This window comes from Clostridium sp. C8-1-8, assembly GCF_009928445.1.
Lineage (GTDB): Bacteria > Bacillota > Clostridia > Clostridiales > Clostridiaceae > Clostridium_AR.
This window is the reverse complement of the sequence record NZ_JAABNO010000013.1, coordinates 57672-164615: the sequence shown is the minus strand read 5'-3', so window position 1 is coordinate 164615 and position 106944 is coordinate 57672. Positions and strand designations below refer to the sequence as shown.

The window sequence follows — 106944 nt, the reverse complement described above, 5'->3', positions numbered from 1 at the left end:
GAGCAGAGGACTGAAAATCCTCGTGTCCCTGGTTCGATTCCTGGTCTGGCCACCAAAAGCATAGTACATATGTACTATGCTTTTTTATTTTCTAAGAAAGTATACAGTCTTTTTATTAGTAAACCTGGTAACTTCAATAGACAAAAAAATCACTGAAAAAGTGTTTCAGTGATCTTTTTTATTTATTGAAATTTAATTGAGACTTTAACATCAGTTTTATTTCAATATGATGATTTAATATCATCCTAAATAATGTACAGGCAAAGAGTAATAAAGTTATATACTTTTTAATACTTCTAAAACTTCTGATATATGTTCTTTGACTTTAACTTTTCTAAATTCTTTAACCAGAACACCATTTTCATCTATTATGAAAGTACTTCTTTCTATGCCCAGTACCTTTTTTCCATACATATTCTTTTCTTTTATTACATCATAGATTTTACATACTTCTTCACTTGAATCGCTTAACAGTATAAATGGTAATCCTAGTTTATTTATAAACTTTTCATGTGAAGATAAAGAATCTCTAGAAACTCCTAATACTATTGCATTATAATCACCAATTTCATTATAGTGATCTCTAAAATCACAGGCTTCATTGCTACAACCAGGAGTATTATCCTTAGGATAGAAATAAAGTACTATCTTCTTACCTTTGTAATCACTTAATTTATGTATATTACCATCAGAGCCTGAAAGAGAAAAATCTGGCGCTAAACTATTTATTTTCATATATAGTATTACCTCCTACTATTATTTGGTTATTATTATATAATAGTTATTATTAGATATCAATAATATTTTTTGTTAAATTTATATTTATTGTTTTAGTAGGTCGTAAAATTAATATGGTAATAGATTACTAGTGTTTATAATTATATTGAAATAAAGCTGTTTATCTACAAAATATAAGTTTATGAAGAGTAAAAATATGAATATTATGCTATTTGTGATATGATAAATAAGATTAAAACTTTTATATAAAAAGGAGACTATTTATGGACAATAAAGTGTTAGCCGTAGTTGGTGGAAACGAAATAACTGAAAGAGATTTGATGGAGGTTATAGAAAGATATCCTGAAGATAGAAGAGGCGTTTTTGCTAGTGAAATGGGCAGAAAGCAATTACTTGAGCAAGTTATAAGCTTTGAATTATTATATAAGTTCGGTAAGGATAATGGATTTGATCAATCTCAAGAATTTTTAGCTCAGATTGAGAAAGCAAAAAAGGATATATTAACTCAAACAATTATAAATAAGATACTTTCAGAAGTTACAATAACTGATGAAGAAGCTATTAAATACTATGAAGCTAATAAAGAAGCATTTATGGAACCAGAGACTATTTCAGCTAAACATATACTTTTAGACTCAGAAGAAAAACTTAATGAAATAAGAGCAGAAATAGTATCAGGTAAAAAATCATTTGAGGAATCAGCTGCTGAATACTCAACTTGTCCTTCAAGCGAACAAGGTGGAAATTTAGGATCATTCTCAAAAGGAATGATGGTACCAGAATTTGAAGAAGCAGCATTTGTTTTGCCAGTAGGTGAAGTAAGTGAACCTGTTAAGACTCAATTTGGATATCATTTAATAAAAGTAGATGCTAAGAATCCTTCAAATGTTAAGTCTTTTGATGAAGTTAAAAGTCAAGTCGTACAACAATTAATTCAAGAAAGACAAGAAAGAAAGTATCTTGATTTTGTGCAAGAATTAACTGCAAAGTACGGTGTTGAAAGAAAGTAGATAGCTTATATTAATGATAGCAATTAAAAGGTGGATAAAATGATATTTTAAATCATTTTATCCACCTTTTATTTTTTTGATATTAAAATATATCTATGTTTTATGAAGACTTAACTTGTACATATTATATAATCCAGGTTTCTGTGGATTAGATGGTTCTGGTTTTTGAAGGTGGCAGGGCATGCATAAATTTATAGTTGAAGTTGAATACATATATTAATAAATTACAAAATTAATATTAATGTGAATTAAAAGTTTAATTATGATTAAGAATTAAAGTGTAGCATTTTTTTGAAAGTATATTAACTGTAAAATGTTTTACAATTAGTGAGTGTGTAATAATAAAGTTTTTTTAATATTAATATCAGTATAGGCGGCAAATTTGAATAAATCATATAGTTTAACTATATAAATAGATTATCATGGAAATTTGTATAAAAGTATATATTTAAACTAAGTATAAGTAAGGAGTAGCTAAGTGATGAAAAAAAATATAATGATACTTGTAATATCTACCGTTATATTATTGATATGCATTATTTATAGACCAGTGGCTAATGAGCAATCAATAGTTATAAATGTAAAGACTTACAGTTCAATTGATCCGGTATTATATAAATTGCCTTCTATTTTTGAAAGTAAATACAACAGTACTATTACATTGAATTATGTTGGAAGCGCTACTGATGCAGATTTGATATTGGCCCATGAAGCATTAATTAAATATAAATATAAAAAAGAAGAGTTTGAGGAATTGACCAATAAGGAAGACAACATAGTAATAATCAACGATGAAAGATATGTTGATTTTCTTAATACCAATAGAACTCAGCGTATTACATTAGTTTCTAACGAAGTTAAAGATTATCTTATTAATGAAGGGGACTATAAAAAATTAATTACAGCAGATGACTTGCTGGATAAGGCAATAGCAGATAAGAATATAAATGCAGTGGTTTTTAGAAGTGAGCTGAACAATTATATGAAACAAAGGTATTTAACAGAGATACCCAATAAGGTAAGTAATTTAAATAAGAGTGATACCGTTAAACTTCTAATTAGAAAGAATTCTAGACAATATAATGAGTTAAAATCAGCAGTTAAGCTGATTATAGAGGAAGAGGAGAGAAAGAATAGTGAGAGGTAGATTGGTATTAGATAAGAAGCATTACTTTATCTTGTTAATAATATTCTTATCGGTGATTTGTGGTTATATAAATACTACATATGTAAAGTATATTAATGTTAGAATTTACTTTTTGGATTCAGCGCAGAATAAGATTGAACCATTAAATAATAACAATATAAGAGTTATTAACTCTTATAATAATGAGTTTCATAGTAAGTATAAGAATATATTGATTTCGCCAGAGAACTCTAAGGAATATATATATAGGATGGAAGTTAAGAGTAAAAATAATGAATATAAAAACCTAAATACTATATATGAAGAGTATAGGAATGATTTGATGAAGCAGGGAGCTTTCTTTATATCGAATAATAATTTTATAAATGAAGATATGACTAACATCAAGATAAAAAATATTGTATTTAATTTAATTATGGGAATTATTTTTATATTTGCCGTAAGCTTTTTTGAGAATGTGATAAGGAATACTAGATATATGGCTATTAAAGAAAAGTACCTAAATATAATATTATCATTATTATATTTCATATCATCGATGATTAAGGTTAGTGTTGTATTAACAGCGATTTTAATATCTATTGGAATTATAGCAAATATAATAAAAAGAAATATAGATAAAAAACAACAACTTTTACTATTATTGAAGGTATCAATAATTTTTAAACTTGTAGCAATAATTGGGTTTAATTTGATTAATTACATTAAATATAGGACGTTATATAACTACACACAGCCAGATGAGCTGTTTTATTATTCTACAGCAGATTATTTATATCAAAGAATACTAAACCTCTCTCACCTGAGGATATTGGAGCTTACAAATGGTAACAGGCAATTTGGTTATAATCTGTTCTTAGGTTTACTAAAGGTACTAAATAATGGAGATATTTTAATAAGTGCTAAGGTGGTTAATTTACTAATCGGATTAGTATTCATATTTATAATGTATGAGTTTTCCTATAAATTATTAAGAGAGCACAAAGTTGCAATAATGACCTCGTATATGATGGCTATACTTCTTACCTTTTCACTTTTTAGTTCAATTGCACTTAGAGATGTATTATTATCGTTATTAATATGTCTGCTTCTTAAGGAAATAATAATTGAAAATGACAAATATACAATTAAGAAGTTAGTAAGAATAATAGTTATATCCATAGCATTATGTTCATTAAGGATATTTGTCTTTATGATTATAGCAATATTACTTGCATTATATAAAACTGTACAGTATGGACGAAAAAGGTCCATAAGCAGTGTGTTTACGGCTTTATGTTTAGTATCATTGGCTTTTATATTTATTATATTAGCTAGTAGGTTCTATAGAGTGAGTATGTTTGATTTTATGTATCCGTATATTAAAAGAGTAGGTTTACTGGGATATATAAAGGGATTGGTGCTAAGTAGTGTAAACTTAGATTTTATAGTGAATATAGGGGGGACCATATATACTTCTCCAAAAGCGGTTATACTTAGGATGCTATATCCAGATACCTTATTTCTTATAATTACATTTCCATTTATGATATTAGGTTTCTTTAGTTTATTTAGAAGAGTTAAGGATATTTCAGTAATTGTTGTGATAATGTTTGTATCGTTGATAACTATATATACTATCCAATATGGTGGATGGTTCTTAAGAATACAGCTACAGATATTTCCATATCAATATATGGTCATAAGTTTGGGGATATTTGAAGTGTTTAAGAATGTAAGATTTAAATTTATTGATAGATTTAAAAGTTATATGTAGAGGCATTATATATAATTAATTGGAGGCATTATGAAAGATTCAAGAATACTTCATGTTGTTGCTACTGATAGGTTAAGTGGCGCAGAAAAGGTCGTTTCAGATATATGTACAAATTTGAGTAGTAAGTTTTCAGCTATAGTAGTTTGTTCAGGAGAAGAATTAAAGCAATATTATGAAGAGAGAGGTCTAAAGGTTTATTTAGCAGATGTAAATAGAATTAGCCCTATTGAAATTATTAAGATAAAGAACATATTAAAAGAAGAAAATATAAACTTAGTTCACGCCCATGATGTAAAAGCTTCTATAGCTTCTCAAATAGCTTGCGGATCTCTAAATATACCGGTTATATCGCATATTCATGTAAATTATACTTGGATGAAAGATAATAAGCTAATGTCAGCTATAGATAAGCATTTTAGACGAAAGTACTCACTGTCAATTGCATGTTCAGAGCTTGTAAAGAAATATTATCTAGAGAATAATGATAAGGTAAATAAAGAAAAAATAACTTATTTAGATAATGCTTTTAACTTTAATGAGTTTAATGAAATAAATCTCGGAGATACAAATAAATTAAGAGAGATGCTTAAAATATCGGAAAAAGACTTTATATTTGGATACTTAGGAAGATTAATAGAGATTAAAGGAGTTGATCTACTCATTAAGAGTTTCTCTAATATAGCAAGGGAGAATTCTAATGTTAAATTACTTATTGTAGGAGATGGAACTGAAAGAGTTAAATTAGAAGAATTAGTCAAAGCTTTAAAAGTAGAAGAAAGTGTAATTTTTACTGGGTACCAAAAAAATACTTATGACTATATGGAACTTTTCGATTGCTTTATACTTCCATCCTTAAGAGAAGGGCTACCTATAGCTATGCTTGAGGCTATGGCTATGAGAAAGGCGGTTATTTCTACTGCAGTAGCTGGAGTAGTAAAATTAATAGATAGCGGCTATAATGGCCTAATATTAAATAGCAGAAATGAAAATGAACTCAGAGAAGCAATGATATCCTTATTAAATGATACCGAGAAGAAAAAACAACTTGCTGAGAATGCATATAATTGTCTAAAAGACAACTACGATATAAATAATTATGTAGAGAAACTAGAGGTTATATATTCAAGATTCATTTAAGAAAGATATGTGTTAATGTGTCAGCTTTCTGAACAGATATATTATTAGGTATGAGGTAGTTAAAATGAAAGAAAACTTTGTAACAATATTTACGCCAACTTATAATAGAGGCAATTTACTAGGAGAGCTTTATGAAACTTTGACTAGACAAACTAATGATAACTTTGAGTGGTTGATATATGATGATGGATCTAGTGATAATACAGAAGAAATTGTTAACTCATTTATTAGAGAAAATAAAGTTGGTATAAGGTATACTAAAGTCAAAAATGGAGGAAAACATGTGGCCATAAATAATGGCTCAGAATTAGCTATAGGTGAATTGTTCTTTATAGTTGATTCTGATGATATGCTTACCTATGATGCAGTAGAATATATATTAACTTATTGGAAGTCTATACCGGATGATAAGAAGCAGTTATATGCTGGAGTAGGCTCTAATAGAGCTATACTAGATAAAGATAATAATAAAGTTGTAAAAAAGCTAAAAAATGAATACATAGATGCTAGCTTTACAGAGTTTTCTCTTTTACTAAAGAATAAAGCTGATAAAGCTGAGGTGTTTAGAACTGAACTATTAAGAAAATATAAATTTCCTATATTCGAAAACGAAAATTTTATGACAGAGGCGGTTATATGGTTCAAGATGTCTGACGATGGATATATTATGAGGTGGTTTGATGAAGCTATATATATATGTAAATACAGAGAGGATGGATTAACTCAAAACTCATTTAAAGTTAGGTTAAAGAATCTAAATGGAACTTGCCATGCATATAACTTACTTTCATCTTATAATTTACCTAAGAAAAATATTATAAGATACAAAGCTAACTATTTCAGATTTGGATTACATAAAGGAATTTCTATAGCCAAGTTAAAAGATGACTTAATTGATAGAAGGTATTGGATTGTTTCTAGTATATTAGGTAGAATGCTATATATTAAGGATAGTTAGATGGTGCTATATATTATGATACAGCTATAACACAGTCGCTAATTATATATTAGAGACTGTGTTATAGCTGTAAATTTATTTTTTTACTGTAAGGAGCTATTAAGCAATCTGTTGAAGCTAATTAGATAAATCTTCAAAGCTTTAATTATGTTTTATTAACTTAAGTTTAATTAAGATATCTAAAACTACTTCATCCTTTGTAAGCAATAATATTACTGCATATAAAGTGGAATTTATAATAATAGAGGCTAATATTATAAGTATAAACTTATGAAGGTATAGCTTAATAATAAGAGTTATTGGAATAAATAAAAGGGATATAACTAGATACTTAAACTTATCAAAAGTTAAAAGAGAAACTTTAACTTTTAACTTTAATTTTATGACGGTATATTCGGCAATAACCAGTATCCATGTCGAAATCGTTGTGGTAAAGATAGCGGATACATGATCCAATAAATTGATCTTTATTAGTATTATTTTTAATATGAAGTTTAATAAACCAAGTAAGGTAACCAATAACATTGCTAACTTTTCTCTTCTATGAACATAAAAGATGCTATTAACTAATAGGTAGTCTAAACCTGTAGCGATCATATATATACTAAAAACTTGAAGGACAGGTATAGATTGAGCAAATTTTATACCAAAAAGCAAGAGTATTATCTCTTTTGATAAAACAAGTGCACCAATTGAAGCTGGAAGAAGTAGTAGAAGATAAGTTCTTGCTATCTTGTTTAGTAGATATTCATAAGCGTCTCTACCTTGAGAAGCTAGCACATTAGATAAACGAGGTATAGATACTAATACAATTGAAAGTAGGAGATAATTGATCATGCTTCCAAGCATTTGACTTGTATTATAATAGCCTACGGATGTTTCTCCAACATAGGAGCCTAACAATATCTTATCTAGTTGAGTAAACAGTATACTAGCGTTTGACATTATAACAATTATGAATAACGGTTTTAAATGTTTTTTTAAATCTAATTCTGAAAAATTAAATGATATTGCCCTTTTTATATATAAAAAACTAGCTAAATAATTTATAAAAGTAAGTAATGAATTTAATGCAGCATATTTTATATAATCAGTTGGGTTTCTTACTAAGATAAGTAGAAATATAACATAGATACTTCTAATTATCATTGTCTTAATAGTAATAAAGCGATAACTTTCAGTTGCTTCACACATCCACTCAACATAAAACACATTGCTAAAAAGAGTAAAGCCATATATGAGAAGTACTAAAAATTGTGGTTGACTTGAAAACTTTATAAACACAAATATCAAGTATGCTATGATTACAAGCAAATTAGAAAGCATACCTATAACGAATAAGCTGGTAAAAAGTTTGCTTGACTTTTCCTTATCATCTCTTATCCTGCTAATTTCCCTAAGTCCATAATTATAGATTCCAAATGTTGCAAATATAAGAAAGTATGTGTATATAGATTCACTAAAATAAACCCTGCCCATATAAGTTGGCCCTATTATCCTAGATGCATAAGGCCCGATTATGAGCGGTATAATCATATTGAAAATTGTTAATAGCGATTTATAAAATATATTTTTAGTTATAGAATTTTTTGAAGCCATTATCGTACCTTTCTTTATAAGAGTAGTATTGATGAGATATCTGTGAAGAACAACCCTATAATGTTAATTTTTCCATATTTTATATATTTATACCCGCTAAAAGTTGCAAATATTACAATGACATACATAGAGTCATGGCTTTGCTAAGGTATCGTTTTGAAATTAAACAAAGCTTAAAAATTATATTTTTCCGCATAGTAAAAAAATAAAGACTCTGCATAAATAAGTGTATTTACACTGTATACAGAGTCTTTATTTTCTCTATAATAGAAAATAATTAATTGAATAGGATTATATTACTATATCTACATAGCTTTCTATGTATCTGTTTGCAATTGATTTGACCTGTTCTACATCATCTTTAGAAGATTCATCATAAACGCCTACTACCTTCATGCCAGCTGCCTTTGCACCTTTAACAGCAACAAGAATATCTTCGAAAACTACACACTCATTAGGGGTAACACCTAATTTGTCAGCAGCTAAAAGATATACATCTGGAAAGTTTTTTCCTCTAGATACTTCATCGGTAGTTGTAATAGAATCAAATATTTCATATACACCATTAGCTTCTAAGGCTGCTCTTAATAGCTCCTGAGAATTAGAAGTAGCTAGACCTATCTTTATGTTTAAAGCTTTTAATCTTAACAAAAAATCTTTAGCCCCAGGTTTTAACTTTACATCTTCGCGATAGTGTGCTACAGCCATTGAATGCCATTCATTCATTATTTCCTCTATATTATCTGAAATATTAAACTTGTTTTTGAAATATAAAGCTGTTTGTTCAAAGCTAAGATGTCCGATTTCTTCTTTAAGATTATCAGGTTTAGTTAACCCTTTATTTATTAGGTAATCAGTATCTATTTTGTCCCATATCCACAAAGAATCTATTAAGGTTCCATCTAAGTCAAATATTGCTGCCTTTATGTTTTGTAGCATTAGCAAAATCACCTCATTAAATTTTAGTATTAGGAGTAATTATATAATGATATGAATATCTAAGTTCTAACTTGTACAAATAAGCTGATAGTTCTACTAATGTAAGTTTATTAAGCTATCTGATATTTTTTATACTAGAATATCCATAACAGAAATGCTATATCTATATAAAATAATTTTAGTTTATATTAATAGATATAGCAATGTAAAATTTACATATTTATATTTATGAGAAAATTGATTAATACACCTATAATCATACCGATAGATACATCTGTAACATAATGTACTCCAAGATATAACCTGGAGAATGCTACTATTAAGGCTAATAGTACAAATAATATAGCAAGGTGTGGAATTAGAAAACAAAAAGATGTAGCTAGCGAAAATGCAGCTGTAGTGTGTCCAGAAGGAAATGAATATTTATCAATGCCTATTTTATTTATATATAAATCTTTAATAACTAAGAAAGGTCTTGTTCTTCCAACTATAAATTTTATTAAGTTACATATAAGTGCACTAACTATAAGTGGTAGAATTATCTTTAGAGGCGACTTTACAACAAAGATCGATATTACAGATATACATATACAAAATTGAATTGAACCTAGATATGTTGCCTTAGGCATAAGAAAGTTAAGAAGGCTGCATCTAAGCCCTTTATTTATTTTAATAAGAATAAGTTCATCATGAGCAAGAACTTTTTCAAGCATTATATCAACACCTCTCAAGTAATATTTATAATGATAGCATACGAATATTAAAATATTATTAGTAAATGTAAAAACTATAAAAATTTCTCTATAATATTTATATAAAAATACCACTATCATAATATCGGATTTCATCCAAATTGATAGTGGTTTAAGAAAATATTTATTTTGTTAAAATTTTCTCTCAAATATAGCTACCTTATGTTCATCTTGAAAGTCTTTTAGCGAGTTTATACCAAGCTCAGATAAAACCTCGTTCATTATATCACTGTGGGTAGAAATTTTTATTGGAGAATCATATGCAACTCTATCAACTACTTCTTTACCATATTCTCTTGGGACCAATGCTTTTGGTCCACCTACACATCCTCCAATGCATCCCATACCCTCTATAAAGTTTGCATCTATTTCGCCAGCTTGAGCTTTTTCAAGAATTGCTTTACATTCTTTTACACCATTTGCCTGAACTGCTTTAAAAATAGAGTGCTTTTCAGGAAAGAGTTCTTCTATTGCTTCAGAAACAGCAATAGAGACACCACCAGTTCTTGCATATAGTCTTCCGCCTCTTGATGCATACTCAATTGAAGGAACACCATGGAGTTTAATTGGATCAATTTCTAATACATCAAATATTCCTTTCAATTCCTCAAAGGTTAGAACATAATCGATTGCTGAGTCTATATCTTTTTCTCGTGCTTCTGCTTTTTTAGCTATACAAGGTCCAACAAAGACTACCTTAGCATCAGGATTTAGTGCTTTTACCATTCGCCCAGCGGCGATCATAGGAGAAACAGAAGGTGAAACATCTTCAACTAGATTATCATAAACTTTTTTCAGCATACCTACCCACATTGGGCAGCAACAAGAGGTTATTAGGAAGTCTCCTTCTTTATTAACATGCTTATCAAACTCAACAGCCTCTTTTATAGTCAACATATCTGCCGCAAAGGCTACTTCAACCATATCTGCAAAGCCTAGCTTTATAAAAGCCGAACGTAATTGATCTAGTGTGACGTCATCTCCAAACTGACCAGATATAGCAGGGGCAACTGCAGCAACAACTTTTTCATTGTTTTTTAGAAGCTCCATAATTGGTAAGAACTCTATTCTATCTATAAAGTTACCACTTTCGCATGCATCTATGCATAAGCCGCAATCAACACATAGTGTATCATCTATATATGTACCACCAAAATTTTTATCTTTTTTTATAGCATTGAACGGACAGGCTTTCTGGCATCTGGAAAGTCCATTAGCATCAGTTTTGCAATCATCTGAGCAGGTATCTAACTTTTCAACAATCTTTTCTTTTACTTTGTAATCAGTTATAGCTTTTTTTAGATTATAGATATAGTTATCGTCTTTGTATACATCCACTCCGCATAGGGAGGAAACTACATTCCTAGCTTCATCTTTGTTAAAACTAGGATCATTAATTATTTCGTTAATGACTTTGTCAAAGTCACCTTCATAATATGATTTTACAATTTTTTTAAACAAATCTTCATATTCCTTTTTCATGCAAACCTCCTAATTTAGAATAAAAAATCTATTTCTTCTACGCCTTAATAGTTTTCAAGTCTATAGTAATTTGAGTATTACTGTAGTTTAAAAACATAAAGTTGAATTATAAGAAAGGTATATGTACATAAAGATAAGTATAGTATCTTCTATTACATGGAAACTAATTCATTTATTAATTATAGTATTATAAAAAAAAGTCGCTAAAGCGACCTTTTTTATTGAATTTTTGTGCATCTGCCTTTCCAAATGAATATGAAGAAAGCTTGGCAGGCGACACGATTTCTCTTTTTTATTCTTTCTCCAATATAAATTTAAGACATATACACATAGTTATGCATAGCATTATATAAAATATAATTTACTAAAGAATAAAAAAATAATTAAACAAATATGAATGCTGCAGGTATTGTTGGGGAAAAATATATAAAATTTTATTGTATATAGAAAAAAGGTGGTATTTATGTACTATATAGCTGGATTGTTTTTTTGTGGATTTATATGCGCCTTATGCCTAGCGTTGTGTAAAGCAGCATCTAAAGAAGAAGAGTATTATAGTCAGATAGCAAGAAAAAATAAAAATTAATTAATAATATAATATTATTGCAATATACATATAATGATTAAACATTATATGGAGATGAATTTTGGTATGATAGATTTGGTACTTGACGCTGGACATGGGGGAAGAGACCCTGGCGCAATAGGTCCAACTGGACTTCAAGAAAAAGAATGTAACCTTTATATTGCTAAGAAATGTGAGGAGATACTTAAGAAGCAAGGTATAACCGTACAGCAAACAAGAGCTGATGATAGTTATATAGGACTTTCTGAAAGGGCTAAAATTGCTAATGATGCTAATAGTAAGTATTTTATTAGTATACACATTAATAGTGCAGATATACAAACAGCAAATGGAACTGAAGTGTATTCCTTGGTAAAAGGAGGAGAGGGCGAGAAACTAGCACAAAAGATTTTGAATAGTATAGTTAATGAAATTAATTTAAGTAGTAGAGGTGTGAAGTTTGCTAACTTTGCAGTGCTTAGAGAAACTAATATGCCTGCCATATTAATTGAGACCTGTTTCATAAGCAACGTTAATGAAGAGAGGTTATTGAGAGAGGATAGCTTTAAAGATAAAGTTGCTCTTTCAATTTCAAAAGGATTTTTAGACTATATAGGGATGCCTTATAAGGAGGATGTTTCCCTTTCTGATGACCAAAGTAAGCTTACTTCCTTAATATCACCTTCACTGGCGTCCAAAGATCAGGGCAAGCAGTGGGCTAAAAATAATGGAGGTACACAATTATTTATATCTCTAGCTGATTTGTATTGGTCCATGTATTCAGCACATGGAAATATTAATCCTACTATAGCTTATGCTCAAGCTGCTTTGGAGACTGGATACGGTAAGTTTGGAGGTAGTATAGATGAGAGTTTCAAGAATCCTGCTGGAATAAAAAGTACAAGCGCTAGAGATGATTCAGTAGATTCATATGTAAGATTCAAAAGCTGGAAAGATGGAGTATCAGCACATCTTGATCATTTAGCTTTATATGCTGGTGCTGATGGGTACCCAATTAAAGATACTACAGATCCAAGACACTTTGCATATTTAAATGGAAAAGTTAAGTATGTTGAAGAGCTATCAGGTAACTGGTCTGCTTCTCAGGATTATGGTTTAAAGTTATTGAAGCTTATAAATGATATAGAAGCAGTTACTGTAGTTGATAAATTTGAAGAGAGTAATATTTATGAAGATAGTATTATACAAGAAAAATCAGAAGAAAAGGAAACTATAAAGTCTGTAAAAGATAAGTTACTTACATTTTCAGAAGAGATAGACAATTTAAAAACTAAATATCAAGAATTTTCATCTGTTATTGATGATTTAGATAAGATGATAAACTATAAAGATAGTGAGAATCAGAGATTATTAAAGGAGAATGGAGAACTTATGGACAAGGTAAAGCAGTATGGAGAAGTAATTGATGATATATTGAATATCATTAATACAAGAGCAAGGTAAGAAAGTAGCTGAAGGGACCTTATTTTATTGATTTTTTAGGCATCTGATCTTCTACAGAAAATAAAAAGAATGCATTTTAGTATGGTTTATTTTATTGATATATAACATAAAACATTATGCTAAATATTTATAGTTATTAGGCCACGAAAACATAAGGGGTTTATAATTTTATAGAAATAAAAAAAGGAATTGTATAAATACAATTCCTTTTTGGTCGGGGTGACAGGGATTGAACCTGCGACCTCATGGTCCCAAACCACGCGCGCTCCCATCTGCGCCACACCCCGCAGTACATTAGTAATTATAAGATACTTTTTTTGACTTGTCAATATATAATGATAAAAAATATTCAACTTGTCAGATTTTCTTATAATAGAATTATAAAAGTTATTATTTAGAGATATTACTAATATGGTGACTTAAGTGAATTTTTAAAAGTGTTAAAAATCAGATATAAATTTTTTATACAATGAGTTATAATATATTATCATATAATTATTTGATGGAGGGAATGTTTATGAAGCTTACCACAATAATAATAGAGGTAGCAAGCATAATATACATAATTTTTGGGCTACTTGTACTTTTTAGTAAGGGATTGAGAAAGAACGTTGAAAGAAGCAATGCTAAGGATATGAATGGTTATATAGCTTTTAATGGAAAGTTTAACTTAGTACTAGGTATAATTGGAGTATTCATTGGATTGCTTGACTACTTCTTTCCTTCACTTACTAAGGTTTGGATAGGATTGTTTTTGATAATAATGCTTGGCTCTTCAGTTATACAGGCTAAAGTTAGTAGACAATTTGTAAAGTAGCATTTTATGGAGTTATCTTAAAAGATAGCTCTATTTTCAATTTTTATGCTAACATACTATATGTTTTTCTAATATGTAGAATTAGGAGGTGAGTTTTTGAACTATAAAGTTGTGATAGCTATAATATCGGTGATTGGAGTTTATGCTCTAGGAAACTACTATATAGGTACTAGAATATTTAAAGGATTGGCTAATAGCTTCACAATAAACAGTGTTTTTTATTGGAGCATATTTTGGCTTATAGCAATTGCTTATATCATTACTATGATTTTAGGAAATTATATATCTGGGAAAATTTTTGATGTTTTTAATCTCATAGGTGTTTATTGGTTAGCAATATTATTTTATTTAATTATCTTATTTCCTGTGATAGATTTGATAGCCTTTATAAATAGAAGGTATAATTTTATTCCTACATTTATAGGCCGATATAATGTAGTATCTTTAGTTTCTTTATTAGTTGCAATTGCTATAGTTTTTATAGTTGTATATGGAACTTGGAATGGGAGACACTCATATGTTAAATCCTACGATATAAATGTAGATAAAAAGATTAATGGATTGGATGAACTGAATGTTGTTATGGTATCTGATATACATCTAGGTAACCTTATTGATGGTAAAAGGGCAAAAACTATGGTTCAGGAGATAAATATACTAAAGCCAGATATTATTTTATTTGCTGGTGATATAGTAGATACAGAGGTAAAACCTTTTTTAAAAGGTAGTATGGCGGAAGAGTTTAAAAACTTAAAATCAACTTATGGAACATATGCTGCTTTAGGAAATCATGATATCATGAGAGGCGATGATGATATCATCACAGAAGAATTAAGTAAGTATGGAGTTACAGTATTAAGAGATGACGTAAAAGCTATTAGTGATAAGTTTTATGTAGTGGGTAGAGATGATGTATCTATTAATAGAACTAACAAAAAAAGAAAATCTCTGGAAGATATATTGACTGATGTAGATAAGAGTAAAGTTATTTTATTGATAGACCATACACCTTCAGCTTTAGAAGATGGAGTAAAGAATAATATAGATCTGCAGGTATCTGGTCATACTCATAAGGGACAGTTTTTTCCTAATAATTTAATAACAAGCAGGATATTTGAAGTTGATTACGGTTATCTAAAAAAGAATGACATGAATGTAGTGGTTTCGTCAGGATATGGAACCTGGGGGCCTCCAATAAGACTTGGTAGTAGAAGCGAGATAGTAAATATTAGGATAAAACTTAATAAATAAAAAATGTAAGTCACTAAATCAGTGACTTACATTTTTTATTGCTTTCCATTCATTATCTTATTGCGGATCTCTTTAAATTTTGGGAAAGCTTTTTTATACATATTGTATACAAAACTGTTTATAACAAGATCAAACTCTCCTATAAATTCAACAAAATTGCCATTGAAACCTTTTTTGAATTTATATAGACCGTATAGAGGATTCTCAGGGTTAAGATCTCCAGAAACCCCTCTAAAGTCGTATAGGTAGCAACCTAGATCAATACTATCAGTTATCATCGCCCATTGCATAGCAAAGTTTGGCATAGTATCTCTTAGTAGATTTTCAGATGCGCCATAAAGATACCAAGCCTTGCCACCATAGTATAGGTAAATAGAACCGGATAAGTACATTTCTTGTCCTTTGAAGGGCTCTATATCTTTAAGTCTGTTCTTAAAGCCTTCAATTTGTCTTTCTGATTCTTTTAGTTTACTATCTTGATCATCTATTTTTTTCTGTAGTCTAGCTAATTTATCTTCATCTTTCTCTTCTGAAAGTTTTATTCTTAAGTCATCTATTTTAATTATTGCCTTTTCTCTGACTTGAAGTTGTTTTTCCAATTTAGCATTTACTGTGGAAAAGTCTTTTTCATAACTATACTTTACCATGTACAATCTGCAGTATGGATTTATATTTTCAATCATATCTTTGAAGTACTCTTTTTTTCTTACTATAAAGTTGTCCCTCTTACCTGTTGTCACCATTATTTCATGAAATCTAGATAATACTTCATCGGAGATATTATCTTTATCATAAACCTCAACAGAAAGGCCTCTGTCTTCAGCAACTTTTATGTTGTATCTAGTTTTATTGGAAAAAGATTTGAAAACATCTTTTTTTATTTGTTCTTTATCTTCGCCTTCTGGTAGGTTAAGTCTAAATACGAAGTTTGGCTGAATTGCTTCAAAGTTTTTAGAGTCTGTATTATTAAAACCTAAACTTTTTAAAAAGTCCTTTATATTCTCACCAGCATCTATAAGTTTTTCATTTTCAGATAGATGTATATCGGGGTCAACAGTAATAAAGGATATCTTATGTTCCTTTGCATAATTTCTTATGAAATCTGTAAACTCTATTAGAAGATTTTTATTAGTGTAGTCGCAAGTAAAGCTTCTAGGTATATAGCCCATATAGGCATTTATGTATGGAGCTTTTCTTAAAAGCATAGTTGCACATAGAACTAAATTATCATCTTCATCAAAACCACCTATGAATTTAGGAGTCCATTCTCTCTTTATGTTAGCCCAATAAGAGGTTTGAAATATATGCCCTTTTTCATGAACTGAATTAAATTCATTTATCTGAGAAGGGGGTACTTCCTTAAACTTATACAAAATAAATTCCTCCTTAATGCTTTCGCACTAAATGTTATTTGATTTTACGCATAACACTATTTTAATACTATTGGACTAACTATTTCAAGAATTTAATATATTACTGAAAATAGAGTATTTTCTGCCTATATGTATCGTCTATTATATTAATACGGAATTTAGTATATTAATGAACTTAATATATGAAGTATCCATAAACATTCATTTTAAAAGTTTCCCAATAACTATTTAAATTATACTAAAGTACTTTATGGAAGGCTGACCAGTAAAAGTTATGTATAAAAAGTATTATATTAACCAATATACTATAAGTGTTAACTAAAAATTATAATTTTAGTCCGAATATACAAATTGTCCATATATATAGCTGTTTTGGGAGTTAAAAGCATTAACAAAATGTTAATAAAATATAAAAGGTAACAAATTGGTAAATATTTATATTGTTATGTAAAACTATTTAATGGTATAATTTCAGTATAAAACAATGATAGGGGGGGAGCAGTTTTCATATTTGACACTTTTGTCATTGATATATGAAAGCTGAGAGTACGCATGAATAAGAGAGTAATATCAACGTTAATCGTATTCAGTTTGGTATTTGGGATTGGTGTACAGGCACATGCGGCGCCACTTACGGATGATCAACAAAAACAGATACAAGATAATAGAGATAAGTATGCCGAAGTAAAAAGTAAGATAAGTGATTTGACTGATAAAATAGATGCATTAGATGACCAAATACAGCCATTAGTGGTACAGATTGACAAAAACAATCAGCAAATTAAACTAGTGGAAAAACAAATTAAAACAACTCAAGAGGAAGTGGATAAAGCTAGAGCTGATCTTGATCAGAAAGAGCAAGTCTTTGGCGATAGAATGAGAGCTATATATAAGTCTGGAGGACAGGAAAGTTATATAGCTGTAATCTTAAGTTCACAGAACTTTAGTGACTTTATTAGCAAGATGGAAGCTGTAGGTAAGCTTATGAGCTTGGATAAACAAATCATAAGTGATTTAAAAGATCAGAAGCAAAAGCTTGATGATAAGGTAAATGAGTTAGAGACTAAGAATGCTCAATTGGCTAAGCTTAATGAAAGTACACAAAAACAAGTAGATGATTTAAATGCTAAGAAAAACGATCAGCTTAAATTGGTAGCTGACTTAAAAGATCAGCAAAAGAAAGTGTTAGGGGATTTAGCTAACTCTGAAGTAGCTCTTATACAGTATCCAGCATCAGTGATTGACAATGGTGATAGTTCTGTAAATGACCTGCAAAATGCAATAGATATGTTAAGACAGGCTAGGACTAAGGTTGTTAGCCCAGATGTTGATAGTAAGATAGTAAATTATATAGAGAAGGCTAAGAAGGCTGTAGACAATAAGAAAGCAGCAGCTACTACACAAACCTTTGTTAGTAGAGGTAGCAGCGTAAGCGGAAGTGTTCCAGCATCATCTTCTTCAGTTTTGTCTGAGGCATATAAATACTTAGGCATTCCTTATGTATGGGGAGCTGGTGGTCCAAACTCCTTCGATTGTTCTGGATTTACAAGTTACGTTTTTGGGAAGCTAGGAGTTAACCTTCCAAGAACAACATATGACCAAATAAATGTAGGTACATCTGTATCTTATTCGGATCTTCAACCTGGAGATCTAGTATTTACTAGAGGTAGTGCATCCAGACCAGAGCATGTTGGTATATATGTAGGTGGAGGTCAGATGATACATGCACCAAGAACTGGTGAAAATGTAAAGGTTGGGCCTATATATGATTATGTAGCTTCAAGAAGATTAAAATAATTAATTAAAAATGAGAGTAAAATAAGGAAGCTTATTAAGTCCGATGAAAGTTATATAACTTCATCGGATTTTTTTACATTTCTATGGTGAAAGAATACTTATAATTCTATTTATACTACATATAATGTAAGTCTGTTAATTGGTCTCAAAGTATATAGAATATTATTTTGCCTATATATCTATATGCCACATATTTATAATATGTGAGAACAACATTGAAGTATATTTAAATATTTATATTTGTTATGTATAATATATGATGTGTAATTGAGTATATAAAGTTCCTTTAGATATGGGATGGAGTAATGGATATAATACTAATAATAAATGGAATATGTTAAGAGAGGAAAGTTAATGTTAGATATACATGATGATTTAATAAATAAACTTGTAAAAGATGATGAAAGTATTGATGATCTTCAACTGAATGGAATACATTTAATTCAAAAAAAGGAGGGATTCAGATTTGGTATAGATGCTGTATTGTTAGCTAATTTTGCTAATGTAAAGAAAGGTAACAAGGTTATAGATATGTGTACAGGAACTGGCATAATTCCCTTTATATTGGCTGGTAAAACTAAAGCTTCAAGGTTGACAGGTATAGAAGTTCAGCAAGAAATGGTTGAGATGGCTGATAGAAGTATAGAAGTAAATAGCTTAAATGATAGGATGAATTTTATTTGTGGAGACCTTACTGATGGTAAACTTCTTAAAAGTATAGAAAAAGCAGAGGTGGTTACCGTTAATCCACCATATAAGTTGGCTAATTCTGGGATAGTTAATCCTAATGATAAGAACGCAATTGCAAGACATGAGATACTTTGTACTTTAGAAGATGTAATAATAGCAGCAAGAGTCTTATTGAAAGATAATGGAAGGTTCTTTATGGTACATAGGCCTGAAAGATTGGTTGATATATTTGATCTAATGAGAAAGCATAGAATAGAGCCAAAAAGAGTAAGGATGGTACATCCAAATACTAAAAGAGAGCCTAATATAGTTTTAATTGAAGGGCAAAGAGATGGTGGGAGGTTTCTGAAGTGGGAAGCCCCGTTGTACGTTTATAAAGAAGATGGCAGTTATAGCGACGAAATTGAAGAGATTTACGGGAGGAGACAATAAGTTATGGCTAAACTTTATCTAGTACCTACACCTATAGGCAATTTGAAAGACATAACTCTTAGAGCGATAGACACTCTTAAGAGTGTTGATATTATTGCGGCAGAAGATACAAGGCAAACATTAAAGCTTTTGAATCATTATGAGATTAAAAAGCCCCTTATAAGTTATCATATGCATAATGAGCACGGGAAAAGCGAGGACATAATAGGGATAATAAATTCAGGTAAATCTGTAGCATTGGTATCTGACGCTGGAACACCAGGGATATCGGATCCAGGCGCGATAATTGTTAAAAGATGTATTGAAGAAAATGTAGAATTTGAAGTGTTGCCAGGAGCAACAGCAACTACTACAGCACTAGTATATTCGGGATTTGATACTACTAAGTTCATATTTAGAGGATTTCTTCCTAGAGAAAATAAAGATAGACTAAAGGTTGTAGAGGATCTTAAAGATAGAAGTGAAACTATAATATTTTATGAAGCTCCACATAGGCTTCTGAACACATTAGATTTTTTAAAAGAATGTTTTGGGGATAGAAGAATATCAATATGCAGAGAGCTAACCAAGCTTCATGAAGAGGTTGTAAGAGTCAACATAAGTGAGGCTATAGTATATTTTACATCTAAGCAGCCCAAAGGAGAATTCGTATTAGTACTTGAAGGCAAGACAAAGGAAGAAATTGAAAATGAAAAAAAATCAGAATGGGAGGATCTTTCCATAGAAGAACACATTATCAAGAATATTAATGCTGGTATGGGGAAAAAGGATGCTATAAAAGCTGTAGCAAAGGAAAGAAAGCTACCTAAATCTGAGGTTTATAAATATTCTACTAGTATATAATATAATTGATTTTTTTGCGCATCTGCCTTTTCTGAACGCATGTGAAGAAATTCTGGCAGGCGATATAATTTGATTTTTTACTGTCTGGTATAAATAGCTACTCAAAAGCCTTAATATTGATAGGGTTAGATAATAAGAAATTTTATGCTTTCATTAACAGTAAAAAAAATAATAAGCACTTCAAGGGGAGTTGAAGTGCTTATAAATTCGAATCATATTTAATTATTTATCGTTCTTAAGCTCTAGTAAGCAGTTCTTACAGATATTCTTTCCTCTGTAGTTTATTACGTCTCTAGCATCACCACAGAATATACAAGCTGGTTCATATTTCTTTAATATTATTTGTTCACCATCTACATATATTTCTAGAGCATCCTTTTCTGCTATGTCTAAAGTTCTTCTTAATTCTATAGGAATAACTATTCTTCCTAACTCATCTACTCTTCTAACTACACCTGTTGATTTCATTTTTGTTTCCTCCTCATATCCTACATCTTTCGACAAATTATATTATAATACTAGCAAAAATGTAATATAAAGTCAATATTAAATGATAATATTTTTTGTTTTTTTACAAATATTTTATCTAGTAAACTTATAGATTAAATATACTACCATTTTTTTGAAAAGTCAATACCATTACTTACTCAAGAATATACAAATTTCTTCAATAAATTTGATAAATATTCAATAATAGATAATTAAATTAATATTTTTATATAAATTAATAGTAAATTATTCAAAAAAACAAATAATTACTAAAAATCATAAAAACAATTAAAAAAAAGTAATTTGTTGGAATAGTGGACTAGCATTGTCGAAATTAAGCTTTTGCTGGGGTAAAAAATGTTTTTTACATCAATAGTATATGTAATTAAAATAAATTTTGTTTATATTTATATGGAAATAGACCCATTAATATTGTAAAATTAACTATTAATAAATAAAAAATATTAAAATATGGGGATAAAATAAATTTTTATGTAAAAATAATGTAATATTTCGAGTGTATAAAAATATAATAATTTGTTGGATAAAGGTGTTTTTTAGTAGTATTTCCACATGTAATAAACAGGTTATCCACATGCGTTCTGTGGATAATGTGCAAAAGTTTGTACATTATTTATTGCAAACACAAGATGTTGTGTTAAGTTATCAACATATACTGTTTATAACCTGTGAATAACTGTGGATAACTGTGGAAAGATGATATTAAATATGTATATAAATTTAAATCAGTGAAGTTAATAGATAATATATAAAGATAGATTTAGCATTGAAAAGTGGTTAATGGAGGATTATAATAATTATAAAAAATAGGCGCAGTTAACTTGTAATGGGTTTATGTATACTATATAATGGAAGTGTACAGTAACATAAAATGAATATATTTAGAGGTGTGTTATGGACGATAAGAATTTTGATCTAAACTATATAATAGGCTTAGCAGAAGAAATGTCAAAGAATAGTATGGTATCATATGATGAGTTGCCAAGATATGATTTGTTTTTATCACAGGTTATTGATTATTTAAATGATAAATTTACTGAAGATAAGTATACCAACAATATTGTTCAAAATTATATAAAAAGTGAAGTAATAACTAAACCTGAGGATGGAAAGAAGAGAGGTTACACAAAACTTCATCTTGCACAGTTAGTTTTATTAAGCTATATGAGGCCTCTATTGACAACAGAGGAAATAAAGAAAGTATTTAGATTAGCGTTTAATGAAATAAATGATAGAACTGATGATATAATATCTTGGGAAGATGCTTATAAAATATTTTCAGAGATACAGACTGATAGCTTTAAAGATTTCTTAAAGGCGCCTTTATTCAATGAGAATAAGTTAGAAGGGTTTGTTAAAGATCTTAAGTTACAATCATCAGATGAAGAAAGAATAAGAATATTTTTAATGGTTATGTCCTTAATAGCGCAGGCTAGTGTAATAAAGAAGCTAGTTCAAAAACTAGTAAATGAATATCATTCAGAATAAATTAATTTACTTATAGTTAGATCTTTTCTAGTATTTTAATAGCTCAGAAAAGATAACTGTGAAAAAACCACTAATAGTATTTCTATTAGTGGTTTTTTAAATCATCTAGAGAAAGATTTACAACCGGATATTTATCAGCATCTTTGTCATCGTAGTGCCACCATTCAGTTTGAATTGGGTTGAATCCATGCTTCTCCATTACCGAGGTTAGTAGATTCATATTCTTTTTTGCATTAGCACTCATAGCAGTGCTTGTTCTGTATGCAGTTACATTAAATTCATCGAATCCAGTGGGCATCTCTAACTCATTGCCATTCTCATCTACTAAAGTAACATCAACGGCAACACCTCTATTATGCCTAGACCAATTAGCGTAAGGACTTGCAATAAACCTACTATCATGTACTATGCTCCAAAAGTACTGCTGTACTTCTGGTGGACGATAAGCATCCCATATTTTTATTCTATAACCCATTGTCTTAAACTCATTGTTAGCAGCGATAAGTTTGTCTAATGTGGCTTTTTGAAGAAGACATACATCCTTCGGATATACTTTTTTCTTAGTAAAGTTATTGTCAGTTGCATAACGTAGATCTATGACAATAGAAGTATCATAATCAACTACATGAACTAGTCCATTGTAAGAAGACTTTTCATTAAAGTTTGAGTGTTGTTTTATTGCAAATGTTTTTATCTTAATTATTGCAGCATTTGTATTTTTTATATCATGGATAAAAGCTATATATAAACCTATAAAAAAGCCAAAAACAATCACGACTAATATAGGAACGTACTTTTTTAATAAGTTCATATTCATATTGCAAAATCTCCCTTTGACATAGAATGTTGTTATTCTATAATTAACTTATCGTGTTTTAATTATACCACTAAAGGAGCACTTTAGAAAAAGGATGATTGTATGGTGAAAAAGGATATAAAGATATCAGTTAGAAATATAGTTGAGTTTGTACTTAGAACAGGCAGTATTGATAATAGATTTATGAGTAAGACTAGAGCGCAGGAAGGTGTTAGAGCACATCAAAAACTTCAAAAGCAGAATGAAAGGGAATTCGCTGATTATCAAAAAGAAGTATATATGAAGCATAAATTTCAGTTCGATAAATTTGATATATTGGTTGAAGGAAGAGCTGATGGCATAATAAAAGAAAATGAGCAAAATATAATTGAGGAAATAAAAAGCACTAATGGTAATCTGAGTATGATCGATGAAGAATATAATGTTCTACATTGGGCACAAGCTAAGTTTTATGCTTATTTTTACTTGTTAGATAATAATCTTGAATATATATATATACAGCTTAGTTATTATCAATTAAGTACAGATGAAGTAAAGTGCATAAGGAAAAGTTACAGAGCAGATGAATTAAGAGAATTTGTGATGGGCATAGTAGAAAATTACTATATGTGGGCAGAAGTAGAAGCTAGTTGGATAGAGAGTAGGAATAATTCAATAGGCAAAGTGGTTTTTCCCTTTAGCAATTATAGAAAAGGGCAGAGAGAACTTGCTGTAGCCGCTTATAATACTATAAAACAGGAAGAAACCTTATTCGTGCAAGCTCCTACAGGTATAGGAAAGACAATATCCACTATATTTCCTGCTATAAAGGCTTTGGGTGAGGGACTTGGTGATAGAATTTTTTATCTAACAGCTAAGACTATAACTAGAACGGTAGCAGAGGAAGCTTTTGATAGGCTAAGGCAGAAAGGACTTAAGTGTAAGTCTATTACTATAACCGCAAAGGATAAGATATGTTTTAGTAAGGGGTCAGCTTGCAATCCAGATGAATGTAGTTATGCTCTTAATTATTATGACAAGGTTAATGATGCTATAAGGGACTTAATAGCTAATGAAGACTCAGTAACTAGAAATATAATTGAGAAGTATGCATTAAAACATGAAATATGTCCTTTTGAGTTTTCTCTAGATCTAACCTTTTGGTGTGATGCAATAATTTGTGATTATAACTATGCATTTGATCCTAAGGTGTACCTGAGACGCTTTTTTGAAGATATAGATGAAAAATATATCTTTCTAATTGATGAGGCTCACAATTTGGTTGAACGTTCAAGAGAGATGTTTTCTGCATCAATAGATAAAAGCAAGATTATGGAGTGTAAAAAGATTTCTAAGGGAAAGTCTCCAGGAATGTATAAAGCGCTTAATGCTTTAAATAGCTATATGATAGATCTTAGGAGAAGAACAGAAGAAATAGAAGTAGAGTATTTAGTTTTAGAGGAAAATCCTAAAGATTTATATCCTCTTGTAAGAAACTTTTTAAAAGAGTCTGATGAATATTTAATTAAGAGCAGAGGAACTGAAGGATATGAAAATATATTGGAATTATATTTTCAATTGAACTCTTTTATAGGAATAGGAGAGAATTATGACAATGGATATATCAGTTATATCGATTGCTCCAATAAGAAAGTAGTGTTAAACCTATTTTGTATATATCCAAGAAATAAGATGATAGAGGCTATGAATAGGGCAAAGAGTAAGATTATATTTTCTGCTACTTTGACTCCTCTTAATTATTTTATAGATCTACTTGGAGGTGATGAGAATAGTTACAAGCTAAGACTAGCCTCGCCTTTTGAACGAAAAAATATGAATTTAAATATAGCAACCCTTTCTACTAGATATAAGCATAGAGAAAAAAATATAGGTTCTATAGTTGAATATATACATAAGTTTGTAAGTTCTAAAGTAGGAAATTATATAATATTTTTACCTTCGTACTCATTTATGATTAATGTATATGAGAATTTTAAGAATACTTATCCTGATATAAATACCATACTACAAAATGGAGATATGAACGAGGAGGATAGGGAAGTATTTTTGAAGAAGTTCGATAATAATCCAGATAGTGCTATGGTAGCGTTTTGTGTGATAGGGGGAGTATTCTCAGAAGGTATAGATTTAACTAATGATAGACTTATAGGAGCTGCAATTGTTGGAGTAGGTCTACCACAATTGTGTACCGAAAGAGAACTCATAAGAAACTTTTTTGGTGACAAAGATTCTGGATATGATTACTCCTATACTTATCCAGGAATGAATAAGGTTCTTCAAGCTGCTGGTAGAGTTATAAGAACCGAAGATGACATTGGTTCAGTTTTGCTTATAGATGATAGGTTTACTACTAATAAGTATATGGCATTGATGCCAAGAGAATGGCTTAATGAATATAATATAATAAAAGATCCGAATACTTTAGAATTGAGACTGAAAGAATTCTGGGGTAATAAGTTAAACTAAAAATTGAAAAAGTAAATGTGCAAAAATAGAACTGGCTGAAGGATGTTGCTTCAGCCAGTTCTTTTACTAGCTATGAAAAAATATAGTATTCCTTAAGAATTTATGGTTACTGAATAAGAGCAGTTAAAACTTTTGCCTTTATCTAGATTTAATACACCTTCCTTATCTGAAAACTCACCAGTGAAGTCCTCATAATCTGCATGACCATACCAAGGCTCTATACAAACAAAAGGAGCTCCAGTTGGTTTAGACCAAAGGCCTAGATATGGAAAACCACTAAAATCGAAATCTAAGGATTTAGAGTGGTTCCTGGACTTTAAGGATATTTTTGTAGAAACTAACTGTTTTAGAACCAGTGCATCATTCATAAATAATTTTTTTGATAACATTATATTATTTTCATTCTTTAGAAATGGAACAGCCTCTCTTCTTAAAAATCCGTCATTATTAAGTGGTATTAATGAAGCGGTCTCCTCTTTGTTGAATTCAAAGTAGTAGTCGCTTAATGATTCATTTTCTAGTATAGGGCACATAAAAGCAGGATGAGCCCCTATGGAGAAAGGCATAACTTTGGAGTCTAAATTGGTTACAGTATAGTCTATAGTTAAAGTGTTATTTTCTATTATATAGCTTATTTTTAATGAGAATTTAAAAGGATAAACCTTTAAGGTTTCTTCAGAATATATTAATTCATAAGTAATAGAGTTTTCAGTTTTATTTAGTAAAGAGAAATCTTGTACTCTAGCAAGGCCATGCTGAGGTAAAGAGTATTTTTCTCCATTAACTAAGTATTGGTTATTGTTTACTTTCCCAACTATAGGAAATAGTATTGGTGCATGATACTTCCAGTAAGTTTCATCTCCGTTCCAGAGACGCTCTGTATTGTCTGATTTTGAGAAGATACTGTGAAGTTCTCCTCCATAGGTTGAACTACTAATCTTCAAAAAATTGTTTTCTATAGTATTTATCACGTAAATCACTCCTTACAAATATGTATTAATTATATCACTTTACTTTAATAAAAGGCTATGTTAAACCACTGTGTTTAAACATAGCCTAATAAAAAGAAGTTATTGTAGCAGATAGTGGGTTAATTATGAGAAATGATTAATTGTAACACTTTATTAATGGACAATATTGAAACTATAAAATATAATTACATCTTGTAAAGAATATTTATTTTTATACTTTTAACTATAGAAGAATATATAAGATTGTATTATTCAAATTATTATTTTAACGGAAGGTTAGCTTTATGGAGAAGAACAAATCTATTACGAGAAATGTAATATTCAAGGTTTTATTAAGTACTTTTAATATATTAGTACCACTTATAATAGGTCCATATGCCTATAGAGTAATAGGGGACAATAATATGGGAATGATTAATCATGCTGATGCAATCTATAATTATTTCTATATTTTCGCCACCTTTGGCATATATCAATATGGATTAAGAGAAATGAGTAGGATAAGAAATGATAAGGAAAAACTTAAGACAGTATTCACTAGCTTATTTGTTATTGGGGTAATAGCTAATATTGTGGTCTTATCAATATTTATCATGTTTACTAATGCAAAGTATGGAGGAACAGTAAAGTACCCAGTACTGATGCTATATTCAATTAATATATTTGCTAACGTATTTTATATAGAGTGGGCAAATGAAGCTTTAGAAAACTATGATTTTATAGCTATAAAAACCATAATAGTAAGAATAATTTACCTTGTCTGCTTATTTGCATTTGTAAGAACAGAGAAAGACTATATTATATACACAGTAATAATAAATGCATATACTCTTATAAATTATTTTGTAAGCTTTATTTACATAAAGAAAAGAATAGGTTTTAGTTTTAAAAATCTAAATTTAAGCATACACGTTAAGTACTTATTAATGTCACTTATAATGGGGAATGCCAACATGCTTTATATACAGCTTGACAGAGTAATGCTTGGTGATTATGTAAGTGATAGGTCCGTTGCGTATTATACGCTTTCTTCATACATAACATCTATGCTTAATACTTTAATATTGTCGGTGGTATATGTAACTATTCCAAGGCTCGCCAATATAGTGGCCAAGGATGATGAAGATGGATATCATAATCTTTTAAATAAAGTGTGCGAGAATCTATTTGCTTTCATATTTCCAGCAGCTATAGGCATATTTGTCACTGCTAGAGAGATAGTGCTTATATACGGTGGAGCTAAGTATATAGATACTGTTCCTGTTCTAAAAGGTTTTACTTTGTTTATGATAACCTCTGCATTTGAGTCTGTTTTCACTAATCAGATACTATATGTAAAAAGAAAAGAAAAAAGACTTGTCTTATTTATATTAGGAGCAGGTTTAATGAACCTATTCTTTAATATTACTCTAGTAAGGCTAGGGATATTTAGTGCAGTTACAGCAATATATACCACTGCATTAGCTAATTTTATTTTAATAAGTATGGAATTTATTTATGCGGTATTTGTACTTAAAGTAAAGATAAATCTATTCACTATGGAAAAGCTTAAATATCTTTTATACTCGATTCTATTTATACCTATAACCTTAGTGATAAGAATGGTTACAAATAGGGTTGTTCCTGTGTTTTTACTTGCGGTTACAATAAATGTACTATATTATGTTGGTGTATTATACCTTACAAGAGATAAAGTACTGTTAGCTTTTATAAATAAGTTTTTTAAGAAAGCTAGTAAGGCATAGTTCTTAAAGTTCTTAAACTCTCATCTTTATGATGAGAGTTTTTTACTTTATGTAAAATACGGATTTACAAAAAACTCCGATATAATTTAAGTTTTATAGGGAATATTAATGTATATAATAACAATATATTATTACTATTAGCATTATAAAAAGGTGGTTTGATGAATAAAGACTGTTTAGTGAAAAAGAATTGTTTAATTGATACTTTTAAAATTCTTATTAAAAAAGTTATTGAAGATGATATTTTTGCTTTAGCATCTCAATTAGCGTATAATCTGATACTTTCGTTTTTTCCGTTTTTGATGTTTATTATGACGATTGTAGGTATGAGTAATTTAAGTAGTGAGCAAGTTCTCTCTAGCTTAAGTTTGATACTTCCTGTTAGTGCCTTTGAGTTGATAAAGTCTACTGTAGTAGAGGTGGTAGAGGTTCAGCAAAAGAACCTATTATGGATAAGTTTGCTATTGGCTTTATGGACATCTTCTTCAGGATTTAGTGGTGTTATAAAAGGGTTAAATAAAGCTTATGAGGTAAAGGAAAGTAGATCTTATATAAAGGTTACGTCTATCGCTATAATGTGTACTATAGTTTTTGCTCTAATGATAGTTATAACTCTATTTCTTATGGTTTTTGGAGATTTAATAGGTCACTTTCTAATGGCTAGGTTTCCATTTGATGAAGCTATAAAGTTTGTTTGGGATATGGTAAGGTTTATAGTTATGATATCAATTATGATATTAGTTTTTGCATCGCTATATCATTTTACCCCTAATAGAAAACTTGGTTGGTCGGAGGTGTTACCTGGTGCAGTAGTTAGTACTATAGGGTGGTTAGTGGTATCCTATATATTTTCTTACTATGTGAACAACTTTAGCAACTACTCAAGGTTTTATGGTAGTCTAGGAGCAGTGTTTATTTTAATGACTTGGCTATTTTTAACCTCACTTATACTTCTTCTCGGAGGGGAAATTAATGCAGTTCTTGCTGAATGATAAAAATTATTAAATAAATGTATATAAGTGTATAAAAACTTCCTGAGTGGATAGAATTTACAATAAGAATTTTCAGGAGGTTTAAGTTATGAATAAAATTGTTTTATTAGGAAGATTAATAAGAGACCCTGAACTAAGAATAGTTGAAGACAGCGAGAAAATATATACTAAGTTTATTATTGCTGTAGAAAGAAACTTTAAATCTTCAGACGGGGAAAGAAAATCGGATTTAATTCCTGTTACTCTTTGGGGCAGAAAGGCTGAAGTTGTTTGTAAATATATGAAAAAAGGAAGCATAATCAGTTTGAGTGGAAGACTAAGAACGGGAAGCTATGAGGACAAGGATGGTAATAAGAAATACATAGCAGAAGTCGTAGCAGAAGATTTTAGATTTGTAGGCAATAAGAAGAATGTAGAAAATGATGAATTAGTAAGCGAAGATAGTAACTAAAAGAAAGAGGTAAAGATTATATCTTTACCTCTTTTAATCTCCCAGTTATGAAATTAAACCTGAAGAAACTGCTTCTGATTTAGATATACCTTTACCTATACCACTAAGAATTTTTGTAGCTTTTGCTAGTCCACCTATTAGTATTCCAGCCACTAGCTTATCAGCTTTAAAGAATAACTTTCCATACTGACCTTCAGGTAGGTTGTTATAAGGTACTTCTTCAAGAGACTCATCTGCAAAGTCTACTGAACCAGCAGAAAAAACATGAGCTCCTAGAGCGTTAAACATAACTGAAGATACAAACTTGTTAAAGGCTTTACAACTAACTACTGAGTTGGTACCAGCTACTTTACCCATTTCTATAGCAGCAGGCCAGTTTCCATAAACTATTCCATTAAGTTCAGCTACATCACCACAAGCGTAGATATCAGCAATGTTAGTTTCCATGTTGTCATTAACTAAAATACCACGATTAATATCTACACCAGCAAGCTTCGCTAATTCACAATGTGGTCTAACACCAACTGAGAATAGAAGAAGATCACAGTCAAGAGTTTTTCCACTTCCAAGTTTTATTCCAACCACTTTATTATCTTTAACCACAATTTCTTTGCAGCATTCTCCTAATAATATGTCAACTTCAGAATTATCAATTATATCTTTAAATAATTTTGAACCATCTTCATCTAGTTGTCTAGGAAGTAATCTTGGTAAGAATTCTACTACAGCAACTTCTGTACCTTTTTTAGATATTTCAGCAGCGGCTTCTAAACCAAGAAGGCCTCCACCTATGACGATAACTTTTTTTGAGAGTTTTAAAGCATCTCTAACTTCAAAAGTATCATTTAAATCCTTTATTGTGTACACTCCATCGAATGTTTTATAGTTGAAAGAATTAATTTCAGCTAAACTTTCGCCTTTATCTGAAATAACTGCAGTAGGAGGTATAAAGTTATAACTTCCGTTAGCTAGTATTAACTTATCATAGCTTAAATTTTGTCCATTATTTAATGAAACTACCTTGTCATTAGAATCTATGCTTGTAACTGTAACTCCTAATAACTGAGTAATAGAATTTTCTTCGTACCATTTTTCAGAAGCTATATAAAATTTCTCATCAGAAATATCTTTTGTTATCAAATCTGATAGCTGAGGTCTAAAGTAAGATCTAACTTCTTCTTTGGAGACTATTGTGATGTCACCTTTTTTATTATTTTCTCTTATGGATTTAGCGGCGTAGAAGCCTGCTGCTCCATTACCAATAATAACATAGCGATCATTACTTTCTTTTACAGGTGCAGCAGCTTCTCTTTCAACTTCGACAAATTGATCACTTCCAGCACCACATACTGGACATATTTCAGGAGGAAGTTCTCCTTCAAATATTTCTCCGCATATAACACATTTCCAAAGCTTTAATTCTCCGTCTCCACCCTCAATTTTTTCTATTGTTGATTGTTTTTTGGGTTTGAAGTCAGACTTTTTTTTTTCAAGGACCATTTCACCAAATCCAACACCAAATTCGAAGGCTTTTTGCAAGTCTTCTTCTGATGGCTTGAAATTTATCTTTAATCCTGGTCCATAAATCTTCATCTTAAGTTCTTCTAATCTTGTTTCAATTCTTGGAACAGCTTCTCCGCTCCATCCATAGGAACCAAATGCTGCTGCAACTTTTCCACCATGAATTACAGGATTTAATTTTGATAGCACATCTCTTATAGGTTCTAGCAATTCACTTACAATTGTTGGAGAACCGAATAGTATACCATCTGAATCGCTTATATCAGCTACAATATCCTTCATGTCGTGATTTATTACATTATAAACTTTAATTTCATATGCTCCAGTTGAGTTTATGCCTTCAGCTATCTTATAAGCAAGCTGCTCAGTATAGCCGTAAGCTGAAACGTAAGAAATAGTTATTTTCTTTTTGCCATCTTCTCTTGGAGAAGCAGGAGTGCTCCATTCTTTATAAAGCTTAACTACATCCCAAGGAGTTGTTCTTAAGATTGGTCCGTGTCCTGTACATATAGTATCGATTTCTAAATCCTTTATCTTATCTATAGCCTTAAGTACATAAGGTTTAAATGGTCCCATTATACAATCATAATAGTATCTTAATGACTCCATATATCTGTCGTGATCTTCTGCCGGTATTAAATCATCAAATACTCCTTCAAAGCAGAAGTGGCTTCCAAAAGAATCACAAGTTATTAATACCTTATCTTCTTTTACATAAGTATATATAGAATCTGGCCAATGTAAGAATGGTACTGATAAGAATTGTAATGTCTTATTACCTAAACTTATAGTATCACCATCATTAACTACTATGGCTTCAAATTTAGTATTTGCTATTTTATGCATAAACTTTATAGCTGGAGCTGAACCTACTATTTTTGCGTTAGGTGAAAGCTCTAATAATTTTGCAACTGAGCCAGCATGATCTGGTTCAGTATGATCAACTACTATATAGTCTATATTATTTATATCAACATCTAGGCTTTTTAATCTTGCAATATATTGATCAAAGAATTGAACCTTAACTGTTTCAAATATTGCTACTTTTTCACTACCCTTAACTACATAAGAGTTGTAAGTTGTTCCGTTTGGAGTATACATTATAATATCAAAGATTCTTAAATCAGGATCTAAAGCTCCTACCCAATGAATGTCATTTTTAACTTCTAAAGAACGCACTAAAATCACTCTCCTTAACTATTCACATAATACAAACCGTTTATTAATTAATAATTATTATTTGTTATATATATATTATACACTAACTAGCTGTTTTGTAAAGATAAAAATTTAACAAATATAGGTTGTATATTTAAAGATTTATTAATTAAAATAGGTTTTATTAAAGTATGAAATCCTTAAATATAGTCGTTTAAATTAGTATACGTCTTTACTTTATTACATATTCAGTACGGAAATAAATTAAACACTGGATAATTGAATAAAAGATTCTAGTTTTATACAAAATTTATTATTTTATATTGCAAAATTTAATGTATGTGGTATAATTAAGTTAGTTGATGATAACGTATACAAAAAAGATTACCGTTTCTTCAATTATGGTATTTGTGGGAATTTAGGTGAGATAAGAAGCAAATGGAGTTGGTTAACCAGCTCCATTTGCTTTTTTTACTGTTAAAAGTATGCAATTTTTGTTATCTAAACCTAGGGATATAAAGGTTTTAGAACAGTAACTTAGGGTAAACAGTAAAAAATATGTAGCCTGCCAGAATTTCTTAACATAAGGTTAAGAAAAGGCAGATGCATAAAAATAAAACTTAGATAAGTTTTCGAAAAATACAATAAATAATTAATATTTTGAAAGTTTTTTATTTAACATAGATATAATAGCTCACTAAAGTTGCAAATGCTTGAACTCTATAGTTATAATTATATATAAATATTAATATTAGTAATTATTTGTTTAAAGGGGGCGAAGGGTAAGCGCTAGATTACCTGAATTATATGGAAATAAGTAATTTTGTAAAGTTTAGAGAAAAAATTCAAAATAATATTGGAAAAGTAATAGTAGGAAAAGAGGAAAAGATTGATAAAATAATTGTAGCTTTTATTTGTTCTGGACATGTTCTTCTAGAGGACATACCTGGACTAGGTAAAACCAAGCTTTCAAAAGCCTTATCGAAGACTTTAAACTGTACATTTAAAAGAGTTCAGTTTACGCCGGATCTTTTACCGTCTGATCTGACTGGAATATACTTCTATAACCAAAAAACAGGTGAGTTTGAACTGAAAAAGGGACCGTTGATGAGTAACATAGTCCTTGCAGACGAAATAAATAGGGCCACACCTAGAACTCAGTCAGCTTTACTTGAGTGCATGGAAGAAAGGCAAGTTACTATTGAAGGAAATACCTTAAAGCTTGATAGCCCTTTCTTTGTAATAGCAACTCAGAATCCTATTGAGCAGTTTGGTACATTCCCGCTTCCTGAAGCACAGATGGATAGGTTTTTTATGAGACTTTCTATGGGGTATCCTGAGTATGAGGAAGAGAGGGCAATATTAAATAAATACATGAATGAAGATCCTTTAGAAGATTTGAAAGCGGTTATATCTATGGAAGATATAATATATGTACAAAAACATTACTCAGAAATAAGCGTAAGTGAAGAGATTAAGAGTTATATACTTGATATAATTTCAGAAACAAGAAAGAGCTATGATATAGAGTTAGGAGCATCTCCTAGAGCTACTTTAAACTTAATGAGGGGAGCTCAAGCTTTGGCAGCAATTAGTGGCAGAGATTATGTAATACCTGAAGATATTAAGAGCATAGCAGTAAGCATTGTGTCTCACCGTTTAACTGTAAAGTCCTCTATTGGAACCTCTAGAAGTGATTCTCAAGAAAAGATTTTAGAAGATATATTAAATAAGATAGATACTCCTTTAGAAAAGCTGTAATCCAGTGAGGTGCTGACGTGGGTGGTATATTAATATTATTTTTTTCTATATCAATAATTTCTATAATAGCAGAAAAGATAAGAAGAAATGCATTTAGAAACCTATCAATATTTAGAAAGATTGATAAAAAATCAATGTATCCTGGGCAAGAAATAAATGCAAAGATGTATTTTGAAAACTTCTCTAAGATATTTATACCCTTTGTTCATGTTGAGGAACAAGTTCCATTGGAATTAGAAAGAATAGGCCAATCATATAGTGAGAGAATAGGTGATGTAAAATCTTATTCCAATGTTTTTAATATCGGAGCAGTAGAAAGGCTAAAGTTTAATTATAAATTTTCATCAAATAAAAGAGGGATATATTATTTAAAAAACATAAAAGTATCCATAGGAGATATTTTTGGATTGGCCGAAGATATTCGTGAATTTGAAGATTATATTGAAATAATAGTATACCCAAAAGTTAAGAATCTTTCAGAACTACAATTTAATAACAACAGTCTTTTAGGCGATATAATAGTGAAGAGGTGGATATTTCAAGATCCATTGTATGTAAAAGGCATTAGGGAGTATACCACAGATCATAGGATGAAAGATATACATTGGAATTCCTCAATAAGAATGGGAAAACTAATGGTAAGAGAATATGACTTTACCTCTGATAGACAAGTTACCTTTTTATTTAACACTCAGACTACAACACCATTTTGGAATGTGTATGAAGGTAATAATATTGAAAGCGGAATAGAATTGATGGCTTCAATAGGTAAGGAACTTATAAATGGAGGTGTTGCTACAGGAATATGGACCAATGGACAGATCGTAAGTTATTTTGGAAAACACGGCAACGAATTGCCTCCGTCTACTTCATCAGTTGAAAGATTTTTAGAATATTGTTCAAGGATAGATGTGAATACAAAGTTCTCCTTCAGTGACTATATATACAATAAGAGAGATAAATTTGACATAAATACAGTGTATCTACTTATCACTTCATATATTGATAATGAATCAGCGTCAGTAATAAATATATTAAGAAGTAAGGGGATACTTATAAAGATTATAGATATATCAAAGCAAGGAGATATTAATATTCCTGGAGTTGAAAAGTTACATCTAAGCGGGGAGGGAAGATGATGAATTTATATAGATTTATTAAAGTAATATACGGTATTTTAGTATCTACTTTCGCGTTTATAATTTCATCAATTCTGTTAAATGCTATAGGTGGAGTGGAACCTAATTTCATTGTTTATGTTATTACAATATTGTTCATGTTTCTATTTTATTATATGAATAATAAAATAAGTAAGAAGAATGGATATAAAATTATTATAGTAGTTCATAATATATTATATTTTATTACATTATGTATTATATTTGGAATAGGAGATAACTTAACCTTACAGCTAATAGTTTTAATTCAAGAAGTCCTATTATTTGGAGGGGAAGTTGGATCTATAACAAGAGATTTTTATAAAATCAGGCTAAGAAATTTAGTAATATTTTTAGTCATAGGAATAGTAATCTCTTTCTTTGTATCTAAAGAAGTTAATGCCTACTTATATCCATTTTATATGCTGTTCTTGATTACAGGTATTATCCTATTAAGAGCTTCAAGAGCATTTCAATATAAACTTGAAAGTTCTAAAAAAGCAAAAAGTTATATAATAATAATTGTGTTATCTTTATTTTTATTTAATCCCTATATATACACCTTTCTGTTGAATATTATTAAAATATTATATAAGAAAATTGAATGGATTCCTATAACATTTATCTATGTTATATCATTATTGCTTGAGTATCCTATAAAAGTGCTACAAGGATTATTAGCTAATACTAAGACAACCGAAAGCGCTGATAATGGAGCTAAGACAGTAGATAATCAATTAAAGGTTGGCGACTATAGTGGTGTTACTACTAACCTAGTATTAAAAATTATATTTATTCTTCTTATAATTATGTTTTTTATAATTATGTTTAAAGTAATATTGAAGAGAAGTAAGGATAAGCAGAGGAACATTGAGACTCTTGGAGGGATAGAGAGAGAAAGTTTAGAGGAATTGGCAGGTAATGGTAAAGGAATTAAAAAAAATAATTGGTCCGGACCGAACGGAAAGATACTAGAGATATTTTATAATATACAAAAAGATACCTATAAGAAAAATATATTTAAAAGAAGTATGACTGCAAGTCAATTATTTAATATATCAAAGGCCTATATAGATAGAGATAAGGAATTTAAGCATATAATTGATACCTATAATGAAGCTAAATTTTCTTCACATGAGATTAGTGAAGAGGTAATAAAAGAATATGAAGAAAACTATAAAGGATTAAAAAAACAGATAAAAGATATTAAAAAGGTATAAATTCTTGAATAAAATAATCTCCTTTGGATAAAAATACTACTTGAATTGCAAGGGAGGTTAAATAATGAGAAATAATGATTTTATGAAGAAAACATATAATAATTTTTCTGACTTTGTAAGGGTAGCTTCTTCTAGAGAGTTATCCTATTTTTTGTTGGATGCAAAGTACACTAGTGGCTTTAGTAAGCAGATGAGTCAATTAATTAGTGATATTACCAAGGAAGGAAAAGTAGCAGCGGATTTTGTGCTATTCTTTAATACCGATGGAGAAATTGCAATTTTTGATGAAGATTTACTAGGAACTTATATCGGAGACAGGTTTACGGCAGAGATAGAGGAGAAGTATAGTAATAAGAGATTAAATTACATAATAAAATCTGTGGTTAACAATAGTGAAGATGTGCAAAAAGATTTTATTCAGGTATGTTATGAAGTAGTGGTGTCTATATTAAATGAGATATATAAAGAAATGAAGTACAAAAAAGAGTTAGGAGAATTTTATAAAAAGACTTTAAAGCTTGAGGATGATTCTATAGATAATCTCCCTTTAAAGATTGCGGCTTTGCTAATAGTAGAGGATATCTGCAGATACTTAGGAATTAATATAGGATTAAAGCAGATAATAAAATAATATAAAAGTTGTTTACAAAAAAAGCATGGATTCGTCAAGTTTTGTTTGTTTCTCATGACAATTTACAGTATTAATTTTCCATATGACGCAGATATAGGATTATCAACTGACGTTTTTAAAATATTGTGTCATATTTTAAAGAGAAAAAAATTTTTGACAAACCATCATTTGACACAAAAATAAAATAATTAGTGTTAGGATATTCCTATGAGTTCTATAACATGGTTTATAAGACTTAAGGGGGTAATTTTATGATGGTTGTTGAAAATTTATGGAGAAAGGTAAACATTGACAACAGGGAATGTGACTATTCTTACAGACTTATCAAATCTGACTTTAAAAGCACACCTGTATATGGAATTGAAGTAGAGAGAGTTGATTACTGCGATAATAAAATTGTTAATATAGAAAGAGACTCTATAGACAAGATTTCACCAATATACGATAGTGTATACAAGTTGTTAAATTTGGTTTATGAAAATCAAGTATCTCCTATTCATTTGATTGATATACTTGGAGAAAGAGTAGATGAGCTAGTAGAAGATTTCAGTACATGCTATCTGTCTGTTGCAAATTAATATATTCTTTTTCTTAAGGAAAGTAATTGCTTTCCTTAATATTTTGCAGTTTATCCTTAGTACAACTTTGAAATATCTTTTATTAGCTATAAAATAATATAGAGTTCCTAACTCAACTATCAATTTATACATGCCCGAAAATCCCCAAAAGCCGAGATTTTCGAACAAGTATAAATTAAGTTTCTATATAGTAACTCTTTAGTAAAGCAAACTGTAGTTTATAATAAGATTTTCAAATATGTTTAGGGGTGAGCGGATGATTATAGGAACTGGAGTAGATATTATTGAAATAGAGAGAGTAAAGAGAGCTGTTGAAAGAACTAAATCATTTATGAATAAAGCATTCAGTGAAAGAGAAATAAGTTTATTTGTTCAGAGAAATATGAGAATGGAGTCAATAGCTGGTAATTTTGCGGCAAAAGAAGCTATAAGTAAAGCACTAGGAACTGGAATAAGAGGATTTCAATTAAAAGACATAGAGATTCTTAGAAATGAAATCGGAAAACCAGAAGTGAATTTATATGGAAGAGCTAGAATAATAGCTGACTTGAAGAATGTTAAATTAGTGCATGTAAGCATATCTCATAATAAAACTGATGCTATTGCGTTTGCTGTATTGGAGGGAGAATAAAATGAGAATAGGATCCTCTGAAAATATTAGAAAGATAGATCAATACTGTATAGAGAAGATAGGCATACCTAGTATTGTTCTGATGGAAAATGCAGCTTTAAAAGTTTTAAGCAATTTAGATTTAAAAATTCATAAGAATTTTGTAATTGTTTGCGGTAATGGAAATAATGGAGGAGATGGATTAGCTTTAGCTAGGCATCTTAAGGCTTTAGGTAAGAGCATTGATGTATTTTTAATTGATTTAAATGGTAAATTATCTGATGATTGTTCTATGAATTATAGTATACTTAAGAATTTAGGCATAAAAGTATATGGCTTAAATAACATTGAGGACTGCTCTCAACTTAGAGAATCTTTACTAAATAGCGATGCAACAATAGATGCTATATTTGGAACCGGTTTAAGCCGAAATTTGTCAGAGTTTTATATAGATGTAATCTCTGTTATAAACGAGAATAGTAATTATATAGTTTCTATTGATACTCCATCAGGCATGGATTGTAATACTGGAAAGGTCCTTGGTAACTGCATTGAGGCTGATAAGACTATAACCTTTCAATTTTTTAAAAAAGGTTTTTTAACTTGGGGGACTAGCAAATATACTGGCCATATAATTATAGAGAACATCGGAATAACAGATGATATAATGGATCAATATAACGATAATATTTTCATGATTACAGAGGAAATGGTGAAGAAGTACATACCAAATAGAAATAAGTATGGATATAAAGGGGATTACGGCAAAGTGTTAGTTTTGGCAGGATCTTCAGGTTTTTCTGGTGCTGCATATATTACTGTTAATAGTGCAGTTAGAAGTGGAGTAGGATTGGCTACTTTATGTACTTCACCAGATTTGCAAAAGATATTATCAACAAAGCTTACAGAAGCTATGACTTCCAGCTATGAGGATGAAGAAGATTTATTTAGACTTATTGATAGAAGTGATTGTATAGCAATAGGACCAGGAATGGGAGATACAAAATTAACCCTAGATTTATTGAAAAAAGTATTAAATAGGTCTACATGTCCACTAGTTATAGATGCAGATGGTATAAATGTTTTGAAGGATCAAAAAGAATTGCTGATAAATAATAATCTTCCAGTTGTAATCACACCACATATAGGAGAAATGGCTACCTTGACAGGATATTCAAGGGAATATATAAAGGAAAATAGACTGGAAGTATCAAGAGAATTTGCCATTAAATACAAAGTGGTGGTATTATTAAAGGGGTACAATACAATAATAACAGATGGAAATAAAACTTATGTAAATCCCACTGGAAATAGTTCCATGGCTTCAGGTGGAATGGGTGATTGCTTAACTGGTATTATAGCAAGCTTTATAGCACAAGGAGTTTCTATGCTTGAAGCAGCAGCAATAAGTGCTTATATACACGGTTATATAGGAAATTCATTATCAGAGTCCATGTATTGCGTTAATGCTAGTCATATCATGGACAATATATCGTCAATAATAAAAGAAATACAGCTAAAATAGAATAAAATCACTCCTTCTTTAATAATAGTATTAATGTAGTCATAATGTAGGAGGATTTATGAAAAAAAATAGACTATTATTAATATTATTATTCTTAATAATAGCAGCAGTATCAATATTTGCTGCTTATCAAAGGTTTTTTAATATTACACCAGAGGAAATTCTAGATGAGATTAAAGAAATAGGTGCATACACTACAGACGTCTCTTATACGGCTATAAGTTCAAGAGGTGAAGTGAAGTATGATACTACTCAGTGGTATGACAAAACACAAGGGACAAAGATAGAGTTTAAAGATGGAAGGATAAATCTTTATAAAGAAAACAAAATCTATATAAAAGATATAAACTCAAACAGACAATACGAAATGGACAAGGATTCTGATCAGTTTTATAAGTTAGCGTTTATGGATGAGATTAGAAAATATATCGTACTAGATAATGAGATTAAATACTATTATAAGGATATTAATGGCATAAGGTATTTGATGGTTGAGTTTTCCATGCTGAATGGCAATGAAAATATGGACAAACAGTTATTGATAATAGATAGTGAAAATAGAGTGCCTAAAGAGTTGATAATATATGATAAGAAAGGAAGTGAGCGTGGGAAAATAGTTTATAGTAATTTTAAGAAACTGAAGAACGTTGATAAAAAGCTGTTTGAAATATAGTATTTGACATATAAATATAAAATAAACTTTTGCTGTTTTATCAAGAAAAGTTATGATGAAGAAAAACATAAGAATTATAATACTTAAGGAGATTGAGCATAGGGTTAATGTTTGTAAATATATATTTTCAACTGTATGGGGAGATTTCCGAGAGTATGTACATAGAATATGGAATTGGAATAAAGGTCTTATAATACTATCACTAAAGTTGATAAAAAACTTTTGATTAATCTTACATTTAAATAAATAAATTTAAAAATAAATGTAAAAAAAAGTAAAAATAGAATACTGAAAGATGAAAATTCTTTGACATTGTGACATAATTTGCTATAATTTACTTATACATATATCATTCTTTTTATAACTCTGAGGAGATGGGAGAATCATGTCATATTCAAAGAATAAGGGAAATAATGCATTGAAAAAAAAATATGAAATTTATAGTCAATTAAATGATGCAAATTTAATATCATATAATGAGGACGATGAAGAATCAAAATTTTATTTGTTGATGAAAAAAGGTTATGAAGAAATGGCAAGTATAAATTCTGAACTTGCTGAATTTGGTGTTTCATCAGAACTTAAAAATACTATTGAATATGAGACATGGCTATTCGGAGTGTGATATATGTAATGACGGGGACAAATGTAAAAAGAGGAGATATATTTTATGCAGATCTAAGTCCTGTAATAGGTTCAGAACAAGGTGGCATAAGACCTGTGATAATTGTACAAAATGATATAGGCAATAAGTATAGTCCAACTGTAATTGTTGCTGCTATAACATCTCAAATAAATAAAGCTAAGCTTCCTACTCATGTTGAGATATCTTCAGAAGAGTATGGTCTTAATAGGGATTCGGTTGTATTGTTAGAGCAGGTACGTACTTTAGATAAAAAAAGATTAAAAGAGAAAATTGGTCATATGACTGATGATGATATGAAAAAGGTTAATAGAGCTTTACTAATAAGTTTATCATTAGATTAGATATTTGGAGGGGCTGTTGCATTAGCGTGTAGAAAACGTTGATGCTACAGCCCCTGTTTTTATAATAACTACTTTATGAATGTTATATCTGAATTTTATCTTTGGTTTTCATAGGAGAATTTATTTATGGAGTATTAAACTGTTGCAGTTAAGATTTGTTTTCTATATTCCATTGGAGTAAGCCCTATATGTTTCTTAAAGAAACGTGAAAAGTATGTTATATGATTAAAGTTAAAAATATGACTGATTTCAGTCACAGACAAGTCAGTGTTATTGAGATAAAGTTTTATAGCTGCTATCTTAACCTCACTAATATACCCCGATAAAGTCTTGCCAACTTCTTTTTTAAAAGCAGCAGAAAGGTAATTAGGATGTACCTTTGCAAAAGTTGATATCTCTTGAAGAGATAAAGGATTTTCTATATTCTTTTTTATATATTCTATTACTCTATTTATAAGTGGGTTATAAAAATACTGCTTGTATCTTTTGGAAACATTAATAAAATCATTCAACATAGAATATTCCAGTTCCTGTAGTGCGTTAACATTGGAAGTTTCATCTATTAAATTTATATAATAATCGCTTAATATAAATGCTGTCTCAGTGTCCAAACCAACTTCTATCGCAGCCCTAGTAAAGATTGCGCAAGAACCTACAATGGAATACTTAAGAGAGGTTAATGGCTGTTTAGATAACTGAGCTCTTTCAAGTGAATTAATTTTTTGTAGAATATAGATAGCAGTTTCGCCATCCAACTGCTGAATACATTGTACTAATTTAGATTCAAGTTCGTAAGGTGGATGGATATATGAGGCATATCTATTTTTAGCCATAGTATCCTCGATTTTTTTATAAATACTTTTCATTCTTTATATCACCTCAAAAAGTAATCTTAAAAAAGTGCAAAAGTTATTAATATTGTATAAAAATTATAGGATTTTTTGGATACAATGTCAATGTAAGCATTAATTAATTTAAATACAGCGGTGCTGCAAATGTAGAGAAGTGCTTGTTTTATGTAATTTAGTATTATAGTCCACCTAATTAAATAACTTATAATTTTATTATCATTAACTAAGAAAATTTAATTAGTGAAATGTATTTATGTTATTCTTGTAAACGTTTAATAAAGTTTATACCTTAAAAAAAGATAATAATAAATATTTATATTAAAAAAATAATATTTTGAGAATTAAAAATAGGGGGAAGTAGTATGAAAACAAAAAAATATTAAGCGTTATCTGTGTTATGGCAGTGGCATTAACAACTATGGTAGGATGTGGCTCTAATGGTGGAGGATCAAGTTCAAAGTCAGGAAAAACAGAAGTTACATTGATTCAAAATAAGGTTGAAATTCAACCTGAACTTGAAAATGCAGCTAAACAGTTTAATTCTTCTCAAAGTGATGTGGAAGTAAAGGTATTAGGAGCAGCAGGAGATAATTTGGTTACTACATTACAATCACAATTTGCATCAAGTCCTGCTAAGGCGCCTACGATATTCACGTGCAACAGTGGAAGTGAATTTGAAAAATTCTTCAAGTACATGGCGCCTATGGATTCAGCAGCTGCAGCTAAGAATATTGCTAAAGGACAGGCTGAAGATACTATGAAGGATGGCAAATTATATGGACTACCATTAGCGGTTGAAGGAATTGGACTTGTGTATAACAAGCAAATGTTTAAAGATGCAGGAATAGATGCTGAAAGTATCAAAAGTATGGATGATTTAATTTCAGCTTGTGAAAAACTCTCAAAAGTTAAGGGAGTAAATAAGCCTCTTGCTTTTGCAAAAGAGACTTACTTCCAATTTATGCATCCATTTAACTGGCCATTTGCAACTATGAGCAACTATAAAGAAATTATACCTAAGGTTGTTAGTGGACAATTAAATTTAAAGGATGTACCGGAAGTTAAGAAATATGCTGAGGACTTACAAAAGTTAGAACCATATACAAATTTGGCTAAGGATACTTATGATGATCAAGTTGCAGGCTTTGCACAAGGTAAATATGCTATGATTCATCAAGGTAACTGGGCTCAATCAATTATTGATCAATATAAGGTAAGTTTTGATTATGGTATGATTGCAATGCCTGCAAATGGTAATACTTCCCTTGCAGTGGGTAATACAAACTTCTTCCATGTAAATAATGCGTCTACAAAAGAACAACAAGCTGGTGCTATCAAGTTCTTAGATTGGTTATTAACTACTAAAGATGGACAGAAGATTGTAACCGATAAATTTAAAGTTATTCCAGCATACAATGGTTTTGATACAAGTAAATTAAGTGTTCTTTCAAAAGAGGTTTCTAAGTATTCAGATGCAGGAAAAACAGTTCCATGGACATTTAACCTATTCCCTGCAGGTGTTGATAAGGATTGTACAAGTGCTATGGAAAAATTCTATGCTGGTCAAGCTAATTCAGACCAATTACTAGATGAAATACAAAAGGTTTGGGTAAACGCGGCTAAAAAATAGTATTTGATGTAACCTTAAAAGCCTCACTTGAGGCTTTTAAGGTATATAAAGATTAGTTAAGGTGTAGAAAATAGAAATAAGGTTAGAAATGGAGCGAAAATAATGAATAAAAAGTATAAAAATAAAATAACTACGGCCTTATTTGTTATTCCATCTTTGTTTATATTTGTGAATGTTGTCATTATCCCGTTCATAATGGGAGTCATATATTCATTTACTAATTGGGATGGATTTGCTTTTACAGGGGCTAGTTTTGTAGGAATAAAAAATTATATTTCAGCTTTTCAAGATGGAAAATTCGCTACCTCTTTTTTATTAACAACAAAATATGTTATTGCTATGACCATTTTAGTTAATATTGTTGGACTTTCACTTGCAATGCTTGTAACATCAAAGGTTAAGTTTAAAAATGTATTTAGGGCTGTATATTTCTTACCGAATTTAATTGGTGGGTTAATACTTGGTTTTATATGGAAGTTTATATTTACAAAGCTATTTGAGAGCTTAGGGCAAATGACGCATACTTCAAAGATATTTTTCAATTGGCTAGACAATCCTACTGCTGCCTTTTGGGCATTGGTTATAGTAGGTGTGTGGCAAATGGCTGGGTATGTGATGATAATATATATTGCTTCCATTGAAAGTATATCAGATGAAGTCTTGGAAGCAGCAGACATTGATGGAGCAAGTGCATGGACTAAATTTAGAAAAGTAACTGTACCACTTATAGCCCCTGCTTTTACAGTAAGCTTGTTTGTTACTCTAGCAAATTCCTTTAAGCAATACGATACGAATCTGTCTTTAACCAACGGTGGCCCTTTTGGATCAACGGAGCTTATTAGTATGAATATATTTTCAACAGCCTTTGGATATAACAAATATGCTGAGGCACAAGCTAAATCTATAATGTTTTTCTTAGTTATTATGATAATTACTATAATACAAATTTCCATTACTAAAAAGAAAGAGGTTGAAATGTGATGAAGTCAAAGTCGAAAGCATATAAAATCTTTTTTATCCTTGCAATCATTGTAGCAATAATGACTTTATTTCCTATATATATCATGTTAGTAAATTCATTTAAAGGAAGAGAACAGATATTTACTGATACACTTGGATTACCTAAAGCTTTTGATTTTTCATATTATCTACAAGCAATAGATAAAATGAATTTTCTTCATGCTTTAACTAATTCTATAATTGTAACAGTAATAAGTACTGTTTTAATTATAGTATTTTCTTCTATGACAGCATGGGCCCTAGTTCGTAGTAAGTCAAAAATTGCAAATATAATACTTTTAATGCTAGTTGTAACCATGCTTATACCGTTTCAATCAGTTATGATCCCTCTGATGCAGTATATGAGTAAATGGGAAATACCTTCACTTGGCTTCTCTATGATTAACACTTTTTATGGACTTATTTTTATGAATGTTGGGTTTGGAACAAGTCTTGCAGTCTTTCTATATCATGGATTTATTAAGAGTGTTCCTCGTGCATTAGAAGAAGCTGCAATGATAGATGGGTGTAATAAATTTCAATTGTTTTGGAGAATAGTATTTCCGACCTTAAAACCAATTACAATTACTGTAGCTATTTTAAATGTTATTAGTATATGGAATGATTATTTATTACCATCACTAGTATTAAGAGACCCAGAACTTAGAACAATACCACTTTCAACATTTTACTTCTTTGGAGAATTTACAATTCAGTGGAATTTAGCTATGGCAGGATTAGTTTTGACAGTTATACCAGTTGTAATTTTTTACTTAGTTTCTCAGAAACATATAATAAAGGGAGTTATGGCTGGAGCGGTTAAATAGCTTAAAAGATTAAGTAACATAATTATATTGGAAAGAGAGAATAGGAAATGGAGAATGAATGGATTGTAAGTGATGATAGTTTAGAGGCAAACGAACTTTTAAAGAACGAAAGTATATTTAATGTCTCTAATGGATATATAGGTATAAGAGGAAACTTTGAAGAGAAGTATCCTGAGCAATATAAAACCATTAGAGGAACATATATAAATGCATTTTATGAAGAGTCACCAATTGCCTATGGTGAAAAAGCATATGCATTTCCTGATAGTATGCAGAAGATTGTAAATGTAATTGATTCACAGGATATAGATATAATAATTGATGGACAAAAATTATCTGTTTTTCAAGGTACCCTTAAAGGGTTTAGTAGACATCTAGATATGAAAAAAGGATGCTATATAAGAGAAATATGGTGGGTTTCACCATCCGGAAAAGAACTAAAAATAAAGATAACTAGGCTTGCATCTTTGGAACATTTGGAGTTATTTGCTGTTAATTACGACATTGAGAAAGTAAATTTTGATGAAGAAGTAATTGTAGAATCTTCAATTAGCGGAGATGTAGAAAATTTTATAGATGATAATGATCCAAGAGTAGGTACAGGGCATGCTAAAATATTGTCTATAAAATCTATAACAATTGAAGATGAAATTATGCAAATAGTTTCGCAGACAGAAAATGCAAAAAATATTGTAGCAGTTACTACAAAGCATGTATGTAATTCAAAGTACGAATGTATTTTTGAAAAAACAGACAAAAAAGCAAAAACTATTTTTAAAATTAAACCAGGTAAAAAGGTGATCAATTTTACAAAATATAATATATATACGGATTCTCTAAGACATGAAGATGTAGTAGGTACTGGTGCAGTGAAGGCGAAAAGTATTAGTGGGACTCCATTTAAAACTTTAGTTAAAATTCAAGAGGAATATTTAAGGGAGTTTTGGAATTTAGCTGATATTGATATTGAGGGGGATGACAAGCTTCATCAAGGACTCAAGTACAACTTATATCAACTATTTCAAGCAGTAGGAAGAGATGATAGAAGTAATATCACTGCAAAAGGCTTGAGTGGTGAAGGATATGAAGGACATTACTTTTGGGATACAGAAATATACATCCTTCCATTTTTTACACTATGCTACCCAAAACTTGCAAAGGGACTTTTAAGATATAGATATAATATTTTAGACTTGGCTAGACAAAGAGCCTTAGAGATGGGACATAAAAAAGGCGCGGCCTATCCATGGAGAACTATAATAGGCAAGGAGTGTTCATCTTATTTTCCAGCAGGCACAGCCCAGTATCATATTAATGGAGATATAGCTTATTCCTATATTCAATATTATTTAGCAACTGGTGACTTAGATTTCATTAAGGAATTTGGATTGGAAGTTATCTTTGAAACTGCAAGGATATGGGTTGAAATAGGGCATTTTGATAAAGATTTATTTAAGATAGATGCCGTAACGGGACCTGATGAATACACAGCAATTGTGAATAATAATTACTATACAAATGTTATGGCAAAATTCAATTTAAAATGGGCAAATAAGCTTTACAATAAACTTAAAAATGAGGATTCAGAATTTATTAGAGAGTTAAGTAAAAGAATTAATATTGAAGAAGAAGAAGTTAAGCTTTTTGAAGAAGCTTATAAAAATATGTATTTACCATATGATGAAGAGTTAAAAATAAATCCGCAGGATGATTCTTTTTTACATAAAGCTATATGGGATTTTGAAAATACACCTAGTGAAAACTACCCTTTGCTATTAAATTATCATCCTCTAACAATATATAGGTATCAGGTGCTAAAGCAAGCTGATACAGTTCTAGCACACTTCCTAGTGGAAGATGAAGTTGATTTTAATACTATAAAGAATTCCTATGATTATTATGAAAAAATAACAACTCATGATTCGTCCTTATCCTGCGCTGCATATAGTATCATGGCGTCAAAGGTGGGATATGCTGATTTAGCATATAAGTATTTTATTGAAACAGCAAGACTAGATTTGGATGATACTCATGGTAATACAAAGGATGGTATTCATACTGCTAATATGGGGGGAACCTGGATGGCTGTCGTATATGGTTTCGCAGGGCTTAGGATAAAAGAAGATTATATTTCACTATCTCCAAAGTTGCCGGAGGTATGGGAACAACTGAATTTTGGATTCTTGTATAAGGGGAATCACATTACGGTTTCTATGAAAAAGGATAAAACAGAGATAATTAATGAAGGAGACAGTCGTATCAATTTGAGAGTTAATAGTATATTGTATGAAGTTTCTGAAGGTAAAAAAATACAGGTTCAAAATTAATCTAGGAGATGGGGAACTAAAAGTAATTAGTGCCCCATCTGCTTTTTTTTTATGTATAGAAAATATAAAATTCCTTTGGTTAGAACTAGTAATATAGAGATTATTATTCTAAAATAAGAATTTTATGGGTAATAAATAAGATATATTGGCAAATAGTATAGCACATATATTATATTATCATCTTAATAACGACTTTTTTAAAAAATAAGTATATCCAATTTAGGAAAGCTATGATAAAATATTTATTGGTTTGGCATAACTGTTTAACATTATGATATTTAGAGCTGTACAACTTTAATGCTAGATTAATTTCAATTACATACAGGTATGTAACTTGCAAACTTAAAATTTAGTTATAAAGTTTTACTTCTATGATATAGATAATAGGCTAAGACCTAAAGGGGGATAATATGAGTAATAAAGTTGATGAATTAAGACAAATTGCTAGGGTTGTAAGAAAAGATATTATTTCTATGCTGACAGAATCAGCATCAGGTCATCCTGGTGGATCGCTTTCAGCAGCAGATATATTAACAACTCTTTATTTTAAAGAAATGAATATAGATCCTAAAAATCCTAGGATGGCTCATAGGGATAGATTTGTTTTATCTAAAGGACATGCTGCTCCAGTGTTATATAGTGTACTAGCTAGAAGAGGGTTCTTCTCAGTAGAAGAGCTAAATGGACTTAGAAAATTAGGCTCTATGCTTCAAGGACACCCAAATATGAATGATGTACCAGGAGTGGATATGTCTACAGGTTCTTTAGGACAAGGAATATCGGCAGCAACTGGTATGGCGCTTGCTGGAAAACTAGATAATAAGGCTTATAGAGTATACGCTTTATTGGGAGATGGAGAACTTGAAGAAGGACAAGTTTGGGAGGCTGCTATGTCTGCGGCTCATTATAAACTTGATAATTTAACAGCTTTTGTTGATAATAATGGCTTACAGATAGATGGAGAGATAGAGAAAGTAATGAATCCAGCTCCAATTGGAGAGAAGTTTTTAGCCTTTGGATGGAATGTTATAAATATAGATGGTCATGATATAGACCAAATAATCAATGCGATAGATGAAGCTAAAAGTGTTAAAGATAAACCTACTGTAGTTGTATGTAAGACTATAAAAGGAAAAGGTGTTTCATTCATGGAAAATCAGGCTGGATGGCATGGAGCAGCACCAAATAAGGAACAATGTGAGATCGCTCTAAAGGAAATAGGAGGGGAAAACTAATGGCTAATAAGATTGCAACGAGAGAAGCTTATGGTAAGGCGCTTGCTGAGCTTGGTAAGACAAATCAAAAGGTAGTGGTATTGGACGCGGACCTTTCTAAATCTACTAAAACAGCAGATTTCAAAGCGGTGTTTCCTGAAAGATTTTTAAATATGGGAATAGCAGAAGGAAATATGATGGGAGTTGCTGCAGGTCTTTCAACTTGTGATAAAATTCCTTTTGTTAGTACTTTTGCAATGTTTGCTGCTGGAAGAGCTTTTGAACAGATAAGAAATTCTATATGTTACCCAAACTTGAATGTAAAAGTATGTGCTACACATGCAGGTTTAACTGTAGGGGAAGATGGGGCTTCACATCAAGCTATAGAAGATTTATCTCTAATGAGAAGCATTCCTAATATGACTGTTATAAATCCATCTGATGATATAGAAACAGAGGCTGCTATAAATGCAGTAGCTGAATATGTAGGTCCATGCTATGTAAGATTAGGAAGAGTTGCAGTTTCTACTATTAATGACAATGCAGGTTATAAGTTCGAGATTGGTAAAGGGGTAAAACTTTCTGAAGGGAAAGATGCTACTATAATAGCTACAGGAATAATGGTTGAAAAGGCTTTAGAAGCTAAAGAAGCACTAAAGACAGAGGGAATAGATGTAGCAGTTATTAATATTCATACAATAAAACCAATTGATAAAGAAATTATAATATCAGCAGCAAGAGAAACTGGCGCGATAGTAACTGCTGAGGAACATAATATAATTGGTGGACTAGGATCAGTAGTTTGTGAAGTTGCAAGCGAGAATATTCCAGTGCCAGTAATCAGAGTAGGTGTTAAAGATACTTTTGGTGAAAGTGGTAAGCCAGATGAATTGCTAAAAGCATATGGACTTACTACAGAAGATATCATTGCTTCTATAAAGCGCGTTATTGAGTTAAAGGGCTAAAATAAAAGGAAATAAAAGAAAATAGTAGATTATTTTAATTAAATCAATTAATATAACAGTGTAGGACATCCTATGCTGTTTTTTTGCTATAAAGCAAATTGTGAGACTTTTTACATTAGAAGAAGGAGAAGTTATATGAATGACAAGATTAAGGAATTTTTTATAATAACATTAGGGTTTATTTTAGTTTCTATAGCAGTTCAATATTTTTATGTTCCTAATAATATATCAGGTGGTGGAATAACTGGTATAGCTATGGTTATAAATTATTACATACCAAGCATACCAATGGGACTGTTAATGATAATAATGAATATAATTCTATTTATAGTTGCATTTTTTGTTGTTGGAGGTAATTTTGGAGGAAAAACCTTATATGCAGCTTTTGGGTTATCACTTTCAATGTGGGTCATAGAAAAGTTTTTAAAACCTCATGCTTTAACTACAGATCCAATGCTGGCTGCTGTTATTGGAACCACAATGCTTGGAATTGGTTTAGGTATTGTCTTTTCTCAAAACGCATCCACAGGAGGGACAGATATATTAGCTAAAATACTAAACAAGTTCTTTCATTGGGATATGGGAAGGTGTATGCAATCAGTAGATATAATTGTTGTTATTCTATGTGCCATGACTTTTGGAATAAGCAAAGGATTGTACGCTGTTGTCTGTGTTATGCTAAATGGTATTATAATTGATAAGGTTATTGAAGGCTTTAATTCAGCAAAAGCTGTAGCTATATTTACAAATAAAAGTGATGTTATAAAGTCGTACATAGTAAATGAAGTAAACAGAGGCTGCACAGTATTTGAAGGTAAAGGTGGCTATACTAATGAAGAGAAAAAGGTTATATACTGCGTAATGGATAGAACTCAATTAATTAAGTTGAGAACCTACATAAAGTTAGCTGATAAAGATGCTTTTATCATAGTAAGTGAAGCTCACGAAGTATTAGGACAAGGTTTTAAAGATATACACAACTGACAACCGGGCCTAAGTTCAGTCCACAACTGACAACCGGGCCTAAGTTCATTCCACAATTAAAAAACTGGGCTTAAGTTCATTCCACAATTAAAAAACCGGGCCTTAGTTAATCACATAACTAGGAACTAGGCCTAAGTATGTAAGATTTAAGTACATAGTATTTTTACTTATAAAATTAATAAATAAGCTTCTGAAAAATAGGCAAAAGCTAACTGCAAAAATAAAAGCCATGCATAAAAGAAAGTTAAAATTCTTTCATGCGTGGCTTTTACTTATTTAAATTTATAAATTTTATTGCAAAGTTGCACAACATAACCTTTAAACTACCTATGATGGATAAAAGTTAATTTTTTAAGAGAGAATAAGTGTTATGAATATACAATAGTACGATAAGTATAAAATTCGTAATATCTGTATTCTATTAAAGGTTTATAAATATATATCTATAGTATATGTAAAATGTTAATAGGGGGAGTTGTAGTATGAGTAAAAATTTTCTGAAAGACTATATTCTCATAACCATAGGAATACTTTTGGTAGCTATAGCTGTTGAATATCTCTATGCTCCAAATAACCTTGCTGCAGGAGGTGTAACCGGTCTGGCTATAGTTATTAATCACTATCTACCATTCGCGTCTACTGGTACACTGGTTTTGGTTATGAATTTAATATTGTTTATAATCGCATTTATCTTTATTGGAGGGAATTTCGGAGCTAAAACTATATATGCCTCTTTTGGATTATCACTAATAATGTGGATAATTGAAAAGTTTTTTAATCCTCAAGCGCTTACCAAGGATTTAATAATAGCAGCTATATTTGGCACCTTTTTATCAGCTATAGGAATGGCTATAGTTTTTAATACCAACGCATCTACTGGCGGTACAGATATAATTGCTAAGATACTAAATAAGTTTTTTCATGTTGATATAGGAAAATCCCTATCCTCTGTAGACTTCATAGTTACGTTATTGGCAGCTATCACATTTGGGCTTGATGCAGGTTTATATGCGTTACTATCTGTAATTTTAAACGGAATTGCTATTGACAGGGTTATTGAAGGTTTTAATACTTCTAAACAAGTTACTATAATAAGTAGAAAAAACAAGGATATAGGGCAGTTTATAATGAATGAATTAGGTAGAGGATGTACTTTTTTAAGAGGCGTTGGAGGATATACTGGAAAAGATACATTTATAATATATACAGTTGTAGGCAGGACCGAGTTTATAAAACTTAGAGAATATATAAAAGGAATAGACTCAAAAGCCTTTATAACTGTTGGTGAAGCACATGAGGTCTTGGGAGAAGGATTTAAAGACATAGGTAATATGTAGAGTATATAACATATATCTGTAAAGTGTGAGGAACATATGATGAAAATTTTAAAGAAATATCTTTATATAACATTTGGTGTTCTTTTGATAACCATATCACTTGAATACTTCTTTTTTCCTAACGATATAGCTGCAGGAGGGGTATCAGGGCTTGCAATTGTTATTAATAAGCTTACAGGAATATCAGTAGGTCTGCTAATGATATTGTTTAATATAATTCTATTTATAATAGCTTTTATTTTTATAGGTGGGGGCTTTGGCGCAAAGAGTATTTATGCTACTTTTGCTTTATCAGGCTTGCTATGGGTTTTTGATACTTTTATTATTCCAAAACCATTTACTGAAAATTATATACTTGTAGTAGTTGTTGGAAGCGCAATTCAGGCTCTTGGTCTTGCAATAGTTTTTAATCAAAATGCATCAACTGGAGGCACTTCAATAATAGCTAAGATATTGAACAAGTACTTACATATAGATATAGGTAAATCACTGCTGTTGTCAGATTTTGTTGTTACAATTCTTGCAATATATGCTTTTGGAGCAGATAAAGGAATGTTTGGACTAATAAGTGTCTTTTTAACAGGAACACTTGTTGACAATGTAATTGAGGGATTTACTATAGCAAAAGCAGTTTTTATAATAAGCAGTGGAAGTGAAAAGGTAGCTCAATTTATTATGAGTGAATTAGGAAGAGGTTGCACCTATTTAGATGGAAGAGGTGCCTACACAAAAGAAAAAACATTTATGCTTTTTACTGTAGTAAATAGAAAACAATTCATAGTTCTGAAGAACAAAGTAAGAGAAATAGATGCTAATGCATTTATAACAGTAACTGATGCAAGAGAGGTTCTTGGAGAAGGATTTAGGGATATAGATGAGGAATAATTATACTTATATGCAATAATATATATTTTTTTATTTAAAATTTTCTTATAGTCTAAGGTCAGTAAATAAGGATGTTACAACAACTTTTCCTAGAATTCCCTAAGGTAAGTTAATAAAGAATTCATAAAAACAAACGCAACTACATTAATACTTATGTTATAATTATTTTGTGTATTTGTAGCATTAGATAAATTACCGTCGAAAAAACAATTTTAAGGAGTTGTCTATATGATTGAATTTAAGAGTGTAAATAAAGTTTATAATAATAATGTAAAAGCTTTATCGGATGTAAATGTGCAGATTGATCAAGGAGAATTTGTTTTCCTTGTAGGACCAAGTGGAGCTGGAAAGTCTACTTTTATAAAGATGTTATTAAAGGAAATTGAACCTACTAATGGAAATATATTTATGAATGGAACAGACCTTGCATCCATTAAGAGGAGACAAGTTCCTTTTTATAGAAGAAAAATTGGAATGGTGTTTCAAGATTTTAGATTAATTCCTACTTTAAATGTTTATGAAAATGTAGCTTTTGCCATGAGAGTAGTTGAGGCTTCTTCTAGAGAAATTAGAAGAAGAGTTCCGCTTGTTCTTTCTTTGGTTGGACTGTCTCATAAATATAAGATGTTCCCAAATGAATTGTCAGGTGGTGAGCAACAAAGAGTTTCTATAGCAAGAGCTATTGTAAATAATCCTCAAGTATTAATAGCAGATGAACCAACAGGAAACCTAGATCCTGAAACAGCTAAAGAAATAATGAAGCTTATAGATGATATAAACAAAGCAGGTACTACTATAGTTATGGCTACTCATGCTAAAGATATAGTTAATGCTATGAAAAAGAGGGTTATTGCTATTGAGAGAGGTACTATAGCAAGAGATGAAATGAAAGGTAGGTATATCTATGAAGATTAGTACTATAAAATATTTTATATCAGATGCGTTTAAAAGTTTAAGAAGAAATAGAACCATAAGCATAGCTTCTATGGCTACAGTTTTAGCAACTCTATTTGTTTTTGGTGTATTCATGCTAGCCGCTTTAAATGTAAATAATGCAGTTAATAGCGTAGAGTCAAAGATTCAAATACAAGTATATTTAAATAAAGATATAACTTTAACTGATGAACGAGATATTGAGGTAAAGCTAAGAGCTGTTAATGGAGTTAAGGATGTAACCTTCGAATCAAAAGAAGAGGCATTAGAAAAGTTTAAAAAGCAGTTAAAGGATAATGCATCTTTATTAGAGGGGTATGACACTAAGACCAACCCATTACCAGATTCATATATGGTAGAGATAGACAAACCTGAAAACACTCAAAAGGTAATAAATGAAGTTAAGGGTATGAAGGGTATAGAAGAAATAGGAAATGATCAAGATTTAGTAAATAAGATTGCAGCATTTTCTAAAACTATAAGATGGGTAGGCGTTATTATCTTTGTAGTTTTAATTGGAGTATCGTTATTCTTGATAATGAATACAATAAAATTGACAGTTTACTCAAGAAGAAGAGAAGTTGGAATAATGAAGTTTGTTGGTGCTACAGACTGGTTTATAAGGTGGCCATTTATACTTGAGGGAGTTGTTATCGGCGTAGTAGGTGCAGTTATATCTAATATATTATTATTCTTTGCCTATAAAGAAGTATATTACAAAATAACAGCTCAACTTATAACAGCTAATTTGATTAATCCAAATTATGTTTTAACAATGATGTCTTGGCAGTTCGTCATTTCCGGAGCTCTAATAGGTATATTCGCAAGTATTATTGCTTTAAGGAAGTTCTTGGTAGTATAATTTAAAAATAAGAATAGAATAAATTATTAAGACAAGAATATAATTATAGGAAAGACAGTTGCTAAGAAAGGGTGAATACATATGGGCAATGACAGCGAAGATAAGAAGAAGACTAATAAAAAGAGATTAGGTGTAGTAGCTATAATTGTAGTCGCATTATTAGCTACCAATGCAGGATCATTTTATTTAGGGAATCTAGTAGCATTTAAAGGCTTTACCCCTGCATTAAGTGATAAGGCAGTTGCAGCGTCACTTTCAGGAGTAAATGATTTATCAAAGTTTAAGTCTTTATTTGAAGTAAGAGATATTCTTTACAAAAATTATGATGGTCCTATAGATGATTCTAAGCTGGTTGAAGGTGCTATAAAGGGTATGACAGAAGCTCTAGAAGATCCATATACAGTGTTTATGGATAAGAAGGATTATCAAAGTTTTGCTGAACAAAGTAAAGGAAATTATATGGGACTCGGAATTCAAGTAGAGGCCAAAGATGATAAGATTACAATTTCAGGAGTTTTTGATAATTCACCCGCAAAGAAAGCTGGACTTTTACCAGGAGATATTATTTTAAAAGTTAATGATACGGCAGTATCTGGCAAGGAACTTGATAAGGCTGTTTCTATGATGAAAGGAACTACTAAGTCTGAAGTTAAGCTTACTGTTTCAAGAGATGGCAAAGGAACTTTTGATATTAAAGCTATTAGAGATGTGGTAAAAATCGATTCAGTAAAAGGTGAGATGATAGATAGTAAAACTGGATATATACAGATAGCTGGTTTTGAAGAAGATACATCTAAGGATTTCACTAATAAACTTAAAGAGCTTGAAGGCAAAGGTATGAAAGGCTTGATATTAGACTTAAGAGACAACCCAGGTGGCTATCTGGATGAGTGCGTAAATGTAGTATCAAATTTCATTCCAAAGGGAAAGACTATAGTATCCACAATAGATAAATATAAAAATGAAAACAAAAGTGAATCAAAAGGTGGTATAGCAATAGGAATGCCTTTAGTTGTGCTAGTGAATGGTAATTCTGCTAGTGCTTCAGAGATAACTTCAGGTGCAATAAGAGATTATAAGATAGGAACTCTTATAGGAACAACAACCTTTGGAAAAGGTATTGTTCAAGTGGTGTTTAGTGATGATACACCATATAAGGAAAAATATATGCCTTCACTAGATAAAGGTACTGCACTTAAGGTGACTATTTCTAAGTACTACACACCAAGTGGTGAAAATATTCATAAAAAGGGTATTAAGCCTGATATAGTGGTTGAGTATCCAAAGGATTTACTCTCAAAACCATATGATAGATCAAAAGATCCTCAATTTAGTAAAGCATTTGAGGTATTACAAGAAAAGATGAAATAGGAGGATATCCACATGGATTTAGCGATATATACCCTTAGATCTCTAGCTTATGCAATTGTGGACCCCCAATATGCCTTGATATTAACATTACTTGCTGTAATGTTCTATATGCAAAATAGAAAAAATTCATTTATGCAAAGAATGATATTAGGGGAGAGTTTCAACTCTCCCCTAGAACTTACTTTATCACAGATAGTATTAGGGATACTTGCGGGAGCTTTGGGTAGTATAATACTTACATATCTTGGGGTTGTGTTTGATAAAAACTCTGGAATTGGTATTTTATTTATGGTATCACTTTTACTAATGTTTTATAAACCAAGATTTTTTTGCTTTTCATACTCTGCAGCTTTGCTTGGAATTGTAACTATAATATTAAATTCTATATATGCATCAATGAAGATGGAATCACCTCTAAATATTAATGTAGTCTCTTTAATCACTTTTGTAGGTGTGTTACATATAATTGAAGGAATATTAGTAAGCTTCGATGGTGATAGAGGAGCTATACCTGTATTTACTAACAAAGATGGCAGAATACTTGGTGGGTTTGCTTTAAAGAGGCATTGGGCGATACCACTAGCCTTAATTATATTAATGAAAGGTACTATCGATACTGGCACAGTGGAGATAGCAAACCCAAGCTGGTGGCCACTTATTCAAGGTGAAAGCTTTAAAAAAATAATGGAAACGGCAGTGATATCTTTGGTTCCGTTCTATGGAGTTATAGGCTATTCCTCTGTTACTTTTACCAGTAATAAGAAGGAGAAAGTTAGAGGCTCTGGAGTAGGGATATTCTTATATGGATTAATAATGATTTTAGTTGGACAACTTGGTAATCTTGGACTTGTATTCCAAGTTGTGGGCCTAGTCTTAATGCCGCTAGCTCATGAAGCTATGTTGAAATATCAGAATGTTATAGAGCAAAGAAAAGAACCAGTATTCGTAAGTGATGAGGAAGGAATCTCTATACTTGATGTATCACCAAATTCACCAGCCCAAAATGCTGGGATAAAGAGTGGCGATAAGATTCTGGCTATAAACGAAGAAAAGGTAGTTAATGAAATTCATGCATATAAGCTTATAAAAGAAAGTTATTTAACTGTAGATATGAAGATAAAAAATAGAAAAGGATCTGTAAAAAATATATTAATAAATCAAGTAGACAATAAGAGATTAGGAGTTATATTAGTTCCTAAAGTTGTCAATGATAAAGATATGATAAATTACGATAAGCAAAGCTTTAATGATATTTTAGATAAGCTGAAAAATAAAGATAAGTAATATTAATAAAGATGTACCACTTCAATGCGAAATCTATTTTTAAACCTCCGCTGTCTTCTGAGAGGGGAGTTTAAAAGTATAAGTTCAATATGAAGTGGTGCATCTCGAAATCAAGCCTAACTATAATGTATATCTATACTACATTGTTGTTAGGTTTTTACTTTATAAGGATTAAAAATTAATATTAATAGAGCTAAAGAAGATGAGTTTTTGATAAATATATTGTGATTTTAGATAAATGGTATTTTATACTTGTATTTTATTATACTTACTATTGACTTGAAAATGCATAAAAGAATAAAATAGGATTATACGAATGTATGTACGGAGGTATACTTATGCCAGAATTTAAAATAGTATCAAAATTTAAGCCGACTGGAGACCAACCTCAAGCGATTGATAGTTTGGTCAAATCATTAAACAATGGTGACAGAGGGCAAATACTCCTTGGAGTAACAGGCTCTGGTAAGACTTTTACCATGGCAAATATAATTAACAGAGTTCAAAGACCGACTCTGATATTAGCACATAACAAAACTCTAGCTGCTCAGTTATGCGAAGAATTTAGAGAGTTTTTTCCTAATAACATAGTTGAGTACTTTGTATCTTACTATGATTATTATCAACCAGAAGCGTATGTAGCACAGACGGATACGTTTATAGAGAAAGATGCATCTATTAATGATGAGATAGATAAACTACGACATTCAGCTACTTCTGCATTGCTAGAAAGAAGGGATGTTATAATAGTAGCCTCAGTATCTTGTATATACGGTCTTGGAGACCCTGATGAATATTCTAAGTTAACTATTTCATTAAGACCTGGTATGGTTAAAGATAGAAATGACATAATAAAAAAGCTTATTGAGATACAGTATGAAAGAAATGATATAGATTTTGCAAGAGGAACCTTTAGAGTTAGAGGAGACTCCTTGGATATTATACCAGCATCTTATTCAAATAAAGGCATTAGAATAGAGTTTTTTGGAGATGAAATAGATAGAATTAGAGAGTTTGATGTGCTTACAGGAAAAATAATAGGGGATAGAAGCCATATATCGATTTCACCAGCATCCCACTTTGCTACTTCTAAGGAAAAGATTGATGCATCCATAAGAAGGATTGAAGATGAACTTGAAGATAGATTAAAAGAGTTAAATGCACAGGATAAGCTTTTAGAAGCTCAAAGATTAAGACAAAGAACGAACTTTGACATTGAAATGATACGAGAGGTAGGCTACTGTAGCGGAATAGAGAACTATTCAAGAATACTAGATGGTAGAGATCCAGGAACTCCACCTAAAACTCTGATAGACTACTTCCCAGAAGACTTTTTACTTTTTATAGATGAGAGTCATGTTACTTTACCTCAGGTAAAAGCTATGTACGGCGGAGATAGATCTAGAAAAACAGCTTTGGTTGAGTACGGATTTAGATTGCCAAGTGCTTATGACAATAGACCACTTAAGTTTGAGGAATTTGAGCAGAAGATAAATCAAGTGGTCTTTGTATCTGCCACTCCAGCACAGTATGAAGTAGACCATGCCACAAATATTGCTGAACAAATAATTAGACCTACAGGTCTTTTAGATCCAGAAATTATCGTAAAGCCCGTTGAGGGACAGATAGATGACCTATATGGTGAGATTCAGAAGACTATAAGTAATGGATTTAGGGTTCTTGTTACTACACTGACTAAGAGAATGGCGGAGGATTTAACTAAATATCTGAAAGATTTAGGAGTAAATACTACATATATGCACTCAGATGTTGAAACAATAGAACGTATGAAGACAATTCGAGCTCTTAGACTTGGTGAGGTAGATGTGTTAGTAGGTATAAACCTTTTAAGAGAAGGTCTTGACATACCGGAGGTTGCACTAGTTGCTATTCTAGATGCTGATAAAGAAGGTTTCTTGAGGTCTGAAACTTCACTGATACAAACTATAGGTAGAGCAGCCAGAAATTCTGAGAGTAGAGTAATAATGTATGCTGATACAATAACTAGGTCCATGGATAAGGCTATTAAGGAAACTTATAGAAGAAGAGAAATACAAATGAAGTATAATGAGGAACATGGAATCGTGCCAACAACCATTATTAAGGATGTTAGAGAAGTTATGGAGGCCACTAAGGTATCTGAAGAGCAAGTAGAGTATAAGGCAGTTAAAGCCAATAAGGTTGATGAAGATCCTAAGGTTCTTATTGCTAAATATGAGGCAGAGATGAAGGATGCTGCAAAGAACTTACAATTTGAAAGAGCAGCTGAATTAAGAGATTTAATAAATGAATTAAAGAAGAAAGCTTAAAGATAGCAGATTAATAAGTTGTTTTAGGGTTAATAAGAAGTCTTAACGTAAATTATAATAATATGCTTTATATTTACCCCCTAGGTATATATTAAAATACTTAGGGGTTTTTAAGCTTTTTTACCACCATTTTATTTGTAAAATCTCGAACTAAAAGTTGACTTATAAAATTTAAAGAATTAAAATAGTTACATGCGAACTTATGTTCAATTTTTTATTTTTAACCAATATTTCTTATAGTGGTTAGAATTTGCGGAATCATGAAATAATTAAAAATAGTAACTAAGTACTTTGACCAATGATAAAGTATAAATTTGATAGATAATACATAAGCAAGGAGAAATGATATGAAGGATAAGATAGTAATAAAGGGTGCTAAAGTACATAATCTAAAAAATGTATCTTTAGAGATTCCAAGAGATAAACTGGTTGTGTTTACGGGACTATCAGGATCAGGAAAGTCTTCACTAGCCTTTGATACACTTTATGCAGAAGGTCAAAGAAGGTATGTAGAGTCCCTTTCAGCCTATGCTAGAATGTTTTTAGGACAGATGAATAAGCCGGATGTAGAGGCTATAGAAGGCTTGTCGCCAGCAATATCTATAGATCAGAAGACTACTAGTAAAAATCCACGTTCAACAGTTGGTACTGTAACTGAAATATATGACTATTTAAGACTACTTTATGCCAGAGTTGGTACACCACATTGTCCAAAGTGTGGAAAAGAGATATCACAACAAAGTATAGATCAGATAGTTGATAAAGTAATGAACTTTGAGGAAAGAACTAAGATACAAATATTGGCTCCAATAATACGTGGAAGAAAAGGAACTCATGAGAAGGTCTTAGAAAATATAAAGAAAAATGGGTTTGTAAGAGCTAGAATAGATGGAGAAATCTATGACTTGTCAGAGGATGAAATTAAGTTAGAAAAAAATATAAAGCATTCTATAGAGGCTGTAATAGACAGACTGGTTGTTAAAGATGATATAGAAAGCAGACTTACGGATTCCTTAGAAACAGCTCTTAAGTTAGCTGAGGGGTTAGTTATAATTAATATTGTAGGTGAGCAAGATATATTATTTAGTGAGAAGTTTGCTTGTGCAGAATGTGGGATAAGTATAGATGAATTAGAGCCAAGACTATTTTCTTTCAATACTCCTTTTGGAAAGTGCGATCATTGTGATGGGCTTGGTACTCTGATGGAGATTGACGAAGATCTTGTTATACCAAATAAAGAATTGAGTGTAATGGAAGGTGCTATAGCTTCTTGGGGTGAAGGAAGATTGGCTGAAGGAGCTTGGACTTATTCGGTTCTAAAATCCTTAGAAAAAAAATACAAATTTGATTTGAATACTCCTATAAAAGATCTTCCTAGAGAAATAGTTGAATTGCTACTCTATGGAACAAATGGAGAGAAGGTAGAAGTAGACTACACTAAAGAAGGAATATTAGGTAGGTACAATCATGCTTTTGATGGAGAGATAAACTCTTTAAGAAGAAGGTATATGGAGACTAATTCTGATGCTATAAAGTCAGATATAGAGCAGTACATGAGTAACAATCCTTGCCCTAAGTGTAAGGGCGCTAGACTAAAGCCTGAAGCCTTGGCTGTTACTGTAGGAGATAAAAACATAAATCAATTTACAAAGATGAGTATAAGAGATGAATTAGAGTTTATAAATTCATTGGACTTATCAAATAAAAATAAAACTATAAGTGAACAAATAGTTAAAGAAATAAATTCAAGATTGAAGTTCTTAATAGATGTTGGATTAGATTACCTAGACCTAGCAAGAAGTTCTGGTACTTTATCAGGTGGAGAAGCGCAAAGAATAAGATTGGCAACTCAAATAGGTTCCCAATTGATGGGGGTACTATATATACTTGATGAACCAAGTATAGGTCTTCACCAAAGAGATAATGATAGGCTTATTGCTACGCTAAAGCACTTAAGAGACCTGGGAAATACTCTTGTAGTAGTTGAGCATGATGAAGATACTATGAAAGAAGCAGATTTTATAGTTGATATTGGACCAGGTGCTGGTGAACATGGGGGGCAAATAATAGCTGCTGGCCCACTAGATGTTATAAAGAATACTAAGGATTCAATAACTGGTCAGTATCTCACTGGTGAGAAGAAAATCGAAGTGCCTAGTGAGAGAAGAAAGGGCAACGGTAACTCTATAACTATAAAAGGGGCTAAGGAAAACAATCTTAAGAATGTTAATGTTAAGATTCCACTAGGAACACTTACCATGGTTACTGGTGTGTCAGGATCAGGGAAAAGTACCTTGGTCAACGAAATACTTTATAAAGGCCTTCACAAGATAGTAAATAAATCAAGGGCTATTCCAGGAGCTCATAAAGAAATATTAGGTTATGAAAATATTGATAAAATAATAGATATAGATCAAAGTCCTATAGGAAGAACACCACGTTCTAACCCAGCTACTTACACTGGAACCTTTGATATAATAAGAGAACTTTTCTCAAATACAACAGAAGCTAAAATGAGAGGCTATAAGCAAGGAAGATTTTCTTTCAATGTTAAAGGTGGAAGATGTGAGGCTTGTAGTGGAGATGGTATAATAAAGATAGAAATGCAATTTTTATCTGATGTATATGTGCCTTGTGAAGTTTGTAAGGGAAAGAGATATAACAGGGAAACCTTAGAAGTTAAATATAAAGGTAAGAATATTGATGATGTGTTAAATATGACAGTGGAAGAAGCGCTTGATTATTTTGAAAACATACCAAGAATATTTAATAAACTTAAGACTCTCCAAGATGTGGGACTAGGTTATATAAGATTAGGTCAGCCTTCAACTCAGTTGTCAGGCGGAGAAGCACAAAGAATAAAACTTGCAACGGAACTTTCAAAGAGAAGTACAGGCAGAACGCTTTATATACTAGATGAGCCAACTACAGGACTCCATATTGATGATGTAAGTAGACTTGTAGAAATTCTTCAAAGGCTGGTAGATGCCGGAAATACAGTAGTAGTTATTGAGCACAATCTAGATATGATAAAATGTGCTGATCATATAATCGATCTTGGTCCAGAAGGTGGAGAAAAGGGTGGTACCATAGTATGCTATGGAACTCCAGAAAAGATAGTACAGGTTGAAGAATCATATACTGGAAAGTATCTTAAAAAATATTTATAAAAATTATATAACTAAAGGGTTCAGTATTATACTGAACCCTTTAATATATTAAAAGGAACATAAGTAATATTTGAGGCACAAGTAAAGATAATCAATCAGCTTGATAAAACTCAATATTGAGTTTAATCTTTCAAGTTCATAGGACAGGGCCCTCGAGGGTTTTTGAAGATATTCAATCAACAAAATGTTCAAGTTTAGATCCGTATGGTTAAGTTGACAGTAAGATTAATTGTTACTCTATACTTTAGCTGCAGTCCACGTAGACTGCGGCTTTTTATATTACCATGTTCCTTATGCTATTAATATAACCTTATGTGAAGAATTAATTCCTATATAGATAGTTAAATATATAGAAATCAAGGAATTATATAACTTATAGGCAATATAAATCACTTAATTCTGTATATTGACAGAATATTTTATTTATAGTACTATTGTTTTAATGATTTATTAATTTAGCATATTAAAGCAATAGAGCGGTGAAGAAGGTGGGCTATTTTTATGAATGTATGGAGAAAGTATGCGATTGAGGGAACTCAGGATCTTTTGTTTTATCAATGTGAAGTGAAAAATGAAGTTATATATAAATGCAGAAAGGTGTTTAAGAGGTATGGATTTAATGAAGTACAAACACCAACTCTAGAATTTTATGATGTTTTTAATTTTTCAAATCATCCAATAGATGATGAAAAGATATATAAATTAGTAGATTTTAAAGGCAGAATACTTACTTTAAGACCAGATTTAACAATTCCAATTGCAAGAGTCTATTCCACAAAACTAAAGACTGGAAATGCAATGTTAAGTTATGTTGGAGATGTTTATAGGGCAAACGAGCATAACCATGGAAGAAATAATCAGATAACTCAATGTGGTATAGAAATAATAGGTATTTCTAATATAAAAGCAGAAATATTATTGATTTTAACAGCTATAGATACCTTTAAGGAGATTGGCATAGAAGAATTTAAAATTGAAATAGGGCAATGTAAGTTCTTTAAGGGTATACTTGAAACTTTAAATTTTGATAAGGAAGAAGTATTGGAACTTGAAAGTCTTATAATGAATAAGAACTTAGGCTCATTGTACACTTTTTTAAATACTAAAAGAGATAAATTAGATGAGGACCAGTATAAGCTTCTTAAAGTACTGCCACAGTTATTTGGTGGAAAGGATGTAATAACTGAAGCGGAAGAGCTAGTGAACTCAGAAAAAGCTTTAAATGCCTTAAGGGACTTAAGATATATCTACAATACTTTAGAATCCTTAGGATACTCACAGTATATATCTTTAGATCTTGCTATGATACAAAGTTTTAACTATTATACAGGAGCAATATTTAAAGGCTATATAAAAGAGCTTGGAGAAGAGATCCTTAGCGGTGGAAGATATGATGGTTTGGTTGGAGAGTTTGGAGAAGCTAGTGCTGCGGCAGGTCTAGCCATAAATGTAGATGAAGTACAAAAACTTTTATATGAGAGAGAAAAGCTTAAAAAGCAGGAGGAAGTCACTGGGGTAATTTTTTTTGAAAAAGATTCTTATGCTAATGCAATAAAAATAATTAATTTATTAAATAAAAGCAATAGTAATTGGCAACTCAATATTCAAGAAAACTTTGAAGAAGTAGCAGATTATTGCAGAACTAAAGGTATACAGAGAATAATGAAGGTAAACAGAAATGAAGTAATTGAGTACAGGTTAAATCCTAAAGGAGTTTTTATAGGAGAGATGTTTAAAAATGGGCAATATTAGAATAGCACTGACTAAAGGCAGACTTGAAAAAGATGCCATAGGTATTTTTGATGGTATAGGTATTGATACAAATGAATTAAAGAACAAAGGCAGAAAGCTAATATTAAAAAGTGAAAACTATCCTATAGAATTTGTTTTAGCAAAGGCCCAAGATGTAATAACCTATGTAGAGCATGGAGTTGTGGATATGGGCATAGTAGGTAAAGACACGATTTTAGAAAATAATCCGGATTTTTATGAGGTGGTTGACTTAAATAAGGGAAAATGCTTTTTTGCCCTTGCATCCCTTGAGAGCTTCAGCACTTTGCCTAGTTATAAAAGAAAAATTATAGCTACCAAATACCCTAAAGTAGCTCATGATTACTTTAGAGAAAAAGGTGAAGATGTAGAGATAATAAAGATTGAAGGTTCTGTAGAGCTTGCCCCAATATTAGGTTTAGCTGATGCTATAGTTGATATAGTAGAGACTGGAACCACTCTTAAAGAGAATGGACTTATAATCTTTGATAAGATTTGTGATATAAGTGCAAGATTAATTGTCAATAAAGCTAGTATGAAGATGAAAAAGAACTTAGTGTTAGACCTGATAGATAAGATAGAGAAATTTCTACTTTTAAGTGAAGGAGAAGTTAAAAATGATTAAGATATATGAAGATAAAAAATCAATTGACCAATTCCTAGATTTGATGAAAAAAAGAAGTGAAGAAGATAGCAAAGAGGCCTTAGAGACCGTTGAAAATATAATAAGTTTGGTAAGATCAGAGGGGGATGCTGCTGTCAGAGATTATACAGAGAGGTTTGATGGAATAAGTCTCTGTGATATGAAGGTTAGTGAAAAAGAGATAGAAGAGGCTTTTAAAAATGTTTCAATTGATATAAAAGCTGCATTAGAAAAAGCAATAGCTAATATAGAGTATTTTCACAGAAAACAAATAAGGCAGTCCTGGATAAGTACAGAAGAGAATGGGGTTATGATGGGACAAAAGATAATACCTTTAGAGAATGTAGGGGTTTATGTTCCTGGTGGAAGTGCAGCTTACCCGTCTTCAGTTCTAATGAATGTTATACCTGCCAAGCTAGCTGGGGTAAAAAATATAGTTATGGTGACGCCTCCAAGAAAGGATGGAAGTATTGATGTAAATATATTAGTAGCTGCCAAGCTAGCTGGAGTAAGTGAAATATATAAAGTTGGAGGAGCTCAGGCGATTGCAGCTCTTGCTTACGGAACAGAGTCTATTCCTAAGGTTGATAAGATTGTAGGTCCTGGCAATATATATGTAGCTTTAGCTAAAAGGGTGTGCTATGGAAAAGTAGACATAGATATGATAGCTGGTCCAAGTGAGATAACTATTGTATGTGACGACAAAGCAAACCCAAGATTTTTAGCAGCGGATTTAATGTCTCAGGCTGAACATGATAAGCTTGCCTCATCAGTGCTTATAACAACAAGTAAGAAGCTTGCAAATCAAGTTAATAGTGAGGTATTTAAACAGCTTCAGAACTTAAGCAGAAAAGATATAATAGAAGCTTCCTTAAAAAATTACGGTGGAATGCTTATTGTTGATTCTTTAGAGGAGGCTATCGATTTATCAAATGCAATCGCTCCTGAGCATTTAGAATTAATGATAGAAAATCCTTTGGCGTATCTAGGTAAAGTGAAAAATGCAGGGTCTATATTTTTAGGACAATATAGCCCAGAACCTTTAGGAGACTATATGGCTGGACCTAATCATGTTCTACCTACCAATGGAACAGCTAGATTTTTTTCACCTTTGTCAGTAGATGATTTTGTAAAGAAGTCCAGTTATATATACTATACAGAAGATGCTCTTAAAGCTTTAAGTGAAAGTATAATAATACTTGCAAAGGCTGAAGGATTAGACGCCCATGGCAATTCTATTAGAGTGAGGGTTGAGAATGAATAGTTTGTTTAGAACAGATTTAAGTGAGTTTAAACCATATGAGGCAGAAGAGAGCAATTGTAGTGTTATTTTAAATGCAAATGAGAGCTTTATAAATATTGGACAACAATTAGAAAAAAAGATGTTATCCATAATTAGAGAAATTAATTTAAATAGGTATCCATCACCAACAGGGGAAAAGTTGAGAAATGTATATGGTGATTATTCAGGTGCTGACAAAGAAAGCATAATGATAGGAAATGGATCAGATGAACTTATATCAATAATATGTAATACCTTTGTAAATAGTGGAGATAAGGTTATAAAGTTTAATCCAGACTTTTCTATGTATAAAGTCTATGGGGTTTTACATGGGGCCAAGGTAATAGAGTATGAGTTAAAGGATGACTTTTCTTTAAGCATAGAAGAATATATAGATTATATAAATAAGGAAAAACCTAAAGTTGTATTTATATCGGTGCCTAATAACCCAACTGGAGGCGTAATTAGTAAGGAAGAACTATTAAGAGTTGTAGCTTCAGTAAACTCTATAGTAGTTGTAGACGAAGCTTACTTTGAGTTTTACGGAGAGACTTTGATAAATGAAATAAATAATTATGATAACTTAATAGTGCTTAGAACTGCATCTAAAATAGGATTAGCAGCTCTAAGATTAGGTTTCTTAATAACAAATCCAATTTTATTAAGGGAGTTATACAAGGTTAAACCTCCTTACAATGTTAATGCTATTACACAGGAGATAGGTACATTATTGTTTAGCAATAAGGATTTGCTCCAAGCTAATATAAAGGCTATTTTAAAAGAAAAAGATTTATTGGAAAAGGCCTTGAAGGAATTATCAAAAAGATTTGGTTTTAAGATATATCCTAGTAGTACTAACTTTATGTTAATAGAATTTAAGGAAGCAAAAGCCCTTTATAAGTACTTAGAAAGTATGGGAGTCGCAGTAAGATTCTTTGGTAAGGGGAGATTAGAGAATTGTATAAGAGTTACTGTTGGAAGCAGTGATGAAAACCTTGTATTAGTTAAAAAAATTAATGATTTTTTAGGAGCTTGATTATATGAGAGAAGCGAAGATGTTAAGAAAAACAAGTGAAACTGATATTGAAGTTAGTGTGAAAGTAGATGGAGACGGTGTTTATGAAATAAATACTGGAATTGGATTCTTTGATCATATGCTTTCTTTGATGAGCAGGCATTCTCTTATGGATATAAAAATATTAGCTAAGGGCGATCTGTATATAGATGGACATCATACAGTAGAAGATGTAGGCATAACCTTAGGCAAGGTATTAAAGGATGCAATGGGAGATAAGATGGGTATAAAGAGATATGGAACTTCTTATGTACCAATGGATGAAGCTTTAGCTTTAGTATCTTTAGATTTAAGTGGAAGAGATTATTTGGTTTTTGATGCACCTATAGATACTAGTAAGACCTTGGGAACTTATGACGTAGAGTTAACTGAAGAGTTTTTTAGAGCTGTAGCGGCTAATTGTGGTATAACCCTTCACTGTAAGGTTTTGTACGGTAAAAATAATCATCATATGATAGAGGCTCTTTTCAAAGCTTTTGGAAGAGCTCTTAGAGAGGCTGTATCTTATGATGAAAAAATAAAAGGTGTTATGTCTACAAAGGGAGTTTTATAAGCTATTTTTTACTGTTAAAGAAAGTATAAATTTTTTTTCAAGCTAAACCTAGTTATGGTAAACAGTAAAAAAGATTATGTCGCCTGCCAGAATTTCTTCACATACGTTCAGAAAAGGCAGATGCGCAACAAAAATTCACTAAAGAAGGTCGCTTTAGCGAATTTTAAACCAGTTGATTTCAACAATAATCGGAAACATTACCTTATATAAAGGTAAGTAAATGAGGTGAAATAATGATTTCAATTATAGATTATGGTATAGGAAACCTGAGAAGTGTTGAAAAAGCTCTTTGGAGTCTAGGAATAGAAGCAAATATAACTAGCGATGTGAAACAGATAAAAGCTAGTAAAGGAATAATACTTCCAGGAGTAGGAGCCTTTCCAGCGGCTATGGCTAACCTAAGGGAGAGAGAGCTTGATTTATTTCTTAAGGAAGAGGTTAAAAGTGGCAAGCCTATTATCGGTATATGCCTAGGAATGCAATTACTATTTGATTCTAGTGATGAAGTTAGATATACAGAAGGGTTAGGATTAATAGACGGGCAGGTGAAAAAGTTTGATATAAAGGAAAAGGTGCCACATATGGGGTGGAACAAGCTAAAATTTAACGTTCATAGTGAGACACTGAAAGGTGTAACTGAAGGAAGTTATGTGTATTTTGTTCATTCCTTTTACGCCCAGACGGATGAGGCTAATGTGAACGCATATGCTGAATATGAGATAGAAGTACCTGCTATAGTTTCAAAGGAAAACGTAATAGGCTTTCAATTTCACCCTGAAAAAAGTGGAGAAGTGGGACTTAATATATTAAAAAACCTAAAGGGGCTGATAAGATGATAATATTGCCTGCCATAGATCTAAAAGATGGAAAGTGTGTGAGGCTTTATAAAGGAGAAGAAGACAGTACACATGTAGTAGCAGAAGACCCTATCAATATAGCAAGAGAGTTTGAGGAACAAGGAGCGGAGTTCATACATGTTGTTGATTTAAATGGTGCTTTTAGGGGTGAACAAGTTAATTTGCCCATCATAGAGAATATTGTAAAGAGTGTAAACATCCCTGTTGAAGTTGGCGGGGGGATAAGATCTATAGAGGCAATAGAAAACCTAATTTCCATTGGTGTAAAAAGAGTGATATTAGGTACTTCTGCTGTTAGTAATAAAGAGCTTTTAGAATTAGCTTTAGATAAATATGGAGAAAGCATAGCTGTAGGAATAGATGCTTCCAACGGTTATGTGGCTATTAAGGGATGGGTTGAAGTTACAGAGAAGAATTATATTGACTTTGCAAAAGAGCTTGAGTTATTGGGAGTAAAGACCTTTATTGTTACTGATATATCTAAGGATGGAACACTTGAAGGTCCTAACTTAGATATGCTTAAGCAGCTAAAAGACAATATACTTGCTTCGAAGATAATAGCATCTGGAGGAGTTAAGGATCTTAACCATATTAGAGAATTAATGAAGTTAGATTTATATGGAGCTATAACTGGGAAGGCTATATATTCAGGAAACTTGGATTTGTATAAGGCTATAAGTCTCACAAAAGAAGATTGATAAAGGGGGGATTTATAATGATAACAAAGAGAATAATACCTTGCTTGGATGTTAAGATGGGGAGAGTAGTCAAGGGAATTAATTTTTTAGGACTTAAAGATGTAGGAGACCCTGTTGAAATAGCTAAGCTTTACAATGATGAAGGTGCAGATGAACTGGTTTTTCTTGATATAACTGCAAGTCATGAAGGAAGAAAAACTATGATAGATGTGGTTGAGAGAACAGCTAACGAAGTTTTTATTCCTCTAACTGTTGGTGGGGGCATAAGTACTATAGAAGATATAAAAGTAATACTTAGGGCTGGTGCTGACAAGATCTCTATAAACTCTGCAGCTTTAAGAAATCCTAATTTAATATCAGAAGGTGCAGAACTTTTCGGAGAGCAATGTATCGTGGTAGCCATAGATGGAAAGAAAAGAGCTGATGAAAGTGGATGGAATATATTTATTAATGGTGGAAGAATAGATACAGGGGTAGATGCTATAGAGTATGCTAAGGAAGTAGCTAGAAGAGGCGCAGGAGAAATATTATTAACAAGTATGGACGCAGACGGTACTAAGAATGGGTACGACATTGAGTTTTTAAATGCCATATGTGGCGCTACAAATATACCTGTAATAGCCTCAGGAGGGTGTGGAGAAATATCACACATTAGTGAAGTGTTCAAGAAGACTAATTCAGATGCAGCACTAGCTGCCTCTATATTCCACTACAAAGAAGCTTCTATTAGTGATGTAAAGAAATATCTAAAAAGAGACAATATTGAGGTTAGGATATAAGTTTAATAACTTTATTACTAGGAGGAGTTTTATGGAACCTAATTTTGAAAAAGGTTTGGTACCTGCGATAATTGTAGATGAAAGGACTAAGGAAGTCCTAATGCTTGCATATATGAATGAAGAATCTTACAAGAAAACTATTGAGACAAAGACCACCTGGTTCTTTAGTCGATCAAGAAATAAACTATGGAATAAGGGGGAGACTTCAGGACATTTTCAATTGGTGAAAGAAATTTGTATTGATTGTGATGAAGATACTCTCTTGATTAAGGTAGAGCAAATAGGTGCTGCTTGTCACACAGGTGAGAGAACTTGCTTTTATAGAAGGATTTTATAGAAGTATTAAGTTGTTCTTTAGAAAATTATATTTTGTTGTCTAGTAAAGCATAAAAAAGATAAAATTGTGGATAAGCATCTGTAGACGGTTTAAATTTAGGTATCTCAGTTTTATTGCGAACAGCAAGTAAGCATATATTAAATATAGATTTGGAGGAGAGAATAACTATGGACGATTCTCTTAAAAAACTTTATGAAGTTATAAAGCTAAGAAAAGATAACCCTATGGAAGGTTCCTATACAAACTACTTATTCTCAAAAGGTAGAGATAAGATATTGAAAAAGGTAGGAGAAGAGTGTACTGAGGTAATAATAGAAGGAAAGAATGATAATAAGGAAAATGGCATTAGTGAAGTTTGCGATTTGTTATACCACACTATGGTCTTAATGGCTGATATGGGTATAGAAATTGAAGAAATATATACCGAGTTAGATAGAAGAAGTAAAAAGATGGGTAATCTAAAGAGCGAAAGAAAAGATATAGAGGTTTTATAAAGATAATTAAATACGTGCATATTAAAAAAATCACTAATGAAAATAGCATTAGTGATTTTTTTAATTAAAGGGCATCAATATAATGTGTTATAAATATATTATACAGTAAAAAGGCTGAATTTATATTACTTTATTCATAAAATTATTAAAACTTAGGGCTTTTTATTTTGGCTCTGTTAAAGTACTGTTTTGAAATTAAGTGGTCAATCACCCGATGCTTAGATGAGCTTGCTCTAATAGCTCTCTCATATAGCATCTCCTTCATAACCACTTAATTTCAACAATATTATTAAACATAGCCTTTATTTTATATGAATCTGTGTGAACCTAAATGCATATATGGTAGAAAAAATAAAGAAGGTTGCCTCAACTATTTTTTAATATCTTAAGAAAATATAAAATTTTTATATGAAAACGTATGAATTGCATTTTGTCATGATTTAAGATGATTTTTATTGTATAATCAATATGGAGAAAGAAGAGAATAAAATATAGGATAATACTGGTTAAAGATAATTTGAGGTGAAAATATGGATTTTAAGAAAATAAGTAGTGTAATTTTTGGAGTTATTTTTATAATTATTCTTTACGTAATTATTTATTATGCTCTAAAAATAATGTACAAGGATGTTAAAACAGGTGGGAAAAGGAGACCTAGCAAATCAAAGAAGGTTCATGGAATTGAAGTTATTAAAGCTCTAGAGAATCATGACCTTAAACCTGGATCTGTGATACCCGTTATGAATAGCATAACCATAGGAAGAAGAGAGGATAACTCCATAGTTTTGAACGATCAATTTGTTTCGGGCCACCATGCAAAGTTATATTTAAGAAATGATGATTTTATTTTAGAGGATCTTAATAGTACAAATGGTACCTTTGTTAATGATGATAAGATAACAGGAAGAGTAAAGTTAAAAGTTGAGGATGAAATAAAATTCGGAGGTACTATTTTTAGAGTTATAGATTAAAAACAGACTTTGTCAGGCTTGAGGTGATTATATGAGTTCAGTAAAATATGAAAGAAGACTACTTTTTATATCATATCTTTTATGTATAGCGCTATTTGTAGATTTGGCGTTTTTAAAAACTCCAGTTGATATAGGAGCATTAATTATGGGGGGAGTAGTTATTATTCTAATAACTTATGCCCATTTCGTAATAAGACGTTTCTTCCCAGATGGAGATAAGTTCCTATTAATTTTTTCAGCTATACTTTCATTTATTGGAATAGCTATGCTTTATAGGATAAACCCACAGTTTGCAGTGAAGCAGCTTATATGGTTTATAATTGGTATCACATCTTACATACTTATCGTTGTAATTGTACCTGATTTAAGAAGTTTTATTAAGTATAAATATGTATTTCTGGGCGCTACTGCTGTATTTATGCCTATGGCTTTGTTCATAGGAAGTGAGGTTTTGGGAGCTAAAAACTGGGTAAAAATAGGAGGGTTTAGTTTTCAGCCTTCTGAGGTTGGAAAGATATTTTTTGTTTTATATTTATCTTCTGCATTATCTAAGTATGAAGATAAAAAGAATATCTTGGAGGATTTTAAACAGCTTGTAGAACCAGCAGCAGTTGTAATGGCTGTAATAGGTTGTATGGTACTTCAAAGGGATTTAGGTTCAGCACTTATATTTTTCGGTATTGCAGTGACAATGCTGTTCATAGCTACAGGAAAGCTAAAGTATGTAATTACTTGTTTGATATTATTTGCAGCTGGGGCAAGTATAAGTTATAAGCTTTTTGCTCATGTAAGAAAAAGAGTGATAATATGGAAAGATCTATGGAAATATGCTAATGATCAGAGTTATCAGATAGCTCAGGGGCTATTTTCTATATCTTCAGGAGGATTTTTTGGAGCTGGGCTTGGACAAGGGTATCCTGGATTTGTTCCTGTTAGAGAGTCAGATTTTATTTTTGCAATTATTTGTGAAGAGTTTGGAACAATATTTGCTATAGGAATAATGCTTCTTTATTTTTTACTTTTCTATAGAGGCATGAGAGCTGCTTTAACTACTGATGACAGATTTTCTCAGTTAAATGCAGTTGGATTTAGTGCTATGATAGCTATGCAGGTATTAGTTATTATTGGTGGGGTTTTTGCAGTTATACCTCTTACAGGAATAACACTTCCTTTGATAAGTTATGGTGGTACTTCAATGATGACTATGTTTTTTGCATTAGGAATATTGCAGAAGATTTCAGAGGAGGGCTAGAATATGAAAGATTTATCAAACAGTATAAAAAAAGTATTGGTTGTTTATCTTGTTCTGATTTTGGCTCTTATAACATATATAGCTTATTTTCAGTTGTTTAAAGCTAATGATATCGCAGCAAAACCACAAAATCAGAGATTATGGGCTAAAAGAAATGAGGTTTTAAGAGGAACTATATATGATAGAAATAAAAATCCTCTAACTGCTTCTTCAAAGAAAGATTTACTAACTCAGAATAGAGAATATAAAGGTGGAGCGCTTTACTCTCAGGTTTTAGGATACGTAAATCCTAAATATGGTATCACTGGTTTAGAGAGTAAATATGACGAACAGCTTACTGACTATCATAGTGCTACTCTTAAAGCCTTCTTAAAGTCTTTAGATGTAGTAGAGGCCTTTAAAAACAGAAATAAAACTGAGGAAAAGGTAGGAAATAGTATAGTTACTACTTTAGATGACAAGATACAGAAAGCAGCTTTTGATGCTTTAGGCGACAACAAGGGAGCGGTGGTAGTATTAAATCCTAAGACAGGAGAGATACTTGCAATGGTATCAAAACCATCCTATGACCCTAACAATCTGGATGAGGTTATGAAGCAGGCTAATTCAGGAAACTATGCTGATTCTCCTCTTATAAACAGAGCCGTTATAGGAATGTATCCCCCAGGATCTACTTTTAAAATAGTTACTTTAGCTTCAGCTATAGATAACTTACCAGGAGTTACAAATAGAACCTTTAATGATACTGGTAAGATTGTTTTCAATTCTAAGCAGTCCTTGAGTAACTTAGATGGACACGTATACGGAACTTTAAGCTTAAAGCAGGCTTTAGCGGTTTCCTCTAACTTTGTATTTGGTAACTTGGCATTAGAGTTAGGCAATGATAAGTTAAAGACAACAGCAGAAAAGTTTGGCTTTAACAATACTATTCCTACGGATGGGATAGCGCTTGAAAAAAGTGAATTCCCTACTTTAAAAAGTTATGAAAAAGGAAGTATAGCTCAATCTGGAATAGGTCAAAGTAGTGTTTTAGCTACTCCTACCCAAATGGCTCTAGTTGCAAGTACAATTGCCAACGGTGGTATAATGATGGAACCACAGCTTGTAAGTCAAGTCTTGAATAAAGATGGAGAGCTTGTGAGCAAGACTTCTCCTAAGGTAGCTAGAAATGTAATTTCTCAAAACACAGCCAGTACTATAAGAGATTATATGAAGTATTTGGTTGACGATAGAGTAACAAGAGACTGGAAAAACTATTTTGGTGGTACAAATGCTGCTGGAAAGACCGGAACAGCAGATTATCAGATAAATGGTAAAGATGGAGCGCCTCACTCATGGTTCATAGGTTTTGCGCCAGCAGACAATCCTCAAATAGCTTTTGCTGTAATAATAGAAGGCGGAGGAGCTGGTGGAGGAAAAGCTGCTCAGGCCGCAGGAGCAATAACTAAAGCGGCCTTAAATAAGTAATAAATAGGTACAATAAAGTTAAGTTTTAGATAAACATTATAGGGTAATCTGTATTTGTTTATCTAAAACTTATGCCCATATTTAAATATATATTTTCATGATTTGTGCAACATATGATTAGGAGGTGAAAAAATGTTTGATTTTGAACATCAATTAAAAATACTGCCAGATAAACCTGGAGTTTATATAATGAAAAATTCCTTAGGTGAAATTATATATGTAGGAAAGGCTAAGATACTTAAGAATAGAGTTAGACAGTACTTTCAGAATTCTAAAAATCACTCGGAGAAGACAAGGGCCTTGGTTAAAAATATTTCTGAATTTGAATATATAGTAACAGATTCAGAAATGGAGGCTTTGTTACTTGAATGTAATCTTATAAAGAAATACAGCCCAAAGTATAACATAGCTCTAAAAGATGATAAATTTTATCCATTTATAAAAATAACAACTAATGAAGACTTTCCTAGGGTATATGTAACTAGGAATTACGCAAAGGATGGAAATAGGTATTTTGGTCCATATACAAATGTTCCAGCTGTATATGAAACAATAGGTATGATAAAAAAGGCTTTCCCTTTAAGAACCTGCAAGAGGATTATTACTGAAGGTGGAGAGAAGACTAGACCGTGTTTAAACTACCATATAAAGCAATGTAATGCACCTTGTGGAGGCTATGTATCTAAAGCTGAGTACGGAAAGATGATTGAAGATATAATAAATATACTAAGTGGTAAAGATACGGAACTAGTAAAGGGCTTAAAGAGCGACATGAACATAGCAGCAGAAAATCTTGAATTTGAAAAAGCTGCAAAGCTTAGAGATAAGATATTGTCCATAGAGTTTATAAGCGAGAAACAAAAGATGTTTACTGCCAGAGAGGCTGATGAAGATTTTATTAATGTTTATAGTGATGAAAAAGATATCTGTATTCAGGTGTTTTTCTTAAGAGAAGGAAAGATAACTGGAAGAGAGCATTTTATGTTCCAGGATAAGGCCAATGATGATGTTGGAGAAGTTATATCAGAATTTATAACCTCCTTTTATGGTGGAACTGCACAGTTGCCTAAGAACGTATATGTACCAGATATACAGGATATTGATCTTATGGAAGAGTTCTTGACAATAAAAAAAGGATCGAAGGTCTGGATCAAGATACCTAAAAAGGGTGAAAAGAAAGATATGCTTGAAATGGTCCAGAACAATGCAAAAATGACCTTAGAGCAATTTAAGGATAAGATCTTAAAGGATAAAGAGATTAACAAGGTATCATTAGAAGAGCTTGCATTTCTACTGAATCTTGAAAGTATTCCTACAAGAATAGAATCCTATGATATATCAAATATTCAGGGTGTAGATTCAGTAGGAACAATGGTGGTCTTTGAAGAAGGAAAGCCTAAGAACTCTGACTATAGAAGATTTAAGATAAAGACTGTCAAAGGTGCAAATGATTATGATAGTATGAGAGAAATATTAGAGAGAAGATTTTCTCATGGTCTAGAAGAAATAAAAGCAATTCAAGAAAGAAATTTAGAGTTCTCAAAAGGTAAGTTCTCCATATTCCCGGACCTAATAATGATGGATGGAGGCAAAGGTCAAGTAAATGTAGCTCTTGAAGTATTAGAGAAGTTTGGCATAGACATACCTGTTTGTGGAATGGTTAAGGATGATAAGCATCAGACTAGAGGTCTTATATATAACAATGAGGAACTTATTTTGAACAGAGGTTCAAATTTAATGCACATGATAACCAGAATACAGGATGAAGTACATAGGTTTGCTATAACATACCACCGTTCCCTTAGAGATAAGAGAACCTTGCACTCAATTCTTGAAGATATTCCTAACATAGGAGAAAAGCGAAGAAAGGAACTCCTCATGAAGTTTGGAAGTGTAGATAATATAAAAAATGCTACCCTTGAAGAATTGCTTGAGACTCCTAGTATAGATAAGAAGGCTGCTGAAAGCATAAGAGGATATTTCGCATCAAAAAAATAAAATGAAGAGGAGACTTTGTTTATATGAACTATGTTTTGGATACCCATACACACACAATTGTTAGCGGTCATGCATATACTACATGGTTAGAAAATATAAAATGGGCATCAGAGAATGGTATTGAAGTGTTAGCAACAACTGATCACGGTCCTAGCATGCCAGGAGGACCGCATATATTTTATTTTAATAACCAAAAAACACTGCCAAGAGAACTTTATGGGGTTATTCACTTAAGGGGTTGTGAAGCTAATATTGTTGATTATGATGGGAATTTAGATATACCGCAAAGAACTCAAGCTAATATGGATATTTTGATAGCTAGTTTACATGATGTTTGTATAAAATCAGGGACTAGAGAAGAAAACACTAAAGCTTTAATAAATGCAATGAACAATCCATTGATTGATATTATGGGACATACAGGTAATAGTTTTTTCCCAATATATGAAGAAGAGGTTGTAAGGAAGGCTAAGGCCGAGGATAAGATAATTGAAATAAATAATAGCTCATTCAAGTCTAGACCAGGCAGTGAAGCTACATGTTTAAAGATAGCAAAGCTTTGTGTAGACTACGGAGTTAAAATTGTTTTAAGCTCTGACGCTCATGTGTGCTTTAATATAGGTAAATTCCCTGTTGCACAGAAGATAATAGAAGAAGCAAAGGTTCCAGAAGAGTTAATATTAAATACGAATAAAGATAAAATTTTAATTTACTTAAAGAAAAAAGGCAAACTTTCTGATTTAAGCCTTGATTAAAGGGCAATAATTACTTTATACTATTTAATTGAGCGTATTTAATAAAATCATGAGGAGTTTTAATAATGAATGAATACTTAGAGTTTAGTAAGCTACTTTTTAGTATTTACGATGAAAAAGATATAGAACTAAATTCTCTTATGAGTGAGCACATATATTTTAAGGTTGGGGGTCCAGTTGATATATTAGTGAATCCCAATACCGCTGAACAAGTGAAAAGTACTATTGATATATGTAAAAAGCATAATGTCCCATATTTTATTATAGGTAATGGCTCCAATATTCTAGTAAAAGACGGTGGAATAAGAGGGGTAGTTATAAAGCTTTGCAAACTTAGTAAGATAACAGTTAGAGGTACAGAAGTAGAAGCAGAATGCGGTGCACTTTTAGCGGATGTTTCTAAACAAGCCTTGGCTAATAGCTTAACTGGATTTGAATTTGCATGCGGTATACCAGGTAGTGTAGGTGGAGCAGTATTTATGAATGCAGGAGCTTATGACGGTGAAATTTCATTCGTAATAAAAGAAGCAGTTGTGTTAGATGATAAAAATGAAATAAGAGTTTTGGAAAAAGATGAACTTGAGCTTGGATATAGGTCAAGCGTTGTTATGCAAAAAGGCTTTATAGTTATTGGAGCAGTATTTGAGCTGAAACAAGGTAATTATGAATCTATAAAGCAAAGAATGGAAGAGTTAACAGCAAGAAGAGAAGAAAAACAGCCGTTAGAATATCCATCAGCAGGAAGTACCTTCAAAAGACCTCAGGGCTACTTTGCAGGAAAATTAATTCAAGATGCAGGCTTAAAAGGATTTACAATTGGAGGGGCTGGAGTTTCTGAAAAGCATTCAGGCTTTGTTATTAACAAAGGTAATGCTACTGCAGCGGATGTTTTAGCAGTAATACATCATGTACAGGCCACAGTTAAGAATAAATTTGATGTGGACCTTCATCCAGAAGTTAGAATTATTGGCGAGGATGTAATATAAATAGAGATGTATCACTTTATATTAAAATTTATATTTTTAAAGTATCCTCTTATAGTCTAGAGGAACTCTAAAAATATATTTCGTATTGAAGAGGTAAATATTTAACTTAATATTTCTTTCATACTTTGGTTCAGAATTTAGCTTATTAAGTTGGAAGAGAAAAAACTTATATACCACTATTGGTATATAAGTTTTTTTTTAGGGGATTTTAATAGTAAATATAAGTACTAGTGGTGATAATTATGAATGAAATTAGTACTAAACTAAAAGAAAACTTATCTAAGATCAAAAGTGTATTAGGGAAGAGTAATGATATAGTAATTAGAGAATTTATCATAGGAAAAGATGAAAGAATAGAAGCTTTTATAATTTATATAGACGGGTTATCTGATGATGATACGGTAAATAGCATAATTCTAAAGTCTTTAATGATAGATGTAAGAATCGCCGATTTAAAACTTTCTAACGGTAAGAATATTGATTGGTTTAATATCCTTAAAAGACAATGCTTAGCTTTTGGAGAGATAGATGAATTATCTAATATTGATAAGGTTTATGAAAGTGTGTTGGCAGGTGAAACAGTTTTACTCATAGATAGTTGTAATAAAGCTATTTCAATTGATTCTAAAAAGTGGGCTCAAAGAGGAATTGAAGAGCCTACTACACAGAATGTCATTAAAGGACCTAAGGAGGGATTTACAGAGACTCTAAGGACAAATACCGCTTTAATTAGAAGAAGAGTAAAAAATAAAAATTTAATATTTGAGGATTATAGACTTGGAGAGCAATCTCAAACTGATGTATCACTTGTCTATATAGAAGGAATTGCTGATGACAATGTTTTGAGCGTGGTGAAAAATAAGATACAGAATTTGAACATAGAATTCGTAGTAGGCAGCGCAATTATAGAGGATTATTTACAAGGAGATAAAGTATCACCTTTCCCAATAATATATAGTTCTGAGCGACCAGATTTTGTTGCAACTGCACTTATGAGAGGAAAAATAGCAATACTTGTAGATGGCACCCCATTTGCTTCAATATTACCAGCAGTTTTTACTAATTTTTTTCAGACTACTGAAGAGCTATATGTAAGAAATTATACTGGAAGTTTTTTAATGCTTATTAGATTTATAAGCTATATTATAGCCTTGCTTACTCCAGGCGTATATTGCGCTGTACTAACCTTTCACCAAGAGATGCTACCTACAGCATTATATATAAGTATTGCAGCCCAAAGACAAAGAGTTCCTTTTCCTATAGCTTTCGAGGCTTTTATATTAGAACTTATCTTTGATATATTAAGAGAAGCTGCGGTAAGAATGCCTAGAGCTGTAGGTCCAACAATATCAATAGTAGGAGCTTTGATTTTAGGGCAAGCATCTATAGAGGCTGGAATATTTTCACCAATACTTATAATAGTAGTAGCTATAACAGCAATAGCTACGTATGTATGTCCCTCTTACATAATGGCCAATGCTTCTAGGTTATTAAGATATGCCCTACTTGCTTTAGGCACTACTCTTGGGCTTCCTGGTTTAATAAGCGGGATAATAGTTGTAATATTTTACCTTTGTAGCATAAACAGCTTTGGGGTTCCTTATATGGAGCCTTTTGTTCCAAAGACTATGGCACCTAAAAATAATCCTATTGACCCTAAAATAAAAAATATTTTTAAGCTTATATTGAAAAATTTAATTAAGAAGTGATTATTATGAAGAGAATTTCTAGACTATTAATTATAATTATGCTTTGCAATCTATTAGGTGGCTGCTGGGGAGCAAAGGAACCATCGCAGCTTTCCTTAATTACAGCCTTAGGAATAGATAAGGTTAGAGAAAAGTATCTAGTTACAGTACAAATATTAAACACTGAGAAAGTAGCTTCTGATAGATCTGGAGGGGATGGTACAGATATAACAACTTACAGAATGGAAGGTAAGTCTTTAGAGGAAGCTATTAGGAGGCTAAGTTTAGAAATACCTAGACAGTTTTTCTTAGGCCACTTAAGAATGCTTATATTTGGAGAGGATTTTGCCAGAGAAGGAATAGGAAGCACTCTTGATTATTTGTTAAGAAATAGTGAAGTAAGAAGTGATTTTTATATTGCTGTATTGAGAGGGAAAAAAGCTACAGATGCACTTAACGTATTAACACCGTTAGATAAGAATCCAGCTAATAAGCTATTTCAATCCATAGAGAATTCAGAAAAAATATGGGTACCAACTGCAAAGGTAAGATTATTTGACTTAATAGAAATGACACATAGCGAAGGTATAGAACCTATATTAACAAGTATTCTAGTATCTGGTGATACTGATATTGGAATGAATAAGGAAAATATTAATTATTCAGATGTACCTACAAACATACAGCTAGGCCCTGTTGCAGCCTTCAAAGGTGATAAACTCATAGGATGGTTAAATGATAGTCAAAGTGCATTAGTAAATATAATAAGAGGTAGTGAAAAAGGTTTTTTGATAATAGTTCCATGGGTTGATCCAAAGGAATTTATTAATTTAACTGCTGAAAAGTTAAAAAGAACTATTACTGTAGAAGAAGTTATGGGAAAACCAAAGGTAATTGTTAACATGGATATAAAGGCGTCTATTGCTGAGGCGACAGGAGTAATACCAATAGATAAGCCAGGTACTATAAGGCAAATAGAAAAGAAGACAGAGGATTATCTAGTTATGAGGTTTAGTAAATCTACCTCAGAAATACAAGATAAATTTAAATCCGATATATTCGGATTTGGGAGAAGTGTTAAGATACATAAAAACAAACTGTGGAAGAGTGTAGGAAAAAGCTGGGACAATGACTTTCCGATTCTTCCGGTAGAATATAAGGTTAAGGTTGAGATAACAACTACTGGAACCACTACAAAATCACTTAAACCTACAAAATAGGGTGAAGTTTATGAATAATAAAATAAGCGGAAGACAACTTGTTAGAATGATGATTTTATTTCAAATAGGAAGTGCTGTAGCGATACCATTAGCAACAAGTGCAAAGCAGGATTCTTGGATAGTAATATTTTTAGGGATGGTTATAGGTACAGGAGCAACTTTTATATACAGCACTATATTTAACAAAAGCAATGGAGGTAATTTTACAGAAATTTTGAAGGAGATTTTAGGAGGAAAAGTAGGTTTTTTTCTATCTTTAATATATATTTTTTATTATATATATATTGCAAATAGAATAATTAATGATTTCAGGATAATAATAAGATCTACTGCTCTTCAGAAAACTCCTGATATTATGGTGATACTTATTATGACTATACCGGCTATCTATTGTGCTTACCTAGGAATAGAAGCTATGGGAAGAGGAGCGGTTATACTAAATGCTATAACTTTTACTACAATAATTTTAATAACATTATTTGCATTTTTAAACAAACTTCCCAAGATGGAGCGGTTGCTTCCGGTACTTGAGTATGGATGGGAACCAATTATAAAGTTGCTATTTCCATTAGCAATTACAGTACCTTATGGTGAAACTATAACTTTTTTAAATATTTATCCTAATGTTCTCGAAAGTGAGATAAATAAGGTTAGAAAGCTTTCATTTATCTCTAATATAATTGCTGGAAATGCTTTGGCTTTTGCATCTATTATGAGCATAGCTACAATTTCTGCTACTATAGTTGAAATATCTGTATTTCCTATATTGAAATCCATAGGTGTAATACAGATTGGTACCTTTATACAAAGGCTAGATGTTTTTGCCATACTTCTTTTGATGCTAGGTGGATTCTATAAGATTCTCATATTTTTTTACTGTTCAGTAGAAATGACCATGACTACATTTAAGCTTGACAATAGATATAGAAACCTGGTTGTTATTACTTTAGGTATTATAGTAGTTTTTATTTCATATATGCTAAAATCAAATCCCGTTCAGCACTTTCATGTTGGATTAGATATTGTTCCTATATATATTCATGTTCCATTACAATTTGTAGTTCCTATATTTTTACTTATAATAGTTCTTAGAAGAAATAAAAATAGAGCTAATATACAATAAATTCATATTTACATAGTTATATTATTGATGTATAATTTATACAAATAAAATCAATGAAGAGAAAAGTAGAAGTATAAACATAGATTAAAGCGAGTTGGGGACGGTGAAAGCCCATATTTATATTACTTTGAAGGACATCTCTGAGATGCGAAGCTGAAAAATAACTTATTTAGTAGGCTGAGCCGGGTAAATACCGTTATATTGCAAAGATAACTTTTTAAGTTAATTAGGATGGTACCGTGAGTAATACTCGCTCCTTTGTTGGAGGGAGTTTTTTTATTTTTTAATTATTTTCGCTGCCAGAATTTCTTCGCATTTATTTATATAAGATAGGTATATTGTGATAAGTCGAAGAATTTTAATTTTCAGAAAAGCTAATTAGGGTGGTACCGCGTATTATTCGCCCCTTGAGTTTACTCAAGGGGCGTTTTTTAATTTATTGGTACTTTCTTGAGATTAAATATCTATAGGTATTACTGGAAAAGGTTTCGTTAAAGAAATATAAAACTGCGGCTGATCACCGTTTATATAGAGGTTTATAACGTTATATACAAATTTATATGTTTAAACATTTTGATATTGATATCTAAAGATTTAATTGTTTAAGGAGGAATTTGTTATGGAAAGAACATTAATAAATGAGCTTAAGTGTGGAGATAAGGTGAAAATTACTGGATGGCTTCATAAAGTTAGAAGTTTGAGCAAGGTAAGTTTTTTAGTTTTAAGAGATAGAACTGGTATGGTTCAATGTGTAGTTGATAATAACCAATTAGATATACAAGGTATAAAATTAGAATCTGTATTAGCTATATGGGGAAACGTAGTTGAAGGGAAAAATAAAATTAGCAATATTGAGCTTCAAGCAGAAAAAGTCGAGGTAATAACATTAGTTAAAGATGAGCTACCGATAACTATAAATAAAAGTCCTATGGAAAGTAATTTGGAAACACAGCTTAATAATAGAGTATTAAGTTTAAGAAATGAAGATAATAACTTTATATTTAAGATTCAAGCTGCTATATCTCAAGGCTTTTCTGAGTTTTTGATAAAGGAGGGCTTTACACAGATATATACACCAAAGCTAGTTTCTGAAGGTGCTGAGGGAGGCACCGCTTTATTTAAAGTTGAATATTTTGAAAAACAAGCTTACCTAGCACAAAGCCCACAGACCTATAAACAGATGATGGTGGCAGCTGGATACGAACGAGTTTTTGAAATAGGTCATGTTTATAGAGCTGAAGAGCATAATACTTCAAGACATATAAATGAGTATGTGAGTATGGATTTGGAGATGGGCTTTATAGAAGATGAACAGCAACTAATTGAGTTTGAGACAAAACTTTTAAAGTTTATACTTTGTAATATAGAGAATGAGTATAAGGGTAAGTTTGAAGAACTTGAAATAAGAATACCACAAATTAGAGAGGTTATACCTCAAATTACATTGCAAGAGGCTATAGGAATATTAAAGGCTAAATACTCTCGTAATGATCTTGTGGGAGATCTAGATCCATTGGGTGAAAAGCAAATATATCAATATGCAAAAGAAGAGCTTGATTCTGAGTTCATATTTATTACTAATTATCCAAGAAGTAAAAGACCTATGTATACCATGCCTAAAGGTGAGCTTGGAACTAGAAGCTTTGACTTATTATTTAGGGGAGTTGAAATAACTACAGGTGGTCAGAGGATAAATGAATACTCTGAGCTTGTGGAAAATATGAAGTATAAGGGATTAAATCCAGAAGATTTTGGTTTTTATCTTGAATCTTTTAAGTATGGAATGCCGCCACATGGAGGTTTAGCTATAGGTCTAGAGAGAATAACTGCTCAACTATTACAGCTAAGCAATATAAGAGAAGCAACTTTATTTCCTAGAGATAGAACAAGGTTAACGCCTTAATTTTATACAAACATGACCTATATTATAGTTTTCAAAACTCTTAAGAATTCTCGGAGAGTTTTGAAAACTTTCTCTTAATTTAAATATTATTTTGAGCGTAAAAGTATATAATTTTAAGGTTTCATATAGGCATAAATGCAACTTTAAAATTGTATATCTATAAAAGTTACATTATGTGATATAATTTAATGTAAGAATATTTTTACTCATAAATGAGGATAATTACTTTTTAAAATCGTATAGCATTTTATGATGTACTGATTCAAAGTAAGTATATAAAGATGTAGCACTTCAATCCGAAAATATGAATCTTATTATAAAGTGATACATTTAAATATCAAATACTTAAGGATGTAGCAAGGAGGATATTTATGAGATTTGTGATAGTAACTGGTCTTTCTGGAGCCGGTAAGACAGAAACCACAAGAAGTTTAGAAGATTTGGGATACTTTTGCGTAGATAATTTACCTCCAAAGCTTATATGTAAGTTTGCAGAGGCGTGTCAGCAAAGTGATGGGAAAATTGATAAAATAGCATTGGTAATGGATATAAGAGGTGGGATTTTTTTCGAAGATTTATTTGAAACCCTTCACTCTTTAAAGGAAAATGAACTAAAATATGAAATACTATTCCTTGAAGCATCAGATGAAGTTCTTGTAAAAAGATTCAAGGAGTCTAGAAGAAGTCATCCGCTTGCACCAGACGGAAGAGTTATAAATGGTATTGAGGAAGAGAGAAAAAAACTTAGAGAGATAAAAGATAGAGCTGATAATATAATAGATACTTCTAAATATGCAATAAGAGACTTGAGAGAAAAGCTTAACTTACTATATGGAAGTGGCTCAACAACCGAAAGACCTCTAACAATTACTGTTGTCTCTTTTGGTTTCAAGTATGGAATACCTATGGATTCTGATTTGGTATTTGATGTAAGGTTTTTGCCTAATCCATTCTATATACCAGAACTTAAGCCTTTTTCAGGCAATGATGAGCCTGTAAAAAAATATGTTTTGGAAAAAGAAGAAACTAAGAAGTTTATGGATAAGATAGATGATATGTTGAAATTTTTAATACCTAACTATGCAAAGGAAGGTAAAAGACAGCTTATAGTTTCTATAGGTTGCACTGGTGGAAGACATAGATCTGTAGCTATAGCAAACGCAATATATGAAGATTTAAACAGTAGTGGATTCAAGGCTACAATTGAACATAGAGATGTCAATGAAGATGTTAATAGAGGAGCTAAAAAGCTATGAGACTTATTGACTGGCTAAAACCAGGTATAAAACTTAAAAGGTGGATTTTATATGCTATACTAGGTATTTTGTTTATAGCTTTTGGACTTAATGAGCTGGTTCAGCATAAGGTTTATAATACACCATACATGGTTTTCTTCATATTTTTAAATATAACAGGAATTTTTATAATTTATGTATCCGTTACTGAGGGGATCAAGGCAGTGATAGCTCTAATGAATAAGGGATATATAAAAGTTTCCTTTGATAATGAGAAGATAGAAAATCTTATATATGAAAAGAGACTCTTGGTTAAAGGACCTAAAATAGTTGTAATAGGTGGTGGAACAGGACTGTCTACCATGCTTAGAGGTTTAAAGTATTATACTTCTAATATTACAGCTATAGTAACTGTTGCGGATGATGGTGGTGGCTCTGGAGACTTAAGAGAGGACCTTGGAATACTGCCACCAGGTGATATAAGAAACTGTATATTAGCTCTTGCAGATACGGAGCCTCTTATGGAGGATCTGCTTCAATATAGATTTAAAGATGGAAGGCTTAAGAACCAAAGCTTTGGTAATTTATTTTTAGCAGCTATGGATGGTATCTCTGACAACTTTGAAGATGCAGTTCAAAAGATGAGCTCAGTACTTGCGGTTACTGGAAAAGTATTACCAGTTACCTTGGAGAATATGAAGTTAAAAGCTGAACTGGCTGATGGGCAAATCATTGAAGGAGAGTCTATGATCCCAGAGATAGCTTATGAGAATAAAACTAAAATAAAGAAGTTATCAATAATCCCAGAAGATGCAAAGCCTTTAGATGATGCTATAGATGCAATAAGAGAGGCCGATGCCATAGTTTTAGGACCAGGAAGTTTATATACAAGTGTTATACCTAACATGTTGGTAAAAGAAATAACTAATTCAGTAAGAAGAAGTAAAGCTTTTAAGATTTATGTATCAAATATAATGACACAGCCTGGAGAAACAGATGGTTTTAAAGTATCTGACCATATTAAGATATTAAATGATTATTGTGGTAAAGAGATTGTTGATTGTGTAATAGCTAATGTGGACAATATATCTGATGAGCTTAAAAAAAGATATAAGGAAGATGGCTCAGAGATTGTTGACATAGACTTACCAGAGCTTCAAAGGATGGGTATAGAGGTGGTAAAGGCTAATCTTGTAAATATAAATAAAGGGCTAGTAAGACATAATTCTGAGAGATTGGCCGAAGTAATAATGCAAACAGTTATGGAGAAAAAGCTTTTATATGATAGAAAAAAGATATTAGAATATATGTACTTATCACAAAGACTAAAGGAAAAGTAGCAAGGAAGGGGTATTTATGTCATTTTCGTCAAAAGTTAAAGGAGAAATATGCAGATATACTGATTTAAATAAAAGTGAAGCATTGGCAGAAATTTCTGCAATAATGAAGGTTAGTGGAACCTTAGCTTTTAGTGGAAGACAGATTAGCTTTAAGATAACCACAGAAAATCCTGCCTGTGCTAGACTGGTGTTTACTATATTAAAGGATCATTTTAATATACATTCTAGGCTTATGGTAAAGAGAAGTAACTCATTGAAAAAGAATAATATTTATATGGTTCTTATAACAGAGGAAATGGGTGTTAAGGACCTTCTTAGGGATACAGGAATATTGAGAGAAGTAGATGGCATCACTACCTTAGATTATAGAATTGATCAAGATATAGTGTCAGATGAGGAAAAAAGAAGAGCTTATGTAAGAGGCGCTTTTATCGGTGGTGGAAGTATAAGTAACCCAGAGAAAAATTACCATCTAGAATTGGTTACCCATTCTTTAGAATATGCAGAAGATCTAAGAGATGTTATAAATACCTTTACGCTTAACTCTAAAGTGATACAAAGGAAGAACAGTTATATTGTTTATATTAAAGAAGGCGAACAAATAGTAGATTTATTAAATGTTATAGGTGCTCATTCTTCGCTATTAGAACTAGAAAATATAAGAATAATGAAGGAAATGAGAAATAACGTAAATAGGCTTGTAAATTGTGAAACTGCCAATTTAAGTAAGACTGTAAATGCCGCTGTAAGACAGGTTGAAAGCATAAAGCTTATACAAAGGCAAATAGGACTTGCAAGATTGCCTAAAAACCTAAGGGAAGTTGCAGAGCTTAGATTGACATATCCTGATGAGTCTTTAAAGGAATTAGGTGAGATGCTAGACCCACCAGTAGGTAAGTCAGGAATAAATCACAGACTTAGGAAGATTGAGAAAATCGCAGATGAAATAAGATCAGGACAGATTTAGAAGAATACATTAGGATTAAGTATAAGAAAATAAAAATCTTATACTTAATCCTATTTTTACTTATCTGACAGGGGGATACATACATTAATAAAAGGCATATGTGCAAAAGTTTACTAAAGAAAAATACTTTAGGACATTTTTAAAGAATATTAGTCAATAATCTCAATATAGAAAGTTGAAGAGAGATAGACTTTATTAACAAAGCTTAATATAGTTTGATTATGTTAAAGTACTATGTTGAAATTATTAAACATAGCCTATAGTTTATACAGTAAGGAGTTACTAAGTATGAATGAAATCAGAGTAGATAAATTAACAGGAAGACAAGTAATAATAGCTACCAATAGGAGCAAGAGACCTATTCATAACAATCATAAGCTTAGAATACCTTCAGACACTGATATGTCTGTACATGACATTAAATGTCCTTTCTGCAGGGGCAATGAGGAAGAGACGCCTATTGAAATATATAGAATAGGAAAAGATCCTTGGAATGTAAGAGTAGTAAAAAATAAATATCCTACTATAGTGGAGGATGGAGAAGATATTAAGGGCTATCATTATGTTGTTATTGAGACACTAGAGCATAACACTAAACTATATCAATATGATGTTGAAAAGTGGAGAGATATATTTACTGCTTATAAATATACTGTAGAGAAATGCTTCGAACATAAAGAGATTGAATTTGTTCAGATATTCAAAAACTATGGAGTTAAGGGCGGAGCATCTTTAGAACATCCTCATTCTCAGATAATAGCTCTTAATTTTACTCCTCTTAGTAGAACTTCAAAAAGCTTAGGTTGTTTGGTTTGTGAGGAAATCAATGAAGAGCTTTCGTCTAAGGAGAGAGTAATATTTGATAATGAATACTATGTAGCCTATACACCTTATGGTTCTTATGTACAGAATCAAATAAGAATAGCTTGGAGAAAACATTTAAGCTCTCCAGAAAACGTATTTAACAACGATAACATAGCTAAAGTATCAGAGTTAATGGTAGAGGTGTTTTCTATAATTTATCAGAGTTTAGGTGATATATCTCTTAACATATGTTACTATATCAAGAAAGATAATGATTCATTAAGCCATTTTTACATTGATATATTTCCTAGAGAAGGATTTTTTGCAGGCTTTGAGATGAGTACTCAAGTTTTCATAAATGTAACTTCTCCAGAAGAAGCAGCTAACAAATTTAGGCAGGCGGCTGCTTATGTACATGGTAAGTAAGAAGAGTTATAATAAATATAGAATCGCTTTGGTATTTAAATATAATTTACCATTTAAATATGAAAACTATTTTTTAATATAAAGTGGTGCGTCATAGAAAGGTAGAAAAAGTTTTAAGTTAACTTAAGATAGATATAGATTAACAGAAGGAGGAGGACATTGTGAGTGATAAGAAGTTTACTCATCTTCATCTTCATACAGGATATAGTTTACTAGATGGCTCTGGAAAGATAGATAAGGTAATATCAAAGGCTAAAGAGCTTGGGATGGATAGTATAGCTATTACAGACCATGGAGTAATGTATGGATGTGTTGATTTTTACAAGGCTGCAAAAAATGCTGGGATAAAACCTATTTTAGGCTGTGAAGTCTATGTGGTACCTAAATCTATGCATATAAAGAATGTTGATTCAGATAATAAAACTTATCATCTTGTTCTTCTTGTAAAGAATGAAAAAGGCTATGAAAATTTAATGAAGATAGTATCAAAAGCTTCTACTGAAGGTTTTTACTATAAGCCTAGAACAGATCATGAGTTCTTAAAGAATCATAGTGAAGGTTTGATTGCCTTAAGCGCATGTCTTGGAGGAGAGGTACAATCAAATTTATTGAATGGAAATAAAGAAAAAGCGAAAAATGCTGCTTTATTTTATAAAGAGACCTTTAAAGATGGCTTTTATCTTGAGATTCAGTATCATGGTACTGATGATGAGAGAAAAGTTAATGACATGAACATTGAGCTAGCTAAGGAGCTTGATTTGCCTCTTGTAGCCACAAATGATGTTCATTATATTGAGAAAAAAGATTCCAAATCCCATGATATACTTCTTTGCATACAGACTGGAAAGACTGTAGATGAAGAAAATAGAATGAGATATCCTTCAGATCAATTTTATTTAAAATCAGCTGAAGAGATGTGGAATATGTTTTCATATGTGCCGGAAGCACTAGAAAATACTCAGAAGATAGCAGAGATGTGTAACTTTGAGTATGAATTCCACACCTCAAAGCTTCCTAAGTTTCCATTGCCAGAAGGAACTGATCCTTTTGAGTATATGAGAGAAGTTTGCTTTAAAGGACTTATTGAAAGATATGAGATTTTTAAAGATTTTTTACATAAAGATTTTGATTTAGATAAGATAATACAATTTGGCGAAACAAACGATGAAGCCAAGCTTTATATAGATAGATTGAATTATGAGCTATCAGTTATAAATCAGATGGGATATGTGGACTACTTTTTAATAGTTTGGGACTTTATAAAGTACTCCAATGACAATGGGATACCAACTGGACCAGGAAGAGGTTCTGGGGCTGGATCATTGGTTGCTTACACTCTTGGAATAACAAAGATTGACTCTATTAAATATAGCTTGCTATTTGAGAGATTCTTAAATCCAGAGAGAATAAGTATGCCTGATATAGATAGTGACTTTTGCTATGAAAGAAGACAGGAAGTAATAGACTATGTTGTAGAAAAGTATGGCATGGACAATGTATCTCAGATTATAACCTTTGGTACTATGGCGGCTAGAGGTTGTATAAGAGATGTAGGAAGAGCCATGAACTACTCTTATAGTGAAGTTGATAAGATAGCTAAGATGATACCTCCTAATATGCAAGGGGTTACTATAACCATAGATAAGGCTTTAGAATTAAATCCTGAGCTTAAAAGTGAATACGATAATGATGCGAGAGTTAAAGAATTAATAGATGTTAGTAGGGAGCTTGAAGGACTACCAAGGCATTCATCTACCCATGCTGCTGGTGTAGTAATAGCTTCACGTCCTCTAGTTGAGTACGTACCACTGCAAAAAAATGAAGATAATGTTGTAACACAGTTTGATATGGTTACTCTGGAAGAGCTAGGTCTTTTAAAGATGGACTTTCTTGGACTTAGAACCTTAACTGTAATGAAAGACGCAGTGGATATGGTAAAGCAAAATCGTGGTATAGACATTGATCTAGATAAGCTAGACTTTGATGATAAAGAAGTTTATAGGATGCTTGGAGAAGGCAAAACCGTTGGTGTATTCCAGTTAGAATCTGCTGGTATGACTTCCTTTATGAAAGAACTAAAACCAGACTCTTTGGAAGACATAATAGCAGGAATATCTTTATATAGACCAGGGCCTATGGCTGAAATACCAAGATACATAGAAAACAAGAAGAACCCAGATAAGATAACGTACTTAACACCTCATCTAGAACCTATATTAAAAGTTACCTATGGATGCCTAGTATATCAGGAACAGGTAATGGAGATAGTTAGAAAGCTTGGTGGATACTCTATGGGACGTAGTGACCTTGTAAGAAGAGCTATGTCTAAGAAAAAGCATAAGGTGATGGAAGAAGAAAGAAAGAACTTTATATATGGAATTGTTGATGAAAATGGAGAAATAGAAGTTCCTGGATGTCTTAGAAATGGGATATCAGAAGAAATTGGTAATAAGATCTTTGACTCCATGATGGACTTTGCTTCTTATGCGTTTAATAAGAGTCATGCTGCAGCTTATGCTGTGGTAGGATTCCAGACAGCGTATCTTATGAAGTACTATCCTGTTGAGTATATAGCTGCAATGCTTAATTCGGTAATGGGCATAAATGAAAAAGTAGCTTACTATATTAATTTTGCAGAGAGTCTAGGTATACAAGTGTTGCCTCCAGATATAAATGAAAGTTATTCAAAGTTTACGGTTAAAGGTGATACAATAAGATTTGGACTTGCAGCAATAAAAAATGTTGGTATGAATGTAGTAGAAAGTGTAGTTAGTTCTAGAAGGGAAAAGGGACACTTTAAATCTCTTATAGACTTTGCAAACAAGGTGGACCTATCTACAATTAATAAAAGAGCAACAGAAAGTTTAATAAAGGCTGGTGCCTTTGATTGCTTTAAAATATTTAGATCAAGGTTACTTGCAGTCTATGAAAGAGTGTTAGACAGTATAGGAAATCAGAGAAAACGAAATATTGATGGACAGATAAGCCTTTTTGGAAATGAAGATAACTCTGTAATAGACACTCCTACAATAAAGTATCCAGAGATTAAGGAGTTTGATAAAAAGTATCTTTTAGCTATGGAAAAAGAAATGACAGGGCTTTATATAACAGGACATCCTTTAGATGAATATGCTCAAGGCTTGAAGCTTCAAACTACCATTAGAATAGAAAAGATACTACTCTCTCATAGCCAAGTGCTTGAAGATGAAGCATTAGGCGATTCTATTGATAGTGGGCTTATGACCTCAGCTTCAGTTTATGATGGTGAGAGAGTGGTTATAGGTGGAATAATAGCAGAAGTGTCTAGAAAAGTAACCAGAAACAATACTATTATGGCCTTTTTAAAGTTAGAAGATCTTAGTGGTATTATTGAAGTTATAGTTTTTCCAAAAACCTTAGAAAAAGTAAATGCACTAATTAAAGAAGATTCCTTAGTGGTTGTAAGAGGCAGAGTTAGCATAAAGGAGGATGAACTTCCTAAGCTGATTTGTGAAGAGATACAGCCATTGGAAAAACTGAATTCTTCAAAGATTTATATAAGAGTTCAGGATAATGAAAAGGCTAGAGCTGTAAATAAGCTTTTAAAAACAATATTAGAGCCTTTTAAGGGAGAAACCCCTATATATATTTTCTCTGAAAAAGAGAGACAGAACTTTAGATTAAGCAAGGATTTGTGGGTATCTTTAGATGGGAATATAATATCGACATTAAGTGGATACTTTGGGGATGAAAATATAAAAGTTGTGGATTAATTTTAAAGCAAAAAATTAATTGTTATAAGATAACAGTCTAAGACATACTATTTATATGGTGTGTCTTTAGGCTGTTATTTTTTTATTTTATAGTAAGTGCCTTCAGCGACTTTTTTATTATTTTTCAGTAAGAAAGTCTTATTTTTATATATAAGACTTTCACAAGTTTTAGAACTATAACGGTTTTATTTAAAAACAGCAAAAAGTATATAGAAAATATAAAAAATGAAAAAGAAAATTGAGAATAATATGCTGTAAGTTAAAGGATTTCATATATTTTTTAACCACATATAAAAATATCACAAAAAGGATATAATAAATTGTATCAATCCCCAATGTTTCGTCATATATTTCTACATTTCAACATAAAATCATTGAAAATTATGAAAATATTAGTTAGAATTTATTTGGGGAATTAATATGGAGTAATTTTAATTTTATTTGTCAGAATATTCAAGCGTTATTAAGCTAAATTTTATGAAGATAATTTAACTAAAATTATAATTTATACGTTGAAAAATCTTCGTAGTTTATGTAAAATTAATCTAGTTAATAAATGTGGGTAATATTTAGCACAGGTGGGACTATAAATGTCCATGATTGTGTGGAGGAGGAAATATTATGAAAAAAATCGCTGTTTTAACAAGTGGTGGAGATGCACCAGGAATGAATGCTGCAGTAAGAGCTGTGGTAAGAATGGCTTTACATAATGGATTGGAAGTTATGGGGATAAAAAGAGGGTACGCTGGTCTTATAAATGGGGAACTTTTTAAGATGGATAGAAGCAGCGTATCGGATATCATCCAAAGAGGTGGTACAATCCTAAGAACAGCAAGATGTGAAGAATTCAGACATGAAGAAGGAAGAAAGAAGGCAGCTAACATACTAAAAGCATATGGTGTTGATGCACTTGTTGTTGTTGGTGGTGATGGTTCCTTTACAGGTGCTAAACTTATATCTAAACTTGGAGTTAAGACTATAGGTCTTCCAGGAACTATAGATAATGACTTAGCTTACACAGATTACACAATAGGCTTTGATACAGCTTTAAACACTGTTATCGATGCAGTAAATAAATTAAGAGATACATCAACTTCTCATGAAAGAGTATCTGTTGTAGAAGTAATGGGAAGACACTGTGGAGATTTAGCTTTATATGCAGGTCTTGCAGGTGGAGCAGAAGCAATAGTAGTACCAGAAAAAGGTTTTAATCAAGATGAACTATGCAAAACTATTTTAGAAGGAAAAGCTAAAGGTAAGATGCATAACCTTATTCTTCTTGCAGAAGGTGTTGGTGGAGCAGAAGATCTAGCTAAGCATATAGAAGAAGTTACTGGACTAGAAACTAGAGCAACAATATTAGGCCATATACAAAGAGGTGGAAGTCCTTCTGCAACAGACATAGTTCTTGCTTCAAAAATGGGAGCTAAAGCTGTTGAGTTATTACTTGAAGGAAAAACTTGTAGAGTAGTTGGAATAAGAAACAACCACATAATGGATATGGATATAGACGAAGCATTAGCTATGGAAAGAAAATTTGATGAAAAATTATATGAGATAGCTACTGCACTTTCATATTAAAATTTTGTTTTGTATTAATGTAATAATATGATAGAATGTAATCTATGTGTGCATAAGTTTTGATTTAGGGTTTAAAGCTTGAGCACACATATATTGAATGAATTAATTAATTTATGTATTTAGAGCAAGTTATAGTAGATTTTCAATTAAATAATTATATCTATACAAGCTTATAAATATAGCATTACTGGAATAATAAATGTATATTATACATGCCAAGTTGAAAATCTCTTTTTAGGGTAAGTAGATTTTTAATTAATTTATCTCATTAATTAGGAAAGTATATCTTAATTAATTAGGTTAACTTATGTCATGTTTTAATAGATAGATAAGTGAGCTAAAGAAAAAAGTATCTTTAGTCGGCTCTAAACAACACGTATTTGGGGTTAAAAAAAAAGAGGGAGTGTATTTTCATGAGAAAAACAAAAATTATTTGTACAATTGGACCAGCTAGTGAAAAGGAAGAAATTTTATCACAAATTATTGAATCAGGGATGAATGTTTCAAGACATAATTTCTCACATGGAGATCATGAAGAACATAAGGGAAGAATGGTTGCAGTTAAGGAATTAGCTAAGAAGTATGACAAGCAAATAGCTGTTATGCTTGATACTAAAGGACCAGAAATAAGAACTGGAAAGTTTGAACCAAGCAAGGTTGAATTAACTGTAGGATCAGAATTTACAATATATGCAGGTGGAGATGTAGTTGGTGATACAACTAAATGTTCAGTTACATATGCTGGACTAGGCAATGATGTTAAGCCAGGTAACATGATCCTAATAGATGACGGTCTTGTTGGATTAGAAGTAACTGCAGTAGACGGAAACGTAATAAAGTGTGTTGTTAAGAACACAGGTGTTGTAGGTACTCATAAGGGAGTTAACGTTCCAGGAGTTGCTATAAAGCTTCCTGCAATGACAGAAAAAGATATAGCTGACCTTAAGTTTGGTTGCGAAGTAGGAGTTAATCTTGTTGCTGCATCATTCATAAGAAAAGCTGCTGACGTTGAAGCTATAAGAAAGGTTCTTGTAGAGAACGGCGGAGCTGATATTCAAATCTTCTCAAAGATTGAAAATCAAGAAGGTGTTGATAACCTAGATGAAATAATAGCTGTTTCAGATGGTATAATGGTAGCTAGAGGAGACCTAGGTGTTGAAATTCCAATAGAAAAAGTACCATCAGTACAAAAGCTTATAATAGAAAAATGTAACACAGTTGGAAAGCCAGTTATAACTGCAACTCAAATGCTTGATTCTATGATGAGAAACCCAAGACCAACAAGAGCAGAAGTTTCAGACGTAGCTAATGCTATCCTTGATGGAACAGATGCTATAATGCTTTCAGGTGAATCAGCAAATGGTAGCTGGCCAGTAGAAGCAGTTCAAACTATGGCTAGAATAGCAGAAGAAACTGAAAAGAAGTTAAGCTATGAATTAGCAGTTTCAACAGCTAAGAAGCATGTACCTGCTATCTCTGGAGTTATAAGCAGAGCTGCTTGCAATGCTGCACATGAATTACAAGCTGCTGCAATAATAACTTCAACTCAAACTGGTGCTACAGCTAGAAGAATTTCTCAAAACAGACCAGATTGTCCTATATTTGCAGTGACTCCAAATGAAAGAGTTGCTAAGACATTAGCTTTAAGCTTTGGAGTATATCCAATAGTTGCAGAAAAAGCTACTTCAACTGATGAAATGATGGAAAAATCAGTTTCTACAGTTAAGGCTAAGGGATGTATAAATAGTGGAGACACTGTTGTAGTTGCTGCTGGAGTTCCAGTAGACCAAGTTGGTGCTACAAACCTATTAAAGGTAAGTGTTGTAGAATAATTTTTAATATAAAATGAGTGCTTATGCACTCATTTTTTTGTTAAAGATAAAGTATTAAAGTTTTTGTTGCCTAGACCTAGCCGTACCAAAGCTTTATTTTTGCTTAAATCATTTATGAAGGTAAAGGCTGTACAAAAGTATAATTAAAAAGCTTGTCTTTTTAGTAGAAAAGTATAAAGTTTATTGTATAAAAAATCGGATGTTGCATAGAATAATTTTTATGTAGATATTAAGTTTGTATTTTGTTAACAAAAAATTTACAAAATTAATAATAATTTTTTTCTTTTGTTCTGTATATTTTCCTTTTTATATGTGAAAATAATACTAGGGATATAATGGCAACTGATTCCTATGATTACTTGCACCTATTTTTTCTAGGTGCCCTTTTTTTAAATCTTACCACACTTGTACAAATCCTCTAGTTTAAACATCTTTTCATTGTATTCTTCTGCTGATAATATATTCAAATCTTTCAGTTTAAGTAAAGCCTCTTTTTCTTCTTCTAATTTCTTTGAACTCTCAGTCTTTCTGTATTGAGACAGTAACTCTTCGATTTGATCACTTGAAACAATACCTTTTTGATTTAAGTTCTTATAAGCTGACAACACTGAATTACTTTCGGCAAATGCAGTTTCATTTTCCTTTTGTTTAAAATAACGAAATAAAATATAGACCTTTATAGCTAAAGCGCTTATTATCATTACTGAAGCTATAACTAAAACAAATGCAGTCATATGATCATAACCTCCCAATACCCCAAAGGATTAAATATTTATATTTTTTACCTATGAAATCCTTTACTTGGTTTTATTATACATCTCTAGATAGTATTTGAAAACACTTGCCCATTGATTATTATAAAAAAATTATAATAAATTAAATACTATAACTAAAACAAACTTATAGGGCCTATGAATGAATTATTTGAGTTATATATGATTAAAATACTATTACACTATTAAATATGTAAGCTTTTGCTCTTTTATTCTTTAAGAATTTAGATCAAAAGTAAAGTTGTGAATAATTATATATAACTTAAAAGTAGATAACATAGAAAGAATAATAAAACAGAAGTTATGCCTTCTGCCAGATTTTGCTCAGGTGAACTCATTAAGGCAGATGCATAAAAGGGTGGCTGAAGAAAAAATCAATACATAGTTGGCAAGGAGAGATTATAATATGGCAAAACTTAGTTGTAATGCTGAAAATTGTGTTAATAATGTTTCAGGAGGCTTTTGCACTGCAGGTCAAATACATATAAAAGGAAATAATGCACATAGTTCAGAAGGAACCTTATGTTCAACCTTTGCTGAAAAGAGCTTTAAGAATTCGGTTAAGAGTATGACAAACACAAACTATACCGGAGAACTGATGCAAATTTTTTCAGAGAATGAGATAGTAGTTAGTCCAGATATAAAGTGCGAAGCAGTAAAGTGTGTGTTTAATGAAAATCACAACTGCAAGGCTAAAAACGTACTTATTAATGGAGAACATTCTGTAAGCGAATTGAGTACTCAATGCGAGACTTATGTTGAAAGGTAGATTTGGCTTATTATCAATTTATAAATTCAGTTTTCTATAAATTGATATTTATAAGTAAATTTTATAATACTTAGTCAATATTAAGTGTTAGTTAACCAAAACTTTATAGCAATAAAATAGCTTGTATTCTAAACAGTTTTACAATTTATATTGTTAAAAATATAAAAATATAAATTCTTAAGAATATAAGAATTTATTGATAAAATCAGCTTTTAGAGCATTTATTAATAAATAATATTGACATAATCAATTATATAAAGGACAATTTATAGGTATGTAGAAAGTTCAATATTTACACTGAAAATAAAGCTTCTGGTTTATCTATTAAGTTTTATTTTGGCAAATTTCAGTATGAAGTATTGGCTCTATATAAGAAGCAGGTTTAAAGGTAAATGAATAGCGGTTTGCTATATGAGGTGAAGAGCGTATGATAGAAAAGAATAGAGAATATATAGTTGATATAGTAGCTCAAGGATATGAGGGAGAAGGTATAGGAAAGTTAGATGGTAACTTTACTATGTTTGTAGAAGGAGCTTTAAGAGGTGAAAGAGTAAAGGTTAAGGCTATAAAGGTTAAGAAGAATTATGCCTATGGAAAGCTAGTAGAAACCTTAGAGACATCAAAGGAAAGAGTAGAGCCTATTTGTCCTATATATAAAAGATGCGGTGGCTGTAGACTTCAGCATACATCCTATAAGGAGCAACTTGACTTTAAGACGGAGAGAGTTAGGGACTGTATTACTAAGATAGGAAAACTAAATGGAGATTTAGTTAAGGACACTATTGGGATGAATAATCCATATAGATATAGAAACAAAGTTCAACTACCAATCGGAATGCAAAACGGAAAACTTACCATAGGTTTTTTCGCTCCAAGAAGTCATGAAATAATAGATATGGAAAGTTGCTATATACAAGATGAAATAGCAGATAAGGTTGTAACCTTAACTAGAAGTTGGATACAAAAAAATAATATAAGACCTTACTTTGTAGATGGAGACTATGATGAAAGAGGAATACTAAGACACATCATGATAAGACGTGGCTTTAAAACAAATGAAGTTATGGTAGTGATAGTTACTAATGGCACAGAACTTCCAGGTAAAGAAGAGTTTATAAATATTATGAAATTAAATGTTCCTGGTATTAAAAGTATAGTTCAGAACGTTAATGATAAAAAATCTAATGTAATACTTGGACAAGAGTCTCTAACTTTATGGGGGCAAGATACTATAAGTGACTACATAGGTGAGTTTAAATTTAATATATCACCACTATCCTTCTTTCAAGTCAATCCAGTTCAGACAGAGGTGCTATACTCTAAGGCATTAGAATTTGCAGCTTTAAAAGGAGAAGAAACTGTTTTTGATGCTTACTGCGGAACAGGTACCATAACCTTATTTCTTTCCCAAAAGGCTAAAAAAGTATATGGTGTTGAAATAATTCAAGAGGCTATAGATAACGCTTGGATTAACGCCGAAGAAAACTCTGTTAGTAACGTAGAGTTTTACGCTGGTGAATCAGAAAAGGTCATACCAGACCTTATAGATAAGGGTATAAAAGCAGACGTAGTAGTTGTGGATCCACCTAGAAAAGGCTGTGACAGGAAGTTACTAGAAGCTATAACTTCTATTGATGCCGATAGAATAGTTTACGTTTCTTGCGATCCAAGTACCTTGGCAAGAGACTTAGCTATAATTGAAGAGTTAGGATATAAAACTGTTGAAGTGCAGCCAGTTGATATGTTCCCGCAGACTTCGCATGTGGAGTGTGTGGTAAAGCTATATAGAAAATAAGAAAGAAGAGTAATACTATGGATGGAACGATAAGAAAACATATAAAAGTAGGAGCAAAAGTCCTTGTTGTTCAAAAACAAGACCAGCGTTCTGGAAAGCTAACAGAGGGTGTAGTGAAAAAACTTCTTACAAACTCAGAAGTTCATCCCCGTGGTATCAAGGTAATGCTTGAGGACGGAATTGTAGGAAGAGTTCAGGAAATAAAATAATATTAATGAAAATGGATTTTATGTAGCTAAAAAGTTAAACTAAGAAATTTATTAAGAAAAGAATTGCACATGAAGAAATTATTTTAACATTTATAAACTCATCAATATGCTTTAAAGAATAGCATAAGGTGAGTTTATTTTATAACAAAAGTAAAATGCAGAAATTAAAGTATTATTATTTCAAGTAAACTTCACTACATCTTATATGTTTTAATTTATCTACGGTTAGTACTCCTAAATAAATAGGAATCTAATGAAGTAGTATTTAGAGAGTTATTTAGGTTACCATTGTAAACTTATAAAATAAAAGACAATAGCGACGTTTTGTTTGAACAAAGTCAAATAGAACGTCACCATTGCCTATAAATGAATAACTATTAAGTTGTTAATGTAGTGTCTTACTTTAATTGAAGTGGCTTTGTTACACTTCCAGTATAGTCTCCTCGTCCAATAATAATTACTTCTATTGCTCTTAATTTAAAATTATAAAAATAGAATACTGTATAGTCTTTTCCTTCTTTTAAAGTTGTATCTCCATCCTTTACAATAACCTTTCCGAAACAAGTTCCTAAAGTTATGGATAATTCAGAGATTTCCTTGCCTTTAATGATGAAATTTTTTGTTAAACTTCCTTTATAATTTCCTTTTCCTTCTACTTTAACAGTTGCAATTCCTGCATGTGTATTGTCAGCATAAGTTATTATATAATCTGTTCCCTCTATAAGAGTTATAGATCCGTCTTTTAAAGTAACTTTTGGTGTTTTAGCTGTTCCATCATAAACATAAGAACAGTTTTCTAAGTTTGCGTCTAATCTAGAGATTACTTTTTCTTTAATCTCAAAGGTTTTTGTTATTACTTCTGTATAACCGCCTTTTCCTGTAATGATTACTTTTGCAGTTCCTGCGTTTATATTATCAGCATAAGAAACTGTATAATCTGTACCTTCTACAAGTGTTTTCCCACCGTCTTTTAAAATAACAGTTGGAGTTTTAGCTTTACCATCGTATATATATGATGATGTATCCAACTTTACTTTTATCTTAGTAGAGTCTTTAGGATTAATTGTGAAGTTTTTTGTTTTAGTACCTGAGTATACTCCTATTCCTGTAATAGTTACAGTTGCTGTTCCTGGATTTATATTAGCAGAGTAAGAAACCGTATAATCTGTTCCTGCTACAAGTGGTTTAGCACCATCTTTTACTGTAACCACTGGAGTCTTTGCTGTTCCATCATAATCATAAGAATAACTATCTAAAGTTACATCTAATGGTGTGATATCTTTTGGAGTAATAGAAAAGGTTTTTATTATAGTTCCTGTGTAGTTACCTTTTCCTTCAATAGTTGCAGTTGCTGTTCCGATATTTATATTGTCAGTATAAGTAACAGAATAATCTGTCCCTTCTACAAGAGTCTTAGAACCATCTGTTACTGTAACTGATGGAGTCTTAGGTGTATTATCATAGGTATATGTTGCATTGCTTAAAGCTGCTGTTGGCGAGGAACCATCGTTTACGTAACCGTAGAAGTATACATTGCTTATAGTACAGTTTGCTTGGTCTGTCCACCATGAACCTTTGCCAAAATATACATCGTTAGCTGAAGAAGTAAGCCAAGTTAGTACCTTACTGTAATCTGTTAATGTTCCTCCTCCCTTTGTAGAATCACTTAATATGGACTGATCATATGCCTTTATACCATTAACATCTACTTCAAAGCCTGTTGTAGTAAGAGATATTTCTACAGTGGCTTTTGAATCACCAATATAATCTTTTACCATTTTATAGTTAGAAACATTCGCATCATACCAGCCGCCTAATGCGTTATAGCCCAAATAAGAACCTGGTGTGAAGTATAATTTTCCATTTGTTCCTCCATTGCCTAAGAAGGAAATGATGGTTCCAAGTACATTTTTTGTTCCAGTAGATTGTACATCAAATTTAATCTTTGTACCCTTAGATGCATCAAGATTAGAGATCATTTTATAAGGGTTTTTAATAGACAAAGTACCATCTGTCTTTTGTGTTAAATCTTGAGGCTTGTTTACAAAAGCTGAGCCTATAACCTGCATACCATTAACATCAGTCATCATTTTAGTTGTTTGTAAAAGATAACCGTAGAAATATACATTGCTTATAGAGCAGTTAGCTGCTTGGTCTGTCCACCATGAACCCTTACCAAAGTAAACCTTATCAGCTGTTGTAGAAATCCAAGTTAATACATTATAGTAATCTGATAATGTTCCTGAGCCTTTAGTTGAATCACCTATTATTGATTGGTCGTATGCTTTTACACCATTAACATCAACTTCAAAACCTGTTGTAGTAAGTGAAATTTCCACAGTATCTTTTGAATCTCCAAGATAATCTGTTGCAATTTTATAATTAGAAATATTTGCATCATACCAACCGCCTGTTGCGTTATAGCCTAAATAAGAGCCTGGAGTGAAATAAAGTTTTCCATTCCCTCCATCCATAAATGAAATAATAGTCCCTAGTGCATTTTTTGTTCCAGTAGACTGAACATCAAATTTGATCTTTATGCCCTTTGATACATCAAGATTAGATATTGAGCTGTATGGATTGGCAACAGATAAGCTACCATCTAGTTTTGTTGATAAATCATGAGGATCGTTTACAAAGGCAGAGCCAAGCAATTGCATTGTGCTATCATTTTTAATAGCCTTGTGCACTAATACATTGAAATCCTTTGTATATACTTTGTCGTTTTTTGATATTGTTGCAGTCATAGTAACATTAGTATCCTGTGCTGGAGTGATTACTTTTCCATCATTTCCAATAACAGCTGTATTTGATGAGGTCCAGCTTACAGTTGCGCCAAACACACTTGCTGTAGGAAGGGTTATATTTGAATAAGTTTCAGAAACAATTGAAAGATTGTCCTTTGCCATAGCAATAGAAACCTCATCAGCTGGATATTTAGCTCCCCATATACATACATCATTAGATCCAACTACAGTAAAGGCCATAGTATTAACATTAGTTCCTTCAATGGTCTGTTCTACAAAAAGACCTTCATAAGTAGTTCCGCCTACATTTAATGTAACATAAGGTGAATTAGCATCCATTGTCCATGTTCCAGTGTAATCACCGGAAATAGTACCGTCTGCATTTAAAGTCATATTTTGGCCACTACAATATTCAAGGTTTGAATAATTAATGTTCTGCTTCTGTAAAATAACTTCATAAGAACCAGCAACACTAGAGGCAGCATAGCCTGTTTTTGAAACGCTTTCTCCGTTGTATTCAAATGGAGCTTCTACTAGGTAATGATTTTTTGTTGTAAATAATTGATGTACTCTATCAGTAAAGCCTTCTGAACCATCATTTGTTCTTGTATGGTAAACAATATATGCCTTTCCATCAGAATCAACAAAAGCTGAGTTATGACCTTGAGCTACTTGAGCATATTTCTGATAATTCCATTTATAATAAGACATTAGTCTTGTACCAACGTCATTATTGGTGTTTACAGTATAAGTAGAGTATTTTGGTGACTGACCAGATACATCTGTATATGGACCTTCTGGATTAGAAGCTTTATAAACTCTAACATTGTAACCGCCCTTTGCTACAAGACCACCATCTGATATAAACAGATAATAGTTTCCATCAATATATTGAACATAGGAAGCTTCCCCAGAAGTGCCACTTCCGCCTGCAAGTTTGATTCCCATGTATGGATCTGAGTTACCTTCAGAATAGTTATATGAAACAGTGGTATCTCTTAAGCCTGATGATGGATTAAGCTGAATAATATATATACCACCTGACCATGAACCATAGGTCATGTAAAGCTTTCCGTCCTGGCCGTAAAAAACAGTAGGGTCGATAGCATGTGCTCCATAACTATTATTCCAGGTAGTTGTTGCAGTAGTTGTTGAATTATCTGTACAGGTATATTTAGTTGATATATATCTGCTTGGAAGTGTAGTAAGACCTGTTACCTTTGTAAAATCAGTGTTTGCGAAATCATGATTATTATTTGCATCAGTAAAGCCTGAATAAATAACAGTTCCTACATAAGTCCAATCTCCATCTAAGCTATCTGCTGTAAGCATTGCAATAGATGAGTTCCATGAACAACCGTTGATACTCATGTACATACACCATTTTTTTAAAGTATTGTTATAGATAATATCTGGAGCCCACATATTTCCTGATGGGTCATATGCACTGTCTCCCATTTTAGCCCAATTAAATTCTTTTGCAAATATGGTTTTGTAATTTGTAGTAATGTTGTTTGTAAAGGTTGTCCAGTTTTTTAAGTCTGTTGATTTAGCAAAAGCTAAATGTGATCCAAAAATGTAGTAGGTGCCTTTTCCGTCTGAAATAATTGAAGGGTCATGTACAGATACGCGATCTACAGATGTTTTTGAATATGCAGAGGCTAGATCAGCATCAGTTAAAGTCTTGGTTTGAGCTACTGTAGAGGCCATAACCTTATAGTTTTGAATCGGAGATAATATTATTGCAGCTGTTAATACTAAGGTTAATCCTCCTTTTAAGCGATTTTTAACACTTCTACCAAACGGTTTTGAAAACGTTTTAGTTTTGGCTAAACTTAAAGTCATCCTTGATGTCAATGTCGTTAAAATTTTTTTGAACAAATAAATCCCTCCTGTTTATTTTAAATATTTACTAGACTAAATATATAAGTTCTATTTAATTTACTTCATTAAACAACTTATTAAGGTGTTCTCCCCAATGCTTTTATGAATAAAACTTATTAGAACGTATATATCAAAACAAGTACTGCTATATAGTGTAATATTATAGCTTTTTATAAAATATTTTACATTTTACTATATAATTATATTATCTATATGAAAGGAATGCAATTGATTTAATGATTTGTACAGAGAAAACTTTAGAGGCTATATATATGATTTAATTTATATTAAAGTAAAATGAATTTCCCAGTTAATTCAATAGTTTAGCTTCTGTCTCATCTAATAGTTTTAAAATTTATTGCTGCTAGATTAATAAGCTAACTCGTATATGGAGTAATATTGTATTAATGTTGTCCTTTTATATCATATTAGTATGTAATTTATAGCATTAAATAAAAAAAGACTATGAACTGTTTTCATAGAAGTGTTCATAGTCTTTAGTGTTTAGATTAGTCACTATAAGGAAAATTTAAATAATTATTGCCATAGATTAATTTGCTTTTTGAAGAATAGGGCTCTTTGGCAAATAAGAAATTAATGAATTTGTTTTTTGAGAGTTATTTAGATTGCCATAAGTTAGCTTAGCTGTAGTCGTACCATAAAGGTTTGTTGGTAGTTCATCTAGTGTTAATACATATGGACTGTTGTATATAGTACTTAGAAGTGTAGGATTGTTATAGGTTGAACTAGTAATGAAATCACCGTACCATGGACAGAAGTATAGCCACCAAGCTCCTTGGTTGACGATGTTCTGAATGTCTGGGATAACATCGTTTTCAGTCATTGCCACCATCTTTTTATCGTTTGTGTCGTTTACAAGGGTAAGGAACGCTGTTGTTGCAGCACTTGTTTTCCAAGTGTAAGGAGAGCCTTCATATTTGTCATATCCAACTATATCTACATATTTATCTCCTGGATACCACTGAGCTGAATTTGCATAGGTGTAAAGATTAACTTCCC

Annotated in this window: 86 protein-coding genes, 1 tRNA gene and 1 other annotated feature (1 of these 88 cut by a window edge); of the genes, 72 read left to right on the top strand and 15 right to left on the bottom strand. The window is 31.4% G+C overall.

All coding sequences use genetic code 11. The features are described from left to right. Window positions 1-276: 276 nt before the first annotated feature. The gene (locus tag GXK57_RS14675; RefSeq protein ID WP_160677805.1) at window positions 277-735 is read right to left on the bottom strand and encodes a peroxiredoxin; all 459 of its coding nucleotides are present in this window, start codon (window positions 733-735) and stop codon (window positions 277-279) included. Between the two features lie 266 nt (window positions 736-1001). Here GXK57_RS14675 and GXK57_RS14670 point away from each other — a divergent pair, with 266 nt between their 5' ends. The 5 genes from GXK57_RS14670 (at window position 1002) to GXK57_RS14650 (ending at window position 6746) form a co-directional block, all read left to right on the top strand. Then, on the top strand, window positions 1002-1748 hold the full coding sequence (locus tag GXK57_RS14670; protein ID WP_160677803.1) for a peptidylprolyl isomerase: 747 nt from the start codon (window positions 1002-1004) through the stop codon (window positions 1746-1748). 481 nt (window positions 1749-2229) lie between these two features. Further along, entirely contained in the window at window positions 2230-2895 is a 666-nt protein-coding gene (locus GXK57_RS14665; RefSeq protein ID WP_160677801.1) for a hypothetical protein, read from the top strand. Then, complete coding sequence (locus GXK57_RS14660; RefSeq protein ID WP_160677799.1) at window positions 2885-4651, top strand: hypothetical protein; 1767 nt, start codon at window positions 2885-2887, stop codon at window positions 4649-4651. The genes GXK57_RS14665 and GXK57_RS14660 overlap by 11 nt, the downstream gene beginning before the upstream one ends. A gap of 30 nt (window positions 4652-4681) precedes the next feature. Next, on the top strand, window positions 4682-5788 hold the full coding sequence (locus GXK57_RS14655; protein WP_160677797.1) for a glycosyltransferase family 4 protein: 1107 nt from the start codon (window positions 4682-4684) through the stop codon (window positions 5786-5788). Window positions 5789-5852: 64 nt separating this feature from the next. Next, a complete protein-coding gene (locus tag GXK57_RS14650) occupies window positions 5853-6746 on the top strand; it encodes a glycosyltransferase family 2 protein (RefSeq protein WP_160677795.1) in 894 nt (297 codons plus the stop codon). A 141-nt stretch (window positions 6747-6887) separates the two neighbouring features. On the opposite strand, the gene GXK57_RS14645 is transcribed toward GXK57_RS14650, so the two are convergent. From GXK57_RS14645 to GXK57_RS14630, 4 genes are all read right to left on the bottom strand, one after another. Continuing rightward, window positions 6888-8345, bottom strand: coding sequence for an oligosaccharide flippase family protein (locus tag GXK57_RS14645; protein WP_160677793.1), 1458 nt, complete (start codon window positions 8343-8345; stop codon window positions 6888-6890). A gap of 291 nt (window positions 8346-8636) precedes the next feature. After that, entirely contained in the window at window positions 8637-9284 is a 648-nt protein-coding gene (locus GXK57_RS14640) for an HAD family phosphatase (protein WP_160677791.1), read from the bottom strand. Window positions 9285-9496: 212 nt separating this feature from the next. Beyond that, window positions 9497-9997 carry a phosphatase PAP2 family protein gene (locus GXK57_RS14635; RefSeq protein WP_160677789.1) on the bottom strand — a complete coding sequence of 167 codons (501 nt, stop codon included), beginning with the start codon at window positions 9995-9997 and terminating at the stop codon, window positions 9497-9499. Window positions 9998-10168: 171 nt separating this feature from the next. Continuing rightward, window positions 10169-11518 (bottom strand): [Fe-Fe] hydrogenase large subunit C-terminal domain-containing protein, encoded by a 1350-nt coding sequence (locus GXK57_RS14630; protein WP_160677787.1) that lies wholly within the window; start codon window positions 11516-11518, stop codon window positions 10169-10171. A 463-nt stretch (window positions 11519-11981) separates the two neighbouring features. Between GXK57_RS14630 and GXK57_RS26880 the strand changes: the two genes are divergently transcribed. Further along, complete coding sequence (locus GXK57_RS26880; RefSeq protein ID WP_279285506.1) at window positions 11982-12104, top strand: hypothetical protein; 123 nt, start codon at window positions 11982-11984, stop codon at window positions 12102-12104. 66 nt (window positions 12105-12170) lie between these two features. Next, window positions 12171-13547, top strand: a complete 1377-nt coding sequence (locus GXK57_RS14625; RefSeq protein ID WP_160677785.1) for an N-acetylmuramoyl-L-alanine amidase — start codon at window positions 12171-12173, stop codon at window positions 13545-13547. A 211-nt stretch (window positions 13548-13758) separates the two neighbouring features. Here the strand turns inward: GXK57_RS14625 and GXK57_RS14620 are convergent. After that, window positions 13759-13834, bottom strand: a tRNA-Pro gene (locus GXK57_RS14620). A gap of 230 nt (window positions 13835-14064) precedes the next feature. On the opposite strand from GXK57_RS14620, the gene GXK57_RS14615 reads away from it, so the two are divergent. Both GXK57_RS14615 and GXK57_RS14610 read left to right on the top strand, forming a co-directional pair. Then, window positions 14065-14364 carry a hypothetical protein gene (locus tag GXK57_RS14615; RefSeq protein WP_160677783.1) on the top strand — a complete coding sequence of 100 codons (300 nt, stop codon included), beginning with the start codon at window positions 14065-14067 and terminating at the stop codon, window positions 14362-14364. A gap of 96 nt (window positions 14365-14460) precedes the next feature. Further along, entirely contained in the window at window positions 14461-15615 is a 1155-nt protein-coding gene (locus GXK57_RS14610) for a metallophosphoesterase (RefSeq protein ID WP_160677781.1), read from the top strand. Window positions 15616-15650: 35 nt separating this feature from the next. Here GXK57_RS14610 and GXK57_RS14605 read toward each other — a convergent pair whose 3' ends face one another. Beyond that, complete coding sequence (locus GXK57_RS14605; RefSeq protein ID WP_160677779.1) at window positions 15651-16988, bottom strand: peptidoglycan bridge formation glycyltransferase FemA/FemB family protein; 1338 nt, start codon at window positions 16986-16988, stop codon at window positions 15651-15653. Window positions 16989-17540: 552 nt separating this feature from the next. Between GXK57_RS14605 and GXK57_RS14600 the strand changes: the two genes are divergently transcribed. From GXK57_RS14600 to rsmI, 3 genes are all read left to right on the top strand, one after another. Beyond that, complete coding sequence (locus GXK57_RS14600; RefSeq protein WP_160677777.1) at window positions 17541-18785, top strand: C40 family peptidase; 1245 nt, start codon at window positions 17541-17543, stop codon at window positions 18783-18785. A 354-nt stretch (window positions 18786-19139) separates the two neighbouring features. Continuing rightward, complete coding sequence (locus GXK57_RS14595; protein WP_160677775.1) at window positions 19140-19907, top strand: tRNA1(Val) (adenine(37)-N6)-methyltransferase; 768 nt, start codon at window positions 19140-19142, stop codon at window positions 19905-19907. Between the two features lie 3 nt (window positions 19908-19910). Next, window positions 19911-20750 (top strand): 16S rRNA (cytidine(1402)-2'-O)-methyltransferase, encoded by an 840-nt coding sequence (rsmI, locus tag GXK57_RS14590; RefSeq protein WP_160677773.1) that lies wholly within the window; start codon window positions 19911-19913, stop codon window positions 20748-20750. Between the two features lie 222 nt (window positions 20751-20972). On the opposite strand, the gene GXK57_RS14585 is transcribed toward rsmI, so the two are convergent. Continuing rightward, window positions 20973-21218: an AbrB/MazE/SpoVT family DNA-binding domain-containing protein gene (locus GXK57_RS14585; RefSeq protein ID WP_128215714.1), complete on the bottom strand. Its 246-nt coding sequence runs from the start codon at window positions 21216-21218 to the stop codon at window positions 20973-20975. A gap of 936 nt (window positions 21219-22154) precedes the next feature. Between GXK57_RS14585 and GXK57_RS14580 the strand changes: the two genes are divergently transcribed. Further along, window positions 22155-22748 (top strand): DUF1836 domain-containing protein, encoded by a 594-nt coding sequence (locus GXK57_RS14580; protein ID WP_160677771.1) that lies wholly within the window; start codon window positions 22155-22157, stop codon window positions 22746-22748. 85 nt (window positions 22749-22833) lie between these two features. Here GXK57_RS14580 and GXK57_RS14575 read toward each other — a convergent pair whose 3' ends face one another. Further along, on the bottom strand, window positions 22834-23565 hold the full coding sequence (locus GXK57_RS14575) for a M15 family metallopeptidase (RefSeq protein WP_160677769.1): 732 nt from the start codon (window positions 23563-23565) through the stop codon (window positions 22834-22836). Between the two features lie 102 nt (window positions 23566-23667). Here GXK57_RS14575 and GXK57_RS14570 point away from each other — a divergent pair, with 102 nt between their 5' ends. Further along, window positions 23668-26031, top strand: coding sequence for an ATP-dependent DNA helicase (locus tag GXK57_RS14570; RefSeq protein WP_160677767.1), 2364 nt, complete (start codon window positions 23668-23670; stop codon window positions 26029-26031). Window positions 26032-26123: 92 nt separating this feature from the next. On the opposite strand, the gene GXK57_RS14565 is transcribed toward GXK57_RS14570, so the two are convergent. After that, entirely contained in the window at window positions 26124-27002 is an 879-nt protein-coding gene (locus GXK57_RS14565; RefSeq protein ID WP_160677765.1) for an aldose 1-epimerase family protein, read from the bottom strand. 284 nt (window positions 27003-27286) lie between these two features. Between GXK57_RS14565 and GXK57_RS14560 the strand changes: the two genes are divergently transcribed. From GXK57_RS14560 to GXK57_RS14550, 3 genes are all read left to right on the top strand, one after another. After that, window positions 27287-28747: an oligosaccharide flippase family protein gene (locus GXK57_RS14560; RefSeq protein WP_160677763.1), complete on the top strand. Its 1461-nt coding sequence runs from the start codon at window positions 27287-27289 to the stop codon at window positions 28745-28747. Between the two features lie 161 nt (window positions 28748-28908). After that, a complete protein-coding gene (locus tag GXK57_RS14555) occupies window positions 28909-29739 on the top strand; it encodes a YihY/virulence factor BrkB family protein (RefSeq protein ID WP_160677761.1) in 831 nt (276 codons plus the stop codon). An 88-nt stretch (window positions 29740-29827) separates the two neighbouring features. Beyond that, window positions 29828-30190, top strand: a complete 363-nt coding sequence (locus GXK57_RS14550) for a single-stranded DNA-binding protein (protein WP_160677759.1) — start codon at window positions 29828-29830, stop codon at window positions 30188-30190. A gap of 45 nt (window positions 30191-30235) precedes the next feature. Here GXK57_RS14550 and GXK57_RS26875 read toward each other — a convergent pair whose 3' ends face one another. Next, window positions 30236-32890, bottom strand: a complete 2655-nt coding sequence (locus GXK57_RS26875) for an FAD-dependent oxidoreductase (protein WP_160677757.1) — start codon at window positions 32888-32890, stop codon at window positions 30236-30238. 786 nt (window positions 32891-33676) lie between these two features. On the opposite strand from GXK57_RS26875, the gene GXK57_RS14540 reads away from it, so the two are divergent. The 10 genes from GXK57_RS14540 to GXK57_RS14495 all read left to right on the top strand — a co-directional run bounded on the left by GXK57_RS14540 (window position 33677) and on the right by GXK57_RS14495 (window position 42011). Next, window positions 33677-34630 carry a MoxR family ATPase gene (locus GXK57_RS14540; RefSeq protein ID WP_160677755.1) on the top strand — a complete coding sequence of 318 codons (954 nt, stop codon included), beginning with the start codon at window positions 33677-33679 and terminating at the stop codon, window positions 34628-34630. 17 nt (window positions 34631-34647) lie between these two features. Next, window positions 34648-35769 (top strand): DUF58 domain-containing protein, encoded by a 1122-nt coding sequence (locus tag GXK57_RS14535; protein ID WP_160677753.1) that lies wholly within the window; start codon window positions 34648-34650, stop codon window positions 35767-35769. Next, on the top strand, window positions 35766-37007 hold the full coding sequence (locus GXK57_RS14530) for a hypothetical protein (protein ID WP_160677751.1): 1242 nt from the start codon (window positions 35766-35768) through the stop codon (window positions 37005-37007). The genes GXK57_RS14535 and GXK57_RS14530 overlap by 4 nt, the downstream gene beginning before the upstream one ends. A 64-nt stretch (window positions 37008-37071) precedes the next feature. After that, window positions 37072-37638, top strand: coding sequence for a hypothetical protein (locus GXK57_RS14525; RefSeq protein WP_160677749.1), 567 nt, complete (start codon window positions 37072-37074; stop codon window positions 37636-37638). Window positions 37639-37889: 251 nt separating this feature from the next. Next, window positions 37890-38216 carry a DUF6514 family protein gene (locus GXK57_RS14520; protein WP_160677747.1) on the top strand — a complete coding sequence of 109 codons (327 nt, stop codon included), beginning with the start codon at window positions 37890-37892 and terminating at the stop codon, window positions 38214-38216. 256 nt (window positions 38217-38472) lie between these two features. Further along, a complete protein-coding gene (gene acpS, locus GXK57_RS14515; protein ID WP_160677745.1) occupies window positions 38473-38847 on the top strand; it encodes a holo-ACP synthase in 375 nt (124 codons plus the stop codon). Between the two features lies 1 nt (window position 38848). Next, window positions 38849-40351: an NAD(P)H-hydrate dehydratase gene (locus GXK57_RS14510; protein ID WP_160677743.1), complete on the top strand. Its 1503-nt coding sequence runs from the start codon at window positions 38849-38851 to the stop codon at window positions 40349-40351. 58 nt (window positions 40352-40409) lie between these two features. Further along, window positions 40410-41024 (top strand): germination lipoprotein GerS-related protein, encoded by a 615-nt coding sequence (locus GXK57_RS14505; RefSeq protein ID WP_160677741.1) that lies wholly within the window; start codon window positions 40410-40412, stop codon window positions 41022-41024. 385 nt (window positions 41025-41409) lie between these two features. Then, entirely contained in the window at window positions 41410-41649 is a 240-nt protein-coding gene (locus GXK57_RS14500) for a hypothetical protein (RefSeq protein WP_128215697.1), read from the top strand. A gap of 8 nt (window positions 41650-41657) precedes the next feature. Beyond that, window positions 41658-42011: a type II toxin-antitoxin system PemK/MazF family toxin gene (locus GXK57_RS14495; protein ID WP_160677739.1), complete on the top strand. Its 354-nt coding sequence runs from the start codon at window positions 41658-41660 to the stop codon at window positions 42009-42011. Window positions 42012-42145: 134 nt separating this feature from the next. Here GXK57_RS14495 and GXK57_RS14490 read toward each other — a convergent pair whose 3' ends face one another. Next, window positions 42146-42877 (bottom strand): AraC family transcriptional regulator, encoded by a 732-nt coding sequence (locus GXK57_RS14490; RefSeq protein WP_160677737.1) that lies wholly within the window; start codon window positions 42875-42877, stop codon window positions 42146-42148. A 382-nt stretch (window positions 42878-43259) separates the two neighbouring features. Here GXK57_RS14490 and GXK57_RS14485 point away from each other — a divergent pair, with 382 nt between their 5' ends. The 42 genes from GXK57_RS14485 to pyk all read left to right on the top strand — a co-directional run bounded on the left by GXK57_RS14485 (window position 43260) and on the right by pyk (window position 97747). After that, entirely contained in the window at window positions 43260-44492 is a 1233-nt protein-coding gene (locus GXK57_RS14485; RefSeq protein ID WP_160677735.1) for an ABC transporter substrate-binding protein, read from the top strand. A gap of 102 nt (window positions 44493-44594) precedes the next feature. Beyond that, window positions 44595-45473: a sugar ABC transporter permease gene (locus GXK57_RS14480; protein ID WP_160677733.1), complete on the top strand. Its 879-nt coding sequence runs from the start codon at window positions 44595-44597 to the stop codon at window positions 45471-45473. Further along, window positions 45473-46318 (top strand): carbohydrate ABC transporter permease, encoded by an 846-nt coding sequence (locus GXK57_RS14475; RefSeq protein WP_160677815.1) that lies wholly within the window; start codon window positions 45473-45475, stop codon window positions 46316-46318. Before GXK57_RS14480 ends, GXK57_RS14475 begins: the two co-directional genes overlap by 1 nt. A gap of 47 nt (window positions 46319-46365) precedes the next feature. Further along, window positions 46366-48645, top strand: a complete 2280-nt coding sequence (locus GXK57_RS14470) for a glycoside hydrolase family 65 protein (RefSeq protein ID WP_160677731.1) — start codon at window positions 46366-46368, stop codon at window positions 48643-48645. A gap of 410 nt (window positions 48646-49055) precedes the next feature. Then, window positions 49056-49880: a transketolase gene (locus GXK57_RS14465; RefSeq protein WP_160677729.1), complete on the top strand. Its 825-nt coding sequence runs from the start codon at window positions 49056-49058 to the stop codon at window positions 49878-49880. After that, window positions 49880-50824: a transketolase family protein gene (locus GXK57_RS14460; protein WP_160677727.1), complete on the top strand. Its 945-nt coding sequence runs from the start codon at window positions 49880-49882 to the stop codon at window positions 50822-50824. Before GXK57_RS14465 ends, GXK57_RS14460 begins: the two co-directional genes overlap by 1 nt. A 135-nt stretch (window positions 50825-50959) precedes the next feature. Continuing rightward, window positions 50960-51808 carry a YitT family protein gene (locus GXK57_RS14455; RefSeq protein WP_160677725.1) on the top strand — a complete coding sequence of 283 codons (849 nt, stop codon included), beginning with the start codon at window positions 50960-50962 and terminating at the stop codon, window positions 51806-51808. 482 nt (window positions 51809-52290) lie between these two features. Then, window positions 52291-53145, top strand: coding sequence for a YitT family protein (locus GXK57_RS14450; protein ID WP_160677723.1), 855 nt, complete (start codon window positions 52291-52293; stop codon window positions 53143-53145). Between the two features lie 36 nt (window positions 53146-53181). Then, a complete protein-coding gene (locus GXK57_RS14445) occupies window positions 53182-54030 on the top strand; it encodes a YitT family protein (RefSeq protein ID WP_202127730.1) in 849 nt (282 codons plus the stop codon). A gap of 228 nt (window positions 54031-54258) precedes the next feature. After that, the gene (gene ftsE, locus GXK57_RS14440; protein WP_160677721.1) at window positions 54259-54945 is read left to right on the top strand and encodes a cell division ATP-binding protein FtsE; all 687 of its coding nucleotides are present in this window, start codon (window positions 54259-54261) and stop codon (window positions 54943-54945) included. After that, a complete protein-coding gene (gene ftsX / locus GXK57_RS14435) occupies window positions 54935-55825 on the top strand; it encodes a permease-like cell division protein FtsX (RefSeq protein WP_160677719.1) in 891 nt (296 codons plus the stop codon). The genes ftsE and ftsX overlap by 11 nt, the downstream gene beginning before the upstream one ends. Window positions 55826-55906: 81 nt before the next feature. After that, a complete protein-coding gene (locus tag GXK57_RS14430) occupies window positions 55907-57196 on the top strand; it encodes a S41 family peptidase (RefSeq protein WP_160677717.1) in 1290 nt (429 codons plus the stop codon). A gap of 12 nt (window positions 57197-57208) precedes the next feature. Beyond that, window positions 57209-58480, top strand: a complete 1272-nt coding sequence (locus tag GXK57_RS14425) for a PDZ domain-containing protein (protein WP_160677715.1) — start codon at window positions 57209-57211, stop codon at window positions 58478-58480. 338 nt (window positions 58481-58818) lie between these two features. Continuing rightward, window positions 58819-60789 (top strand): excinuclease ABC subunit UvrB, encoded by a 1971-nt coding sequence (uvrB, locus tag GXK57_RS14420; protein ID WP_160677713.1) that lies wholly within the window; start codon window positions 58819-58821, stop codon window positions 60787-60789. Window positions 60790-61136: 347 nt separating this feature from the next. Then, window positions 61137-63959, top strand: coding sequence for an excinuclease ABC subunit UvrA (gene uvrA / locus GXK57_RS14415; RefSeq protein ID WP_160677711.1), 2823 nt, complete (start codon window positions 61137-61139; stop codon window positions 63957-63959). 501 nt (window positions 63960-64460) lie between these two features. Next, window positions 64461-65711, top strand: coding sequence for an ATP phosphoribosyltransferase regulatory subunit (gene hisZ, locus GXK57_RS14410; RefSeq protein WP_160677709.1), 1251 nt, complete (start codon window positions 64461-64463; stop codon window positions 65709-65711). After that, window positions 65698-66354 (top strand): ATP phosphoribosyltransferase, encoded by a 657-nt coding sequence (gene hisG / locus GXK57_RS14405; protein ID WP_160677707.1) that lies wholly within the window; start codon window positions 65698-65700, stop codon window positions 66352-66354. Before hisZ ends, hisG begins: the two co-directional genes overlap by 14 nt. Next, the gene (hisD, locus tag GXK57_RS14400) at window positions 66347-67636 is read left to right on the top strand and encodes a histidinol dehydrogenase (protein ID WP_160677705.1); all 1290 of its coding nucleotides are present in this window, start codon (window positions 66347-66349) and stop codon (window positions 67634-67636) included. Before hisG ends, hisD begins: the two co-directional genes overlap by 8 nt. Continuing rightward, entirely contained in the window at window positions 67629-68690 is a 1062-nt protein-coding gene (gene hisC, locus GXK57_RS14395; protein WP_160677703.1) for a histidinol-phosphate transaminase, read from the top strand. Before hisD ends, hisC begins: the two co-directional genes overlap by 8 nt. 4 nt (window positions 68691-68694) lie before the next feature. After that, window positions 68695-69282: an imidazoleglycerol-phosphate dehydratase HisB gene (gene hisB, locus GXK57_RS14390; protein ID WP_160677701.1), complete on the top strand. Its 588-nt coding sequence runs from the start codon at window positions 68695-68697 to the stop codon at window positions 69280-69282. Window positions 69283-69515: 233 nt separating this feature from the next. Then, complete coding sequence (hisH, locus tag GXK57_RS14385; RefSeq protein ID WP_160677699.1) at window positions 69516-70118, top strand: imidazole glycerol phosphate synthase subunit HisH; 603 nt, start codon at window positions 69516-69518, stop codon at window positions 70116-70118. Beyond that, window positions 70115-70837 (top strand): 1-(5-phosphoribosyl)-5-[(5-phosphoribosylamino)methylideneamino]imidazole-4-carboxamide isomerase, encoded by a 723-nt coding sequence (gene hisA, locus GXK57_RS14380; protein WP_160677697.1) that lies wholly within the window; start codon window positions 70115-70117, stop codon window positions 70835-70837. Before hisH ends, hisA begins: the two co-directional genes overlap by 4 nt. Window positions 70838-70854: 17 nt before the next feature. Continuing rightward, on the top strand, window positions 70855-71616 hold the full coding sequence (gene hisF, locus GXK57_RS14375) for an imidazole glycerol phosphate synthase subunit HisF (RefSeq protein ID WP_160677695.1): 762 nt from the start codon (window positions 70855-70857) through the stop codon (window positions 71614-71616). A 31-nt stretch (window positions 71617-71647) separates the two neighbouring features. Continuing rightward, complete coding sequence (gene hisI / locus GXK57_RS14370; RefSeq protein WP_160677693.1) at window positions 71648-71953, top strand: phosphoribosyl-AMP cyclohydrolase; 306 nt, start codon at window positions 71648-71650, stop codon at window positions 71951-71953. Between the two features lie 161 nt (window positions 71954-72114). Then, the gene (gene hisE, locus GXK57_RS14365; protein WP_279285507.1) at window positions 72115-72447 is read left to right on the top strand and encodes a phosphoribosyl-ATP diphosphatase; all 333 of its coding nucleotides are present in this window, start codon (window positions 72115-72117) and stop codon (window positions 72445-72447) included. Window positions 72448-72977: 530 nt separating this feature from the next. Next, on the top strand, window positions 72978-73418 hold the full coding sequence (locus GXK57_RS14360) for an FHA domain-containing protein (protein ID WP_160677689.1): 441 nt from the start codon (window positions 72978-72980) through the stop codon (window positions 73416-73418). Between the two features lie 31 nt (window positions 73419-73449). Further along, the gene (locus tag GXK57_RS14355; RefSeq protein WP_160677687.1) at window positions 73450-74670 is read left to right on the top strand and encodes an FtsW/RodA/SpoVE family cell cycle protein; all 1221 of its coding nucleotides are present in this window, start codon (window positions 73450-73452) and stop codon (window positions 74668-74670) included. A 3-nt stretch (window positions 74671-74673) separates the two neighbouring features. Further along, a complete protein-coding gene (locus GXK57_RS14350) occupies window positions 74674-76137 on the top strand; it encodes a penicillin-binding protein 2 (RefSeq protein WP_160677685.1) in 1464 nt (487 codons plus the stop codon). A 132-nt stretch (window positions 76138-76269) separates the two neighbouring features. Then, window positions 76270-78135, top strand: a complete 1866-nt coding sequence (gene uvrC / locus GXK57_RS14345; protein ID WP_160677683.1) for an excinuclease ABC subunit UvrC — start codon at window positions 76270-76272, stop codon at window positions 78133-78135. 23 nt (window positions 78136-78158) lie between these two features. Further along, window positions 78159-78890: a phosphatase gene (locus tag GXK57_RS14340; protein ID WP_160677681.1), complete on the top strand. Its 732-nt coding sequence runs from the start codon at window positions 78159-78161 to the stop codon at window positions 78888-78890. 65 nt (window positions 78891-78955) lie between these two features. Beyond that, window positions 78956-79876 carry a UDP-N-acetylmuramate dehydrogenase gene (gene murB / locus GXK57_RS14335; RefSeq protein WP_160677679.1) on the top strand — a complete coding sequence of 307 codons (921 nt, stop codon included), beginning with the start codon at window positions 78956-78958 and terminating at the stop codon, window positions 79874-79876. Between the two features lie 242 nt (window positions 79877-80118). After that, complete coding sequence (locus GXK57_RS14330; protein WP_160677677.1) at window positions 80119-81585, top strand: spore germination protein; 1467 nt, start codon at window positions 80119-80121, stop codon at window positions 81583-81585. A 5-nt stretch (window positions 81586-81590) separates the two neighbouring features. Next, window positions 81591-82784 carry a Ger(x)C family spore germination protein gene (locus GXK57_RS14325; RefSeq protein WP_160677675.1) on the top strand — a complete coding sequence of 398 codons (1194 nt, stop codon included), beginning with the start codon at window positions 81591-81593 and terminating at the stop codon, window positions 82782-82784. Window positions 82785-82794: 10 nt separating this feature from the next. After that, window positions 82795-83907 carry a GerAB/ArcD/ProY family transporter gene (locus tag GXK57_RS14320; RefSeq protein WP_160677673.1) on the top strand — a complete coding sequence of 371 codons (1113 nt, stop codon included), beginning with the start codon at window positions 82795-82797 and terminating at the stop codon, window positions 83905-83907. A gap of 44 nt (window positions 83908-83951) precedes the next feature. Further along, window positions 83952-84168 (top strand) — a binding site (T-box leader). A 358-nt stretch (window positions 84169-84526) separates the two neighbouring features. Beyond that, complete coding sequence (aspS, locus tag GXK57_RS14315; protein ID WP_160677671.1) at window positions 84527-85810, top strand: aspartate--tRNA(Asn) ligase; 1284 nt, start codon at window positions 84527-84529, stop codon at window positions 85808-85810. Window positions 85811-86181: 371 nt separating this feature from the next. Beyond that, window positions 86182-87066 carry an RNase adapter RapZ gene (rapZ, locus tag GXK57_RS14310; RefSeq protein ID WP_160677668.1) on the top strand — a complete coding sequence of 295 codons (885 nt, stop codon included), beginning with the start codon at window positions 86182-86184 and terminating at the stop codon, window positions 87064-87066. Further along, entirely contained in the window at window positions 87063-88385 is a 1323-nt protein-coding gene (locus tag GXK57_RS14305) for a gluconeogenesis factor YvcK family protein (protein ID WP_160677666.1), read from the top strand. Before rapZ ends, GXK57_RS14305 begins: the two co-directional genes overlap by 4 nt. Before the next feature lie 16 nt (window positions 88386-88401). After that, window positions 88402-89352 carry a DNA-binding protein WhiA gene (gene whiA, locus GXK57_RS14300; protein ID WP_160677663.1) on the top strand — a complete coding sequence of 317 codons (951 nt, stop codon included), beginning with the start codon at window positions 88402-88404 and terminating at the stop codon, window positions 89350-89352. A gap of 288 nt (window positions 89353-89640) precedes the next feature. Next, window positions 89641-90582, top strand: a complete 942-nt coding sequence (locus tag GXK57_RS14295) for a DUF4931 domain-containing protein (RefSeq protein WP_160677660.1) — start codon at window positions 89641-89643, stop codon at window positions 90580-90582. Window positions 90583-90743: 161 nt separating this feature from the next. After that, window positions 90744-94334, top strand: coding sequence for a DNA polymerase III subunit alpha (locus GXK57_RS14290; RefSeq protein WP_160677657.1), 3591 nt, complete (start codon window positions 90744-90746; stop codon window positions 94332-94334). A 621-nt stretch (window positions 94335-94955) separates the two neighbouring features. Further along, window positions 94956-95915 (top strand): 6-phosphofructokinase, encoded by a 960-nt coding sequence (gene pfkA, locus GXK57_RS14285; RefSeq protein ID WP_160677654.1) that lies wholly within the window; start codon window positions 94956-94958, stop codon window positions 95913-95915. 413 nt (window positions 95916-96328) lie between these two features. After that, window positions 96329-97747 (top strand): pyruvate kinase, encoded by a 1419-nt coding sequence (gene pyk / locus GXK57_RS14280; RefSeq protein WP_160677651.1) that lies wholly within the window; start codon window positions 96329-96331, stop codon window positions 97745-97747. A gap of 389 nt (window positions 97748-98136) precedes the next feature. Here pyk and GXK57_RS14275 read toward each other — a convergent pair whose 3' ends face one another. Further along, complete coding sequence (locus tag GXK57_RS14275; RefSeq protein ID WP_160677648.1) at window positions 98137-98481, bottom strand: hypothetical protein; 345 nt, start codon at window positions 98479-98481, stop codon at window positions 98137-98139. Window positions 98482-98926: 445 nt separating this feature from the next. Here GXK57_RS14275 and GXK57_RS14270 point away from each other — a divergent pair, with 445 nt between their 5' ends. The 3 genes from GXK57_RS14270 (at window position 98927) to GXK57_RS14260 (ending at window position 101293) form a co-directional block, all read left to right on the top strand. Then, on the top strand, window positions 98927-99289 hold the full coding sequence (locus GXK57_RS14270; protein WP_160677645.1) for a DUF1540 domain-containing protein: 363 nt from the start codon (window positions 98927-98929) through the stop codon (window positions 99287-99289). Window positions 99290-99716: 427 nt separating this feature from the next. Then, window positions 99717-101084 (top strand): 23S rRNA (uracil(1939)-C(5))-methyltransferase RlmD, encoded by a 1368-nt coding sequence (gene rlmD, locus GXK57_RS14265; protein WP_160677642.1) that lies wholly within the window; start codon window positions 99717-99719, stop codon window positions 101082-101084. Between the two features lie 17 nt (window positions 101085-101101). Continuing rightward, the gene (locus GXK57_RS14260) at window positions 101102-101293 is read left to right on the top strand and encodes a YwbE family protein (RefSeq protein WP_160677639.1); all 192 of its coding nucleotides are present in this window, start codon (window positions 101102-101104) and stop codon (window positions 101291-101293) included. Between the two features lie 398 nt (window positions 101294-101691). Here GXK57_RS14260 and GXK57_RS14255 read toward each other — a convergent pair whose 3' ends face one another. Further along, window positions 101692-105921 (bottom strand): family 43 glycosylhydrolase, encoded by a 4230-nt coding sequence (locus tag GXK57_RS14255; RefSeq protein ID WP_160677636.1) that lies wholly within the window; start codon window positions 105919-105921, stop codon window positions 101692-101694. A gap of 553 nt (window positions 105922-106474) precedes the next feature. After that, window positions 106475-106944 carry the final stretch of a glycosyl hydrolase gene (locus GXK57_RS14250; protein WP_160677634.1) on the bottom strand. It continues 1174 nt past the right edge of the window, so the window shows 470 of its 1644 coding nt (coding positions 1175-1644); its start codon lies off the right edge, out of view; its stop codon occupies window positions 106475-106477.

Bases quoted from the DNA above. Each gene is read 5' to 3' on its own strand.
- uvrC (WP_160677683.1), top strand. From the start codon at position 76,270: ATGTTTGATTTTGAACATCAATTAAAAATACTGCCAGATAAACCTGGA.
- GXK57_RS14340 (WP_160677681.1), top strand. From the start codon at position 78,159: ATGAACTATGTTTTGGATACCCATACACACACAATTGTTAGCGGTCAT.
- GXK57_RS14450 (WP_160677723.1), top strand. From the start codon at position 52,291: ATGAGTAAAAATTTTCTGAAAGACTATATTCTCATAACCATAGGAATA.
- GXK57_RS14275 (WP_160677648.1), bottom strand. From the start codon at position 98,481: ATGACTGCATTTGTTTTAGTTATAGCTTCAGTAATGATAATAAGCGCT.
- GXK57_RS14655 (WP_160677797.1), top strand. From the start codon at position 4,682: ATGAAAGATTCAAGAATACTTCATGTTGTTGCTACTGATAGGTTAAGT.
- hisZ (WP_160677709.1), top strand. From the start codon at position 64,461: ATGAATGTATGGAGAAAGTATGCGATTGAGGGAACTCAGGATCTTTTG.
- GXK57_RS14430 (WP_160677717.1), top strand. From the start codon at position 55,907: ATGGGCAATGACAGCGAAGATAAGAAGAAGACTAATAAAAAGAGATTA.
- rapZ (WP_160677668.1), top strand. From the start codon at position 86,182: ATGAGATTTGTGATAGTAACTGGTCTTTCTGGAGCCGGTAAGACAGAA.
- uvrA (WP_160677711.1), top strand. From the start codon at position 61,137: ATGAAGGATAAGATAGTAATAAAGGGTGCTAAAGTACATAATCTAAAA.
- GXK57_RS14470 (WP_160677731.1), top strand. From the start codon at position 46,366: ATGGAGAATGAATGGATTGTAAGTGATGATAGTTTAGAGGCAAACGAA.
- GXK57_RS14550 (WP_160677759.1), top strand. From the start codon at position 29,828: ATGAATAAAATTGTTTTATTAGGAAGATTAATAAGAGACCCTGAACTA.
- GXK57_RS14490 (WP_160677737.1), bottom strand. From the start codon at position 42,877: ATGAAAAGTATTTATAAAAAAATCGAGGATACTATGGCTAAAAATAGA.
- GXK57_RS14480 (WP_160677733.1), top strand. From the start codon at position 44,595: ATGAATAAAAAGTATAAAAATAAAATAACTACGGCCTTATTTGTTATT.
- GXK57_RS14495 (WP_160677739.1), top strand. From the start codon at position 41,658: ATGACGGGGACAAATGTAAAAAGAGGAGATATATTTTATGCAGATCTA.
- hisG (WP_160677707.1), top strand. From the start codon at position 65,698: ATGGGCAATATTAGAATAGCACTGACTAAAGGCAGACTTGAAAAAGAT.
- GXK57_RS14505 (WP_160677741.1), top strand. From the start codon at position 40,410: ATGAAAAAAAATAGACTATTATTAATATTATTATTCTTAATAATAGCA.
- GXK57_RS14305 (WP_160677666.1), top strand. From the start codon at position 87,063: ATGAGACTTATTGACTGGCTAAAACCAGGTATAAAACTTAAAAGGTGG.
- uvrB (WP_160677713.1), top strand. From the start codon at position 58,819: ATGCCAGAATTTAAAATAGTATCAAAATTTAAGCCGACTGGAGACCAA.
- GXK57_RS14445 (WP_202127730.1), top strand. From the start codon at position 53,182: ATGATGAAAATTTTAAAGAAATATCTTTATATAACATTTGGTGTTCTT.
- GXK57_RS14510 (WP_160677743.1), top strand. From the start codon at position 38,849: ATGAGAATAGGATCCTCTGAAAATATTAGAAAGATAGATCAATACTGT.
- GXK57_RS14555 (WP_160677761.1), top strand. From the start codon at position 28,909: ATGAATAAAGACTGTTTAGTGAAAAAGAATTGTTTAATTGATACTTTT.
- GXK57_RS14570 (WP_160677767.1), top strand. From the start codon at position 23,668: ATGGTGAAAAAGGATATAAAGATATCAGTTAGAAATATAGTTGAGTTT.
- GXK57_RS14320 (WP_160677673.1), top strand. From the start codon at position 82,795: ATGAATAATAAAATAAGCGGAAGACAACTTGTTAGAATGATGATTTTA.
- GXK57_RS14465 (WP_160677729.1), top strand. From the start codon at position 49,056: ATGAGTAATAAAGTTGATGAATTAAGACAAATTGCTAGGGTTGTAAGA.
- GXK57_RS14540 (WP_160677755.1), top strand. From the start codon at position 33,677: ATGGAAATAAGTAATTTTGTAAAGTTTAGAGAAAAAATTCAAAATAAT.
- aspS (WP_160677671.1), top strand. From the start codon at position 84,527: ATGGAAAGAACATTAATAAATGAGCTTAAGTGTGGAGATAAGGTGAAA.
- hisA (WP_160677697.1), top strand. From the start codon at position 70,115: ATGATAATATTGCCTGCCATAGATCTAAAAGATGGAAAGTGTGTGAGG.
- GXK57_RS14270 (WP_160677645.1), top strand. From the start codon at position 98,927: ATGGCAAAACTTAGTTGTAATGCTGAAAATTGTGTTAATAATGTTTCA.
- rsmI (WP_160677773.1), top strand. From the start codon at position 19,911: ATGGCTAAACTTTATCTAGTACCTACACCTATAGGCAATTTGAAAGAC.
- hisH (WP_160677699.1), top strand. From the start codon at position 69,516: ATGATTTCAATTATAGATTATGGTATAGGAAACCTGAGAAGTGTTGAA.
- hisI (WP_160677693.1), top strand. From the start codon at position 71,648: ATGGAACCTAATTTTGAAAAAGGTTTGGTACCTGCGATAATTGTAGAT.
- GXK57_RS26880 (WP_279285506.1), top strand. From the start codon at position 11,982: ATGTACTATATAGCTGGATTGTTTTTTTGTGGATTTATATGCGCCTTA.
- GXK57_RS14670 (WP_160677803.1), top strand. From the start codon at position 1,002: ATGGACAATAAAGTGTTAGCCGTAGTTGGTGGAAACGAAATAACTGAA.
- murB (WP_160677679.1), top strand. From the start codon at position 78,956: ATGAATGAATACTTAGAGTTTAGTAAGCTACTTTTTAGTATTTACGAT.
- GXK57_RS14530 (WP_160677751.1), top strand. From the start codon at position 35,766: ATGATGAATTTATATAGATTTATTAAAGTAATATACGGTATTTTAGTA.
- GXK57_RS14485 (WP_160677735.1), top strand. From the start codon at position 43,260: ATGGCAGTGGCATTAACAACTATGGTAGGATGTGGCTCTAATGGTGGA.
- GXK57_RS14645 (WP_160677793.1), bottom strand. From the start codon at position 8,345: ATGGCTTCAAAAAATTCTATAACTAAAAATATATTTTATAAATCGCTA.
- GXK57_RS14355 (WP_160677687.1), top strand. From the start codon at position 73,450: ATGAGTTCAGTAAAATATGAAAGAAGACTACTTTTTATATCATATCTT.
- GXK57_RS14460 (WP_160677727.1), top strand. From the start codon at position 49,880: ATGGCTAATAAGATTGCAACGAGAGAAGCTTATGGTAAGGCGCTTGCT.
- hisD (WP_160677705.1), top strand. From the start codon at position 66,347: ATGATTAAGATATATGAAGATAAAAAATCAATTGACCAATTCCTAGAT.
- GXK57_RS14260 (WP_160677639.1), top strand. From the start codon at position 101,102: ATGGATGGAACGATAAGAAAACATATAAAAGTAGGAGCAAAAGTCCTT.
- GXK57_RS14625 (WP_160677785.1), top strand. From the start codon at position 12,171: ATGATAGATTTGGTACTTGACGCTGGACATGGGGGAAGAGACCCTGGC.
- hisF (WP_160677695.1), top strand. From the start codon at position 70,855: ATGATAACAAAGAGAATAATACCTTGCTTGGATGTTAAGATGGGGAGA.
- GXK57_RS14360 (WP_160677689.1), top strand. From the start codon at position 72,978: ATGGATTTTAAGAAAATAAGTAGTGTAATTTTTGGAGTTATTTTTATA.
- ftsE (WP_160677721.1), top strand. From the start codon at position 54,259: ATGATTGAATTTAAGAGTGTAAATAAAGTTTATAATAATAATGTAAAA.
- GXK57_RS14615 (WP_160677783.1), top strand. From the start codon at position 14,065: ATGAAGCTTACCACAATAATAATAGAGGTAGCAAGCATAATATACATA.
- acpS (WP_160677745.1), top strand. From the start codon at position 38,473: ATGATTATAGGAACTGGAGTAGATATTATTGAAATAGAGAGAGTAAAG.
- GXK57_RS14455 (WP_160677725.1), top strand. From the start codon at position 50,960: ATGAATGACAAGATTAAGGAATTTTTTATAATAACATTAGGGTTTATT.
- GXK57_RS14350 (WP_160677685.1), top strand. From the start codon at position 74,674: ATGAAAGATTTATCAAACAGTATAAAAAAAGTATTGGTTGTTTATCTT.
- GXK57_RS14475 (WP_160677815.1), top strand. From the start codon at position 45,473: ATGAAGTCAAAGTCGAAAGCATATAAAATCTTTTTTATCCTTGCAATC.
- GXK57_RS14525 (WP_160677749.1), top strand. From the start codon at position 37,072: ATGAGAAATAATGATTTTATGAAGAAAACATATAATAATTTTTCTGAC.
- GXK57_RS14295 (WP_160677660.1), top strand. From the start codon at position 89,641: ATGAATGAAATCAGAGTAGATAAATTAACAGGAAGACAAGTAATAATA.
- GXK57_RS14630 (WP_160677787.1), bottom strand. From the start codon at position 11,518: ATGAAAAAGGAATATGAAGATTTGTTTAAAAAAATTGTAAAATCATAT.
- GXK57_RS14330 (WP_160677677.1), top strand. From the start codon at position 80,119: ATGAATGAAATTAGTACTAAACTAAAAGAAAACTTATCTAAGATCAAA.
- GXK57_RS14600 (WP_160677777.1), top strand. From the start codon at position 17,541: ATGAATAAGAGAGTAATATCAACGTTAATCGTATTCAGTTTGGTATTT.
- GXK57_RS14425 (WP_160677715.1), top strand. From the start codon at position 57,209: ATGGATTTAGCGATATATACCCTTAGATCTCTAGCTTATGCAATTGTG.
- GXK57_RS14650 (WP_160677795.1), top strand. From the start codon at position 5,853: ATGAAAGAAAACTTTGTAACAATATTTACGCCAACTTATAATAGAGGC.
- GXK57_RS14665 (WP_160677801.1), top strand. From the start codon at position 2,230: ATGAAAAAAAATATAATGATACTTGTAATATCTACCGTTATATTATTG.
- GXK57_RS14325 (WP_160677675.1), top strand. From the start codon at position 81,591: ATGAAGAGAATTTCTAGACTATTAATTATAATTATGCTTTGCAATCTA.
- hisB (WP_160677701.1), top strand. From the start codon at position 68,695: ATGAGAGAAGCGAAGATGTTAAGAAAAACAAGTGAAACTGATATTGAA.
- GXK57_RS14520 (WP_160677747.1), top strand. From the start codon at position 37,890: ATGATGGTTGTTGAAAATTTATGGAGAAAGGTAAACATTGACAACAGG.
- GXK57_RS14580 (WP_160677771.1), top strand. From the start codon at position 22,155: ATGGACGATAAGAATTTTGATCTAAACTATATAATAGGCTTAGCAGAA.
- GXK57_RS14585 (WP_128215714.1), bottom strand. From the start codon at position 21,218: ATGAAATCAACAGGTGTAGTTAGAAGAGTAGATGAGTTAGGAAGAATA.
- hisC (WP_160677703.1), top strand. From the start codon at position 67,629: ATGAATAGTTTGTTTAGAACAGATTTAAGTGAGTTTAAACCATATGAG.
- ftsX (WP_160677719.1), top strand. From the start codon at position 54,935: ATGAAGATTAGTACTATAAAATATTTTATATCAGATGCGTTTAAAAGT.
- GXK57_RS14560 (WP_160677763.1), top strand. From the start codon at position 27,287: ATGGAGAAGAACAAATCTATTACGAGAAATGTAATATTCAAGGTTTTA.
- GXK57_RS14575 (WP_160677769.1), bottom strand. From the start codon at position 23,565: ATGAATATGAACTTATTAAAAAAGTACGTTCCTATATTAGTCGTGATT.
- GXK57_RS14635 (WP_160677789.1), bottom strand. From the start codon at position 9,997: ATGCTTGAAAAAGTTCTTGCTCATGATGAACTTATTCTTATTAAAATA.
- rlmD (WP_160677642.1), top strand. From the start codon at position 99,717: ATGATAGAAAAGAATAGAGAATATATAGTTGATATAGTAGCTCAAGGA.
- GXK57_RS14500 (WP_128215697.1), top strand. From the start codon at position 41,410: ATGTCATATTCAAAGAATAAGGGAAATAATGCATTGAAAAAAAAATAT.
- GXK57_RS14595 (WP_160677775.1), top strand. From the start codon at position 19,140: ATGTTAGATATACATGATGATTTAATAAATAAACTTGTAAAAGATGAT.
- pfkA (WP_160677654.1), top strand. From the start codon at position 94,956: ATGAAAAAAATCGCTGTTTTAACAAGTGGTGGAGATGCACCAGGAATG.
- GXK57_RS14640 (WP_160677791.1), bottom strand. From the start codon at position 9,284: ATGCTACAAAACATAAAGGCAGCAATATTTGACTTAGATGGAACCTTA.
- GXK57_RS14675 (WP_160677805.1), bottom strand. From the start codon at position 735: ATGAAAATAAATAGTTTAGCGCCAGATTTTTCTCTTTCAGGCTCTGAT.
- whiA (WP_160677663.1), top strand. From the start codon at position 88,402: ATGTCATTTTCGTCAAAAGTTAAAGGAGAAATATGCAGATATACTGAT.
- pyk (WP_160677651.1), top strand. From the start codon at position 96,329: ATGAGAAAAACAAAAATTATTTGTACAATTGGACCAGCTAGTGAAAAG.